This is a genomic window from Nocardia sp. NPDC057663, assembly GCF_042799895.1.
Classification (GTDB): Bacteria; Actinomycetota; Actinomycetes; order Mycobacteriales; family Mycobacteriaceae; genus Nocardia.
In genome coordinates, this window is sequence record NZ_JBHVHX010000004.1 from 1 (window position 1) to 114117 (window position 114117).

The following is a 114117-nucleotide window of genomic DNA, read 5'->3' on the forward strand; positions in this document are numbered from 1 at the left end:
AGGTCTACGCTGAGCATCTGAACTGTGGTGACGCACTGACTGCTTGAGCGCAGCAACGTTTACCGAACACCCGGCGCGACAGTGGCATTGGCGGCGCATCAGCAGGCGGAAATGTTCGGAAACCCGTTCGTTTACTGGTAGCTTCAACCCCGGTTATCGAACACGTTTCCTGAACGTACGGAGGGGTTTTCATGGCGTTGGTCGGTCTGGTCCGGGTCAGCACGAGCAAGCAGGAGACCGCACGCCAGCACGACGATCTCGACCCGATCTGCGTGAAGGTCTTCGAGGAGAAGATCAGCGGCACGATCAAAGTCGCCGACCGGCCCGGCCTCCAAGATGCCCTGAGCTATCTGCGTCCTGGTGATCTACTCACCGTGCAGGAGGCCGACCGGCTCGGCCGAAACCTCCTCGAGGGGCTGATCGTGCTCAACGATCTGTTCCAGCAGGGGATCTCGGTCAAGGTACTGCACGGCATCGCCGCCGGAGAACACATCGAGCGCAGCCTCATCCTGGACCTGGCGCTCGCCCTGGCCGAAGACCGGCGCCGCGACATCTCCCGCAAGACCCGCAACGGACTGGAGTCCGCGGCTCGGCGTGGCCGCAAGGGTGGCCGGCCTCGGGTGGTCGACGACGACAAGCGCCGCGCGATCCTGGCACGCCACGGCGAAGGCCAGTCTTTGCGCGAGATCTCCCGCGGCATCGGGGTGAGCCTGGCCGTGGTGCACGGTGAGGTCGTAGCCGCCTGCGAAGCGGCGAGTCCGTCAGGAACGCCGTGAGTGGTTGTCGGTCCCCGGTGGGATGCTCGCACTATGGAAATGCGTAACGGCGTGTGGAGCAGCCAGAGCAAGGCCAGTGACGCTGACGACATTCAGCGGTGAGCTAGGAAGATCCTCAACGCGACAACAGATCCCGAGATCGAGCGCTTGGCAAAGAAGATCAAGCGCGCTGCTGAAGATCTAGAGCGCGCCTCCGTCGTTAGTCAGGCACGGAGATCGCGGACGAACTCTGCGCCGCCGGGCCGGGAATCGTGAAAGGGATCATGCCCCTCTCCGCGGGACCGGACTGCACATAGCCCAGCTTGCGCAGCATCCCAAGGCTCTCTTTGTTCCTCGTATCGACAGACCCGCCCAGCGTCATCAAGTCCGCGAGTTCTGGACGACCGAACACAGCCTTGAGCGCTGCCGACCCGAGGCCTTCCTCCTGCCGCAAAGGGTCGATGACGATGTTTACGCCACCATGGAACGGCGGCATCACCGGATCATCCTCCCGTTCGGTCCAACTGCCGGTCACCTGCACAGAGACGAATCCGACCGCCACCTTGGCCGCATCATGCACCATGTAGCGAACCAGCGGCCGTGCGAGGTACCTGCCTGAGCTCACCTTCGAGCCGGGCGCGCCGGGCCACAACTGGTGCTCCAGGTCGTGGACGTACTTCGACACAGCCTCGTCTTCCCACCACCGCTGCAATGTGGGCAGATCGCTTGTCGTGTATTCGGTGAACTCGACCTCGGGCAACGCCATGACCGACAACGTATTCGCGCGCGGCGATCAGCGCAGTAAGACCGCCGATTCGGCCCGCTTATCAGAGGCTAGGCCCCCACCGCCATCTTGACCTGCTCGGTGGACCTGTGGTTGACGCCACCCCATCGGTCCGAACCGGCTCGCCCGCAAAACAACGCCGAACGCCCCGGACTTGCACGGTCCGGGCACGCGCGGAGCACCACGACCCAGCCCTGGTCGGTGCGGCGTTGCAGGGCTCATCCCCGCTCGCGCGGGCATGCAATCATCCCAAATGTCCGGTTCAGCGCAACCGTGCACTCTTGTGCGGCACAGGACGATGACCAGCAAGCTCGCCGCGATCTACCTCGTGCACGAGTACGCCCGAAGACTGCGCACCGGAATCGGGATTATCTCGTATAACCCGCGGTTCGTCCCCGGCACCGACCTCGCCCGCGACGCTGATGCTGTTTCCCGGTTCGCGGTACGACACTCCTGCCGGTACTGACCCTGACACCGTCGGCGACCAGCCGCAGGACCGCGGGCCGGCACCTTGCCGATGTCGTGCTAGGCGCAACCAAGGCTCCGACCGGCGCCTATGTCGATCGCGCTGTCGTCCGACCGTCGTCGACAGAGTCCTACGACATTCAGCGGGAAGCCGAGGTCTGGAGTACTGCCGAGTACATCATCGAGCCATACTTCAGTCGGTGAGCGTTCCGGATCGTCGCGATCGCTGTCAAACGGCTCCTGAGGTCCCGACCCCACCAGGATCATTACCTGTCGTGGCTCGGTTTCGCCGGCTCCGAAAGACTACGGCCTCCTCGTCCCGGCGGCCACCGCGCCCAATCTGATGCTCCGTCGGAAGCCGCGCGAGTACCATTTCGTCATCACCGTGCAAGCCTCGAACGGACGCGGCGGCCTGACCACGATGACCCGCGACGGCATCGTGACTGAGGTAAGCACTCGCGAGCAGGCGCTTCACCGAGCATGGGACGAAGCAAAAGCGGCGTACGGCTTGACGGACGCCATCGTCATCTACTTCTCCCTCAAACCGAACAAGCTGGCCGCATGACGGAACGAGCGCGAACGCGGCGCGACGGAGTTCCGCTAGCGGACAGACCTCGGTGCTGGTGACCACCTCGGCCGCCTCCGCCGCTCGATCGCGCCGTTCGTCGCCCAAGCAATCACCCGTCGTCGATTGGAAGTCTTCAGAGGCTTCTCAGAAGAACTTTCGACCCGAAGCAGCCGATGTTGTGTCTTCGCAACCCGTTCCGATGCTCCGATGGGCAGGTGGATTGTTAGGTCGACCCAATCGGCCCGCTGCATCTCCTTTGCGTCGTCTCGGTCAATCTCCAGATCGATGTGCATCCGTACTATGTCCGGCGCCATCACCACCAATCCACTGGGCTGGTCGGTCGCACCATACGGGTTGAACTCTTTCTGCCTGGGCAGGTGTGCAGCGGCTGGTTGGTGCGGGTCGGCGGGCCTCAGAGGAGCGGACGTAACGAACTGGGCCTCCGAGCAATCAATCTCAACACCGGTGGAAGCCGTGAGGGTGATCTGCTGGCGGTACACAGGGAAGAACGTGTGCGCCCCTGGCTCGGTGTCGATGAGAAGGACAGCGAAGAATGACAGATCTAGTGGTGGCTGCGGAACCGTCACGTCGATCTCGTCGTACAACGTAGCCACAGAAGTTACGACCGCCAGGTCGGGCGCTGCCGCCGATTCCCGCAGCACCGACAGCAGCTCGGCGCGGGTCGCGGTTCGATTGCTGGTGCCCTCCCGCCAGGGTATTGCTGCGGTTGCCCACCGGTATCCGCTGAGTGGATTGTTCGGGTCTTTCGGCACCTTGGGCAGTTTCACGAGGTAGGGGGCCTGGTCCGTTTCGAACTGCAGGGCCATCACGGACCCATAGTCAGTGACGACCCGAAGGATGTTCAGGGACGGCGCCACGCCGTACGCGAAATCGCCCTGCATCTGCTGCCACCAGCTCGCGGGGTCAGTGTCGTCCACGGCAACGATCTTGTGGGAGCCTTCGCAGAGCCCGATGATCCATAGGATGGGGTAGCCGCCGGCGGCGTTGGCCATCCCCGCTAGCTGGCCCGCCTTGTCCAGCTTCGGCCACTCGCGCTTCGCTTCGACATGGTCGTCTTCGACCTTGCCGCCAGCGATGACGTGGTTGACGATCTCGTTCACTCGGATCTCGAGCTGGACCTTGTTCACAACGATCCAAGGTACCGGCGCAAGGGGCTGCGTGATGTGGCGCGGTACTAGTCGGAGGCGCGGGCGTGCATCAGCGACTGAATTGCTATCGGCAGTAGAGAGGCATCGTCGCCCCACCCCGGCGGGACGAAGATTCCCGACACGGCGCGCATGTCGATCTTCTTCGGCACAAGTGTTGGAATCGGCTGGGGAAGAGGGTGAATCAGGTCCAAACCAACGCTCGCCGCAACGCCGTCGAGTCGCTCCTTGTGCCGCGGCCCGGAATCGTACGTCCTGGGCACAACCAGGAGGGCGAAGGTGCCGAGCCCGATCGCCTCGGTAGCGGTGACCGGCCCGCTCCTGACGGTGAATCCGCTCGGGACGTTCGAGTGGTCGAGGACGACGTGATCGCCCTTCTCGATGGCTATCTGGCGTGAGACGAAGTCGGTGCCGCTGACATAGGCGTCGATCCTCGCGGCGTACACACGAATGCCGGCTGGCAAGCCTCCTGCGGTTCGTCCGCTGAACCGGCGAAGCAGCAGGTCACGACTTTCATCGACAGGAAGCGCGCAGATTCCTGTGCAAAGACCCAGCAGCAGAGTGACCCACACCGCCCAGTCGGCAAGATCGGTCAGAGACTTTCGGGTGACCGGCTCGCCGGTGTCGACCAGCTGGAGAAGGTTTCGACGGCTATGCAGCGTTGAAGTGGCGCGTTGATGTGCCTCGCATAGTTCAGTCCGGTACCGCGCCAGATCGGCGCTGTTCGGGTCGAGACCGAATCGCTTCCAAAGTGCCTGCGGAACAATGTGTTCAGTAGTGCCCGCGTGAGAGCCGCAGATGATGCAGAGCTGGCCAGAGCGCATGCGACCATGGTACGGAGTGGTTAGGTGACCGTGCGTGGCTCAGGCCGCGGTGAGCGTCTCTGGGTGCACGTTGGCCTTCAGGCTCGGCCGTGCCAGGCTCGCAGCCCGCACCTGCCCCGAGGGCCACACCCTCACAACCCGAGCCCGGAGCGCACGGCCCACAACCGCAGATTCGCGTGGGCGGTCCTCGAACTGATCGCGCTTCTTGCACCTTCCAGCCTCAGGTCGTGTGTGCATGTCCGCCTGCGCAGCAGCAGGATTCCCGCCGACGAGATCGAACCTGAAATCACTTCGTGACCAGCCTGAAGATCGTTCGCGGCTGGACTCGATACCGGAAGAGCCATTGATCGGGACCCCTCACCTAGGTACCCCATGGCCTCTTCCCGATTTCCCCCTTCCCCGGATTCGAAATCCCAGCAGCTGATTCGCCGGTCCCAGACCTGCACAGCAGGATTCGGTCGAGTAGCACCGTCGCCCCCTCTACCGGCGCCGGCCACCCCGTCTAGATCGAGCAGCCATGAAAGCTGCCGCGACCAGGCATGGCTCGATGTCGCGTAAGCGTGACGCCGAGGGGCCAGCGGAGAAGGACCGACACCGTGTCGAGACGGAGTGCCCCGCTGAGCTGCACCCGCTCCCCCGGTCAGCAGGCCATGCGCTTCTTCGCCTTCTGCTCCCTCCCGGGCGCGGACTCGATTCCAAGGACTCTGACGACAAGGAGGTCTCGTGACAACCGACAACGCGTGGGCGGTCCTCGACGACCTGTACAGACTCGAAACCACCGACCTCGATCCCGTCGGCGAGGAAGAACTTGCCTTTTACGGCCGCTGCAGCACGGAGGACAACCAAGACCCCGAAACCTCCTACCAATGGCAACTCGGCAACGCCGAGAAGTTCGTCAACGGACGAATCGTCACCAGCTACTTCGACATCGGGCAATCACGCTCGGTGCCTTGGCATCGCCGCACCGAAGCCGCCAAACTCCTCGACGACCTGCGCAACCCTGACCGCGGCTGGACCGGCATCGTCGTCGGCGAAGGAACCCGCTGCTGGTTCGGCAACCAATTCAGCCTCGCCGCACCCCGCATCCACGCCTACAACGTCTCCATCTGGGTCCCCGAACTCGGCAACCGGTACGACCCCCACAACGTCACCCACACCATGATGATGAACATGCTCGGCGGGCTCAGCGAGTCCGAACGCCAGCATGTTCAGCAACGCACCCGCGCCAGCATGAACGCGCAAGTCCTCAACGAAGGCCGCCACCAAGGCGGGCGCCCGCCCTACGGATACCTCGTCGTCGACGGTCCGCCACACCCCAATCCGAACCGCCGCAGACAACCTGAAACTCCGCATCCTGTCCATCGATGCCGCCACCGCCCCTGTGGTGCAACGGATCTTTCGCCTCTACCTCGAGGGCCGAAGCGATCGAGTCATCGCGACCGAAAACTCAACCAGGAGAACATCCCCTGCCCGTCCGGAACAGAATAGGCATCGTTCCGGTGACGGTTGGCAGGCCACCACGGTCGGGGCCATCCTGCAGAACCCCCGCTACACCGGCTACGCCGTCTTCGGGCGCTGGACCAAAACCGAACAGCTGCTCGACCCTGACGACGTCGCCGCCGGCAACATCGTCAAGTTCAAACGCTCACCCGCACAACGCACCAGGCCGATCAGCTCCGGCAACATCTACCAGTTCAGAGGGCGGGTTTACTGCGACATCTGCAGCCGCAAGATGCAGGGCGAAATGCTGCGCAAGGCGGTCTACTACCGGTGCCGAGCTCGCACGCTCCCGCCCGGTAGTCCCGTCCGGGAAATCCACCCTCCAACGGTAAACCCTCCGCGAAGCCGACATCACCGCACCCGTCGACGAGTGGCTATCCACCCTGTTTCATCCCGAGAGCCTCGACCGCACGATCGACGCACTCCTCGCGGCACAGGACGACATCGACAGCGACTCACGCCAGGTCTCCCTACGCCGACGCATCGAGCACGCATCCACGCGGATCGAACGCCATCTCGCTGCGATCGAAGCGGGAATCGACCCGCAGGCAGTACTCGACGCGATGAACGCCGCCCAAGCCGACAAAGCCGCCGCACAGGTCGAGCTGAACAGACTGCCCACACGAGAACAGTTCAGCGAGACCGAGCTCCGCAAGATCATCGAATCACACGGCGATGTCCGCCTAATCCTGGCTGGAGGCACCCCGGAGTACAAAAGGGACCTCTCTAACGCAATCGAGCTCCAAGTGCGCTATGCGCACTCGGAGCATCGAATGATCATTACGACATCCCCTGTTGGGGATAGCGCTGGTGTCCGGAGGGGGACACACTCGCTATCCACAACTGTCCGACTCAACCGTGGCCACAGACTAGACAGCACCACGATTCACTGCGCCAGCCGTCCACACCGGGCAAACCCACTGCGGCACAAGCGGTTCAGGGCAAATCCGCGACCGCCGATCGGTCACAAGAAGAACTGGACTCATCGGACCTGTACAGCTCTCAGCTGACGGGACGAAACCGGGCCAGTTTCACGTCACGGACCATCCCGCAAGTGCAGGCGACAGGCGGCCGGGCAGGATACCCTCGCCGTTATCCGTACCATCCCACTGGTTCTGCAGGGAGTCGACTATCCCAAGTTGCGGCGTCCCCAGTCTCCCCATGTCCCGGCATCAGTGACGCGGAGGAAGAACTTCCCCGCCGAAGATGACCTCGTCGCCACCAGACTCGACCTCAGGCCGCCGATCCACGAGCAGCACGCATACCGCTGCGGCGACCTTGAGACCAATCGTTGCCAATGCAGTCGGTAGCCTGCGGCTTATGGGTCAGTGCAAGACGTTGAGATTCACGCCAAGTCGTGAGGCCCAGCGCCGCCGGCCTGGACCCACTCACGCCTTTACGACAACAGACGTCAACTTCATATTCCTTTCCCGGATGTCAGCTCCATTCAGGGATCGCAGTAGTTAGGTCTTCCTTCACTAAGGGCGGGCTACCATTTGCCACGCGAATCATATTTACTAGCAAGAGGATCTTCTCGCGAAGATCGAGGATGTCCAGCCCGCTCGACCATCGGTGTGCCACCTCTCGGGCCACCTTTACCTTGTCGGGTTTGAACTCCTTGCCCTCGGCAGGTTTAAGCACGTCGCTCCAGCGGTCGACGTTCCCGACCATCTCAGCCCTCGGATGCACGTGATGAACCACCTCCGCGAGGAGGTCTTTCGGTACATAGTTCTCGACGGTTCGCCCGCTCGTCACCCACGCCAAGCCAGGTTTCCCATTTTCGGACAGTTCGCTGACAACACGCTGCTTGGTCGGATTTATCTTCGAGCGGGCGGCGTTCTTGTCACTGTCGATCATGATTGCAAGATGACGGTTGAGTCGACGCAGGCTGATAAACTCCCCAACGTCCGGATCATCAGCAGAAAGATGGCTCAATAGCCGCCCACCGTAGAACATGATCGTGTAGTCGACACCTTCTTTCAGTTGAGGGTCTGCCAGGCCCATCCAGTGGCGGACATAGATCCGATCGGACGGACCCTCAACCCAGATCGTCGCATTCGATTGCAGCAGGTCGCTTGGACGATATCCAAGGTCGGCGCATATAGAAGAGAGTTCGTGCGCATTTCCTGCATTAGAAATTTCAGTTCCGTTTGCATATGTGTAGGTAGAATGGAAGACCTGAGCATAGCGGTCATCAAGCATATGCGCCGAGTGCGTCGCAATCAGATACTGGTTATCTGTATTGTCGTGGAGGTATCGGAGGAGTTTTCGTTGCAGCAAAGGGTGAAGATGAACCTCAGGCTCTTCCATGCAAATCAAAGTATTTTGCTCCAGTGTCGCAGCGGCAGCCAGAATCACTACCTGAGAGACGCCGGTCCCAAGGGACTCTAGAGGCAACAACAATCCCCGACGGCGCACATTGATCTCCTGCGCATCGTGAGAAAGTTCGATACGGGCGTCTTCTTCCTCCAAAACCACCTGAAGGAATTTATTTACAGCCTCGAATCGCTCCCGGTCAGAGTCCCGTTCGCGCGTTGGAGCCTGGAGCGCAAGCAACCTCTTGATCAACCCGTCACCGGTGAACGGCGCACGAGGATCTTCGGATTGGTCCAGATCAGTGATACGTCGAGAGGCCTCGACCACTCTGACAGGTGGGATCATGACATAGTTTGAGGCAATGTGCTCAAGTAGCTTCAATTCATTCTCCCCCCGGCCGCTACTGGCACCGGAGAATGCGTTCAAGACGAAGTTGTAGACTTGCGCAGGGTCAACTTCGGGGCTTTCCAAAATGGCATGAGCCTGCTTGCGAGGACTCATCGTGTACTGATCTACAGCATTCCATCTCAACCAAATCCGGTCGGAGCCATCCATTCTCATCTCGCGGCAATCCAATACCGCCCTGAGTACCTGCAGGGATCCGCGACCGACAGCCGCGAGCGCACCGACACCTTCGATTATCTGCTCGCGGCTCTCCGGACCCAGCGCGAGTGCAAATTCGAATGGAATCGACCGGCTCACCACGGGGACATCCAACCCCTTGGGCTGCTCACGCCGCAACTCGTTCAGCTGGTGGACGAACTTCAACACATTGGACTTACCACTGTTGTTCTGTCCGGCAATAAGCGTAATCTTCGACATGGGCGAAATGAACTGCATGTCGCCGTGAAAGCTTCGAAAACCCTGTATTCCCACGCCATGTAGCAGCATGGTCCCATCTCACCAGATGCTGCCCGGCGGGTGGCCGTTTTTGACTGTTCCTCGGGTAGCGGTTTTCGGCACTCGGCTCGACGTGGCCTCCCCCTCTCCCCCACCCCAAGCGCACCTCCGTTACCAAGGCATACCAGGTAGGGGCGACTCACCAGCCACCACCTCGTTCCGACCACAGTCGACTGAGCGCCACATCATCCGCAGCGCCTTGACCGCCAGAGTGCACCAACCAACTGGTCCACATACGGATTCCGCAAGTATAGCGATGCCCACGTCCACACGACGTGGGCATCGCTGTGCCCACAATCTCCGATGATCGAAACGTCGCATGCCTCGAAACGCCACCAACCCGCGCCTGCCGGTTCCGCTGCTGTGGGTGCACAGACGATCACGGCGACTACGTCCAGGCCAGCGCCGACTCCACTGGGTGCATGTGTACACCGAGGGCATCGACGGCGGTGAGAAGTGATGGTGGCAGACCGAACTCGATCCCAGCGGCGCCGACGGCCTCGGCCGGGTCCGTGTCCAGACAGCCGTGAAATTGCACAACAACCGTCTATCAGTTGACAACCGGTAGACGATTGCATCGAGCCACAGGCCGAGCATCGCCGATTCCAGCGCCAGGTCATCGATTCCGAGACCATAGCGGAGTCGACGCAACCGCGGTAACACCGGGTCGACTACCACCCTTCCGGCGATCCGATGCAGCACCAGAGACATTCGGGCGTCCTCGTCGCCGCCTTGCCCGTCGGAGACGCCCAGACACAGTTGATAGTTGACGACGACCTCGCATCCTCGGACATTCGTCCACGACCGACCATCCCCTGCGGTGATCCGATGGCCGCGATCTCCTGTTCACAACCACACCGAAGCGAGGCCAAAGGCATGCCGACTGAACGATCGCAAGCTGCGCGGCCCGAGGCGACCACTCGAGACGACGTGGGCGCGGACCGTGCGCACGTCTTCTTCTGGAGCGAGCTGTGCATCGCCGCAGCAGTCAGTGTGGTCGGCAACGCGACCCAAGCCGTCCTGCACACGACCGTCCTGCCGGCCGTCGTTGCCGCGGTCGCCGTCATCCCGCCACTGGCGCTGTTGGCTGCGGTGCACGGCGTCGCGCTGCTCGCACGAGCAAACACTGTCTCGCCCAGGGAGCATCCGCCACGCCGACGGACGCACTCGGCGGCATGGTCCAAGTCCTTCGCCGCACCATCTTCGGCGATGCTCCAGGGCCACGGATCCTCTGCTCCGCAGTGACCCTCGCGGTCGGCACGGCCATCTGGATTGTGCATCGTCTCCGCAACCCCGGCGAACCCTCGCTGGTGTTGAGGTGGCTGGCAGCAGTGTTGATCGGCGCCGCGCTCGGCGCATTCCCCTGGCTCGGATAGTCGCCCCGACACTGACCCGGACGGGATCTGTGACGGGTTGTCCGCGGGCCCAATGGACTTCGTCGATGTAGGGGATTTCCTCGCTGGTCGAGCCTTCAAGGTTCTTGCTCGCACACCGGTACGCCAACAGGTCGCGGTTGCTGTTGCCGTTCTGGAGGTTTCCGGGACGATCGCTGTCGGCACCGTGGCGACGCAACCGTCGGGTACGCGCCTGTCGACCCCGGCGGCGCCCACACCGTCGCGGGCCGAACGCAAGCCCGGCAACGAGGCCTGGACGCCTACCGAGATCCCCCAACGCGACCATCGTTCCCGGCAAGATGCGCTCGGACCGCGAGGACAATCCGAGTAGGCCTGGCAGCCTGGGCGGCGAAGGTCGCGCGGTCCAGTGCGGCTTTGGCGAACCCACCCAGCAGAAACACACGCGCTGGCGAGCGCCAGTGTTGGCAACCAGGGTTGACCCGCACGCCCCCAAGTCCTGCATTCGCCGAGGCCCTTGGCTTGCTCGGCCGAACTTGTCGGTGCCGTGGTGCACAGTGTGCAGCACGCCCGTGAGGCTCGGCGAGAGATCGGGCGCCTTTGTGTTCCAGGCGCTGACGGAGTCACCTCTATGAAGGCCGCCGAGCCGAGGTCAGCGCGGGGTGACAACTATCGAAAGCAGGGGATGTGACAAGGAAAACGATCGAGCTTGCCGATCTGATCGAGGCCGTATCAGCCGGGGGCGCAGGCTGTCTCACCTCAAACACCGATTTGCGGCCTGCGGCCGGGCAACATGCTGCTGTGGCCCCCGCGAAGTTCGCGTCGAAGAGCGACTACGGGACCTACGCGTACGAAAAGCGCTACGACGATGGCAAGTTGGCCGACGTGGTCCTGATCGATTCAAAACAGAGCCAGCTCAATCGGTTTGAAGCCGAGCTGGTCAAAGCGATCCACGACGGCGACGAGACGCTCGCGCGGATGCCGCGTTTGGTGGTGAGCTACGACCGCGCGGGCAAACTGATCGAACTGTCTGACGTCGAAATGCCGCACCGCGGGTTCGATGCCCACTTCCGGGCGGGGTACGTCGATGGAACGCCCACCACCCAGCTGGACTTCTATCGCGCGCTGCGCGATTCGTCTCCCATTGAAGCTCGGGCGCTGTTCGACGCGAGCCCGATCAGCATCGTCTTCGGCTCGTGGGACTCGCATCGCAAGGCGCAGCAAGGCAAGTGGCGCAGCATCGTGACCGGCGAGATCATCGGATTCTGCGCCCCGCCGAACAGGGTCGGGGAAGAGGTCATGAAGGGAGGAGGCCGAATCGATCCGCTGGGCGCGAAGATTGAGCTGAGTGCCGCAGCGTTGAAGGCGCTCATGGAGCGCCAGCGCGAAGGGCTGGGCGGTGCAACATCCGACGAGAAGGCAAAGAAGGCGTCCGCAGCCGGGCTGGGCGCGATCGCCCCGAACCTCGGGGCGCTCGCAGGCGTTGCGTGCCGCCGCATCATCCGCAGTCACGTGCTCAGCTTCGCCGCTCTTCGCCAGATCAGGTTTGGGTCGGGTGCCGAAGGCGACGCAGCTTGTCGGGCGCTGCTGGCGGCGCTGGCGTTGAACGGGCTCGCCCGCTCCGACGCCGAACTGAATTTGCGCGCGAACTGCGATCTTGTGGAGGCAGGGGAACAAGAAGTGGTCATCCATGGCCGTGGCGGGTCGGCCGTGGAGTACGAGCCGCTGACGGTCGGTGCCGCTGACCGGTTGCTCGCGGATGCGCTGGCACACGCGGAGAATACCGCTGATGTTGTGTGGAATGGTGTCGTACTGCGGGTCGACGGCGATCCGGCGATCGTGCAGGGGGCGGGCGAGAGCGACGGGCCAGCCGCATGACGTTCTCCATTATCGCGAGCTACCCCTTGCGGACATACCGGGGCAGTCGACCCGACGGGACGGTCGATCGCATGCCGTCGGTGGCCCGCCTGTATTCAGCGTTGTTGGCGGCCGCGGGATTCGGTCCTCGCGCTACGGTGGGCGAGTCGGGCTGGGGGCCTTGCGAAACCGACGCCCAAGCCCTGCGGTGGCTGGAGAATAATCCGCCGACCAGTGTGTCGATTCCGCCCATTCACATCACGACGGGCACCGCCGTCGCCTATCGGAACGACGGCACAATCGGGAAAGTCGCGGGGCGCAAAGCGATCCGCAAGATCGGCAAGCAAGACAGTGTCGTCGCGGTCGACGGCGAGTTCGTCTGGTCCTGGTCGCAGGCTCCGCCCCATCACGTCGCCAGCGCGTTGCGTGAACTCTGCTCCGACGTGTCGCACCTCGGCACGGCGGACTCACCAGTGTTGTTGGATGTCACCCATAAGGCGCCCGCCGCGACGCATGAACTCGACCCGGACGCCGATCTGTTCGCGCTTGATCCCGGTCATGATGTCGATATCCCGACACCCGGCCGCCTGGACGAACTCGCTGCCGCTCACCTGGTCGAGCGCACCGGCAAGGTCGGCAGCGACAAAGCTGGCACCGACGAGCGCTCGACCAGTCGGCCCCTCCCCACCGGCAATGTCCGGGCTGGTCGCTATCGGGCGATTCGGCGGCGTGCTGCGGATGTGCCGTGGCCTGAAGTGCTGGTTGTTCCGCTTTCTCGACGCGTCGCGGACAAGGACCGTGTGAGGGTCGCGGTCGCGGCGCATCGCGCGTTGATCAAGATCCTTGACCGTGACTCGCCGCCGATCCTCACCGGCGACTACGCCGACGACGCGTCACGTCCGTCGAACCGGGTCGCGCTCCAGATCATCGATGGTCAGGCTCCGACCGCGTTCAACAATGGCGGACGTTCCTCGCTCGCGGTGATGATTCCCTCGGGCGCGCGCCCGGCGGACATTGTCGCGGTGCGACGGGCGGTGAGTCGGCTGCGAATTCTGCGTCTGGCAGGTAAGGGCGGATTCCCGATCGAGGTGTGCGGGCCTGTGGATGTCGTTGGTGGAGACCAGATTTGGCTGGAACCGGAGTCGGGCACTATTCGGCTGTGGCGGACCGATCCGGCCGCTGTCCCCGACACGCGCGGATATCGCGGTTGGACTTTCACGCATGCGGTGTTGCTGTCGCTGGGCTATATCTGGCAAGGCACCCGTCAGGTCGGAGCGGTCTCCGGCACCGGTGCGGCGCGGGCGAGCATGCTCGTTGACGCCGCTAATGCCGCTGGTGCGGTGGTGCTTTCGGCCGAGTCCCTTGCCGACAGCAGAGTGCACAACTACGTCCATAAAATGAATCGGAACGCTGTTGTGCGCCCCTACCGTGCGGTGCTATCGCTCGGCGATCTGTGCCCGCCGACGACTCTGATCGCTTTAGGGCAGAGTCGGCACTTGGGCGGCGGGCTGCTCGTGCCCGAGGACTACGCGGAGGGTGAGATATTTCTCGGAGGCTTCGGTGAATAATGCGCTCAGCGTCGATGATTTCGGCGCGTTCTTCGGCGAACTGCATTCAGGCTGTCAACCGTTCGCCTGGCAGTCTCGTCTTCTTGCCGACGTCGTGGCCGGGGACTGGCCCGACACGCTGGCCGCACCCACAGGTGCTGGCAAAACGTCGGTGATCGATATCCATGTCTTCGCGCTGGCGGTGGCTATCGCGCAGGGGACGCCGTTGCCCCCGCGACGGCTGTCGATGATTGTCGACCGTCGCGCGCTCGTCGATGACCAGTATGGGCACGCCCGCGAGGTCGCGGCGCGTCTTGCCGCGCCGCAGACTCCGGTGCTGTCGGCTGTCGCGGAGTTGCTCTGGCAGCTCCGCGGTCGGGACGGAAACGCACGTGCGGGTGAGTCGCCGCTGCTGGTGGCCCGGATTCGTGGCGGTCTCCCGAGTTCACAGCGTTGGGTGGATTACCCGAACGCGCCCGCTGTGCTGTGCGCGACGCCGGAAATGTGGGGCAGTCGACTGTTGTTCCGTGGGTATGGTTCCTCGCCGCGCTCGTGGGCCCGCGCGGCGGGACTGCTCGCGATCGATTCCGTGGCGGTGATCGACGAGGCGCATCTGAGCCGACAACTGCTCCACACCGCACGGCGCGTCAGCGAACTCGCCGCTGTGGCGGAGCAGACGTGGGAAGGCCCGCGCCCGCTGCGAGTGGTCGAGACCACCGCGACCCCAGACAGCACCTCGGGTCGCCGAGTCGAAGTCGACGACACCGACATTGACGAATCGCCGATACTCAAGGCCAAGCTGACTCGACCGAAACCAGTCCAGCTGGTGGCGGTTTCGGGATGGCCGCGAAAACCGGCCGAGACCGCGACGACCATCGTCAGCGAGACGGTGGGGTTGCTCGGCGACGGCACCGTCGGAGTCTTCGTCAACACCGTGACGACGGCCGTGGACGTTGCTGACCGTCTGCGCAAGCACAAGGTCGACGGCCGCGAACTGTGTGTGGTGTTGATCTGCGGCCAGCTCCGCACCATCGACCTTGAGCGACTCGCGAACGACTTTCCAGGCATCTTCAGTCCGGCAGGCTGTTCTGAGGTGGATGTCATCGTCTCGACGCAGTCACTCGAGGTGGGCGCTGACCTGGATTTCAGTGGAATCGTCACCGAACTAGCGACCGGCTCAGCGACGGCACAGCGAGCTGGTCGGGTGAATCGACGAGGTCTGCGCGAATCCGGCCCGGTCATCGTGATCGGGCCCGAGACACCGCCCGACGCGAAGACAAGATCAGGCCCATACGCCGGTGAAGACCTCCTCAACGCATGGAATTGGCTCACTGCCCGCGCGCTCACGACCGAAGGTCTCGCGCCGTGGGCGTTGCGCGAGGCAGCCAACCGGCCGCCGAGGGCCGCGTCGCGGCGAATGCTGCTGCAGCGGCCCGAACTTGGGCAAGCCTGGCATTGGGCGCGGTCGAGTGACCAGCTCGCGGCCGATCCCTCGCTGGAACTGTGGTTGAGCGATGATCTCGACCCCGATTTCGGGGTCGGCATCGCCGTGCGGGCGCTGCCCGAAGACCCCGCCGACGCACTCGATTTCCTCCGGGCGGTCGGCCCCCGTCGGCATGAAACGTTCCCCGTTCCGATCAAGACGGCCCGCACCGCCTTATCGCGGCTACACAAAACGCACCCCGAGATCGCCCAGCGATCCGTCCGTGTGCGGGGGAAGGACGTCGAGACTCTCGAATGGCGAGGCAAGGGGGAAGAGACAACACCTGTCATCCGGCCCGGCGACTTTATTGTCGTCGACACCGACGCCCCGCTGTTCACCGCACCAGGAAATCGCAAGTGGCCGCCCGTCGTGACCGTCGATATGCAAGCTCACCCCGGCGACGACGTCCTCGAAGCGCCCGCGGTATTGGAACGTGAACTGCGCGCCGGCGAGGTCATCCACCGAATCGAGCTGACTCCGAGCCCCGAACTTCTGCCTGAGCACGCGGAACTCAGGGATCAGCTGGACACCCTGGCCGAGCTTGGCCGCGACGAGAGCGACAGTGCGGGCAAGCTGCTGGTCGCGGAATGGTTGGAAAGCAACCTCGACCGGAGCCCGATGGCTCTGCCAGCGGCGAAACTGCTTCGTGATTATCCGCGCATGACTGACGTGATCATCCAACGCGACGCAAGCGATATCGCGACCCGAGTGCTCGTGGTCGACGGGCGCCGCGCGGTTGATGACGAGGACATGCGTCAGGAATGGACGGCAAACGCACACCCGGTCACACTGAGCGCTCATCAAGAAGATGTCGCTCGCCGCGCCGTCGCCCTCGCGACTGCCCTTGGATTGGCCGCCGACGTGGTCAGCGCGGTCGGCGAAGCCGCGCTGCATCACGACGACGGCAAGCAAGATCGGCGTTTCCAAACCCGTTTGGGTGCGAAACCAGGTGTCATATTGGCTAAGAGCGGCGCGAACTCGACTCCGCAAGGCGTGCGCCGAGCACGCGACCGGAGCGGGCTCCCGCCGGGGTGGCGACATGAACAGCAGTCCGTCGTCGAGGCCTGGGACACGATCGCCTCATCGCGCGCGCTAACAGCGCGACTGATCGGCACGACGCACGGGCACGGGCGCACCTCCTTTCCCCATAGCGCAACCGAACTCGTCGGTGGGGACGCGGATGAGCGCACAACCGAGATCGCCAGCATGCTTTTCGATGAGGGCGGTTGGGACGACCTGATCGAACGCACCGAACGTCGCTACGGCGTGTGGGTGTGTGCGTATCTGGAAGCGGTTCTGCGCGCTGCGGATGGCTGCGTGTCAGCGGAAGGACACTGATGGCCAACCTTGAGGAAAAACCGGTCCAATTCCGTATGAGCGGGGCAGACCAGCGAATACTCGTTCACCACATGGCTTTCTATGGCCTGGGCGACATCCTGCACACGCAGATGGACGGGGTGACGCTGCGGTGGGATTCGGGCAAGCCGTGCGTCGAAGCCGCTGGCCTCTCGCCAGAAATCGTTGAAAATACCGTCCGCGAGTGTTTGACGGAACGCAGGATGTGGGTTGACAAGAGAAGCGGGCCGGAAAAACGCGCCACAATGAGTCCCCGATTGACCCCCTTCAAGTCAACCGAGGCGTGGCGCGCGCACCAAAACGATCGTGAGAAGATCCTCGATTCGCTTACCACATCTCGCGCTTGGGACGATCTGCGCTACGTAGCGGCGCTGGGCGAGCCGAGCTACTGGCACCGCGATTTCAAGGGCGTCGTGCTCCAGGATGCGGGTGCAAGCCGGTTCGAAATGCAACCCCGCAACCGCGGGTCGGAGTTCGTGGGCAACCGACTGCGCCCACTGAGCAAGAAACTCCCGACCCGGAAACCGGGCTTGTTGGCCGCAGGGCTCATCGGCGAATCAACAATCGATGAACTCGGCGGGAACCCCGACAGCGTCTCCGCGACCGGGATGACGACCCCCGGAGCGATCGACAATGCCCTGGTGTGGTGCGCGCTATGGGGCATAAGCCAATTCCCGATCGCACCGCGATTGACGGGCAACGCGGTGACCAGCGGCCACCTAACCGTGAGCAAACCACGCCGCGAATGGTTCTATGTCCCAGTCTGGGAAGGCCGCTGGCGGGTGCCTCGCCTACGAACCATTCTCGCGTCCGCGCAACTGAGGGACGCTGCCGTCGCCGGTATCAGCGACCTAGACACCGATGATGTCAAACGCTCGGCGGCATCAGACTGGTTGCGGGCACGAGGTGTTCGGGGGATCGTGCGATTCCCGGTCGGCAGATTCGGCAGCGACAACGCACCCGAGCGGCGCGCCCTAAACGGGGAACCGATTCCCATTCAGGCGGCCGCCACATGAGTATCCAACCCTTTGTCGGCCCACAGCGCCTTCGGGCGTCGCCATGTCGGCCATTAGGAGCCGCACTCCATTGAGGCTGGCTCAATCGTGGGCACTCGCAGGGCCAAGCGGGGGTTTCCCGCAGCGCCTTCGGGCGCTCCACTTCATTGAGGCGACCGCGGCGGCTGGCTGCCTCACGGCGGGTTCGGCTGGTACTCGCAGCGCCTACGGACGCTGCACTTCATTGAGGCGGCATGTGGACGCGACCCCGCAACGAGGGGCTATGGCCCGCAACGCCTTCAGGCGCTGCACTTCATTGAGGTTTCCGACTAGCCCTCGCGCTGGGTATGACCGTCGGCGACCCGCAGCGGCTTCAGGCGCTGCACTTCATTGAGGCTCCCATGGGTCGGCAATCCATGGCCGTGATCGCGACTCCACCCACAGGGCATTCGGGCGCTGCACTTCATTGAGGCATCTACGGCCAGGCCCGCTAGGACGACGCGGCCGCGGCCGCCCGCAGCGCCTTCGGGCGCTGCACTTCATTGAGGCGCCTTCTTCGCGTTCGCCTGGCTGTGGTTCACGCACGAGCCCGCAGCGCCTTTGGGCGCCGTTCATTGAGGCCTGCCGACTGAGGCGTGCTGGGTCATCGCGGATGCCGTCCCGCGGCACACCTTCGTAATCTTGGTTTCAGAACGACCCGCAGCGCCCTCGGGCGCTGCACTTGATTAAGGCAGGTGCGCCCAGCCCAGGTTGTGGCCGCGCCCATAGCCCGCAGCGACTTCGGGGCGCTGCACTTCATTGAGGCGACCCCGACGAAACCCGCGACGCGCGCATCTTTAACCCGCAGCGGGCGCTGCACCTCATTGAGGCGGCGTCAAGGAGGCTATCTCAGCAGCCGTACAGCTAGCCGCAGCGCCTCCGAGCGCTGCACTTCATTGAGGCCCCCTGGATTAGCCCCTGGCCCAGCCCCTGGACCCTCGGCCCCGCAGCGCCTTCGGGCGCTGCACTTCATTGAGGCGGCGGCGACGCCAATGAACGCGGCGCGGGCAACACCCCGCAGTGCCTTCGGGCTGCACTACATTGAGGCTGGAACGTCGTCGACGTCGAGGTGAGCCAGCTGCCCCCGCAGCGCCTTCGGGTGCTGCACTTCATTGAGGCCCGATCGAGATATCCCAGCCTTTCGGGCCGTTCTCAAGGCCCGCAGCGCCTTCGGGCGCTGCACTTCATTTAGGCACCTGCAGGAAGTTCGCCATCTTGCCAACCTTGCGATCAACCCGCAGCGCCTTCGGGCGCTGCACTTCGTTGAGGAAGGGTGCCGACTCCGATCACATTGGCAGGCGACGGAACCCGCAGCGCCTGAAGGCGCTGCACTTCATTGAGGCTTGCGGGCGTCCTGCACGGCGAGCCAAGCGGCGGTGCGCCCGCAGCGCCCTCCGGGCGCTGCACTTCATTGAGGCGTCGGAGTCGCTGGATTACGCCAGATGGTTTCCATCCGCCCGCAGCGCCTTCGGGCGCTGCACTTCATTGAGGCGTCCCCAACGTGCGCCCGGCCCGCCGCTGGCGTAACCCCGCAGCCTTCGGACGCTGCACTTCATTGAGGCCCGAACTTCGGCGCGCAGTCGGAATACGAAGCGGTCTACGGGCCCGCAGCGCCTTCGGCCGGTGTACTTCATAAGGGCCAGGGCAAGCAGTTCGAACGGCGGGTCCCGGTCTTCGCGGTGCCCGCAGCGCCTTCGGGCGCTGTGTTGCACTTCATTGCGGCGACTCCGACATCACGCTGGCCCCGCGCGGTGTCACCGATCCCGCAGTGCCTTCGGGCGCCGCACTTCATTGAGGCATCGCTGTCAACTCCGTCTGAATCGGGGTTCTGGCCCAAATTTCGTGAGCCCGATCGCCGTGTCAGTCAGCCACTCAACAGGATTCGCTTCCTCAGCAAGTCCGGCTTGGCGCGGCCGAACATCTGCCGCTTCAGCATCTTGATCCGATTGACGTGCCCCTCGACCGCTCCGCTGCTCCAGCTCATGGTGAGGCCAGCTGTGACCGCATCCTGATCGCGGCGCAAGCCGCGAACGAAGGAGTGCAGTGCCGGCTGATCGTCGGCGTCGACGCTGCTCATCCATTGTTCAAGTTCCCGGCCGCGGCGCTCGGTCATGATCGTGGCGAACCCTCGGACGTGGCCGGTCAGCGATTCCATTTCGGGACTGTAGGCCAGGATCGCGTCGAGCCGTCGTTGGTCGTCGGGGTCGATGTTGGCGGGATCGGTCATGATCCATGCGGTGACCTTCCGGACTGTCGGTGGTTTCGGTGGCGGTGCCGGGATGTGCGCGGTCGTCCGGAATGGCTGGAGGTAGGCGCGGACCATGTTCGTTTTGCCCTGGTAGCCGCGTGAGTGGATCTCTTCGAACAGCTTGGCGGCGTTGGTGCAGCCCTCGTTCCACCGTTGGTGCAGGTAGGGCTTGAATTCGTCGAGCAGACCTGCGCGGTAGCCGGTTTGGTTGTTGACCAGCAGTTCCTCCGGGGACTCGGCGCGGGCGAACCGGCGGACAGTGCCGCGCGCCAGCCCGAGCCGGATGCCGATGCCCCGGATGGTCTCGCCTTCGGCAAGCAGCGCATGGACGTTGGTGTAGCGCTGGCGGGTGCGGACCGCAGTGCGGTCCTGCCGCAGCGGCGGTTCGATCGGCCCGTGGCGCAGACCGGCCGCGACGTCTGCGATGTCAGGAAGTTGCGGCTCGTGATCAAGGTCGACCGCGACGTTCAAGCAGGCTCGGTACCGGGCAACGGTGCGTTCGACGGCTTCGCCGAGGTTGTGCCAGATGTGCCATCGATCCGCGACCTGGATCGCCTGCGGTGCGCCTTTCGCGGCAGCTTCGGCGTAGGCGCCGGCGCGATCGCGGCAGACGATCTCGATACCTGGATGCTGGCGGAGCCAAGCCGCGAGGGTGTCGGCGGTGCGGTCAGTGAGCACGTCGACCGGCCGCCGGGTGGTCATGTCGATCAGGATCGTTCCGTAGTTGTGTCCGCGGCGCAGCGCGAAGTCGTCGACACCCAGCACGCTGGGCGTGACCTGTTCCGGGTCGGGTAGCGCTCGAATCTGCCGGAGCAGGGTCATCCGACTCACCTTCGCGGCAAGGTGTCCAGTCAGTCTGGCGCCAGGTCGACCTCCCAGTGCCAGCGCGACCGCGCATAACATCCGCTGCAACAGCAGCGTCCGCCGCCCGTAGCGGGCGGCGAGCTGCGGAACCTGCTCGGCGAAAGTCCTCTTCCCGCAGTCGGAGTTGTCGCAGAACAACCGGCGGACCCGCAGTACGATCACGACCTCCCGGCCCGTGATCGAGGTGTCGGACAACCGCCGCTGATACCGGCTGTGAACACGCCGCAACGGCGTCGAGCAGCCAGGACACCTCGCCAGTTCCTCGGCAGTGGCCGCGTCGATCCGGACCGTGGAACCGGCAGCACGGACCGCACAGATCTCTAGCCCGTCGAGGTGCGGAAACAAGATCCTCAGCACTCCAAGATCAGAGCACCCGGCATCCCGTCAACCATCAAGCGCCCCAGCAGATCCCGAGCTGGGTCAATCACGAAGACTGTGCCAGAACCAGTCTTCAGGCGGAAGCGACAATCGCCTTGTGCGCCAGGAACTTCGCGTTGGACTGGCCCGCAGCGTCTTCAGGCGCTGCACTTCATTGAGGCGCCTCGGCCGGTCCATGCCCTCGGTCGTCATGCCCCGCAGCGCTTTCAGGCGCTGCACTTCATTGAGGCCAGGCCGATACCCAACCGAAGTGCTCAGTCAGGCCTTGGGGCGCTGCACTTCGATCGGACCGCTACTGAGTAGTCGGCTGTGCGCGTGAGAGCACGGGATCTGACTCGAAGTTATCTGCCCCCCGAGCCTCCGCGAGAGCAAGCCCACACCGCAACATCCGGCAAGCCTTCGCGACACGAATCCAGTGGTCAAGGTTATACCGTTCTCCTGGTAGACGGTCCAACACGTAGTTCATGAGCGTGTCGGACGGAGCGCTCGCAGGGGTTCACGTTCGTGCTGGTCAGCGGGTATGGTTTGGGGACCCTCCCGCGCGGCAGCTTCGGGCGCCGCACTTCATTGAGGCACGACCTTCACTTATGAGGCTGAGGCGTGGGGCAGCATCCCGCGGCGCCTTCGGGCGCTGCACTTCATTGAGGCGACGCGTACGTGCGAGGTGTGGCCGCGATCCTCACCCCCGCAACGCCTTCGGGCGCTGCACTTCATTGAGGCAGCGTCTCGGGGTCCGGTGTGGTCAGCGCGTTATACGCTCGCATCGTTTTCAGACGCTGCACTTCATTGAGGCTTGATCCACGCCGCGACATTGGACACCGGATCGAACAGGTCTCGCATCGCCTTCAGGCGCTGCACTTCATTGAGGCCCGCCGAGCAGTTGCAGTGCCAGCCAGTGGGCGCCCGCCCCGCAGCGCCTTCGGGCGCTGCACTTCATTGAGGCCCCGGCGAAAAGGCCGAGGTGTGGAAACAGCGGATCATCCCCGCAGCGCCTTCAGGCGCTGCACTTCATTGAGGCCACAACGGCGGCCTCGACGGACACACCAGCGCGGGCCCTCCGCAGCGCCTTCGGGCGCTGCACTTCATTGAGGCCGCGAGGCCACCCTCGCCCGGCGCAACACTGACAAGACCCGCAGCGCCTTCGGGCGCTGCACTTCATTGAGGAGAAACGAACTTCGGTCCGTCGCAGGTAGTCATGCAACCCGCAGCGCCTTCGGACGCTACACTTCATCGAGGCCGCAATGCCGAATCTTTTTCTCCCGCAAAATATTCCCCGCAGCGCCTTCGGACGCTGTACTTCATTGAGGCAGCATGGTCACGCGGTCGGTGCGTATCCATCCCTGGACCCGCAGGCGCTGCACATCATTGAGGCCACCAGTGGTCGCAGATGACGACGACTGGCCCGTGGGCCCGCAGCGCTTTCAGGCGCTGCACTTCACTGAGGCGATGCCGGCGGCTGGCTGCCTGACGGCGGGTTCGGCTGAAACTCGCAGCGCCTGCGGGCGCTGCACTTCATTGAGGCACCGCCCACGATGTTCTTCTGACCTGCCGCCAGCGCGGCGCCCCGCAGCACCTTCGGGCGCTGCACATCATTGAGGCCGCAACTTCCTGCACATCCCCCGGCCACCCCCGCAGCACCATGCGCGTGCGAGTACGGAATCTGGCTCCGTAGTTATCTGACCCTGAGCCTCCGCGAGAGCTAACCCACACCACAAAATCCGGCGAGCCCTCGCAGCACGAATCCGCTGGTCAACGTCATACCGTTCCCCTACTAGACGGTCTGACACGTAGTTCATGAGCGTGTCGGACGCAGCGCTCGCACGGGTTCACGTTCGTGCTGGTCAGTGGGTACTATTTCGGGACCCTCTCGCATCGCCTTCAGGCGCTGCACTTCATTGAGGCACGAACACAGGTCCGTCCGGTGCAGCGTGATCGGGACCTCGCATTGCCTTCAGGCGCTGCACTTCATTCAGGCGATAGAAGCATATCCAGTTCGGCGGCGACGCGAGACGCCCAGAGAGCTGATCGCCGCGCGCTCCTGCGCACACGCCAGTATTCAGCCCGCGGGGGTTTCCCGCAGCGCTTCGGGCGCTGCACTTCATTGCGGCACACGCAACCCTGTGCCGGGCGTAGTGCCAACTGCTCCTGCAGCGCCTTCGGGCACCACTCTTCATTGAGACGCGCTTGTATTCAACGGCACCCCGCTGACCCGCCACTTCTCGCAGCACGTTCGGGCGCTGCACTTCATTGAGGCCTGACCGGTGCGGCCTCGGTAATCGGCAAGGAGTGGGCCCGCATCGCTGCGCCCTGTGCAGTCCCGAGGGCCGCCTCACCAGCCGATGAACGTGCTCAACTGCCGATGGCCGGTTGCTCCGACTGCAAAACTGCCCACGATCCGGCTAACGTTCACTCAAACTAGTTGGCGCGCCGTAATCGCAGCAATGGGGCCCTCGTCCCCACCGTGGCTCGCTCCGACTGCCCAGGCATCGTTGGGCCCGGCTATACGCGCACCTAGCGGCACAGAAAGGTATCCAGCCACCCGTAGTCGCCCGGTACACCGAGTCCGTCCCCGCACCTAAGTGGTACGACAGGCACCACGTCTAAGTGGTCCCGATAGGGGAGGTCCGTGCGTGGGGTTTCAGCTACGACCACACCGGCGACGGCCATTTCAAGCCAATGCTCGTTCGCGCCGATGGAGGGATGCGCGCGATACCGTCCCACCCGGCCGCCGACCCTCAAGACCTTATTCGCTGGGCTTCTGATGTCGACGGCCTGGACCGCAAGGCTGTCGCTGAGTCCGAACGCTATCCGTCGAGCACGAGTGGGCTGGTCGACGTGCTCGTCCGAGAGGTCGACCAGCTGATCTGCTCGGCGGCTGAGCTAGAACGCGCCGCCAATGCAACCGGCGACGGTCGGCCTCGATGATATGGATACCCCCGGCCGACCCTGGGGGCACCAGGTCTGGCGGTCCCACCGATGATGTGGGACCCCCGGCATACCCGGTGATGCCCATGCCAGCCGCCACCCCATCGGGTCCCATCGGTGCACGTCGGGCGAATTTATGCCCACTAGATGGCAAGTGGCCACCGACCACCCGATATCCTCTGCGCTGTGACCAGTGGTGACGGTTTGGTGAGTACATTGGTATCTCCATGTGCTCGCGGATCACCTCGTGCTCGATCACCGCCGTCTCCGGGTCCGGGTAGATCCCCACCGGATCGTGGCGATCCATCGAGGACAAACCGGCATCCGACCAGACCCACCGGTCGGCCAGCACGATCCCCTTCTGCTGGCGCCGGTATTTGCGGAACTCGTTGGCGAAGCTGTAGGTACAGGACCCGACGAAGTAGGACTTCAAGCCAAGCTGTCCCGGGCCCGGCATCCAGCCGACACCGGCCTGCAGCTCCTTCTGTACCTTGACCGCCGCTTCGGCCACGGCCAGGCGCACGATCTGCGCCGGTGCAGCTCATCCAGTGCCAGCCGCCGACGTTCGGCCGCCGAGGCCGCCGGGTCCAGCACGATCCCCTTGTCCCACAGGACCGAGAAGATCCGGCCGCTGCGTGACCAAGTGTTCAGCACCGACGAGCCGTGTTTGACCAGTGTCCGCACCGACTCGGTCCAGACCGGGCCGCAGAATCCGGCGCCGGTGAGGGCGTCGTAGAGGCGGATGTCGCCGACCACGCGGTCACGGTCGTCGGCGACCTATCTAGACAATCGGGGCCGGACAGCACGCCGCACGCCCCGGGTTCCCTGCTTAGGGATCCTGGGGACGTTCTGCCTGCTCGCCCGCACCGGCCACTCGCCTCGCGGGTTGGACGTCGTGTCCGGTACGACGACGGCAAAGGGTCCGCCGCCCTCGACCAGGGCGGCGGACCCTGTGTGCCGGTTCAACTTGGTGTCGCGGAAGACCACGAACAGTTCGAGCACCGATCACCAACACGGTGACCGCGGCCTGCCAATCGACCAGCACCCGGCCGCGACCGCCCGCGACACTGCGATCCCCAAGGCGGTCAGCGGATGCAGATCTTCCTCCTGCGGCGGATCCGGACCAGGACCCAAACCTCACCACGGATCCCATTCGGCGATTCATCGCCGATGCCATGCGCGGCGCCACCTGAACAAGCGCGGTCTCGTCCAATCCTGCCTGTCGCAGGTTCCCGTAGAGTGTCGAGCGCCGAAGTCGTCACCAACCTGCCAGCAAGCAGCAATGCGCGACTCTATTCTGTCCGCCCTCAGCAGAACTCGCGTCGGCCGACCGATCAGCCTGACGATGGCACGTCCACAACTTGGCACGCCGTCGGCACGCCCCCGGACATCGGCTCCCGATGACCGCCTCCAGCCTGTGAAAGGGTGACTACCCCTGAGGGCGGGTGTCCGAGGGCCGCTGTGTGAGGCGTCCCTGCGCCTCACTACAAGTTCACGTTTGGTCGTGCACGAGCAGGTCGAGCGGCCGAAGCTTCGTAGTCCACATGTAGTTCTCGATGAAGGGCTCGACGAAACGCATCGGGACACGCATGTTCGGGCAGGCCAGCGCGGTAGAACTCAACGCTCCGTACGCATTGCACAGGTCGTACTCGTGGCTGCGACGCCATTGTTCGTGTTTAGGAGTGTCAGGTGCGGCGATGGCCATGAGCTCGGGCCCGCGTTCTGCCCAGCACCCCCAACGCCGCGACTCCCGTGATCACCACGACATCGGAAAGCTGGTGGATCATCGACGCCCTACCCTCGGGACAGAGCTCATTGGTCGCTGCTGCATAGTCGTCGGATGTCGCGTCCACGCTCAGCGAAAACGACGGATACAGATCCCAATGGGCTGGAAAGTTCAGCGATCCGGGGCCGGGGTCGATGGTCACCACGTCGATGATGTCATCGCCGTGCATCCGCGCGAGAGCACTGAGCGCCGGCCACGCATACCGTGACAGCCCGGTCTCGAACTCCATGAACATCGTTCTCGAACAGCCCTGTTTGAAGACGTCCTCGGGGAACCTGCGATCCACCTCGAAGAACGCATCAGCCCGCGCACGCACACCGTCGTAGTCGTCCTGGCGCCGATGCAGGTATCCACTGCCTGCCAACCCTGTCTCCCTTGCCTTTTCGTTCGTGCGAGCGTGGCGCCTTCTGCGACAGCAGCGCACCTGCCACTAGCCATCCGAGCCTCGCAGCGGAGATCCTGCCGCATGAGGCTGTCGCTGCCACCTTCACGTCTGACTACGCGAGGCGATGCGGATGTCGGTGCCTGACGACATGATCGCTGGCGTGAGCTACGACATGCTGGTGTGGGAGGTCGACAAGCCTGTGGACTTCGGAAATCACTCTCGGGCGACATACTTCGCGTGCCGGGCGAGGGGCCGACTGACTCCCACAACCAATCCAGCCTGCGCACAGAAGAACGAGCGAATCAGCGCCGCCGACCAACCCCTTGCCCTTCAGACCTCGTGGGAGCACGATCACCCGGTGAACGGCGATTCCGCTGTGCGGGCGATGACGAACAGTCGGTCCCCACGGGACGGGCTGTCGACAATCTCGATCTTGTCGCCGATACCGCTGGCAAGGGCAAGGGCGGCCTCGACCGCCTGAGCCTGACAGTCATCGAGATTGCATGCGACGTCGCGCAGGTCAACCAGATCGCCGGCGGCGACTCTTGTCGCCACGCGCAGTAGGAGACCCGCAGTGCCACCGAGCTGTAGAGCCTCGGGTTCGACACTCAAGCCTGACCAGTCCACGGTCGTGTACCACCACGGCCCGCTCCCTGTACCGAGGAAGTCGATATCGATGTTCGCACGCACCGCCGGATGCTCCAGCAAGCCCGCGACGACCAGGAGTCGATACCCGCCCGGTCGAGTCGGCGTGACCGGTCATCGGCTGGGCACCCCCTCAACAGCAGCCGGCGCCGTTGCCCGGGGGTACCCTCCGCCGGAGACGGCGTGGCGCAGCGGCGCTTCAACCGACGGTCCTGAGTATCACGTACTGAGAGTACCTCCGGCCGCATCGTCGGCCCGTGGCACGATCCAGACGGCCCACGCGCTTGTCCCCACAGCATCTGATCGGTGATCGCAAAGAACGCCCGTGCCTCTACATGGCAGGGATCGACCTGTGCGCGACTGCTCAGATGCGGCCATGGACTGAAGCCGCTTCTCCTGACTTCGGTGACCCTGCAACAATCTGGCCATGAGCCAGGGGGGAGTCGAACGACGCCGCAACCAACATGGCCAGCAACGGATCGGCTTTGGTCGACGCGCTGGAGCATGTGGTCGTCGACTATATCCGGATGAACGCTGACATCGTCGACCGCAACCGCTACGGCGACCCCGAGTGGTCTTATCGGTCGGCTTACCATCTGCTTCTCGACCACGGACGCTTCTTCACCCCGACAGCCCGGCCTAGCGATGTCTCGAAATTGCCTGACCGGTTTTGCTACCAGAACGCCGTCACCACGGCCTACGCGTACGGGGACCACGGACTGTTGTACGCCGAGGGCTTCGCTTGTAGTCGTGCTGCCGCTGGGATCCCGATCCAGCACGCCTGGTGTGTCCTTCCGGACGGCACGGTTGTGGATCCAACGTGGGAACCGACAGCCGATGTGTACTTCGGTGTCGCGGTAACAGATCCAGCGTTGTGGCCTAGCGATGGCGGTGGACTTCTGTCCGACTTCGAGCGCTGCCTGCCGTTGCTCCGGGACCGGTTACCTGCCGACATGCTCGGGTCGGTAGGTCGCAAACACTCCTAGTCGCGTCGAGCACTGGACATTTGGGCCGCAGTGCGACCGTGGCTGATTCCTTCCGATCCAGGCTTTAAGGCACGACCGCCAGAAGGCACCGAGTACAGGATCGACCCCAGGACCCCGAAACCCCCTACCAGTAGCAGCTCGGCAACGCCGAGAAGTTCGTCAGCGGACGAATCGGGAAGAGCTACTTCGACGTCGGCCAATCCTGATCACTCCATGTGCACCGACGGACCGAAGCCGCCAAACTCCTCGACGATCTTCGTGACCCTCACCGCGGCTTGGCCGGCATCGTCGTCGGTGAGGGTACCCGCTGCTGGTTCGGCAACCAGTTCAGCCTCGTCGCGCCCCGCATCCACGTCTACAACGTCTCGATCTGGGTCCCCGAACTCGCGGCGGCTACGACCCTGACAACGTCACCACACCATGATGATGAACATGCTCGGCGGACTCAGCGAGCCCGAACGCCAGCACGTCCAGACAACGCACGCGCGCCAGCATGAACGCCCGAGTCCTCAACGAAGGCCGACACCAAGGCGGACGTCCGCCGTACGGCTATCTGTCGTCAGTTCTCGAGCAGGTCATCCCCAAGGAAGAGCCGTGAATCCGCAGGTAGACCACTTCTTAGGACGATGATGGGCACATTCGTTTTGTGACCGTTTTTGTGACCGTTTTGAGGGTGATGAGCCGGTATCCAGGGTGATCCCCGGTGAAGACAGCGGCCCCGCGCCGGAATTCTCCGATGCGGGGCCGCAAGCGAAAAGTACTGCTAGAAGCTACTTTTCACACACTCGACAGCACTACTTCTGCGCGGCCTTGTACTCACGACGACGGCGGTGCAGGATCGGCTCGGTGTAGCCGTTGGGCTGCTTGGTGCCCTCGAGCACCAGCTCCTTGGCCGCCTGGAAGGCGATCGAGGCGTCGAAGTTCGGCGCCATCGGGCGATAGGCCTTGTCGCCGGCGTTCTGGCGGTCGACGACGGGGGCCATGCGCTCGAGGCTGGCGATCACGTCGGCCTCGGTGACGACGCCGTGGCGCAGCCAGTTCGCAACCAGCTGGCTCGAGATACGCAGCGTGGCACGATCTTCCATCAGGCCGATGTCGTTGATGTCGGGCACCTTGGAGCAGCCGACACCGTGATCGATCCAGCGGACCACGTAGCCCAGGATGCCCTGGGAGTTGTTGTCCAGCTCCTGCCGCTTCTCCTCGTCGGACCAGTCGATGGACTGGGCCAGCGGGATCTCGAGGATCTGGTCGACGGTGGCACGCGGGCCGCCCTTGGCGATCTCGGACTGCCGCTTGAACACGTCCACCAGGTGGTAGTGGGTGGCGTGCAGGGTGGCGGCGGTCGGCGAGGGCACCCACGCGGTGTTGGCGCCCGACTTCGGGTGCACGATCTTCTGCTCGAGCATGCCTGCCATCAGGTCGGGCATGGCCCACATGCCCTTGCCGATCTGGGCCTTGCCGGGCAGGCCCTTGGCCAGGCCGGTGTCGACGTTCCAGTCCTCGTAGGAGGTGATCCAGGTCTGGGTCTTCATCTCGGCCTTGCGGACCATCGGCCCGGCCTCCATGGAGGTGTGGATCTCGTCGCCGGTGCGGTCGAGGAAGCCGGTGTTGATGAACACCACGCGATCCTTGGCGGCCTCGATCGACGCGGCGAGGTTGACCGTGGTGCGGCGCTCCTCATCCATGATGCCGACCTTGAGGGTGTTGCGGGTCAGGCCGAGGACGTCCTCGATCCGGCCGAACAGCTCGTTGGTGAACGCGGCCTCGTCGGGGCCGTGCATCTTCGGCTTCACGATGTAGACCGAGCCGGTGCGGGTGTTGGCGCGCTGGGTGTCGCCGTTGAGCGAGTGCACGGCGATCAGCGAGGTGATCAGGCCGTCCATGATGCCCTCGGGGACCTCGTTGCCCTGCGCGTCGATGATCGCGTCGGAGGTCATCAGGTGGCCCACGTTGCGCACGAACAGCAGCGAACGGCCGTGCAGCACCAGCTCGGAACCGTCGAGCGCGGTGAACACGCGGTCGGGGTTCATGGTGCGGGTGAAGGTCTTGCCGCCCTTGGTGACCTCTTCGGCCAGGTCACCCTTCATCAGGCCGAGCCAGTTGCGGTAACAGACGACCTTGTCCTCGGCGTCGACCGCGGCGACCGAGTCCTCGAAGTCCATGATCGTGGTGAGCGCGGACTCGAGCACGATGTCCTTGACACCGGCGGTGTCGGTCGAGCCGATCGGCGAGTTCGCGTCGATCTGGATCTCGATGTGCAGGCCGTTGTGCTTGAGCAGCACCGAGGTCGGGGCCTCGGGGTCGCCCAGGTAGCCGACGAGCTGCGACGGGTCGGCCAGGCCGATGTCGGTGCCGTCTTCCAGGCCGATCTCGAGCTCGCCGTCGACGATCTTGTAGTACGACGAACCGATGTGCGAGCCGGTGATCAGGGTGACGGCGTCGTCGAGGAAGTTACGGCCCCACTCGATGACCTTGTCGCCGCGCACGCGGTTGTAGCCGGTGCCCTTCTCGGCGCCGTTGGCCTCGGAGATGGCGTCGGTGCCGTAGAGCGCGTCGTAGAGCGAGCCCCAGCGCGCGTTGGCGGCGTTGATCGCGAAGCGCGCGTTCATCACCGGCACCACGAGCTGCGGGCCCGCGGTGGTGGCGATCTCGGCGTCGACGTTGCCGGTGCCGATCTGGAACGGGGCGGGCTCGGGACGCAGGTAACCGATCTCGGTCAGGAACTCCTTGTAGGCGCCCTTGTCGTAGCCGGCGCCCGGGCTCTCCTGGTGCCAGGCGTCGAGCTTGCCCTGGATCTCGTCGCGTTCGGCCAGCAGGGCGCGGTTGCGCGGGGCGAGGTCGTTGACGACCTGCTCGGCGCCGGCCCAGAACGCGGCGGAATCTACGCCGGTACCGGGGAGCGCCTCGTTCTCGATGAAATCGTGGAGAACGCTGGCCACCTGGAGCCCGCCGACCTGAATCCGCTCTGTCATCTACTGCCTCACTTTTGAGAAAGCCGGGTGGGAAAAGTCGATGTCATGTTACCCGTGGGTAGTGGTGACACCTCGTGTGGGTTCGAACGCCGCAGGAGCGCCGTCCATTCCGCCACGCCGAGACGCCGGGGTCGGCGCGTGGGCGTGGCGGGCCACCTCTTGATTGTAGGCACCCGGCGAATTAATGTACTGACCGGAACATTTCTCGGCGGTCAGCCCTGGTCGCCCGGCGGAGTGGAGGCACGGTGAGCGTCGCGCAGCCCGGCGAACCCGTCGCTCCCGTCCGGCGCCGTGGGCGCCCACCCGCCGCTGACCCCGGCGCGGCGGGCACCGGTGATCGCATCCGCGCCGCCGCCCTGGATCTGTTCGCCGAACGTGGCTTCCACGCCACCGGCGTCGCCGAGATCGGCGCCAAGGCCGACGTCCAGCGCGGCGCGCTGTACTACCACATCGGCTCCAAGGAAGAGCTGCTGTGGGAGATCCTCGGCGACTACACCAGGCTGCTGCTCGACGACGCCGAACGCATCGTCGCGGCGAACGCCGATCCGGTCGAGACCCTGCGCCTGCTCATCCGCAGTCATGTGGAGCTGATCGTCACGCACCGGCGCGCGGTGGCCGTGCACCTGCGCGACGCGAACGCGCTCACCGGACGACGCGCCACCGAACTGCAGCAGTTGCGAGACCGGCTCCAGCACCACTGGCAGGACGTCATCGATGCGGGCTACGCCACGGGGCAGCTGCGCACCGCCGATCATGTCGTCACCAACGGCCTGCTCGGCATGCTGAACTCGCTCGGCTTCTGGTACCGCGAGCGTGGTGCGCACTCCCCCACCGAGATCGCCGAGATCCTCACCGACACCGTCCTGTCCGGGCTCACCGGCACCGGCGACAACACGAAAGGCTGACCATGGCTTGGGATTTCGAGACCGATCCGGAGTACCAGCGCAAGCTCGACTGGGTCGCGGAGTTCGTCCGCACCGAGGTCGAGCCACTGGATCTGCTCTACCCCAACCCGTACGACCGGACCAATCCCGAGATCAGGGCGCTGATGCGGCCGCTGCAGCAGCAGGTGAAGGACCAGGGACTATGGGCCTGCCACCTCGGCCCCGAATTGGGCGGACCCGGTTATGGTCAGCTGAAACTCGCTCTACTCAACGAGGTGCTCGGCACGTCGATGTGGGCGCCGCTCGTCTTCGGTTGTCAGGCACCGGATTCCGGCAACGCCGAGATCCTGGCGCACTTCGGCACCGCGGAGCAGAAGGAGAAGTACCTGCAGCCACTGCTCGACGGGGAGATCGGCTCCTGCTACGTGATGACCGAGCCCACCGGCGGCTCGGACCCGACCGCGTTCCGGACCACCGCGGTCCGCGACGGTGACGAGTGGGTCATCAACGGCGAGAAGTGGTTCAACTCCTGCGCCGAGTTCGCCACCTTCCACATCGTGATGGTGGTGACCGACCCGTCCGCCGAACCGCATCTGCGGCTGTCGATGTTCATCGTCCCGGCAGATGCCCCCGGCCTCGAACTGGTGCGCAATTTCACCGTGCCCGGATTCAGCGAACACGAAGGGCACCTGCGGTTCACCGACGTCCGGGTGCCCGCCGATCATCTGCTCGGCGCCGAGGGCGCCGGTTTCGTCGTCGCGCAGACCCGGCTCGGCGGCGGCCGCGTGCACCACGCGATGCGCACGGTCGCCTTGGTACGCAAAGCGTTCGACATGATGTGCGAGCGAGCGGTCTCGCGCCCAGCCCGCAAGGGGGTGCTCGGCGGCTTCCAGATGACCCAGGAACGGATCGCGGACAGCTGGATCCAGATGGAGCAGTTCCGCCTGCTCGTCCTGCGCACGGCCTGGCGCATCGACCAGGCCCAGGACTACCGCGCGGTCCGCAAGGACATCGCCGCCATCAAGGTGGCCATGCCGACGGTCATGAACGACATCGCCCGCCGCGCACTGCATCTGCACGGCGCGCTGGGTGTCAGCACCGATCTCCCGTTCCTCGACATGACCACCTACGCCGAGGTCATGGCCATCGCCGACGGGCCCACCGAGGTCCACAAGATCACCCTCGCCAAGGAAGTCCTGAAGCAGTACGCGCCCGCGGACCCGGTGTACCCCACCGGTTTCCGGCCCACTCTCCGCGAGGAGGCACGCGATCTCGTCGCCCGCCGGCTCGAACGCGAGGTCGGCAACCTCTGATCAGCTCATCGGGGTGACCGGATGGACCGCGAGGTCGCACACCGACAGCGACTCGCCGACCGGGACGGTATCGGTGGTGTCGGGCGGGGTGACCCGCAGTCCGGTGTAAGCCGGGCACGCGTTGCCCGCCGCGTCGGTGGAGGTGCCTTCGACGACGGCCTCGGCCCCGTGGTCCGGGGTGAGGATCACCGTGGCGGGCGTGTCCTGGTTGGGTGGGAGTCCGCCCAGGTAGCCGCGGGGTGTGCGGGTTGCGTTGCTGGTGGTCTCGCCGACCGCGTCCACCCCGGGATAACCGGTCAGCGAGCACGGTCCGCTGGCGCCGACAAGCCAGAAGCGCAGAGTCATGCCCTGATGTCCCGCGGCGGCGGTCACGGGGCCGCCGCCGACCAGGACCTGGCCGTCGGCGCAGGCGGGGGCCGTGTCCGGGAGTGGGACACCCGGCGGGCTCGGCGGTCCTGCGGTGGCCGCCGGGGCCGATGTCACGGCAGGGCCCGGTGCCGGAGCAGGCATGGCGGCTGGTGGCACGAGGGTGGCGGGGCCTGCCGCGCTCGGCGTGACCGAGGAAGCCGGTCCCGGCGCGGGCAGGGTCGGACTCGACCGGTCGGCGGGCGCGTTGGTCCCCACGGAATCATTGCCGCAGCCGGCGAGTAGCAGGACGGCCGCGCACGCCACGGTGGCCGGAATCAGCGCTGTCCGCATGAGCACCACTCCTCGCGATCGGTGCGCCCGACGGGCACCTCACCACGAAAATGTATCGCGACCAGCCCCTTCTCCGTTCCGGTCGATGCCGGAGCGTGACCGGAAATAAATCAGCCGACATCCGGCGCGGCATATGCCACCATGAATTCCACGCTGGTCATTCGCGACAGAGCGAGACCGACGAGACACTTCGAGAGGAGGAGACGGCCGTGAAAACCCTTGCGCCACTGCGACAGTCCGAAAAGACCTATCGCCGCGCCGATTCGGCCCGCATCGCGCGAAGCGCCGGCCACGATGCCATGGTCCGTCTCCGGTTCGCGCACTGACGCGGCAACTCACTCAGCTCCGACTGTCGTTCACTTCTCTCGAAACATGGTGATTCCCATGACGATCCGTCATGCCGTCGACCCGATGGCGCCCACTTCCGACACCTGGATACGCACCAGGGTGCTCGTGCTCAACGCCAGCTACGAGGCTCTCGACGAGATCACCGCCGACCGGGCCGTGACACTGCTGATCAGCGGCGCCGCGGAGACCGTCATCGAGCGGGCGCCGCGGTTCCCGATCCGGTCCCAGCACCTGGTCATCGGGCTGCCGGAGACGATCCGGCTGCTGCGCTACGTCTACCTGGGCCACGTCGCCGCGGTGGGCGAGGACAGCCGCGCCACCCTGGCCGGTGTCCTGCGCCGCGACAAGCACCGCTGCGGCTACTGCGACGACTGGGCGCAGACCGTCGACCACATCCGCCCGCGCAGCAGGGGTGGACCGAACACGTGGGGCAACCTGATCGCCTGCTGCGGACCCTGCAATACGAGCAAGGCCGACCGCACCCCCGAGGAAGCGGGGATGCGGCTGCTGTGGGAGCCCAAGGCTCCCGACCCGCTGGCCCGCACCCAGCGCCGGATCTGGAAGGAGTACGCGCCGTGACCACCACCGACCTCGCACTGACCGAACTGCTGACTCTGTCCGATTCGGGGCAATGGCACCGCGCCGCCTGCCGGGGTGACCCGAACCACGAGGCATGGTTCCCGTACCCGTCGCAGGACTTCGACTACGCCCGCGGGATCTGCGCCGGTTGCCCGTTGCTCGCGGGGTGCACCGAGTACGCGGCCCAGACCGGCCAGTCGGGGGTCTGGGGTGGCCGTGAATACGACCGCGGACGGGTGATCCGCGAGTGACCGGCCGGGGCCGGGTGTCCGCCGTGACACCCGGCCCCACATCGTGACCAGCGTCGATGCGCAGCGGTATGCACCGTGCGGCGGCCCGGTGGCGTGTCCTTAAACTTGCCCCGTGGGTACTCATCGCAGCGGGACCAGATCTCGAAGCATCAGCAAGGGTCCGGTGATCGCGGCATCGGTACTCGTGCTGGTGATCGTGGCCGTGTTCGCCTGGTTCCAGCTCAGCGATCGCGCCGCCAGCACCGACGTCGCGGCCGCCGCCGAATGCGTCGAGGGACCGGCGTCACTGGACGTCACCGTCGATCCGGCGATCGCGGGCCCGGTCCGCGCCGCCGCCGACCGCTACAACGCGAGCAAGCCGCGGGTACGTGACCACTGCGCGCGGGTGGAGGTGTCGGCCCGCCCGTCGGCCGCCCTGGTCGTGGGCCTGGCCGATACCGGAAAGTGGGATCCGGCACTCGGCCCGAAGCCGGGGCTCTGGATCGCCGATTCCAGCCGCTCGATCGAACTGGTGCGGGTGCCCGGCCTGATCGAGGGCACGCCCGCCTCCATCGCCACCAGCCCGATCGTGCTCGCCGTGCCCGACGCGCTGCGTCAGGCGCTCGAACAGCACCAGATCGCCTGGTCGGATCTGCCGCGCCTGCAGCAGGGCTCGCTCGACGAGCTCGGCCTGTCCGGCTGGGGTGGGCTGCGGATGGCACTGCCCGTCAGCGATGCCACCACCGCCGCGGCCGCCTCGATCGGGGCCGCCGTGTCGGGCACCGAGCCGCTGACCGCGCAGGCCGCGGGCTCCGGCCAGGTCGTCGCCGCGATCTCCGGGCTCGCCGCGGACGCCCAGGTGCCCGCGGACCTGGTGTCGGCGATGGGGGCGATCACCGCCGACCCCACCGCCGACGAGGTGCACGCCGTCGCCGCCACCGCACAGCAGCTCGGCACCGGCGGGCTCACCGCGTTCCGGCCGGTCGGCACCGCGCCGCTCGCGGACTATCCCGCCGCCCTGCTGTCGGGCCCGTGGGTCGACAAGACCCAGAACCTCATCGCGTCCCGCTTCATCGACTTCCTGCGCGCCCCCGAGCAGGCGGGCGCCCTCGCGACCGAGGGGTTCGGCCCTGCCATCGGTTCGGCGCCCGCCAACCCGGACAAGGCGGCTCTGCAGAAGGTGCAGGGCACCCTGGCCAACCCGGTCCTCGGTGTGAATGCCACAGTGCTGCTCGATGTCTCGTCGTCGATGGGTACCGCGGAGGGGTCGACCACGCGGCTGGCGAACGCGGGCGCGGCGCTCGCCTCGACACTGACGGTGATGCCGCCGGACTTCGGCCTCGGCCTGTGGACCTTCGGCAAGAACCTCGACGGCACCACTCCGTACCAGGTGCAGGTCCCCACCGACCTGCTGACCGACGCCCAGCGCAATACTGTCGGCTCGGCGGTGACCAGCACCAAGGCGAGCCAGAGCACCACCGATCAGGCCTACCCCAGCCTGCTCGCCGCCTACCGCGCCGCGGTGGCCGCCTACTCCCCAGGCCGCACCAACTCGATTCTGGTGATCACCGACGGCCCCGACGACGACTCCTCGCTCACCGGTTCCGCGCTGGTCGCCGAGATCACCGCCGCCACGAAGTCCGACAAGCCGGTCCGGATCGACGTCGTCGTGGTCGGCGGCCAGGGCACCCAGACCCTGCAGACCCTCGCGCAGCAGACCGGCGGCACCTACACCCGCGTGTCGACAAGCAACGACCTCAGCTTCGGCACCGCGGTGGTCAAGGCACTGACCACTCCCTGATCCGGAACGGCCGCGCGGGCAACATTATTCGCCCACGCGGCCGCCGCCGATCTGACTACCGTGGTGCGAACCGGCGCATTCGCGACACCGGTGTGGTGACCGGCGACGGTTATCCGCTGCAGCTGCTCGAGGTGCCGTCGGGCCCCATCGATCCGGCTGCGGCGCCGACCGCGCCGGGGCGGCGCGCACTGCTCGAACGACTGCCCGGCAGAGTCCGTCAGGGTGAGACTTCCACCAGCGCACCGGATTCCATCGCGACCCACAGGTGGCCTGCGGCGTCGACGGTGAGGCCGTGTGGTTCGGCGCCGGGTAGCGCGAGATGGTCGATCTCGCCGTCGGTGGTGATCCGGCCGAGCCTGCCTGCTGCCCATTCGGTGAACCACAGCGCGCCGTCGGGTCCGGTGACGATCGCGTGCGGGCGGGCGGCGGGGTCGGGCAGGGCGAATTCGGTGATCGTGCCGTCGGAGTCGATGCGCCCGATGGCGCCCGCGCCGATTTCGGTGAACCACACCGCACCGTCCGGGCCCGCGGTGATGCCGACCGGCGCGGCGGCAGGTGTCGGCACCGGGTACAGCGTCAGTGCCAGGTCGCGATCCACCCGGCCGATCACATTGCCCTGGTTCACCGTAAACCACACTGCGCCATCAGATCCCGCGGTGAGCATCGATGGCATTCCTTCCACGTGGACACGGTCGATCGTGCCGTCGGCGGCGAGCCGCCCCACGCGACCGGCCTGCAGCTCGGTGAACCACAGTGCGCCGTCGGGTCCGAGGCACGCACCGTAGGGACCGTCCAGCGCGGTGCTTGTCACATCGCCCCAGGTGGTGATGCGGCCGAGCCTGCCGCCCTGAAACTCGGTGAACCACAACGCATCATCTGGACCTGCCACGATGACGGTGGGCTGACCGTCGGCGGGCTCCAGGGCGAATGTCCGCACCACGCCGTCGGCACAGCGGCCGATCGCACCCTGTGCCACCAGCGTGAACCACAGTGCGCCGTCCGGCCCGGCAGTCACTCCGTACGGCGCGCCCGGCACCTCGATCACCTGCACGATGTCAGCCAAAGTCCTGAATTCCCTTCTGTAGTCCCCGGAATCGACGGCGTAGCGCACGATCGTGCGACACCACGACCACCGCGCCCCGGTAGTCGTGCAGTGCCTGTTCCACCTCGTCGACCAGGGTCAGTGACAGGTGGTTGGTCGGTTCGTCGAGCAGCAGCAGATCATGGTCACCGGCGAGCACCCGGGCCAGTGACAATCGGCGCCGCTGCCCCTCCGACAAGGTGCCGACCGGGCGGTCCAGCAGCTCGGGCACGAACAGTCCGGTCGCGACGAGCGCGGCCCGGCCGAAACCGTATGTCTCGGTGACACTTCGGTCCGGATCGAATCGGTCCTCCTGGCGCAGGTAGCCGACCCGGCCGGGTGCCGACGCGTGGATCGCGTCGAGCAGCGTCGACTTTCCCGCCCCGTTCGGGCCGTGGATGAGCAGCCTGCCCCGCGGTCCCAGGGTCACGGGTCCGATGGCGAACTCGGACTTCGAGCCCGGTGCGGCGAATCGCCCACGGAAGCACAGGGGTTCGGGCGGACACGGAACCGGGTCCGCGCGCAGGCGGCGCAGGCGTTCGGCGGTCTGCCGGACCCGCGAGGCGACCGAGCTCTGCACCCGGCCCGCATTGCGGTCATAGGCCATCTTGTTGTTGTCGGTGATCGCGCGACCGTGCGCCACCTGCTGGGCGGTGGTCGTCGCGAATTCCTCGAGTCGCCCGATCTCGCTGCGCCACTGCGCATATGCCTGTTCCCAGCGCACACGGGCGGCAGCCTTCTCCTCCAGGTAGCCGGTGTAGCCGCCGAAGCGGGTCAGGCCGCCGTCGGCCACCTCGATGATCGCCGTCGCCACCCGGTCGAGGAAGATCCGATCGTGGGAGACCAGCACGACCGTGCCGTGGTGGGTCCGCAGCCGGTTCTCCAGCCAGGTCAGCGCGTTCTCGTCGAGGTGATTGGTCGGTTCGTCGAGCAGCAGGACCTCCGGCGAGGCGGCGAGCAGGCAGGCCAGTCCGAGCCTGGCTCGTTCCCCGCCGGACAGGCTGTCCAGTGGCCGATCCCGATCGATCCCGGCCAGGCCGAGTCCGTGCAGCGACGCGTCGACCCTGGCGTCGGCGGCATAGCCGTCGCGCGCTTCGAACCGGGTGAGCAGTTCGCCGTAGCGGTCCATGTCCTGCGCTTCGGCGGCCGCGTGCATGCCGTGTTCCAGATCCCGCAGCTCCGCCAGCGCCAGCTCGATCGCGGCGCCGACGGTGTCGCCGGCGAGGGTCTGCGCGAGGTGGCCGAGTCCGCCGTCGGCGCTGACGGTGACCGATCCGGCGTCCGCCCGGTCCAGTCCGGCCAACACCCGCAGCAACGTCGACTTTCCCGACCCGTTCTCGCCGACGATGCCGACCCGCTCACCGGGCCGGATCGTTGCCGTCACGGTGTCGAGCACCGGCCGCTCCGCGTAGGACTTCGACACTCCGCGCAGGGTCAGTTGAGTGGTCAAACAGCGCTCCAATAGCTACTTGTGTAGCTTTAACTCTACAAACCTTGTTCAACTAACGCAACAGGAGTTGTTTTTGGAACCGCAACGACGACCCGGCGGACGCAGTACCCGGGTGCGCGAGGCCGTCCTCGACGCGACGACGGCCGAGCTCGCCGAGCACGGCTTCCAGGGCCTGAGCATGGAATCCGTCGCCCAGCGGGCCGGGGTGCACAAGACCACCGTCTACCGGCGCTGGCGCGGTCCGGAGGGTCTCGTCGCCGACGCACTCGACCGCGCGGCGGGACAGTCCTGGCCGATCCCGGACACCGGCACCCTCATCGGCGACCTGCGCGGGCTCACCGAATTGCTGCGGACCGGCTTCACCGACCCCGAATCCGGTCCGGTCGCAGCGGCTTTCGTGACCGCCGGCATGCAGCACCCGGACGCGGCCGCGGCACTGCGCACCTACTACACGGCACGGCATACCGAGGCGGCGGTGATCGTCGAACGGGCAATCGCGCGAGGGGAACTCACCCCCGGCGTCGACGGAACGGAGATCGTCCGGTTCGCGGTGGCTCCCCTGTTCCACCGGCTGTTCATCGCTCACGAGCCGGTCACCGCCGAACACGCCCGCCGCGCCGCCGATGCCGCGGCCGCGCTCGCCCGATCATCCTGGCCCGCAGAGCCTTGCACCCCGTAGACGACGACAGGCCCCGCCGACGAATGCGGCGGGGCCCGTTACCGATTGACGATCAGTCCTCGTAGGCGTCCAGCGGCGGGCAGGAGCAGACCAGATTGCGGTCACCGAACGCGCCGTCGATGCGGCGCACCGGCGGCCACACCTTGGGGCGGGTGTGGCCGATGCCCCGCGGATACACCGCGACCTCACGGCTGTAGGGGTGGTCCCACTCGCCGACGAGGCTCGCCGCGGTGTGCGGCGAGCCGCGCAGCGGGTTGTCGGTCACCGGCCACACACCCGCGCCGACCTGGTCGATCTCACCGCGGATGGCGATCATCGCGGCGATGAACTCGTCGAGCTCCTCGAGGTTCTCGCTCTCGGTGGGCTCCACCATCAGGGTGCCCGCCACCGGGAAGCTCATGGTGGGCGCGTGGAAGCCGTAGTCGGCCAGGCGCTTGGCCACATCGTCGACGGTGACGCCGGTCTGTTTGGTGATCTCGCGCAGGTCGAGGATGCACTCGTGGGCGACCATGCCGTTCTCGCCGGTGTAGAGCACCGGGAAGTAGGCATCGAGGCGACGGGCGATGTAGTTGGCCGACGCGATCGCGGTGAGCGTCGCCTCGCGCAGGCCCTCGGCACCCATCATCCGGATGTAGGCCCAGGTGATCGGCAGGATCGACGCCGAACCGTAGTCGGCCGCCGACACCGCGTGCGAACCGGTTTCGCGCGGGTCACCGGGCAGGTACTGGGCGAGGTGCGAGCGCACCGCCACCGGGCCGACGCCGGGACCGCCGCCACCGTGCGGGATGCAGAAGGTCTTGTGCAGGTTCAGGTGACTGACGTCGCCACCGAACCGGCCGGGACGGGCGAGGCCGACCAGGGCGTTGAGGTTCGCGCCGTCGACATACACCTGGCCGCCCGCGTCGTGCACGAGCGCGCACAGCTCGGCCACCTCGTGCTCGTAGACACCGTGGGTGGACGGGTAGGTGATCATGATGCAGGCCAGCCGCTCGGCATGGTCGGCGATCTTGGCGCGCAGGTCGTCGAGATCGACATCGCCGTTCTCCCGGCACTTCACGACCTCGACGCGCATGCCGACCATGGCCGCCGAGGCCGCGTTGGTACCGTGCGCGCTCGACGGGATCAGGCAGGTGTCACGGTGGTCGTCGCCGCGATCGAGATGGTAGCGCCGGATCGCGAGCAGGCCGGCGTACTCACCTTGGCTGCCGGCGTTGGGCTGCAGGCTCACCGCGTCGTAGCCGGTGATCTCGGCCAGCCACTGCTCGAGGTCGCCGATGAGCTTCAGGATGCCGGGCACGTCCTCGGTGGGCGCGAACGGGTGCAGCCGGGCGAAACCGGGCCAGGTGATGGCCTCCATCTCGGCGGTCGCGTTGAGCTTCATGGTGCACGAACCGAGCGGAATCATGCTGCGGTCCAACGCGATGTCCTTGTCCGACAGCGAGCGCAGGTAGCGCAGCATGGCGGTCTCGGTGTGGTGGCGGGTGAACGCCGGGTGGGTCAGGTAGTCCGAGGTGCGGGTCTCGATCGCGGCGGGCTGGGCGCTCGTGGCGTCGGGAGTCCGTGCGGTGCCGAAGGATTCGACGACCGCGGCGACGTGCGCGTCGGTGGTCGCCTCGTCGCAGGAGATCGCGACATGATCGGCGTCGACCAGGCGCAGGTTGATGCCCTGCGACTTCGCCTTGGCGACAACGGCTTCCGCGCCGCCGGGCACATACGCCAGCACGGTGTCGAAGAAGCTCTCGTGCACCAGGGCCGCGCCGATTCCGGACGCGATGGCCGCGGCGTGCACGTGTACCCGGCGCGCGATGGCGCGCAGCCCGTTGGCACCGTGGTAGCTGGCGTACATGGCGGCGACGATGGCCAGCAGCACCTGCGCGGTACAGATGTTGGAGGTCGCCTTCTCGCGGCGGATGTGCTGCTCACGCGTCTGCAGGGCGAGACGGTAGGCCGGGGCGCCGTCGGCGTCGACGGACACGCCGACCAGGCGGCCGGGCAGCTGCCGGGCGAACGCGGTGCGCACGGCGAGGTAGCCGGCGTGCGGGCCGCCGAAGCCCATCGGCACACCGAAGCGCTGCGTGGTGCCGAAGCACACGTCGGCGCCCTGTTCACCGGGCGGCGTGATCAGCGTCAGCGCCAAGAGGTCGGCACCGGCGGCGACCAGCGCGCCACGCTCGTGGGCGGCCGCGAACAGCGCGGTGTAGTCGACGATCCGGCCGGAAGCACCGGGGGTCTGCGCGATCACGCCGAAGAACTCGCCCTCGGGCAGTTCACCGGCCGACAGGTCGGCCTCGACGATCTCGATACCGAGCGGCTCGGCCCTGGTGCCGATGATGGTCTTGGTCTGCGGGAACAGATCGGCGTCGACGACGAGCCGGTGCGACTTGGACTTGCCCGCGCGGCGCAGCAGCGTCATCGCCTCGGCGGCCGCGGTGGCCTCGTCGAGCATGGAGGCGTTGGCGACGTCCATGCCGGTCAGGTCGGAGACCATGGTCTGGAAGTTGAGCAGCGCTTCGAGCCTGCCCTGGCTGATCTCGGGCTGGTACGGGGTGTAGGCGGTGTACCAGGCCGGGTTCTCCAGCAGATTGCGCACCAGCACCGGCGGGGTGAGCGTGTCGTAGTAGCCGAGGCCGATCATCGAGGTGGCGACGGTGTTGGAGTGTGCCAGCGCGGCCAGCTCCGCGAGCACCTCGTGCTCGGTGCCGGGCGCGGGCAGCGCGCCGAGGCCGGACTCGTCGAGAATCGTCGCGGGCAGTGCCGTGGTCGCGAGCGCGTCGATCGAGTCGACGCCGACGATCTCGAGGATCCGGGCGAGTTCGTCGGAATCGGGTCCGATGTGGCGGTCGGCGAACGAACGGGTCACGGCAGCTCCAAGGTCGGGCGGGTCGACCATGTGGTCGACGGGTACCAGCCCTCCCCCTCTGTCGTGGCGCCTGAGAGATTCGGTGACCCGGCGGCGAACAGCCGTGTCCCTTTCCCCGTGGGCGGGCAGCCTGAAGCCACCGCTTTCCAGAGGCGTCGAATCACCGTGCGGTCCCTGTTGCCTGAGAGATTGACGGGGAGGTGCTGCTCCTTCGGCGCCTGGACTCTACGAACCCAAGACTCTCCCGCACGGCGGCGACGCTCACCCAGTCTAATGGCACGGCGAACCGCCGCCGTCACGCACACGATGTAGCGCTCGTCACGCAAGCCGGGATCGGGGTGGCGGGCAAGCGCTCGTCACTACTATCCGGTTTTGCGGTTCTCCCGTACCTTGCGCCGGAAGGACAGTTCGTCCTCGGGGCGGTCGGTGATCTCGGTGGCCCGCTCGGCCGGGAAGTCGGCGATCGCCCCGGTCAGTTCCCGCATGGCGCCGCTGACCGCGATTCCGAAGACGCCCTGCCCGCCCTGCAGTAAATCGACTACCTCCTCGGGTGAGGTGCACTCGTACACCGTGGTCCCGTCGGAGAACAGCGTGATCCCGGCCAGATCCGGCACGCCGCGGCTGCGCAGATGATCGACCGCGATCCGGATGTTCTGTAAAGAGACGCCCGCGTCCAGCAGTCGCTTCACGATCTTGAGGACCAGGATGTCCTTGAACGAGTACAGCCGCTGACTGCCCGAACCCGCGGCGCCGCGGATCGACGGCACAACCAGCCCGGTGCGGGCCCAGTAGTCGAGTTGACGGTAGGTGATGCCGGCGACCTGACACGCGCTCGGCACCCGGTAGCCGACCAGATCGTCCGGAACCGAGTCGTCCGGGAACAAGCCAGGCTGCACCACATCCTGCGATTGCTCTTCCACTGACCACTCCTTGCTCTGCCGACGTTCTCGAAGTACCGGAGTCACGACGGATGTTGCCCGACTTTCGAGGTTACTCCTGCCATTGTCGGACCTGCACCGTTGTCGCACCAAGCACCGCGCGCGGCGATTCCCTCGACCTCTACTTCAGGTCTAGAAGATCGGGAAGTGAATCAGCTGTCCGTGGCCTTGAAGTCGTCGGGCGAGACCGACTCGAGGAACTCCTTGAACTTCTCGACCTCGTCCTCGCGCTCGTCCGGCATCACCAGCCCGGCCTCGGCGAGTACCGGTTCCTCGGCGAAAATCGGGCAGCCGACCCGCAGCGCGATGGCCACCGAATCCGACGGCCGGGCCGAGACCCGCAGATCGCCGTCGAAGACGAGATCGGCGTAGAAGGTGCCCTCCTGCAGATCGACGATCCGCACTTCCTTGAGGGTGTGCCCGAGTTCGGTGATCAGAATCTTGATCAAATCGTGAGTGAGCGGACGGATCGGGGTGACCCCCTCCTGCTCGAGCACGATCGCGGTGGCCTCGGCCTGTCCGATCCAGATCGGCAGGTATCGCTCGCCCTCCGCCTCCCGCAGCAGCAGCACGGGCTGGTTCTGTGGCTGCTCGACACGGATGCCGATGACGCGCATCTCGCTCATGCCTCCACCTCGCTAACGCTCGGCTCCGCCATGACCGAGTGCTCGGCTGTCTTGATCGCTCGCTCGCTGCGCTCGCTCATGCGTTGTCCTGCCTCCCATACTCGCCGCCGGCCGGCACGACAGCTGCTCAGCTCGCCGTACTACGAGTCTAGGCGAATTCCGGGCGGTGCAACGAGGACGTCCGAGCCGAAATCGGCGTGTTGCCGGGGTGATACCCGATCCGGTGGTCGGGTGTGTCAGCTGCCGAGTGCGGCGCGCACGGCCGCTGTCACCAGTGCCGCGTGCAGGTTCAGCGACAGTGCCGCCAGTTCGCGGACGGTCTCCTCGGCGCGGGCGCGCGCGTCGGCATCGCGGCTCTTGGCGATGGGCGCGGCGATCTGGGCGACGAGGGCGGCCTCCCGGTCGGCGGCCAGCTTGAACGCGCGCAGATGCCGGGCCTCCAGGCCGAATTCGGCCATCGATTTGGCCGCGTGCGCCAGCGTCACCGCGTCGGATTCGAAGAAGCCGCCCGCACCGGGGACGATCAGTCCGGCACGTAGCAGGTCGTCGAGAAATCGGTCGTCGATGCCCGCCTTGGCGAGCAGATCGGCGCGGGTGAGGCGCACTCCGATGTCGAAGCGCAGTTCATCCGGCGTGATCTCGCCGGGGACGACGCCCAGTCTGCGCGGCGGTGCCGGGCTGGCGTCGTCGATGTCCGCGCGCGCGGAGCCGGACAGCGACTGCCCGGCCTCCGCGGCGCTGTGGTGGGAGTGCGCCCTGGCACGCGCTTCACGCACGCCCAGGGTCGCCGCACCACTGTCGATCGCTTCGAGCTGCTCCTTGATCACCTTGAGCGGCAGGTACTGATCGCGTTGCGCGGTCAGCACGAAACGCAGCCGTTCGTAGTCGGCCACCGAGAACCGCCGGTATCCCGACGGTGTCCGCTCCGGCCGGATCAGGCCCTCGGATTCGAGGAACCGGATCTTGGAGATGGTGATATCAGGAAAATCTGGTCGCAGCAGGTCTAGCACGGAGCCGATCGACATCCCTCCGCGCGCCCACTGCGCCGCCCCTGTCACAGCACTGCGCCCTTCACGAGCACCAGCACCGTAGGGGTCATCGCGACCCCGCGCCCGACGCCGACTCGTTCGCCTGAGCGCGCGGACCGGTCAGGAAGACCAGCCGGAACTTGCCGATCTGGACCTCGTCGCCGTTCTGCAGCTCCGAGGAGTCCACCGGCTCCCGGTTGACGTAGGTGCCGTTGAGGCTGCCCACATCGACGACCTGGAACGAGTCGTCGTCCTGACGGAACTCCGCGTGCCGACGGCTGACAGTGACGTCATCGAGGAAGATGTCACTGTCGGGATGGCGCCCGGCCGAGGTGGTCGGCTGATCCAGCAGAAAACGCGAGCCCGCGTTCGGGCCGCGCTTGACCACCAGGAGGGCCGCACCGACCGGCAGGCCCTCGACGCCCTGAACCGGCTGCTCGCCGGTCGCCTCTCCGGAGCGCGACGCGTCGACCTCGTTGAGGAAGTCCGCGCGGAAGACCGACGTCGTCTCGGCCGCGGTCTCCCCGTAACCCGGGTCCCTGTTCTCGCTCACCGTTTCTCTCCTCCTCGAACCTGATTATCCATGCAAGCAGGTGCTGTATTCGGCGACACGACCGGCGCGATCACGTCGCCAGGAAAAAGATCCCGGCGTCGATTTCCCCGACGTATCCGCTTGGCTTTGACCGTACCCTGCCGGGGCGCACCCGTGCAGGGAGAACTGTGAAGGCTGCTTCAGCCCCCGATAACTCCTTGATAACCCGCCGCATCCAGCAGTTCACCGAGAGCGGAATCCAGCGCCGCCTCATCGTCGAAGGCGAGCTCGAACAGCCAGCCCGCGTCGTACGGATCGGAGTTCAGCGTCTCCGGCTCCTGCGCCAGATCCTCGTTCACCGCAACGACTTTCCCGCTCAGCGGTGCGTAGATGTCGGACACGCTCTTGGTCGACTCGACCTCGGCGATGCTCTCGCCCGTGGTCACATCCTTGTCGACATCGGGCAGCTGGACGAACACGACGTCACCCAGCTGTGACTGGGCGTAGTCGGTGATGCCGACACGAACCGCCGTGGGGCCGGTCCGCCGCACCCATTCGTGCTCTTCGGTGTAGCGCAGATCCTCAGGGGTCCGGGTCACAGGACGTCCTTTCATCGTCAACGTTGCACGCAACAGTATCGACTAGCTCCCGCGGTGCGGCACAGGCGGTATCGAACGCGCGACAGCGATCGCCAGCCCCGCGTAGAGCACCCCGGTCCACAGGTACAGCGCGGTACCCCAGATCAGCAGTGCCCAGCCGAAGGCCCAGCCGAAACCTGCCCCTGCCCAGTCCATCTCCCCCGTGAGCAGCCACGGCAGGGCCGACATCAGCGCGAACGTGGCCGCTTTGCCGAGGTAGATCACCTCGGGAGCGGCCAGTTCACGGCGCTTGTATACCGACAAGGTCACGGTGAGCACCAGATCACGACCGATCAGGATCACCGCGATCCACCACGGGATCAGCCCGCGTGCGACGAACGCCACGAGTGTCGTCACGAGGTATAACCGGTCGACGAGCGGATCCAGCAGGGCGCCCAGGCGCGAGGACTGGTCGAGCAGCCTGGCCAGTTTGCCGTCGAGGAAGTCGGTGACGCCTTGGGCTATCAGCAAGGTGAATGCCCAGCCGTCGGCATGGCGGACCAGCAGTAACCAGAGAAACACCGGGATGCCGATCAGCCGGATCAGGCTCAGCACATTGGGCACGGTCAGGATGCGGTCGCTGAACACGCCACCGGTTGCGGTGTCGTTGGTGCCCGGCGTTCCCGATTCGGTTGCCACGCCCCTGCATACCGCACCGACCCCTGCTTGCGCCATCCGGCCACGCCGAAACGTCCGGCCGCATTCTGTTGCCCGGCGGTCGCGGTGCCTGTCCGGCATCGAACCGCTAACCTGGGCACTTGTGTCCGACAGTGGTTTAGATCTGCGTACCTACATCTCCGCCGAGGACGCACGCGAACGCGGCCGCGCCGCCAGGGAGCGGGTTCCGGCGGCTGCCCGCGACCGGGCGGCCGAGAGCCCGAACCGGCCGAGCGTGCTCGAGTTCGTCGAGGCGAGCAACCGGGGACGGATCGACCGGCTGATCCCGCTGCGGATCGGCAGAATGACCACCTCGCCGTTCACCTTCTTCCGCGGCGCCGCCGGACTGATGGCCGCCGACCTCGCCGCCGGCCCGGACAGCGGGCTCCCCGCCCAGATCTGCGGTGACGCCCATGCCGCGAATTTCGGCCTCTACGGCACCCAGCGCGGCGAGATCGTCATGGACATCAACGATTTCGACGAGACCGTCCTCGGACCGTGGGAATGGGACCTGGAACGGCTCGCCGCCAGCCTCGTGCTGGCCGGGCGCGAGGGCGGCGCCGACGAGGACGACTGCGTGCGCGCCGCCGGCGATGCCGCCCGCTCCTACCGCCGCACCGTCGCCGAACTCGCCGACATGCCGTTCCTGCAGTCCTGGACCGCGATGCACGACGAATCGATCCTGACCGAGGCCAAGGCCGACGATCTGCTCGACGACTTCAAGAAGGCCGCCAAGAAGGCGCGCAAGAACACCAGCGCCAAGGTCGCCGCGAAGTGGACCGCGCATCTCGACGATCACGAGACCGATATCAGCAAGCACCGGTTCGTCAGCGATCCGCCGATCCTCACCGCGGTCGACGAGCAGGTCGCCGAGGCCGTGATCGACGGGCTGGAGCGCTACGCGGGCACCATCCGCGAGTCCCGGCGCAATCTGCTGGCCCGGTTCGCGGTCTCCGATGTGGCGTTCCGGATCGTCGGCACCGGCAGCGTCGGCCTGCACAGTTATGTGGCGCTGCTGCACGGCAACGACGGCGAGGCACTGGTGCTGCAGGTCAAGCAGGCGAACCCGTCCGCGCTGGCGCCGTTTCTGCCGCCTGCCGAGCCCCGGCACGAGGGTGAGCGCATCGTGGCGGGCGCGCGCAGCGTGCAGTCCGAGACCGACATCCTGCTCGGCTGGACGACGATCGAGCTGGACCGGCCGATCCCGTTCATCGTGCGCCAGTTCCGCAATCTCAAGGGCAGCATCGACCCGGCCAGGCTCTCGGCCGACGATCTCGACGACTACGGCAGGCTCGCCGGGGCGTTGCTGGCCAGGGCGCACTCCCGCTCGCTCGACCCGCGCACCCTGGCCGGCTATCTCGACGCCGACGACGACGACTTCGACGAGGCGATCGCCCGCTACGCGGTGCGCTACGCCGACCGGACCGAGGCCGATCACGCCGAGCTGGTCGCCGCCGTCGCGGCGGGCAAGATCGAGGCCGAGCCGAGCTGAACACCGGCCGTATCCTCCCCGGCAACCGCCGGTCGTCGAGCTACGATGTACGCCAACGGTTCTCGGCCCGCGGCGCCAACGACCCAGAAGGGTGGTCCCCATGCTCGTGCGCGTGCAGAATGCGGCAGGCACCGATGCCGAGCTGGCACTGATCGATTGGCTGCGCACCTGGAAGGATCCGTCCAGCCCGCACGGCGTCGCCACGATCAACTGCAGCCTGTTCTCCGACGACCGGCTGCACCAGTTCGACGCGGTGGTGTGGACGCCGACCAGTTGCGTGGTGATCGAGGCGGAGACCTTCACCGCGCGCCAGGACGGCGTGCTGGAGATCCCGCTCAACGGCCCGTGGATGGTCTCCGGTGAGCTCGCGCAGTTCGCGGGCGGCGAGAAGTCGACGCCGCTGGAACGCTCCCGTGAGCACACCTTCGCGCTGCAGAACTATCTCGCGGCGCGCGGGCTCGGCCAGCGCGCGGTGCACGGACTCGGCGTCATCGTGCCGATGCCGGGCGCGCAGATCGACGTGCACCAGGGCTGGAGCGATCCCAGCTTCGACGTGATCGTCACCGACGATCCGCACCGGGTCGAACGGTACTTCGAGATGCTGGCCGCGAAGGAACACAACCTCTGGACGGCCAATGACGTCGCCATCGCGTTCCGCGGCCTCGGCATCCTGCCGTATCTGCCCTCACCCCAGGATCTGCTCAACGAGGGCTTCCTCGGCCCGATCGATGTGACTCTGTGGCACGGCGGCCCCACCCAGGCCCAAGCCGAGCAGTACGCCGAGGAACAGGCGCAGCTCGAGCGCGAACTGCAGAACCGCGGTCTGGTGGCGCCCTGGTACAGCCCGTGGAAGCTGTATCCGCGGGTCGACGGGGATCTCGACTTCGGCCGCGCGTTCCTGCGGATCACCCTCGCGATCGGGATGATCATCGCGATCGTCTGGGTGCTGTGGTTCGTGGTGACCGCGGTGCTCACCTACGGTCCGGCCTGAGCGGCGCCACCGCTGTCGTCGCATCCGTGATCGAGGAGGTTCCCGCGCGTACCGCCGTCCGCGCGACGGCGATCGGTGCGGGTGCCGCTGTCACGGCCGCGATCCCGCTGACGTTTCCCGCGGACGACGGGCCGACCGACCTCGACGCCGCGGTGGCCGACCCGATCGCCGGCACGGTCTCCCCCGGCCTCGCCGAGGTGCTCGTCGCGCCGAGCAGCGGGCCCGTCGTCCTGATCCTCTTGCTCGCGGCGTTCGGCTGGTTCGCCCTGCGGCGGCAGTGGTGGCGGGCGGTCACCATGCTGGTGGTGCCCGAGGTCGCGGTGGCGATCAACACCTGGCTGCTGAAACCGTTGTGGGACAGGCAGTTGCACGACTATCTCGCCTATCCGAGCGGCCATACCGTCCATCTCGTCGCTGTCGCAACGACTTTCGCGTGCCTGGTGACGAACCTGAGGGCGCGGGTCGCGGTCGCGACGCTCACGATGCTCGCGGTGGTCTCGATCACCCCCGGCATGGTCGAACTCGGCTACCACCACCCCACCGATGTGCTCGGTGGGGCGGCGGCCGCCGCGGCGATGGCGATCGGATTGTGCTGGCTGGCAGACCTGCTGCGAGCCGGGACGCGCGGCTAGTCGCGTGCGGAAACGCTGGCGTCGTGCAGCATTTCGGCGCGCAGCATCGGCGCGGGCACGCCCATCGCCTCGACCAGGGTCAGCGCGTCCGGACGCAGCCGGTCGACGAGTTCGTTCACCCCGCGCCGCACCGCCTTGGCCCGTTCCACCGACATGAACCGGTGCATGATGTACCAGGCCAGGTTCTCTTCCAGCGAGGCGTACACGTAGAGATCGCAGACGGTTTCGGCGAGAGCCTTGGCGTCGGGGTCGTCGATTGTGGCGATCCCGTCGACGAATTCCTCGAGCACCAGCCGGTCGATGTGCGCGGCGCCGGCGGCCAGGATGTGGTCCTGGGCGTTGTTGAACGCCTCGAACGGCCCGGTGTCGGCGGCCCTGGCGCGCAGCCGGTGCGCGGCGGTGCGCAGCAGGTAGTCCTCGCGATCGGCGAACAGTTGCAGCTGCACCGAGCGCTTGGACAGATCGCCGTCGTCGACGCTGTCGTCGCTGCGGTCGCGCAGGGTCTGGATCAGCTGGCGGACACCGGACCGTTTGCGCACCACGTCGCCCGCCATGGTGGCGGCGAACTTCACCCAGCCGAGGGCGTCGAGGTCGCGGACCTCGTCGGAGTAGGCGGTGAGCAGTTCCTTCGCGACGAGCTGGGTCAAGACGACATTGTCACCTTCGAAGGTGGTGAACACGTCGGTGTCGGCTTTGAGCGTGACGAGGCGGTTCTCGGTGAGATAGCCTGCGCCGCCGCAGGCTTCGCGGCATTCCTGGATCGCGCGGGTGGCGTGCCGGGTCTGGGCGACCTTCAGGCCGGCGGCCCGCTTCTCCAGTGCGCGCTGCGCGCCGGGCTCGGTGTCCTTGCCGGACTGGATGAGGTCCATCCGCCGCACCAGGTCGTTCTGCGCGAAGGCCAGCGCGAACGACTTGGCCACCAGCGGCAGCAACCTGCGCTGATGACTGCGGTAGTCCATCAGCAGGGTCTCCTCGCCGGTGTCGGGGTCGGCGAATTGACGCCGTGCCAGCGCGTAGCGCACGGCGATACTCAGCCCGACCCGCGCGCCCGCCGCGGCGGCGCCGCCGACGCTCACCCGGCCGCGCACCAGCGTGCCGAGCGTGGTGAAGAAGCGGCGGCTGGGGTTGTCGATCTCGGAGGCGTAGGTGCCGTCCGGGTCGACGTCGGCGTAGCGGTTGAGCAGGTTCTCCCTGGGCACCCGGACCTGGTCGAAGACGATGCGGCCGTTGTCCACCCCGGGCAGTCCGCCTTTGATCCCGTCGTCGTAGGTGGTCACCCCGGGCAGGTCGGCGCCGCGCTCGTCGCGGATCGGGACGAGCAGGCAGTGCACGCCCTTGTTCTCCCCGCCGGTGATCAGCTGGGCGAACACCGCCGCCATCCGCGCGTGCACGGCCGCGCCGCCGATGTAGTCCTTGCGGGCCGACGGTGTCGGGGTGTGCACCACGAATTCCTGGGTGGCCGGATCGTAGGTGGCGGTGGTCTCGATATTCGCGACGTCGCTGCCGTGCCCCGACTCGGTCATCGCGAAGCAGCCGAGCAGGTCGAGGGAGATCAGTCGCTTGATGTAGTCGCGGTGCCGTTCGGTGCCCAGGTTCTCCACGGCGCCGCCGAAGAGTCCCCACTGCACACCGGATTTCACCCACAGCGACAGGTCGGCGTAGGCCAGCATCTCCAGGCCGGTGACCGCGCCGCCCGGGTCGCCGGTGCCGCCGTTCTCGGGCCGGAAACCGCGCTCCGGGTATCCCATCGTCGCGACGACCCGCATCTGGTCGAGTACCCGCGCCCTGGCCGCGTGGATGTCGAGTTCCGGGTCGCCGGTGAAGCGGGCGTCGGCGAGCTGGACTCGCGCCTGGTCTCTCACCGCGCGCCACGGTCCGTCCAGCGCTGCGCGGAGGTGTTCTGCCGTCGTCGATGTGCCGGTAGCCATGCCTTCGACCCTAGCCCGGGTAGCGCGTGGGGCGGCGGCTCGAAACTCGCCGCCGCAAACTCTTGCTCGACGATTGAACAGTTGTTTAGTATATTGAACATGTGTTCAGCCAACAGCCCGTACCGCAAGGACCCTCCCCCGATCTGACCACCACGGCCCGCATCCGCGATACCGCGATCGACCTGTTCGGCGAGCAGGGTTTCGGTGTCGGTGTCCGGGCGATCGCCGCGGCAGCCGGAGTCTCACCCGGCCTGGTGAATCACCACTTCGGCTCCAAGGACGGCCTGCGCGCCGCCTGCGACGATCGCGTGCTCGAGATCATTCGCGACGAGAAACTGCGGGTCATCCGCTCCACAGGCGCCGCCGGGATGCTCACCGCACTGGCCGAGATCGAGATGTACGCCCCGCTGGTGGCCTACATGTTGCGCAGCTTCCAAGCCGGCGGCGCACTGGCGGAATCCCTGCTGGAGCACATGGTCGCCGACGCGGAGGAATACATGCAGGCCGCCGTCGAGTCGGGCCAGCTCAAGCCGAGCCGCGATCCCGCGGCCCGGGCCAGATACATCGTGCTCTGCCATGTCGGAGCCACCAACCTCTATCTGCAGATGCGAATGCAGCGTGACGGAAAACTCGACTACCGCAAGGCGATCCGGGACCTGTCGGACCTGACCACCTTCCCGGCGCTCGAGCTCTACACCCAAGGCATGCTGACCGATTCGACTCTGCTCGACAGCCTCATCGAGGAGTAGACGATGCCCTCCCCCACCACCGATCGGGTCATCGAAGTCCATGACCTGCGTAAAACTTTCGGCCGCTTCACCGCGCTCGACGGGCTCGACCTGCGGGTCGGCCCCGGCGAGATCCACGGGTTCCTCGGCCCCAACGGCGCAGGCAAGTCCACGACGATCCGGGTGCTGCTCGGCGTTCTGCGCGCTTCCGGCGGCGAGGCGGCACTGTTCGGCCGCGACCCGTGGACCGATGCGGTCGCCCTGCATCAACGGATCGCTTATGTCCCAGGCGATGTCACGTTGTGGCCGTCGCTGTCGGGCGGCGAGACGATCGACCTGCTCGCCCGGATGCGCGGCGGGCTCGACCAGGCCAGGCGGGCCGAACTGATCGAGCGCTTCGAGCTGGATCCGACCAAGAAGGCCCGCACCTATTCCAAGGGCAACCGGCAGAAAGTCGCCCTGGTGTCGGCGTTCTCGGCCGACGCCGATCTGCTCATCCTCGACGAGCCGACCTCGGGTCTGGACCCGTTGATGGAGCAGATCTTCCAGGACTGCGTCCGCGAGGCCGCGGCCCGCGGGGCGACCGTGCTGTTGTCGAGCCACATCCTGTCCGAGGTCGAGCACCTGTGCGACCGGGTGACGATCATCCGCGCGGGCCGCACGGTCGAATCCGGGTCGCTGGACCAGCTGCGGCACCTGAGCCGCACCGCGATCACGGCCGAACTGATCGGCGACCCGGGCGATGTCAGCACGTTGCCGGGCGTCGACGATGTCGAAGTCGACGGTTCCACGCTGCGCTGCCAGGTCGACGCCGAGCACCTCGGCGGGTTGATCCGCGTCCTCGGTGACGCGGGCGTGCGCAGCCTGACCAGCGCACCGCCCACGCTCGAGGACCTGTTCCTGCGGCACTACCACGTCGAGACCGGCGCGGCCGTCACCGGAGAGAAGGTGCGGGCATGACCGCCATCACCGCCACCCCGAGGTTCGTCGGAACCACCCGCACCACAAGCGAATTCGCGGGCACCGGGCAGATGCTGCGGCTGTACCTGCGGCGCGACCGGATCATCGCGCCGGCGTGGTCGCTGCTGATCGGGCTGATGCCCGCGCTGCAGGTCGTCTCGGTCAAGGACCTCTATGCCACCCAGCAGCAGCTCGACAGCTTCGCCACGACGACGGCGGCCAGTCCCGCGCTGCTCGCCATGTACGGTCCGGTGTTCAACACCTCGCTCGGGTCCATCGGCACCTGGAAGGCCGGGGCGATGTACGCGATGATCGCGATCGCCGCCGTGCTCACGGTGGTCCGGCATACCAGGGTCGAGGAGGAGACGGGGCGCGCGGAACTGGTCGGCGCCACCAGCATCGGCCGTTTCGCCGGTCTCACCGGCGCGCTGCTGCTGGCCTTCGGCGCCTCGGCGGTGGCCGGAATCGCCTGCACCGCTTCGCTGATGGCGGCCGACCTGCCCGCGGCAGGCTCGGTGGCGTGGGGCGCGGCGCTGGCTGCCTCCGGCTTCGTGTGGGCCGCGGTCGCCGCGGTCGCCGCCCAGCTGAGCAACGGGGCCCGGATCGCGCGTGGTGTCGCGCTCGGTGCACTGGGCGCGGCCTTCGCGGTGCGCGCGGTGGGCGACGCCGGAAACGGTGTGTTGTCGTGGTTCTCGCCGCTGGGCTGGTGCCTGCAGATCCGTCCCTACGCCGCGGAACGCTGGTGGGTGCTCGTCCCACTCGCCGCCGTCGCCATCGGCGCGACCCTGCTCGCCTACCAGCTGCTGCGCACCCGCGACCTCGGTGCCGGCCTGCTCGCCGAACGTCCCGGCCCCGCCGTGGCAGGCGCCGCGCTCTCGGGCCCGGTCGGACTGGCCTGGCGGTTGCAACGCGGCTCGATGCTCGGCTGGACGGTCGGCTTCGGCCTGTACGGCCTGCTGATCGGTGGCGCGGTGAACAGCATCGGCGGCATGCTCGACGACAGCGGCACCCTGCAGGACGTGGTCACCGCGCTGGGCGGCTCGGACGACCTGGAGAAGTCGTTCATCGCCTACGCGATCACCATGCTGGCGGCGGCCGCGGCCGCGTACTCGGTGTCGTCGGTGCTGCGCCTGCACGAGGAGGAGAACTCGGGTCGCGCCGAGGCCGTGCTGGCGGCGGCGGTGGGCCGGGTGCGGTACGCGTCGAGCCACCTGCTGTTCGCGGTCGCGGGGCCCGCGGTGACGCTGCTGGTGTCCGGCGTCGGTATCGGGATCGTGTGGGGCGCTACCGATGGCGATGTCGTCGGCAAGCTCGGTCAGTCGCTCGGCGCGGTCGCGGTGCAGCTGCCCGCGGTCTGGGTGGTCACCGCGATCGCCCTGCTGCTGTTCGGTGTGGTGCCGAAGTACGCGTCGCTGGCCTGGGCGGTGTTGAGCGCGATGATCGTGATCGTGCTGCTCGGTTCGCTCGGCACGTTCCCGCAGTGGGTCATGGATCTGGTGCCGTTCGTCCACCCGCCCAAGCTGCCCGGCGCGTCGTTCACCTTCGCCCCGATCGCCTGGCTTCTGGCCGTCACGATCGCAGGCACCGCCCTCGGTCTGGCGGCCTTCCGACGCCGCGACCTGCGCTGAGGGAACCGGGCCGGCGCGGGGTTCCGCGTCGGCCCCTCGGCTAGTAGGCGCCGTCCCCGCGTGTGACGACACCGATGGTCCGCGCGATCAGCGCGACATCGAGCACCATGGACCAATTCTCGACATAGGACAGATCCAGGCGCACCGAATCCTCCAGCGACAGATCAGACCGCCCGCTGACCTGCCACAACCCGGTGAGCCCTGGCTTCACCAGCAAGCGCCTGCGCATCTCGCCGTCGTAACTGTCGACTTCACGCTGCACCTGGGGCCGCGGCCCCACCACACTCATCTCGCCGCGCAGCACGTTGAAGAACTGCGGCAGCTCGTCGAGGCTGTACTTGCGCAGGAACCGCCCGACCGGCGTCACCCGCGGATCATCCTTGACCTTGAAGAACACCGGGTTGCCACCGTGCTGCTCGATCAGATCGTCGACCACGGCGTCGGCATCGAGGCGCATGCTGCGGAACTTGATCATCCGGAACGGCACACCGTCGCGGCCGATGCGCTCGGACAGATAGAACACCGGCCCCGCACTGGTCACCTTCACCGCGACCGCGATGGCTACCAGGATCGGCGCGGTGAGCACCAGCACCGCCGCGGCGAAACAGAAGTCGAACAGCGCCTTGCGACTGGACTTCGCCCGGCCGTATCGCGGCCGGTCGATGTGCAGCATCGGCATCCCCGCGACGAGACGGTGCGTCAGCCGCACACCTGCGATGTCGACGACACCGGGCGCCACGATCAGATCGACCCCGAGCGGATCCAATTCCCACGCCATGCGACGCAATTCGGCCGGGCCGAGATGGTCGGTGGCCGCCACGGCGACCGACTCCGCCGCGCTGCGCCGCACCGCGTCGAGCACCGAGCGGTCGTCGCCGAGCACCGACGGCCCGCCGTGCTTCTCGAATCGCCCGTCGCCCGAGCCCGCGGGGACACACACCCCCACCACGCGATAGCCGGAGCCGGGATCATCGGTGAACGCAGTGGCCATCGCGTGGGCGGCCTCGGGCGAACCGACGACGAGCACCGCGGTGTGACACCGGCCCTCGGCCCGCCAGTGCCGCAGCCGCCCCCGCCAGGCCAGTCGGCCTGCGATGAGAGCGAGCAGGCCCGCGGGCAGCGCGATAGCGAGATACCCTCGCGCGACCTCGACCCGGAAGAGCAGCGCGAGGATCGCGAGGACGCCGAACAAGCGCAGGGTCGCCGAGACCAGCCTGCGGAATTCCTCGCTGCCGGTGCCGATCACCTGGGGGGCGCGGGTGCCATAACCGTGCAGCAGGGCCAGCCAGCCCGCCGCCAGCGCCAAGGTCACCACCGAGTAGCCGACGTCGTAGGGCAGCGGCCAGGCCAGCGGCGGCGCGGCCGGGCCACCGAAGCGGATGGCCTGCGCGGCAACGACGGCGCCGAGCACCGCGACGACGTCGGTGACGACCAGCCGCTGCGCGAACGCCGCCTGCCAGCTCTCACGCCGAGTACGGCCCAGCGCCTGTACCGCGGTGGCGACCTCGACTTCGCCGCCGCCGGTGAGCTCGAAGCTCATGAACCCACACCTCACTTCGGGAGACGCACCGTTTCCCGAACCCCGTTGATCCGAACGCGGCCGCAATGACCGTCCTACTTCCCCACGATTCGATGCCCGCCCGCTGATTGTTACAGACCATTTGCTGGTGGTCGCACCGAAATATCAGCGGCACAACGGGTTCCGCGAGTTAGCCAGATAACACCAGCGGCCGCCCTGCAGGCAAGCGCAGACTCATGGCTATTCGATATGAATGCAGGACAATCGCTTTCCCGAGTGGGTGAGATCATACAGCGACGAGCAATGGTCGCCGACGCCAGCAGATAGCCGACCTGCCGAAATCCTGGCCGGCTTCGAAACATATCACGAATCAATATCGGTTCCATCGGTTTCAAGTCCCGCCCGCGCGGCGTCTGGCTGTAACGTCTCGGACCGCCGGACCGACTTTCGGCATGTCCGGCATCGGCCGTGACAGTTTTCGCGATCGTGTAAAAGGTGGAGCTCTGCGTGCAATGTCGACTCTGTGATTCCGATCGGCTCACGAGTGTGCTCGACCTGGGTGCCACCCCGCCGTGTGAGAGTTTCCTCGACCGCGACCGGCTCGATCTGCCGGAATCGACGTTTCCCCTGCATCTGCGACTGTGCGAGGACTGCCTGCTGTTGCAGATCCCGGCGCTGATCACCCCCGAGGACACTTTCACCGAGTACGCGTACTTCTCGTCGTACTCCGAGAGCTGGGTGCGCCACGCCGAGCGGTTCGTCGACACCGCCGCCGAGCATCTTGGGCTCGGCGGCGATTCGTTCGTCGTCGAGGTGGCCAGCAACGACGGGTACCTGCTGCGTCACGTGATGGCGCGCGGCATCCGCTGCCTTGGCATCGAACCGTCGGTCAATGTCGGCAGGGCGGCGCGGGCGGCCTGTGTGCCCACCGAAACGACGTTCCTCGACGAGGAGTCGGCCGCGCGGGTGCGTGCCGAACACGGGCCCGCCGACCTGGTGGTCGCCAACAATGTCTACGCCCACATCCCCGATCTGCGCGGATTCACCCGTGCGCTGCGGGGGTTGCTCAGCGATGACGGCTGGTTGAGCATCGAGGTGCACCACGCGCTGAATCTGGTCCAGCTCGGCCAGTTCGACACCGTGTATCACGAGCACTTCCAGTACTACACCGTGCATTCCGCACAGCGCGCGCTGGCGGTGGGCGGACTGACCGTCGTCGACGTGGAGCTGCTCGACACCCACGGCGGTTCGATCCGGCTGTGGGCGCGCCCCGACGCGGTCGCGGAGCCCGCAGCACGGGTCTCGGAGGTGCTCGAGCTGGAACAGGCGGCGGGCCTGCATGTTCCCGAGGGTTACGCCACGCTGGGTCCGCGCGCGGAATCGGTGCGTCTGGAACTGCTGCGCTTCCTGCTCGATTGCCGGGCGGCGGGCAAGCGGGTCGTCGGGTACGGCGCCCCAGGTAAGGGCAACACTCTGCTCAACTACTGCGGTATCCGGCCAGACCTGCTCGAGTACACCGTGGACCGCAACCCCTACAAGCACGGCCGCTACACCCCCGGTACCCGCATCCCGATCCATCCGCCGGAACGCATCGATGCCGACCGCCCGGATGTGGTGCTGGTGCTGCCCTGGAATCTCGAAACCGAGATCACCGCACAGCTGCGCCATGTCGGCGACTGGGGTGGCGAACTGGTCTATCCGCTGCCGGTGCTGCACCGCGGCGACATTCTCAGCGACCCGGTGGCGGCCGGTGCCATGGAAACGAAGGTGAACCGATGAAGGTCGTGTTGTTCTGCGGCGGTTACGGCATGCGCATGCGTGGCGGGTCCGAGGACGTCGTGCCCAAGCCGATGCAGCTGGTCGGCCCGCGCCCGCTGCTGTGGCACGTGATGCGCTACTACGCCCACTACGGTCACAAGGAGTTCGTGCTGTGCCTGGGTTACGGCGCCGAGCACATCAAGAACTTCTTCCTCACCTATCAGGAGACGGCGTCCAACGATTTCGTCATCCGCGACGGTCAGGTCCAGCTGCTGGGCACCGATATCAGCGACTGGTCGATCACCTTCGTCGACACCGGGGTGGAGTCGGCGATCGGCGAGCGGCTCCGGCGGGTGCGTGAACATCTCGACGGTGACGAGTACTTCCTGGCCAACTACGCCGATGTGCTCACCGACGCACCGCTGGACACGATGATCGAGCGTTTCCACGCCTCGGGTGCGGCCGCGTCGATGATGGTGGTGCCACCGCAGTCCTCGTTCCACTGTGTGGATATCTCCGAGACCGGTGAGGTGAAGAACATCATGCCGGTGGCGCGAATGCCGTTGTGGGAGAACGGCGGCTACTTCGTGCTGAGCCAGGAGATCTTCGATCTGCTGCCGCCCGGCGGTGATCTGATCGCCGATGCGTGCGATGCGCTGGCCGGGCAGGGCAGGCTTTTCGGTTACCGGCATCTGGGTTTCTGGAAGCCGGCCGACACGTTCAAGGAGCGCGCCGAACTCGACGACGCCTACCGCGACGGTGCGCGTCCGTGGATGGTGTGGGAATCGGCGTGATCGGACTGTTCACCCGCCCGCCGAAGCGGATCGCGGTGCTCGGCGCGCACTGCGACGACATCGCGATCGGGATGGGTGCCACCTTGCTCGCTCTGACCGACGCCGATCCCGAGGTCGAGGTGCGGGCTCTGGTGTTGTCGGGAGCGGGCACCGCGCGCGAGAACGAGGAGCGCGCAGCGCTGACCGCGTTCTGCTCGGGGACAAAACCCGACCTCGAGGTGCTCGACATCCCCGACGGTCGCGCGCCCGCGCACTGGGACCGGATCAAGGACGCACTGGCCGGGTTCCGGCGCGGCAGCGAACCCGAGGTGGTGTTCGCCCCGCATCGCGGTGACGCCCACCAGGACCACCGGCTGCTGGCCGAACTCGTGCCGACCGAGTTCCGCGACCACCTGATCCTGGGGTACGAAATCCTCAAGTGGGAGACCGACACCCCGGCACCCACGCTGTACCACCCGCTCACTCCGGAACTCGCGCAGCGCAAGTCGCGGCTGCTGCACGAGCACTATCCGTCGCAGACGGGCCGCGACTGGTTCGACGAGCAGGCCTTCCTCGGTCTGGCCCGGATGCGTGGCGTGCAGTGCCACGCGCCCTATGCCGAGGCGTTCGTGCTCGACAAGGCGATCATCAGATGGGAACAGACGTGAACATGCGGGTACTGGTCACCGGGCACCAGGGCTATCTCGGCACCGTGATGGTGCCGGTGCTGCGGGCGGCGGGCCACGACGTCACCGGCTTGGACATCGGCTACTTCGCTGATTGCCTGCTCGGCGAGTTCCCCGGTGACCCCACGGGATTGGCGGTGGATCTGCGCGAGGTCACCGTCGAGCAGTTGCGCGGTTTCGACGCGGTGATCCACCTGGCCGCGCTGTCGAACGATCCGCTGGGCGCGCTGGCTCCCGAGATCACCTACGACATCAACCATCACGCGTCGGTGCGGCTGGCCCGCCTCGCCAAGGAGGCCGGGGTGCGCCGCTTCCTCTACGCCTCGACCTGCTCGGTGTACGGCGCCGCGGGTGCCGAACTTGTCACCGAGGACGCGCCGTTGCGCCCGATCACCCCGTACGCGCAGAGCAAGGTCCGTGTCGAGGATGATGTCGCCGCCCTGGCCGATGCCGATTTCACGCCGGTATTCCTGCGCAACGCAACAGCTTTCGGCTTCTCCCCGCGGCTGCGCGCCGATATCGTGCTCAACAATCTGGTCGGCTACGCGGTGCTCACCGGTGAGGTGAAGGTGCTCTCCGACGGCACACCGTGGCGCCCGCTGGTGCATGCCGAGGACATCGCCATCGCCTTCGCCACCTGCCTGACCGCGCCCGCCGCCGACATCGCCTGCCGCGCGTTCAATATCGGCACCGAGGTCAACAATCTGACCGTCGCCGAGATCGCCGCCGCAGTGGTGGACGCGGTGCCGGGTTCGCGACTGCTGATCACCGGCGAGAGCGGTGCCGACCCCCGCTCCTACCGCGTCGATTTCTCTTCCGCGCGTGCAGTTCTCGGCTTCGAGGCGCGCTGGACGGTGCCTGCGGGCGCCGAGGAGCTGTGCACCGAGTACACCGCGCGCGGGCTCACCTCCGATGCGTTCTTCCGCCGGTTCACCCGGTTGCCACATCTGCAGGGGCTCTGCGACGCGGGTGAACTCGACGCGCGGCTGCGCCGGATCAGTGCGCCGGCGCCAGCGTAGCGCGCAGTTGCGCCCAGCTGCCCGCCTGCGCGTCGCGCGCCGAGACGATGCCGGCGGGCAGCGGCCAGTCGATGGCCAGGTCGGGGTCGTCGTAGGCGACCCCGAGGTCCTCGGCCGGGTCGTGCGGGCGGTCGATGCGGTAGCAGACGTCGGCGACCTCGGTGAGCGCCTGGAATCCGTGCAGGAACCCGGGCGGCACGTACAGGTGGTGGAAGTGCTCGTCGTCGAGCCGGAACCCTTGGCGAGCACCGAAAGTCGGCGAGTCGGGCCGGATGTCGACGAGCACGTCGTAGACGGCGCCGTGTGCGCAGCGCACCAGTTTGGCCTCGCCGCGCCCGCCGCGTCCGTGCATCCCGCGGATCACCCCGCGGACCGACCGCGACTGCGAGTCCTGCACGAAGGCCGCGGCGGCACCGTCGACCCCGAGGTGGGCGTCGAATTCGCGGGCGTCGAAGGTTCGGGTGAACAGCCCGCGCTCGTCTCGGAACGGCTCGGGAACGAGCACCACCACGTCGGCCAGTTCGGCCCGCTCGATACGCACGAGGACATCCTGCCATGATTCGCCGGTGCCGCGGCTGCGGAAATTCCGAGCTCACCACCGTTCTCGACCTGGGCACGGTCCCCGCGGCCGATCATTTCCCACCGCACGACAGCCCTGTCGATCCGGCGGAGACCGGCCATCCGCTGCGGATGGATCAATGCGTGGCGTGTGGGCTGGCTCAGCTGGCCGACGACGACACTGTCACCGCCGAACCGCGTGGCATCGAACCGCAGGCGCTGCGCGATCAGGCGGCGGCGGCCGTGCGGCTGGTGCACGCGGCCGGTCTGCTACACGGTTCGACGGTGACCGAGTTCGGCAGCCCGCACGGCGGCACCTGGCTCCCCTTGCTCACCGAGCACGGCTTCACCGAGCAGACCGAGGGTGCGGCGGAGGTGGTTCTCGATTGTTTCGGCATCATGCACGAGCCCGATCAGCGGGCCGCGTTCGCCGCGCGCGCCGCGGCGACGGCCCCGGACGGTGTTCTCCTGGTGCAGTACCACTCGCTGGCCGCCATCGTCGGGCAGGGACAGTGGAATGCGTTGCGGCACGGGCATTTCGCGTACTACTCCCTGTCGACGCTGCGAATCCTGCTGCGCGCGGCGGGGATGAGTGTGGTGACCGCGTGGGAGTTCGAGCTCTACGGCGGCACTGTGCTCCTGGCCGCCCGCCACGGTGAGCACGCCCCCGATCCGGCTGTCGAACGGGTGCTGGCGGCCGAAGCTCGGGTGCTCGCGGGGTCGGCTCCGGCCCTGCAGCAGGTCGTCGACCAGCACGTTCACTCATTGCACGAGTGGCTGGAGACCGCTGCCGCACAAGGTACTCGGGTGTACGCCTATGGCGCCGCGTCCCGCGCCGTCGCCCTGCTGTCCATGGCGGGCGCGCGACGCGGCCTGCTCGCCGGTGTCGCCGACGCTTCCGCTGCCAAACAGGGCTGCCGGATGCCGGGCACCGATGTGCCCATCGTCTCCCCCGCCGAACTCGTCGCCGCCGACCCCGGTGCCGTCCTGCTGACCCTGCCCGATCTGCTCACCGAAGTGCGCACCCGGCTCCCCGAGCTCGAGGGCCGCTGGTTCGTCGACAACCCGACCGGGCCGACGTCACCTACGGCAAGACCTTCTCCCGCTGATTCTCGCCGAGCAGCACATCGACCATGCGGGGCAGAGTGCGGGACCGGTCGTGACGGGTAGCGATATGCGCACGGCCTGCTTCACGGAGCCGCGCCCGCAGCAGCGGGTCGTGCCCGAGCCGGCGCAACGCCTCGCCCAGCGCGACCGGATCATCGGGGTCCACGCACAGCGCGACATCGTCGGTGACATTGCCGCCGTGGTCGGTGGCCACGACGGGAACACCCAGGCTCATCGCCTCGAGCACCACCAGCGGACCCGCTTCGGGTAGCACACTCGCCGACACCAGCACATCCCATCCGCGCACGGTCACCAGCGGGTCGACGTGCCCGAGGAAGCGAACCCGGCCCGCCAGATCGGGGCAGGCCGCCCGCTCTCGCAATTCGGCCAGATACGGTTCGTCACCCGGCAGGGCGGTACCCGCGATCTCGATACTGACCTCGGGCAGTTCGGCGGCGGCGGCCAGCAGTACGTGATGGCCTTTCCAGGCGGTGATCACGCCGAGAATACCGATGACCGGCGGCCTGCGCTCCACGATCGGGGCGGCCTCGACCGGCCACTTCACCCCCAGCCACGCGACATCCACGTCGAATCCCAGCGCCCGCACCGGCGCGGCCGCACGCTCGGAGACCGCGACGGCCCGGCCGACGGCCCGACGCCCCATCCTGGCGACCACGAATTGCCTTCGGCTGGCCAGAATGTCGTGCACCAGCCAGACCGTCGACCGGCGGCGCGGCAATGACAGTGCCACCGCGGGCAGGGCCATGGTCGAGTTGACCACCAGCTCCACCCGGCCGCCGCGCGCCACCTTCCGCAGCACGATCGCGGCCTGAATCCACCGCCACAGCATGACCAGCGCGGCCCGGATGCGCGCCGCACCCTGCTGACCGGTCAACCCGAGTTCCCGAATCGGGAGGTGGCCGACCGAGGCGGGCAGCCGGGCGCTGAGCGGGCCCGTCGGGCACGCCACCCGCACCCGGTAGCCGCGCGCCACGGCCGCCTCGACGACATCGAGCATGACCTTCTCGGCGCCGGACGCCTGCGCGGTGTGAGCGACGAACACCAACTCCCGTACCCCGTCATCTCCCGGCACGCAGCACCTCCGCATGGGTGCGCAGCACGGTCACGGCCGGCTTTTCGGTGTAGTCACGTCGCAGCATGCCGAAGTTCTGTTCGAGGTCGTTGCTGTCTGGCCCGGCATCGACCAGGGAGTAGACGAAAACCGGTCCGACATCGTGGATCGCGGTGACCAGACCGAGTCCCTGATCGATGATCCGGGCCTGCACGTCCTCGCTGACAGCCCGCGCACCGGTTCCTGTCGGCGCCCCGAACTCGGTGGGCCACAGCTGCATGGTGGTGTCGTGGTGGGAGTCCATGATTCGCCGGATCCGCATCAGGTTCCCGAATGCGTTGTACCAGCTCTGCGAGTCCGGCAGCTCGGGATAGGAGTACGGGTGCACGGCGATCGCGTCGAAGTCGGCGTCGGCGCCGAGTTCGTAGAGGTCCTCGACGAACGAGGTCGGCGAGATGTCCTGCCCGTTGTCGGCCGCGGGCGCCAACCCGCCGACGAGGATCTGACCGTGCGGCTGGCGCGCGCGCACGGCTTGGGCGGCCTGGCGCAGCAGATGGGCGTAGGTGGCGACATCGGGGCGCGGCGCGAAGAAGGCCGTGACGTTGGGTTCGTTCCAGATCTCCCAGTGCGCGATCTGGTTCTTGTAGTGCTCGACGGCGTCACCGACGAACCGGCCGAACAACACCGGCTGCGGCGCGGCTTTGCTGCCGCCCACACCACCGTGGGGGCCTGCCCAGGCCGGTGCGTAGGTGAGGATCGCCAGCACCGACAGATCGTGCGCCCGTGCCGCCCGTACCGCGCGGTCGGTCGCCGACCAATCCTGTTTTCCGCGAACGGGTTCGATCACCGACCAGTCGATATCGATGCGGACCCAGGTGGCGCCGGTCGCGGCGACCAGACCCATCTGCCGATCCAGTTCCTCGGCGCTGAGCTGGAGCCAGGAGTGGCCGCCGGAGATTCCCAGACCTGATCGGATCACGGTGTCAGTGCTCGCGGTCGGCTCCGGGGCGCAACCGAGCACTGTCGCCAGGACGACCACCGCGGTCAGCCCCGCCCGAGCGATCCGCCACAGTGTCATCAGTCTTCGGCCCTCGCAAGCTTCGTATCGTCAATCCCTCGGTCCTTCGCATGATGCTTCCGGCGATGAGAAGGTATATCAGGCAGGCCACGGCCGAGGTGAGAATCCACGGCGGGGCCCACCGGTGCGCAATCGCTGTCGCGGCGGCGATCACCGCGACGGCCACACCGGTAACCGCGAGCAGCGTCGTCACCGGCAGCAGTCGGCGCATCCGCACGGTCGCCAGCACGCCCAGCCAGACGGCGGCCAGCAGCACCACCTGTGCCGCCAGGCCCGCGATGACGGCGCCCTCGTAGGACATCCGCGAGATCAACGGCCACGCCAAGGCGAGGTTCACACCCAACGCCGCCGCCGCGATCCAGGGGATCAGGTTGTTGCGGCCGGTAGCCATCAATGCCACCAAGCCCAGGTGTGCCAGGGCACCGAGCAGCCCGCCGACGACCTGAATGCGGCTGGCATCGGCCGCGGCAACGAAATTCGTGCCGAACAGCAGCCCGACCACCTGACCCGCGACCGGCCAGAAGGCCACCAGCGCGGTCAGCCCGAGCACGATCAAGGCCGCGTTGGCCTGGCGGAAGAAGCGCCGGAACCGCACCGGATCATCCGGCCACAAGGCGATCAGCAGGGTTGTCAGCGGTCCGACCACCGCCACCGCCGCGGTATCGAGCAGGTCCGAGAACTTCATGCCGACGGCGAAAAGGCCCACGGACTCGAAGCTGTCGACATGACCGAGCAGCAGCAGCCCGACCTTCTGGAGCATGATGATCAGCGCCAGCCCGATACTCAGCGGCAGCGCCTCCCGCAGCATTGGGCTCCACCAGCTCAGCTCGATGCGCCGGGCCGGGATGGGCCCGCCGAGCCCGCGCGCCACCGCGATGATCTTCACCGTCACGGCGACGACCTCGTAGGCGATGGCGGGCACCACCACGAGGAGCAGGGTCGGCGCCCACAGCACCGCCGCCACGGTCAAAGCCAGCTGCACGCAGCGGGCCAGGGACTCGGCCGCGGCGACCAGGGTGAGCCGCATCGTGGACTGGAACAGGATGGTCAAGGCATGGCTCGGGGTGGCGATCACCACCACCAGTCCGGCGAGCGCGGTGGCCGCGACCACCGGTGCCGGACAACGTGATACGAGCACATACCCGATGGCCAGCCCGTAACCGACCAGGCCGAGCACCGTGCGCAACACGATGAACGAGGTGGCGATCTCGGCGGCCTCGGCGGGGTCACCGTGCACGAGTTTGCCGATGACCGCACGCCCGACTCCGAGGTCGGTGATGATCGCGAGCATGCCGAGCAACCCGAAAACGAAAGAGAAATAACCCCATTCGACCGCCGGGAGCATGCGGGCGATGAGCGTGGTGCCGAGCAGGCCGAGCACGGCGGCGAAGATCCGGGCGGCCAGCATCGCCGCGGTGTTGTTGGCCGCGGCACGACCCGACTGCGCGCGGGACCGGTTCTCGGTGGGGCCACCGCTGGGCCGGGGTGGCGCGGAGACGGCCTCGTCCGTCACGACAGCAGCCCGGCCGCACGATAGGCGGCGACCGTCGCCTCGGCCGTCGCCTGCCAGCTCAGTTCGGACATCGCGGCGAGCCCGCGCGCACGCAACTCCCGGTTGGCGGCGTCGTCGTGCAGCAGGGGGCGGATGGCACGCACCCAAGATTCGGTGGTCGCGGTGTCCACCAGTACCGCACCGTCATCGCAGACCTGGGGCAGCGCACCGACCGCGCTCGCGACGACCGCGCCACCGCAGGCCATCGCCTCGACCGGCGGCAGCCCGAAGCCTTCGTACTGCGAGCAGTAGGCGACCACGGTGGCGGCCGCGTACAACGCGGGCAGATCCGCCAGGTCGACGTAGCCGAGCCCGATCGCGCCGCTGGGTGCCTGCGGACCATCGGATCCGGCGCCGGCCAGCACGAGCGGAACGTCGAGGTCGCGTGCCACCTCGGCCAGCATCGCGACTTGTTTGCGTGGTTCGACAGTGCCGACCTGCAGCACGAACCGCTGCGGCAGCTGATACCGGGCGCGCACCCGCGCCACGGCTGCCTCGTCGGGCACCCGCGCCCATTCGGCGGGAGCCAGCGGCACCACCACCGCATCGCGGCCGAAGCGATCCGCGATCCGCTGCGCGGTGAATTCCGAGACGGCGATGAGCAGGTCGGCCCGGGTCAACGACATCCGCACCAGCAGTTGCTCACCGCGTGCCCGATACCGGCTGAACGCCCACGGCACATCGAAGACCGACAGGTCGTGCACCGTACTGACCGTTGCGCCCGGCCCGGACAAGGGAATATCGACATCGAGACCGTGGAAGACATCCACGCCGCGCAGCGGCGCGATACCGTGCCAGGCCCGGCGAGCGCCCGCCGCGACCGGCCGCGACAGCGCCGCGATGCCCGACGGCAGCGTGGGCGCGGCGTCGGCCTGCACCAGCGCCGACATCGCGGTCCCCGACATCAGCCCGGTCATCCGCCCCAGCAGCTCCCGCTGATAGGTAGCCACTCCCGCCCCGTTCGGGCGCAAAGCAAGTGCGCCGAAACACACTGTGGGGCTGGCACTTTCACTGTTCACGTTACCTGCTCGGGGACAGAGCTGCGCTCGGCGGACGGGGACGGGGACTGCTGCTGCGTGACGGCACAGCCGACGACCGCTGCCAGCAACCAGAAATAGAAATCACTCGGGAAGATCTCGAAGTAGCTCGACGCCACCGCCGCCACCGCGCTGGCCAGCACGGCCGCCGCGACACCCAGCGCCAGGGCCGAATCGGGCCCGCGCATCGTGCGGGCCGAGCGCAGCGCCATCAGGTAGATCACCACCAGGATGGCCGAGAACAGCCACACCCCGATCGGCCCCAATTCGATGAGCAACTTCACGTAGTAGTTGTCGGGTTGATAAGGGCGACCATAGATTTGGACCTCGCCGGTGGCGTACGGCAAGTCCCCGGCCATCGGACCGAGTTCCTCGACGAGCAGCCGCGCCGCCGCGGCGCCGGTCGAGCCGAGTCCGTCGCCGAAGGGGTGACTGCCGACGGTCCGCATGACGGTGTTCCAGCCGGTCCCCCGATCGGCCAGGCTCGACGAGGAGAACAGCGAACTGCTGGCCTGCGACGACACCGCGATCCCCCCGATCGCGACCACCGCCACCGAGCCGACGATCACCGGCATCAACTGGCGCCGGTAGCGCACCACCGCCAGCAGCAGGGCACCGACCAGCAGCCCGGCCAGCGCGGCACGCACCACACTCGCCGCCGCACCGAGGACCAGAATCGGCGTCGTCATCAGGAACAGCCGATTGCGCGGTCGTTTGGGATTCGCGAGTGCGACCGACCCGCCGACGAGCAAGACCATCACCAGGTAGAACGCATACGGAAACGGCTGGTTGAAGGTGCTGAACGAACGCAGCAGGCCGCCGGCGAAGCGGATCGTCTCGTTGTACTTGTAGCCCATCTGCGCCAGGCCCGCGCCGCCGATCACCTGCTGGGCCAGGCCGAACAGCGCGATCGCCACCGACTCCACCATCATGATCGTCACCAGCAGGTCGCGGTCGCGCGCGGTGAACGGGCGCAGATACAGGATCAGCGGGACCACGATGAAGTAGAAGAACGTGATCTTGATGGCGAACAGTCCGAGCGTCCCGGCCGTGACGAACGCCGACACCACCCCGAAAACGCACAGTGCGGCGCCGAAAGACCACCACGGCACCACCGGACGCGGATCGGTCTGCCGGTGCGGCACGAAAACGGCCACCAGCAGGGTGAGTCCGAGCAGCGCCTCCTTCCAGCCGTTGACCTGCATCCAGCCCGGCGCGATCTCGAGCAGACCGTTGAACGGGACCAGAGCGGCGACCAGCAGCACGCCACGCTGCGGCCGGAACCGGATCCAGCGCAGGAACACCCAGACCCCCGGGAGGGCGGCCAGGTACAGCAGCGAGCCCATGGAACTCAGCCCCGCCCGGCCAGGCGCTTGGTCCGCGCACCGAGGCGCACCAGCGCCTGGCGCAGCACCTTGCCGTCGCCGGCCAGTACGTCGACCGGACCGACCAGGTCGCGGTATTCGCGCCGCGCATGGTGGTTGAACCGCAGCACGTCGGAGAATTTGCTGAGGGTCGACGTCGTGGAGGAATGGTTGAACACCGAAGCCCGGTTGATCGCCAGCACCCGGTTGTGACCGTAGAACCTGCCGCGCGCACACAATCGCGCGACGAGATCGATGTCCATCGCATAGAAGAAGTCGGTGCGAAATCCCCCGGTCGCCTCGAATTCGTGGCGCCGGAACAGGAACGCGGCGGTCGGGCACAGGTCGTCGGGCAGCTTGCGCACGAACGCGCCCAGCGCCGTACGCGACGAACACCGCCCGACCAGATTCCCCAGCCCCCGGGCCCGGGCGAGCACCGCGCCCTCGTCGTCGATGACGTCGAACTTGGCACCGGCAACGGCGACCTCGGGATCGCGCAGCGAATCGACCTGCGCCGACAGGCAATCCGGGGTGATCAGGTCGTCGGCACAGACGAGTTTGACCAGATCGCCGCGGGCCTGGCTCATCACCCGATTCCAGTTGTCGACCATCGGCAGTACGGTGTCGTTGGTGCACAACCGGATTCGCTCGTCGTCGATGGACCGCACCAGGTCACCGGTGCCGTCGGTGCTGGCATTGTCGAGCACGACGATCTCGAAGTCCGCGAAATCCTGCGCGCGGATCGACTCGATGGTCTCGACAATCGTGCGTGCCGCGTTGAATGCCGGGACGCACACCGACACCGGTACCCCCACCACCGCACATCCTCCACGACACTCATCGGGCCTGACGCCGCGCGACGCGTGCCCGTTTCGTGCACAGTACCCGCCTAGCAACCGAGATTCACATCGACATCGGTGCAGATCGTTTACCGAACGCGTGGTCCGGGTACTCGTGATGCCCGCCACGTGCCACCGAGTTAGCGGCGCAGCGGAACCCCAGCTAACATCGTGGAAGCAAGATCGGCGAGAGGTGGGGGAAGCGTGAGCGAGACCGACCCGGCGGCCACGGGCGACGCGGCCCCGGGGCGTCCGGCGATGTCCGGGGTGAACATCGCCGACCATCTGCGCCAACTGGTTCGCGCCCTGCCGATCGCCCTGGTGGTCGCAGCCCTCGTCGGCGGTGTGGTGTGGCTGGTCCGCGACGGCAGCCCCCGAACCTACGAGGCGAGCCTCACCGCGCAGATCTCCCAGCAATCCATCGGCGCGGTGTTCAACGAGCTGACCCAGCCCTACATCGTGCTGGTCACCGAGAGCCGGGTGCTCTCGGATGTGGTGAAGAACGGGCTGGCGCCCTCGGAGAACGACCTGCGGCCGAGGGTGTCGGCGATGACCGGGCCCGCACCGTCGCTGCTCATCATCAAGGCCCAAGCCAGGTCGCCCGAGCAGGCCGAAAAGCTGGTGCTCGCGGTGCAGCAGTCGCTCGACAGTGTCGCGTCCCAGATGCGCACCGAGGCCATCGCCCGTTCGGCCGCCGATCTCGAGGTGCATCGGCGGGCCGTCGAGGACACCTTCACCAAACGGCTGGCCGAGGATCCGCTGCGCCCGGAACTCAGTTTCGATGCCCGGGATGTGGCGCGCGAGATGGAGTTCCGCCAGGTTCTCGGCATGCCGCGCCTGACCGTGATCGCCAATCCGACCTCGGAGCTGGTCGCTCCGCACCCGGTCCAGGAAGGCCTGTTCGCGGGGCTGGCCACGCTGATCATCGTCGCCGAGGCGGTGGTGCTGGCGCGCGGTGCGCTCAGCCGCCGCACCGGTGGAGCCGGCGGCCGAACCGGTGGGCTCAGCGGTCGAACCGGTGGGTTGTGGCGCGGCAGGAAAGCCGAGACCGCGATCGCCACAGCCGCCCCTGTTCCCACCGCGGCACCCGAGCCGACACCCGGTCCCGCCGAGCGCGCCCCGGCACCGGCCCAGGCCCCGGCACCGGCCCAGGCCCAGGCCCAGGCCCAGGCCCCGGCCCCGAAGCGTGACACCAGGACCTCGACGCCGACGGCGTACGACCCCGAGACCACGGTGCTGCCCCGGCAATGGCCGGTCCGTGCCGCCCCGGTGCCGAAGACCACCGGATCGCGCGACGTCTAGACATGGCGTTGTCGCGCATGACATCCCCCGCACCGGGCGACATGTCGCGCCTGACCTTGGGCCCTGTTCGCTACGGCGACAGCATCGTTCGCCTGCGGCCGCCGCGTCTGGCCGACTTCGCGCAGTGGCGCGAGATCCGGCTGCGTGACCGCGCATTCATCGAACCGTATTGGGGCACTTCACCACTGAGCTGGGAGCAGCGGCACACGCCCCGGCACTGGGCCCGGGAATGTCTGGTCGCCTGGTCCGATATGCGGGCCGGGCACCGGTACGCCGGGGTCATCGAGGTCGACGGCTGGTTCGTAGGGCAGGTGGAGTACTTCATCATCGACGCGGCCTCGGCGACCGCGGAATCAGGTGGCTGGATCGACGCGCGGTGGGCAGGCCGCGGGGTCATGGCACAGGTGGGCGTGCTGCTGCTCGACTACATGTTCAGCACCCGTGGTGTCACCCGGGTGCTGGCACCGGTCTCACCGGACAACCGACCCGCCCTTCGTTGTGTGCGCGGCCTCGGCTACCGCCACCAAGCCACCATGGCACTGGCCTACGACGCCGGTGGGGCGCCCCGGGATCACACCTTGTCGGCGATCACCCCGGCCGACCTCGCAGTGCGAGACCTCCCCGCCCTCATCCCGGCCGCATCAGACCTGGTCCCAGCCGGTTCCAGGTCTGGCGGTGTGTCGCCCGCAGTAGTCGCGCTCGCCGCCGCCAGGCTGGTCGCTTGGACAACCCGCGAGCATCTGCGACGCTACGTGCCCGCCGAACCCGTGTCCCTGGTGGTCGCCGATCACCCGAATGCCGTGGTGCGCACCCTTGTCCGCACGGATCGATCGGCCTGGCGACGTGCCGCGACAGCCCACCGCACCCGGATCACGGTGGCGGTCGGGTCTGCCGAATGGGAACGCAGGCACCGTCGGGCCGGGTGGTACCGCGCACTGTGGTACACCCGATTCGGCCTCCGGTCACCGGTGGGACTGCACCTGGTGCTGCATGTGAACAATTGCTACGCAGGCGAATTCCGACTGTACGACTCGCTGCTGCCGGGTCAGGCCACCAGCCTGTTCACCTGGGCCGACCCCGATCTCGCCGATACCGAACTCTGGGCCGCGGCGCTGCGCGCGGTCACCGAGTACGGGTTCACCGAGCTCGGGCTGCGGCGGATAGCGGCCGAGATTCCGCTCGACGACACCGTCACCTCCGCTGTGGTAGCCGCCGCCGGCTTCGTGCACGAAGGTGTCCTGACCGACCATCGTGGCCCCACCGGGCGGCACACCGACCACGGTTTGTGGGGGCTCACCTGATGCGCAGTTTCGAACGCAGTGCCGCGATCCAGGCTCGCCTGCACGACCTTGTTCCCGGCGGCGCGCACACCTATGCCCGTGGCGCCGACCAGTACCCCGAGCAGATGGCACCGATCCTGGTGCGCGGCAAGGGCGCTCGCGTCTGGGATGTCGACGGCAACGAATTCGTCGAGTACGGGATGGGGCTGCGCTCGGTCACCCTGGGCCACGGCTACGAACCGGTGCTGCGGGCAGCGACCCTCGCCGCCGCCGACGGCCTGAGTTTCTCGCGACCGACCGAACTCGAACTACTCGCCGCGCAGGACTTCCTGGATCTCGTGCCGGGTGCCGACATGGTGAAATTCGCGAAGAACGGCTCCGACGCCACCAGCGCGGCGGTGCGCCTGGCCAGAGCCGTGACCGGCCGGACCACGATCGCCGTCTGCGACCAACCGTTCTTCTCCGTCGACGACTGGTTCATCGGCACCACCGACATGGCGGGCGGGATCCCCACCGTCGACACCGTGAAGTTCGCCTACAACGATCTCGACGCGCTCGCGGCGACACTCGCGGGCGACACCGTTGCCGCTGTCTTCCTCGAGGCCGCCACAGCCATGGCCGAGCCACTGCCCGGATACCTGGAAGGTGTTCGCGCCCTGTGTGATCGGCATGGCACGCTGCTGGTGTTCGACGAGATGATCACCGGCTTCCGCTGGGCGGCCGGTGGTGCGCAGGCGGTCTACGGGGTGACACCGGACCTGTCGTGCTGGGGCAAGGCGATGGGCAACGGTTTCCCGATTTCCGCGCTCGCGGGCAAACGCGAATTCATGGAACGTGGCGGCCTGCGCACCGAACACGACCGGGTCTTCCTGCTGTCCACCACGCACGGACCCGAGACCGCGTCGCTGGCCGCGTTCCGCGCCGTCGTGCACGCCTACCGCACCGAGGACCCGATCACCCGGATGGAGCAGGCGGGCCGGGAACTCGCAGACGGGGTGAATTCCGTCGCCGACGCTCTCGGCATCGCCGGGTATCTCCAGGTGCGCGGCAGGCCGTCGTGCCTGATCTTCCGCACGCTGGACGCCGAAGGCGCACCGTCGCAAGCGTTTCGGACACTATTTCTCCAGGAACTGCTCGAGCGTGGTGTGCTCGGCCAGTCGTTCGTCACCTCGGCCGCCCACGACGCCGACGCGATCGCCGCCACGATCGCCGCGTGCGCGGCAGCGGCCCCGGTGTATCGCCACGCGATCGAGCGCGGCACCGTCGACGGGCTGCTGCGCGGCCGCCCCGTCGCCCCCGCTCTGCGTCGCACCGCGGCGCCCCGACAGATCGAAGCGAGCAACTACCGATGACCCGTGTCGCCATCGTGCACGAACGTTTCACCGAATTCGGCGGATCCGAGGCGGTGGTCGGCGAGTTCGTCGAAACCTGGCCCGACGCCGAGGTTTTCGCGCCGATCGTCGCGCCGGGCGGGCTTCGCGAGCCGGTCCGCACCGTCCACGACAGCTGGCTCAGCCGGGCACACACCATCACCGGCGGCAGGCACGCGCCGCTGCTGCCGCTGGTGCCGCGCGCGCTGCGGCGCACGCCGTTGCGCGACTTCGATGTCGTCGTGGTCAGTCATCACGCTTTCGCCACCCAGGCCGCGCTGGCCACCGACGCACCGGTCGTAGCCTATGTGCACAGCCCGGCCCGGTGGGCCTGGGATCGCGAATTCCGCCTGCAGGAGGCGGGCGGCCGTGTGGGTCAGCTCGCGCTCGGCGCGCTGGGGGTCCTGGCCCGGCGCAGTGAACGGCGGGCCGCGCCACGGCTGACACACGTGGTGGCCAACTCCCACGCGGTGGCCCAGCGCGTCACCGACTGGTGGGGCCTGCCCGCCTCGGTGGTCAACCCGCCGGTGCAGGTCGCCCGGTTCACCCCTGATCCGAGCGTGGCGCGCGAGGACTTCTTCCTCTGCGCGGGCAGGCTGGTGCCCTACAAGCGCGCCGACCTGGCGATTCGCGCGGCACAGCGCGCGGGTGTTCGCCTGGTCGTCCTCGGGGAGGGACGCTTCCGCGCGCAGCTCGAGGCGATCGCGGGCCCGGAGACGACCTTCCTCGGCGCCACCTCCGCCGAGCAACTGCAGGACATGTACCGGCGCTGCCAGGCGCTGCTCATGCCCGGCATCGAGGATTTCGGCATCGTCCCCGTCGAGGCGATGGCGTGCGGCGCGCCCGTGCTGGCCGTCGGCGCCGGTGGCGCGCTCGACACGGTCCGCCCCGGGGTCACCGGCGAGTACGTGCCCGCCGGTTCCGATGCCGACGTCGTGACGGCGCTGGCCGCGGCGATGGGTGAATTCCGTTCGGCGACCTACGATCCGGCGAAGATCCGCGAACACGCGGGCACCTTCGCCCCCGAGGTGTTCCGCGCCAGGATGGCCGCCGTCGTCACCGACGTGCTCGCGGACCGATAGCGGCAAGTTGTCCGAAACTCTCAGTTACTGAAATTAACTGTCACACACACCGTTTGACCTGCGACGACAGGTGACCATTCCCACAGGGCGACCGGGCGCCACGAGCTTGCCCCGCTAGGTTACTGACGAGTACGGTTAGGACCAACCGGGACGACGATGTGCCCGGTTTCTCTGATGCCCGCATCCACCGCCGCATGCCGGATCACTGTTGCACGACACCGTGTTTCGAAAATTTTCAGGAGGGGCGATGGTTTCCTACATCGTGACAGGCGGTACCGGATTTCTGGGTCGGCGAGTGGTGCGGGGGCTGCTCGCAGCCGACCCCGCCGCGATCGTGCACGTGCTCGTGCGCGCCGAGTCGCTGGCGAAGTTCACCGCGCTGAACGCACAGCATCCCGACGGTGATCGGGTGTTCGCACTGGTCGGCGATCTGACCGCCGACGGTCTCGGCCTGGGTGACGAGCCGCCGCGCGCAGACCACGTGCTGCACCTGGGCGCCGTCTACGACATGACCGCCGACGAGGAGACCGCACACGCGGCCAATGTCGCGGGCACCCGCTCGGTGATCGAGCTGGCACGCAGGCTCGATGCCGTGCTGCACCACGTGTCCTCGGTGGCGGTGGCGGGTGATCATCGTGGCAAGTTCTTCGAGGAGGATTTCGACCTCGGACAGAACCTGACCTCGCCGTATCACCGCACCAAGTTCGCCGCCGAGAAGCTGGTCCGCGAGGCGACCGACGTGCGCTGGCGGGTGTATCGCCCGGCCATCGTGGTCGGCGATTCGCGCACCGGCGAGATGGACAAGATCGACGGCCCCTACTACTTCTTCCAGGCGATCGCCGCACTGTCGGCGCTGCCTGCCGAGCTGCCGTTGCCACTGCCCGATCTGGGCGCGACCAATGTGGTGCCGGTCGACTATGTCGCCGAGGCGATGGTGCGGCTGGTGCGCCGGGACGGGCTGGACGGGCGCACATTCCACCTGGTCAACCCGGAGCCGCAGCCGTTCGGCGACATCTATCGTGCCCTCGCGACCGCGGCGGGCGGGCCCACGGGCATCGGCACGGTGCCGGGTAGCGCCCGCGCGCTCAACGGCCTCGGCCATGTCCCCGGCGCGCACGCGGTGCGCGACTTCCTGTTCGAGCAGGCGGGCATCCCGGCGGCTGTCGCCCCGCATGTCGGTTTCACCGCCGAGTTCGTCGCCGATTCCACCCAGGCACAGCTGCCTGGGCTGACCGTGCCCGCGTTCGACACCTACGCCCAGCGGCTGTGGGACTTCTGGCGCGCCAACCTCGACCCGCACCGTGGCCGTCCCGCCGCCGACGCCGACCGGCTCTCGGGCCGGATCGTGCTCATCACCGGTGCGTCCTCGGGGATCGGCCTGGCCACCGCCCATACCGTCGCCCGGCGTGGCGCGACCGTGCTCATGGTGGCTCGTGGCGTCGAAGACCTCACCGCCGCAGCGGAATCCGTGCGCGCCGAGGGTGGCACCGCGTTCGCCTACCCGTGCGACATCACCGACGCGACGGCGGTGGACGCCCTGGTGGAACAGCTGCTGACCGAGCACGGCCACGTCGATTACCTGATCAACAATGCGGGCCGGTCGATTCGCCGGTCGGTCGCCAACTCCGTCGACCGCATGCACGATTTCGAGCGCACCATGGCGGTCAACTACTTCGGCGCCGTGCGGCTGATCCTGGCGCTGCTGCCGTCGATGCGTGAGCGGCATTTCGGCCACATCGTCAATATCTCCTCGATCGCGGTCCAGACCAAGGTGCCCCGGTTCGCCGCCTATGCCGCCAGCAAGTCGGCACTGGACAACTTCAGTGATATCGCCGCGGTCGAAAACCGCGGCGCCGGTGTCACTTTCACCTCCATCCGGATGCCGCTGGTGCGCACCCCGATGATCGCGCCCACCGATCTCTACCGCGCCCTGCCGCTGCCCGACCCCGAGCGTGCCGCCGACATCGTGGTCCGCGCGCTCCTGGAGCGGCCCGACCGCATCGACACTCCCGTCGGCACCTTCTCCCAGGCCGTCGAGATGTTCCTGCCGTCGCTCAAGCGCACGATCATGCACACCGGCTACCGGCTGTTCGGTGAATCGACGGCGGCGCAGGGCAAGTCGGTTCCGGCGCCGGCGGCCGCCGAGCCCGCGTCGACCGAGCCCGCCGAGCCGAGCCGCAACGCACTCACCGTGCTGGCTCCGGTTCTCACCCCGCTGATGGTGATGCCGGGCCCGGCTGCCCGCATGAGCCGGATGCTGCCCGGCGTGCACTGGTAGTCGTCGGTCGCCAGGACCGAGGGGCCGGTCACGACGCTGTCGTGACCGGCCCTGTTCGTCACCGCCGGTATGTGAAGAAGACGGTGACCAGCGCCCTCCCCGCGAATGTCCCCCCTGCGGACATCCCATAGCGAAGAGGGCGTCTGGTCTGTACCGCGGTGTCAGCTGACGGCGACCGGGGTCGGTGGCGTTCCGAACTGCCATCGTTCACCCGCGGCGATGAGGGGGCGGGTCGCGCGGAGCTCACGCGGTCTGCCCATGGCGACGGCCCCGACCGGGCGGCCGTCGCGCAGCGCCACGGCCAGGAAGTCCTCGGCATCGAGGTCACCGTCGACGACCAGTTCGTCGTGCGGGTGCATCCAGCCGGCGAACTGCATCGAGACACCGTGCTGATCGGTCCAGCCCCAGGGAACCTCCGCGACCACGGCCGGGTGGCCGAGGATGGACATGGCGGCCGCGGCGCCGGCGGTCATGGCGGAGTTCCAGTGCTGTCCGCGTTCGAATTCGCCACGGAGCGGATGGAATCCGGTGGTGGCATCGCCCGCGGCGAAGACGCCGGGCGCCGAGGTGCGGTAGTGCTGGTCGACGATGATGCCGTCGTTCACCGCGATTCCGGCGGCCTCGGCCAGCGCGGTCTCGGGGACCGACCCGATGGCGACCAGCGCGGCGGCCGCCGACCAGGTGCGTCCGTCGGCGGTGGTGGCGGTGACGCCGTCGCTGGTGTCGACGAGTTGTGTCGTCGCGGCATCGTTCTCGACCACCACACCGTGCTTCACGTGGATGCGGTGTACCAGCTCCGACACCGCTGCGGGCACCACCCGATCCAGCAGCGCCGGACCGGCGTTGAGCAGCGTCACCTGCGCGCCGAGCCCGCGCGCGGTGGCCGCGACCTCGCAGCCGATCAGCCCACCGCCGACGATCAGCAGCGAGCCACCCTCGATGACGGCGGTCCGGAGTGCGCTGATGTCGGCACGGTTGCGCAGCGTGTGCACCCGGGTCGACGCGGTGTCGATCGATCGGGCCCGGGCACCGGTGGCGAGCAGCAGGCTGTCGTAGCCGAGCACCTCACCGGTACCCAATCGCACTGTCGCACGCTCGGTGTCGACGGATTCCACGCCGAAGGCCGGGCGCAGGTCGATCCGGTTGTCGGTCCAGAACTTCACCGGCTTGAGCACCGCGCGATCGAACGACCCGGTGCCGGACAGGAGTTCCTTGGACACCGCGGGCCGGCGGTACGGCAGGTCCGGTTCGGCGCCGACGAGGACGATCTCGCCGGCATAGCCCTCGCGCCGCAGCGTCTGGGCCGCGGTGGCGCCGGCGACACCGGTGCCGACGATGACGATCCTGGCGCTCATCCGCGACTCACCTCGAGCATCTCGAAGTCGGCCTTGGCGGCGCCGCAGTCCGGGCACGACCAGTCGTCGGGGATGTCGTCCCAGCGGGTGCCCGGTTCGATGCCGTCCTCGGGCCAGCCCAGTGCCTCGTCGTATTCGAATCCGCACTGCACGCAGCGGAACAGTTTGTAGTCGGTCATCGCGACACCTCCTCGTTCAGCTGGAAATCGAGCTTCTCGCGGACTCCGCAGTCCGGGCAGCACCAGTCGTCGGGAATCGCCGACCATGCGGTACCGGCGGGGAAACCCTCACGGGGAGCGCCGATTCGCTCGTCGTAGCGGTAGTCGCACACGGGACAGAGGTAGGCAGCCATCAGCGCGCTCCGTACTTCGCCAGGACCTTGTCCCGCTTGGCGGGCTGGACGTTCACGCGGGTGATGTCGCCGTCGTAGTGCGCGAGCACGCGCGGGTCCATCACCTTGCGCCACAGCGGGGTCAGGTAGGCCAGGCCGATCAGGCTGGCGTAGCCGCTGGGCAGTTCCGGCGCGCCATCCATGTGCCGCAGCGTCTGGTAGCGGCGGGTCGGGTTGGCGTGGTGATCGCTGTGCCGCTGCAAGTGGTAGAGGAAGATATTGGTGACGATGTGGTCGGAGTTCCAGCTGTGCTCGGGGGTGCAGCGCTCGTAGCGACCCGAGGCGGTCTTCTGCCGGAGCAGACCGTAATGCTCGAGGTAGTTCACCGTCTCCAGCAGCGAGAACCCGTACACCGCCTGGATCAGCAGGAACGGCAGGATCACCGGGCCGAACACCGCGACCAGCACCGCCCACAGCACCACCGTCATCAGCCAGGCGTTGAGCACGTCGTTGTGAATCGTGAACGGCCCCTTGCCGAGTCGCTCGAGGCGGGTGCGCTCGAGCTCCCACGCCGAGACCAGGCTGCCCCACACACTGCGCGGCAGGAACGTCCAGAAGGACTCACCGAACCGGGCGCTGGCCGGATCCTCCGGGGTGGACACCCGCACGTGGTGGCCGCGGTTGTGCTCGATGTAGAAGTGGCCGTAGCCGGTCTGGGCGAGGGTGATCTTCGACAGCCAGCGCTCCAGCTCGTCCTTCTTGTGACCGAGTTCGTGCGCGGTGTTGATGCCGATGCCGCCCATGGCGCCGATGGTGAAGGCCAGGCCGATCTTCGAGACCACGCCGAGGCCACCGTCGATGCCGAGCCAGGACAGGTTGTCGGCCGACCACAGGTAGCAGGCGAAGACCAGGCTCACCAGCTGCAGCGGGATGTAGGCGTAGGTGCAGTACCGGTAGTACCGGTCGTTCTCGAGCAGCTCCATCACCTCCTCCGGCGGGTTCTTGCCGTCGGGACCGAAGAAGCGATCCAGGATAGGCAGGAACACGTACACCAGCAGCGGCCCAAGCCACCACCAGACCGGCGCGACCGACTCCCAACCCAGCTGATTGAAGGCCCACACGAAGGCCGAGGCCAGCAGTGCGGAACTGGGCGCGACCAGGCCGAACAGCCACAGGTAGCGCTTGGGATCGCGCCAGTGCAGTACTGCCGCCGACCCTTCGTGGTCGTCGATGCGAGATGTCGTCATGTCGTTCTCCTGATCGCCGAGACACAAGCTCGGATATTGCCGTGTTCGTTTACAACATAGCGCGATGTGTTCTCAGTGAATACACTATTTGAGAGAATGTCAATGATGAAGCAGAATCGATAGCACATGTACGATGGTCGGGTGGTCGAATCGCCGAACTTCCAAGCCGAGATGCGTCAGCTGTTGCGCGACCGCATGCTCGATGCCGCCCGCACGATGGTCGTCACCGAGGGGTGGGGCGCGGTCAACATGTCGCGCGTGGCCAAGGAGGTCGGCATCAGCAGGCCCGTGCTCTACAAGGAGATCGGCACCAAGCAGGCGCTCGCGGACGCGCTGATCGAGCGTGAGCTCGGCGTCTACCTGGCCGGGATCGCCGAGATGCTGGCCGAGCATCCGGCGGACATGATCGCGGGCATGACCGCCGCCGCGGACTACGCCCTGCGCAACGCGGGCGACAACACCCTGATCAAGGCTGTGCTCGCGGCCCGCGGCGAGGGCGACACCGCCCTGCTGCCCGCCCTGATGAGCGAACCGGAACCGGTTCTCGGCCGCGCGGTCGCCGCGCTGACCGGCACTGTGCGCGAGCTCCACCTGCTCGCGGAATTGTCCGACGAGGAACTCACCTCGGTCGTCGAGATCATGGTCCGGCTGACCCTGAGCCATCTCTTCCAGCCGACCGGCAGCGTCGACCGCGCGGTGGCGCAGATCGGGCGCGTCCTGACCGGCGTACTGCCCGCCGCCTGACGACGGCGGGCAGCGGGCTCACAGCCGACCGTTCACCTGCCCGGCCGCGTTCGCGAACGCCCAGCCGTAGGCGCCGTGCGCGGTCGGGAAGATACCGCCCGCACACACCGGATCGCCTGCGGTGCAATAGTTCGCGGTGCGGTCGGCGTACAACGGCGCCACCGTGGCACCGACGAGCCGCAGCGGGTCGCCGAACAGCAGTACCGCGACGACCCGGTCGGACATCCAGGGCGGCAGCACGTACATTCCCGGCAGGAGCATCATCGCCGGCGAGCCGAGGACGCCGTGGGTCACGGCCGCGCCCTGCGAGTAGCCGACGAGCACGAACCGCTGATCGGGGCACGCGGCAGCCTGCGCGAGCAGGTGGCCGGTCATCGCCCTGGTGCCGTCGGAGACCGAGGAGGGCACCAGCAGGTCCGCCGGGTACTCGACCCGGTGGGCGGAGGTGTCGACCGGTAGCTGCGCGCTGAGCACCGCGTAGAGCGGGTCGCCCACGACCGAGCCCAGATAGCCGGGTTCGTTTGTGCCGCGGGCGACTACGACATCGAGCGTGGCGCAACTATTCGCCCACGCTGTCAGCCCGGGGGACATCGCTGTCCCGATTCCCACGGCCAGTAGCAACACCGACAGCACTCGCGCTGTATGTCCTGCGACGTTCCGAATTACCTTTCGATAGGTCATGGCATCCACCCACTCACGCCGTTGTGAGAATAAAGAAAGAGCGATCACCGTCCACCGCAACGGTATTCGGCGTGCTCAAGGATGGAATACCCGCTGACCTGCATCGACTCGACGCGAACTCGGCATCTCTTGCGCCACGTTCAGGTCTCGGATCGCCTGCGGCACAGGGCCGCCGACGCGATCAGTGCTTCTTGGGCTTTTTCTTCGTCTTGGGCTTGTCGTGGTCGGGCTCCCATTCGTAGCCGGCGACGCCGCGCTCACAGTAGGAGTTCTCGACCAAGACGTCGCCCTGGTCGCGTTCGCACCAGCGCTCGCTGCGCGAGCAGGAGGTGGCGCCCAGACCGGCGGCGACCGCGAGTACGAGCACGGCGGCACCGGTGCGGGTTCGGACGTTCATGGATTCCCCAAGTCTCTCTCGAAATGAAACACCGCTGGTCAGGGCATTTTCCAACACTTACCCCCGGCCACCGACGCACCAATGCTACGTTCCGTAGCATGCCGAGCACTGTGCCAGAACACACCGACGATTTCATCCCCGACGCGATTGTCGTCGGAGCCGGCCTGGCCGGCCTGGTCGCCACCCATGAACTGGTGCTGGCCGGATGCAAAGTCCTGGTGGTCGACCAGGAGAACCGCGCCAATCTCGGCGGGCAGGCGTTCTGGTCGCTGGGCGGCCTGTTCTTCGTCGACAGCCCCGAGCAGCGCCGGCTCGGCATCAAGGACTCCTACGAACTGGCACTGCAGGATTGGCTCGGTTCGGCCGGTTTCGACCGCGAGGACGAGGACCGGATGGCGCGCCAGTGGGCGCAGGCCTACGTCCGGTTCGCGACCGAGGAGAAGCGGGACTACCTGCACGCCTTGGGCTTACGCGTCACTCCCCTGGTCGGCTGGGCCGAACGTGGCGGCGGGCTCGCCGACGGGCACGGCAACTCGGTGCCCCGGTTCCACCTCACCTGGGGTACCGGGCCCGAAGTGGTCCGGGTCTTCCTCGAGCCCGTCCTGGCCGGTGCGGCCCGCGGGCTGGTGCGCTTCGCGTTCCGGCACCGGGTCGACGAGCTGATCGTCGAGGACGGCGCCGTCACCGGGATCAGCGGCAGCGTCCTCGCGCCGAGCGACACCGAGCGCGGCGTCGCCTCCACTCGGGATGTGGTGGGCGAGTTCAGCTTCCACGCGCCGTCGGTCCTGGTGAGTTCTGGCGGCATCGGGCACGCGCACGAGCTGATCCGCCGCAACTGGCCCACCGAACGCCTCGGCCCCTGCCCGGAGACGATGATCTCCGGCGTCCCGGCCTATGTCGACGGCCGGATGCTCGGCATCTCCGAGCAGGCGGGCGCCGCCCTGGTGAACCGCGACCGGATGTGGCACTACACCGAGGGCATCAACAACTGGGATCCGATCTGGCCCGATCACGCCATCCGGATCATTCCGGGTCCGTCGTCGCTGTGGTTCGACGCGAACGGAACTCGCATGCCCGCACCGTGTTTCCCCGGTTTCGACACCAACGAGACCATGCGCCGGATCCTGTCGACCGGGTACGACTACTCGTGGTTCGTGCTGAACCAGACGATCATCGAGAAGGAGTTCGCGCTGTCGGGGTCGGAGCAGAATCCCGACATCACCGGCAAGGATCTCAAGCTCACGTTGCGCAGCCGGGTCGCCAAGGGCGCGCCGGGCCCGGTGGAGGCGTTCAAGCAGCACGGCGTCGACTTCGTCGTCGCCGATTCGCTGACCGACCTCGTCGACGGCATGAACAAGATCGCGCGTGGCCCGCAGCTGGACGCGGCGGAGCTCGAACGCCAGATCGTGGCCAGAGACCGCGAAGTCACCAATCCCTACACCAAGGACGCGCAGATCGCCGCGATCACCAATGCGCGCAAGTACTTCGGTGACAGGGCGGGGCGGGTCGTCAAACCGCATCGCATTCTCGACCCCGCCCATGGCCCGCTCATCGCGGTGCGGCTCAACATCCTGACCCGCAAGACGCTGGGCGGCTTGCAGACCGACCTCGACTCGCAGGTGCTGCGCCCCGACGGCTCGGCATTCGCCGGGCTCTTCGCCGCCGGTGAGGTCGCCGGATTCGGCGGCGGCGGCGTGCACGGCTACAACGCGCTGGAGGGCACGTTCCTCGGCGGGTGCATCTTCTCGGGCCGCGCGGCGGGCCGCGCGATGGCGCGGCACCGGGCGGCGGGCTGAGTCGTGGCCTAGAGGGGGCGGCCGTGCCGGGGGGCCAGGGCGCGCGCCGCTTCCTTGGCAACCTCGGCCAGCGCCCGCGCCAGCCGGGCGGTGTCGAGTGCGCTGCGGTCGCCGTTCACCGTGCCCGACAGGGAGATCGCGGCCAGCGCGACGCCGCGGCCGCGGATCGGCACCGCCACGCAGCCGACGCCTGGCATCGATTCCTCGGTGTCGACGGCGACGCCCTGCCGGTTACGGATGCGGGCGAGTTCGCGATGCAGCTCGGCGCGATCGACGATCGTGCGGGCCGTGCGCGGGGTGGCGTTGCCGCGCAGCGAGCCCTCGGCGATGCCCGGTTCGAGGGTGGCCAGCAACGCCTTGCCGAGGGCGGTGCAGTGCGCGGGCAGTCTGCCGCCGACCCGGGTCGGGATGGCGACCTGGCTGCGTCCGCCCGCGCGGTCGAGGAACAGCACCTCACGCCCGTCGAGGACGGCGAGATGGCCGATCAGGCCGGTGCGCTGGCTGAGGTCGTAGAGCAGCGGCCCGACCACTTCGCGCAGTTCGTTGTGCTCGGCGGCCAGGCCGCCCAGTTCGAGCACGCGCAAGCCGAGGCGGTAGCCGCCGGGAGTGTGCGCGAGCCAGCGCAGGCGGATCATCTGGTCGAGGATGCGGTGCACGGTCGAGCGCGGCAGCCCGGTGCGTTCGGCCAGGCCGAGCAGGGTGAGGGTGGGGGTGGTCGCATCGAACGCGTCGAGAATCAGCGTCATCCGCTCGATCATCGACGTCGGCGGCGCTCCGGCGGCCCGACCCGATCCGGTCCACAAGTCCTCCGGCGCCGGCTCGGTCACGATCTCGACCGTCATTGATCCAACCTCCACAGTGTGTAGCGGATACAGACTAGAGCTGTCTGCTCCGCTTACGCACCATTTCGCTGGACCATGCGATTCACCAGGCGATTCCGCGACCGCGTCACGTGCTGCCGAGCTGTTCCGCCTCGGCTACGCCGGGTCCTGGCTCGATGACGCGCGCCGGGTCCGCGATCGGGCGTTCTCGAGCTGCGCGGCCCGTTCGACGAGAAGTTCGCCGGGCCCCGAGGGCGGGGTGTTGCGACGCCAGATGGCGCGGAATTTGCGGGTCAGCCGGGCGGCATCGGCGGATGGGACGGCGACCAGGGCGCCGGTGGCGAGATCGGGTGCCGCGATCAAGCGGCTCAATACGGCCGGCGCCATACCGGTTCTGGCCGCGGCGACGATCGCCGCGGCCGATCCCAGTTCCGCGGCCGGTCCGGCGGGCGTCGCGGCGGTGCTGAGCAGGTCCCACACGGTGTCGCGGGTGCCGGAGCCCGGTTCCCGCCACAGCAGTGCGGTGCCTGCCAATTCGGCCAGTGCGACCGGCGTGGTGCGGCGGGCCCACGGGTGGTCCGGCGCCACGACGACGACCAAATCGTCGGTGCCGAGCACCCGGCTGCCGAGACCGGCGGGCGGATGGGGGCCTTCGACGAACCCGAGATCGGCGACGCCGTCGCGGACGAGGGCGGCGACCTGGGTCGAATTCTCCACTTCGAGGGAGATCAGCACCTCGGGATGATCGGCGCGCAGTGCGGCCAGCCAGTGCGGAATGCGGTGGTCGGCAATCGTTTTCGAGGCGGCGATGCGCAGGCGCGGAGCCTGGGCAGCGCGCAGCCGGTCGACGTCGTCGACGAGGTCGCGCACGGCCGCGAGGACGGTGCGCGCGTGCTCGACGACGGCGCGGCCCGCGTCGGTCAACTCGGAGCCGGTCGGCCCCCGGTCGAGCAGCTTCACCCGCATCCGGCGTTCCAGCGCGCTGATCCGCATGCTCGCCGCGGGCTGGCTGATGCCGTGCCTGCGAGCGGCGGCCCCCAGGCTGCCCAGTTCGGACACCGACACGAGGAGGTCGAGCACCTCCAGATCGGGGGCTCCGGGTGGCAGCGTCATGCGCCGATTATGGGTGACGGGCGCCGTCGCACCGCATCAGACATGGCCGGCGCCGAGGCGATGGCGCATATTCTTCACTACGCCGTAGAGGGCGACAACGGGTTTCAGCGGCATCCATTCGCCGAATCGGTACTCCCGGCCAGCGACGAGGCGCACGGCCAGCTCCGGGCTCTGCTCCAGGAGATAGCCACGGCCCGTCGCGGCGTGGGTGGGCAGTGAGACGATCTTGATCCGGTCGACGTCCTTCAGGTACGGGATCGCGAAAGCGATATTCTCCCAAGTGGATCGGCTCGAATCATCGAGCGCGAGTTCTCCGCGATACCCGCGCGCTTCCATCGCGTACTTCGCCATCAGCGCGGCTTCCGGTACCGGACCCGCACATGCTCCCCCGCACAACACGAGCCGGGTCTCGGTCGCACCCGGATCGATGGAACGCAGACCGGCACGGACCCGCCACCGATTCATGGCATTGGCGCGTTCACCCGCGTTCCGATAGCCGAGAACCACGACCGCCTCGGACCCGGCGCGGGCGGGCCCGACGCCCCGCCGGGAGGCGCGCCAGTTCGCCCACTCGCCCCACAGCATCAGACCGATACCGGCGGCGATCGTCAGCCGGGTTCGTTTCCGCACCTCTCCAGCAAAGCACACCCGCCGAACCCAGATCCCATAAGTCAGCCTTATGTGCACCTCCGAAACCGGCCTCTACCTCGGAATCTACGGCGCAGCGAAGGTAGTGGGGTGAACCGCGTACGCACCTTCGCTCCCGGACTGGCCCTCGCCGCACTCGTGGCCACCGCGGCGACGCCGGCAGGCAAGGCACTGCCGATGATCGGTGCGCCCGTGCTCGCGCTGGGGGCGGGGGCCGCCGCCGGGATGGTGCTGCGGCGCAACGAGGCGACGGGCGAGCTGTTCGGTCCCGGGCTCGATATCGCCCGGCAGCGGTTGCTCGGTCTGGCGATCGTGCTGCTCGGGCTCGGACTGCCGCTGGGGTCGGTGGTGAACGTGGGACGGGAGACGGCGGCCGTGCTGATCGGGACGCTCGTCGTCGGCGCACTGGCGGCGTTCTGCGTCGGCCGGATGCTGGCGGTCGACCGGGAATCGGCGACGCTGGTGGCCGTGGGGACGACGATCTGCGGCGCGTCCGCGATCGCGGCGGCCACGGCGGTGCTGCGACCGGACAAACAGCGGGTCGCCTACGCGCTCGGCACCATTTTCGTCTTCAATGTCACTGCCGTGCTGGTGTATCCGCCACTCGGCCGCGCTCTCGGCCTGTCGCAGGAAGCCTTCGGCCTGTGGGCGGGAACCGCGATCAACGACACCTCCTCGGTGCTGGCGGCGGGCGTCGTCTTCGGCACGGGTGCGGCGCATTTCGCGGTGATCGTGAAGCTGGTGCGCAGCCTGGCCATCATCCCGCTGTGCCTGGGCCTGCACGTCGGTCGTCGTCACCTCGTCGAGCAGGCAGGCGCACCCGCGGGTTCGCTGCGCCAGGCCTTCCCCCTGTTCGTCGTCCTGTTCCTCGCCGCTTCGATCATCGCCGGCCTCGGCATCCTGCCCACCGCACTGACCACGCCGTCGGCCGCGACCAGCAGCTGGCTCATCGCCGCGGTCCTGGCCGCCATCGGCACTTCGCTCAGCATCGAGCGCCTGCGCAGCGCGGGCCTGCGCCCGCTGGTCCTCGGTGGCGCGCTGGGCCTGATCCTCGGCGTCGCCAGCCTCGGCCTGATGTACCTCACCGGCTGGTGCTGAACGGAAACCGCTTCGCGATCGCCGCCGCGTCCGGTTCCGGTCGGGTGGGGCGACGCTTCAACGTCGCCCCACCCACGGCCTACGTCCGCGCGTTCACCGCGTTCATCACCGCGTCCAGTGACGCCGCGATCACCGATGTGCTCCGGCCGAAGGCCCAGCCGGTGCGGCCGTCCGACCGGTATTCCAGGTAGCTCACGGCCGCGCTGTCCGCGCCCTGGTCGACCGAATGCTGTGTCAGACCCAGGATTTCGACGGGGTGTCCCGCCGCGGCGAGCGCGGTCGTCACCGCGTCGACCGGGCCGACGTCGCGATGTACGGAGCGGAGTTCACGACCGTCGACGTCCAGCACGATCTCGGTGACGCCGTCGGTGATCTGCCACTGCGCCAGCACGATTCGCGGTTCGTCGGCCGTGTAGGACTGTTCGAACAGCGTGAACAGGTCCTTGGCGGTGATCTCGGCGCCGGTGTCGTCGGTGTGCTGTTGCACCCGGCGGGCGAGATCGATCTGCAAGCGCCGCGGCAGGTCCAGCCCGTACCCGGCCTGCAGCAGGTAGGCGATGCCGCCCTTACCGGACTGGGAATTGACCCGGATCACCGCGTCGTAGGAGCGCCCGATATCGGCGGGGTCGATCGGCAGATACGGGACCTGCCATTCCATGTCACGCTCGGACACCCCGGCTTCGGCCGCACGGGTGCGATGGTGGGCCATCCCCTTGCTGATCGCGTCCTGGTGCGTTCCGGAGAAGGCGGTGTGCACGAGATCGCCCACGTACGGGTGCCTTTCGTGCACGGGCAGCCGGGTGCAGTACTCGACCGTGCGGCGGATCTCGTCGATATCGGAGAAGTCGATCATCGGGTCGACGCCCTGCGCGTGCAGATTCAGCGCCAGGGTCGCGATGTCGACATTGCCGGTGCGTTCACCGTTGCCGAACACGCAGCCCTCCACCCGCTGCGCGCCGGCCAGAACGGCCAGTTCGGCGCAGGCGACGCCGGTCCCCCGGTCGTTGTGCGGGTGCACCGACAGGATCACCCCGTCGCGGCGCGCCAGGTTGCGGTGCATGTACTCGATCTGGTCGGCGTAGACGTTCGGTGTCGCGACCTCCACTGTCGCGGGCAGATTCAGGGTCACCGGCCGCTCCGGGGAGGCCTGCCACAGCTCGGTGACCGCGTCACAGATCTCCAGGGCGAAGTCGGGTTCGGTCAGGTTGAACACCTCGGGAGAGAATTGGAAGCGCACGTTCGGCAGGTCACCGGCCTCGACGAGCACAGTGCGGGCTCCGTCCAGGATCAGCTCGCGCAACTGGCCACGATCCTTGCCCAGGACCACGTCCCGCCAGACCGGCGCGGTGGCGGTGTAGAGGTGGATGACCACCTCGTTGGCGATCCCGCGCACCGATTCGACCGTGCGCTCGATCAGATCCCGCCGGGCCGGGGTGAACACGACGACGGCCACGTCAGGCGGCGCGATCGGGGTGCGCGCCAGCAGCCGGACGAAATCGAAATCGGTCTGCGAGGCGGACGGATAGCCCACCTCGATCTCCTTGTACCCCATGGCGACCAGCAGTTCGAAGAACCGGCGCTTGCGGTCGGGATCCATCGGTTCGGCCAGCGCCTGATTGCCGTCGCGCAGGTCGACCGGTACCCACAGCGGGGCGGTGGTGATCCGGGCGTTCGGCCAGTCCCGCTGTCCGGCAGGAACTTCCACGCGCCGATGCACATCACGGTAGCGGTGCGACGGCATGGCCGAGTGGCGCTGCCGATTCCAGGCGGGCGCGCCGGCGGCGACGGCGCCCGAGGGGGTTACCAGGGTGGGAAATGCACTCATGACTGTTCTGCTTCCTGGCCACGACGGGCCACGAGATCACGGCGACCGGCCACGACAGAGCCCCACGGCGGGGCGGCCGGTCGGTCAGGCCCCGCCGTGGCGGCCGAGGAGAAGCGCGGTGTGCGTCATGATGGGTACACTTCTACCACAACTCCTCAGACAAGTAGAGAGGTTTTCCGGTGGTATCGCAGGTACGGCGTCAGCCGTTGGCCGCACAAGCGGCTGAACTCCTTCTCACGCGGATCCGTGCCGGTGAGTGGCCGCTGGGCCACCGATTACCCGGCGAGACTGTGCTCGCCCCCCAGTTGGGCGTCGGCCGGTCGACCTTGCGCGAGGCGATCCGGGAACTGGCAGGCAAGGGAGTACTCGACAGCAGGCAGGGCGCCGGTGTTTTCGTCACCGCACTCGATGTCACCGAGGACTGGGATGTCGTCCTGCGCGGCGCCACCATCGCGGCGGTGATCGAGGCGCGCATCGCCATCGAGGCCGAGGCCGCCGCGCTGGCGGCGCAACGGCGAACCCCCGCCGATGTTCGTGCCATCCGCCGCGCGCTGGCGGGCCGTCGCGCCGACGGACAGACCGTGGCCGAGCACGTCGATGCCGACATGGCCTTCCATCGCGCGGTGATCGTCGCGGCCCACAACGACGTGCTGACCCAGCTGTTCGACAGTTTCCTCCCGCGGCTGCGCCTGGCCATGATCGACATGCTCGCGCTGCGACCCGTCGCATCGGAGCGGGCCGACCACACCGCGCACGAACAGCTCGCCCAGGCCGTCGCCGATCGGAACCCCACGGCGGCAGCCGAATTCAGCCGCACCCACCTGTCCGCCTTGAAGGAGGCTTTCGCATGACCGGCGCCCCGGTGATCGAACTCGACGAGGTGACCTTCCGCCGCGAGGGCAAGAAGATCATCGACGGCATCTCGCTGACCGTGCGGGCAGGCGAGCACTGGGCGTTGCTCGGCCCCAACGGCGCGGGCAAGAGCACCCTGCTCGGTTTCTGCGGCGCGGTCACCTTCCCCACCACCGGCACCGTGCGGGTGCTCGGCGAACAGTTCGGCCGGGTGGAGCTGGCGCGGCTGCGCCGCTCGATCGGGCACGTCAACCCGAGGCATCCGCTGCGCTACGCGCTCACCGTGCGCGAGGTCGTCCTGACCGGCATCACCGGCACGATCGACACCCCGATGCGCTGGACCCCCACCGCCGACGACCTGGCCGGAGCCGACGCGATCATCGATACGCTCGGCCTGTCCGGCAAAGCCGAGGACGTCTGGCCGACGCTGTCCCAGGGTGAACGCGGCCGCACCCTGATCGCCCGCGCCCTCATCAGCGGTCCCCGCGTCCTGCTCCTGGACGAACCGTCCACCGGCCTCGATCTGGCCGCCCGCGAGCAACTGCTCACCACCATCGACACGCTCGACCAATCCCATCCCGAGGTGGCATCGGTCCTGGTCACCCACCATCTCGAGGAACTGCCGAGCAGCACCACCCACGCCCTGCTCATCGCCGGCGGTCACACCGTCGCCGCAGGACCCGCCGCGGACGTCATCACCACCGACCACGTCTCCACCGCCTTCGACCACCCGATCGACGTGCGCTACGACCAGGGCCGCTGGAGCGCCAGGGCACGCTGACACCCACCATCGTGCGGGCTACGATCGCGGAATATCAGGTTGTCGGCACGGACAGGAGGATGGCATGAGAATCGTTCACCGGATCGTCGCCACCGCGGGTGTTGCCGCGGCCTTGACTCTGGCCACCGCGGGCATCGCCGCCGCGCAGGAAGCCGAACCACCGAAATCGCCCCTGGTGGAATTCATCGAGTCGTGGCCGCCGGCACCACAGGGCTGCGACCGCATCTGGGACCCGATCGAAGACGTCGTCGAAGATTCCGTCCCCGAGTCCGCCGAGGCCGCGTTCGACGCCTTCGACGACTGGTGCGAGGGCGAGGAAGACGTCTGACACGCTTCCCCGGTTTCAGCCGGACCCGAGCGGGTCGTCTCCGAAATCCAGGTCAGCGCCGAGCAATTCGTCCGCGCGGGCCAGAGCGCGGTCGAGTTCGCCGGTGACGGAGTCCATGATCGAGATGCCGTCGAGCATGTCGGACAGTTCGGCGCGCAGGGCGTCGAGTTCGGCGATGGCGGGGTCGACGGTGGTCCAGGCGACGGTGTCACGCCACCAGCTGTCCCGCTGGATCCAGGACCACACGATGTCGCGAACCAGCAGCGCGTCGGTGGTGAAGAGCTGGCGGTGGACGGCGCCGTCGATGTGCTCGAGTTCGTAGGTACCGTCGTCGAGGTAGCGGGCCTGGATGCGCTCGGTCTCGGTGCGGGTCAGCAGGAGAAACGGGTGGTCGGGGGCCGGATCGGTGACATCGGTGCCGAGGTCGGCCGGGTCGACGGCGCGTGGCGCGCCGGAGCCGTCACCGAGGTGGACGACGACCTCCGGCGAATCGTCACGGTAAGCACCCATCGGGCCAGTGTGCCGGATCGAGGGCGGGCCAGGACAGGGGTACCGAGGAATCGGTCGCCGGCGAAACGGCGTGCGTGCCGATGCGGCGCGCGGTACCGTCGTGCCGATGACGTGGACAGCACCCGAATTGGAGCCGACCCGCACCGTGCGCGTGGGCGGCGAACGTCCACTGTTGCAGTCCTGGTTGGACTTCCACCGCCAGACCCTGCTCGGCAAGTGCGGTGGTCTCGACGCCGAACAGCTGGCTACCCGCTCGGTGTCGCCGTCGTCGCTGTCGCTGCTCGGCCTTGTCCGGCACCTCACCGATGTCGAGCACGCGTGGTTCCGGCAGGGCGCCGCAGGCGAGGACGCCACCTTCCGGTACTGGTCGACGGCGGAGCCCGATGCCGACTTCGACGAACCCGCCACGCCGTCCGCCGAGGAGGTGTTCGCCGCCTTCCATGCCGAGGTCGCGGCCTGCGACGCCGCCATCGCCGACCTACCGCTCGACCATGTTTTCCAGCGACCGCGATACACCGGCGATTTCACCCTGCGCTGGGCGTACCTGCACATGATCGAGGAGTACGCCCGGCACAACGGTCACGCCGACCTGCTGCGGGAACGGATCGACGGCGTCACCGGCAGCTTCTGACCCGGTCAGCCGATGATCACCGCGGGGGTCAGCTGGTCGAGATTGTCGATCACCACGGCGGCCAAGGCCAGCGCATCGGGCGTCGGCGGGAACTCCGGGCGTGGGTCGGCGATCAGGCGCATGCCCGCGGCGTGCGCGGAGCGCAGCCCGTTGGTCGAATCCTCCACGGCGGTACAGTCGGCCGGATCGACACCGAGCCGTTGGGCGACGGTGAGATACACGTCCGGCGCGGGCTTGCCGCGACCGACCTCCTCGGTCGACAGGATCGCCGAGAAGTACTCCAGCAGTCCCGATTTCGCGAGTACCAGGTCGATCAGGGACCGCGGTGACGAACTGGCCAGACCCAGTTTCCACTGGCCTGCGCACCGCTGCACCGCCTCGACGGCGCCGGGCAGCAACGGCACGTGATGGGCGTACTTGTCGGCCATCAGATCGATGACCTTGGTCGAGATGTCGTCGAGCGGCATGGCGACGCCGAGGTCGTCGCTGATGTACGCGGCCCACTCCTGGGTGCTCATGCCCATCATCCGGCGCTGCGAATCCGGTTGCCACCGGCCACCTTTGAGGTCGACGTAGTCGTGCCGGACCTGTTCCCAGATGGGTTCGGAATCGATCAGCACGCCGTCCATGTCGAACACTACCGCCGCGATACCCATGCGCTCAGCCTTTCGCCGTTCATCCGCCGGGCACCTCGCGGGCGCGCCGACTCCGGGGTACGTACAGACCTGCTCGGTGATCGGCACCCAGCCTAATAGAGGCGGGCCCGCACCGGTGCGCCGTGTCACGAGCGCGCGCCGAAGTGGGACACCGGACGCGAACATCCAGCTCGGCAGCGATAACGTGTTGCATATGGACGATACACAGGTCGGCGCCTCGCTGCCGGACGCAGAGCACCACGAAGGCGGGTTCCGGCCGGTCGCCGAGCTGATCCAGCAGCGCAGGGAAGCGAAACAGGACAAGACGATCGGCGGCCCGCACTACGGGGAACTGATCGAACAGGTGCGCGAGCTGATGGACCGTGTGCGCCTGATCAATCCGTCCGACGAGCTGGCCAAGGACGCGATCTCGACGCTCGAGCAGCTCAACGCCCGCCTCGATGCGGCGGTCGTGGACGAGTGGTCGGCGCCGAGCTGGACCCGTACCGACCTGCCCTCACGCGGCAACATCACGCTGCCGCCGTACACGGTGGACAGCGCCGACGTCGACGGTGTCACCGCCAAGCTGACCTTCCGCACCTTCCACCTGGGCGGCAACAGCGCGGCGCACGGCGGCCAGATCGGCGTCGCCTTCGACGACATCCTCGGCATGACCGCCGCGGTGCACACCAAGGCCGTCACCCGCACGGCATCGCTGACCATCGACTACCGCTCGATCACCCCGCTCAACCGGGAGCTGACGGTGCGCGCGTGGGTCGAGCGCACCGACGGGCGCAAGGTGTACCTGCGGGCGACGATGCACGACGGCGAGCGCCTGTGCGCGGAGGCGAACGGCCTGTTCATCCTCCTCAAGCCCGGTCAGCCCTGATCTCCTCCGGTCACCGGGCGACATTGCGATCGACGTGATCGCAATGCCGCCCGGACCGGCCGAGGTGGCGCAATACCCCCGTGCGGCGCGATCGCCGCAGGTCCCGGCGACGGTCACCCGGCGTAGAAACATCCCCTGAATCCGCGCCCGTTTCGTGCCGGGCGCCGGCCCGCATAAGGGCCGCTATCGTCGCTGTTCATGCAGGTCAGCGAGAAAACGGCAGCCGCGGAGCCCACTCCGATTCGAGGCCAGCGCGCCGATCGGGCGCGCCGGGTGGCCGACATCCTGCGCCACCAGATCCTGGCGGGCGCGGTCGAGGGCGCGCTGCCCGGCGAGCAGGAACTCGCCGCCGAGCACCACACCTCCCGCAACACCGTCCGCGAGGCGCTGGCGCTGCTGCGCGACGAAGGCCTCATCGATCGCGCGCCGAAAGTCGGCACCCGCGTCGCCGCCCGCAAGTACGACCACGGCCTGGACGCGCTGCTCGGCTTGCAGGAGACGCTCAAGGAGCACGGCACCGTCCGCAACGAGGTGCGCGCGGCCACCCACATCACCGCTCCCCCGGCCGTCGCGCGCAGGCTCGGTCTCGCACCCGGCGATCGCGTGGTCTACATCGAGCGGCTGCGTTTCCTCGCCGACCTGCCGCTGAGCCTCGATCTCACCTACCTCGCGCCCGATGTCGGCGCCGCCGTGCTGGCCAACGATCTCGAGACCACGGACGTGTTCGTCCTGCTCGAGCAGGTCACCGGGCAGTCCCTCGGCGCTGCCGAACTCGCCCTCGAAGCGGTGGCGGCCGATCCGCACACCGCGACGACCCTCGACACTCCGGCGGGCGCTCCGCTGCTGATGCTCGAGCGTCTCACCCACCTCGACGACGGCCGGCCCGTCGACCTCGAGTACATCCGCATGCGCGGTGACCGCATCACTATGCGCGGCAGCCTCACCCGCACCGCACCCGAATGGAAGGTCCTGTAGATGGCACTGGTCCCCCAGCGTGCCGACGTCCCCGTGACGATCGACGAATCGCTGTGCATCACCGGCTGCACGCTGTGCGTCGATATGTGTCCGCTCGATTCCCTTGCCATCCATGAGGATTCGGGCAAGGCCTACATGTTTGTCGACGAGTGCTGGTACTGCGGCCCCTGCGCTGCCCGCTGCCCCACCGGCGCCGTCACCGTCAACATGCCCTATCTGCTCCGCTGAAACCCGGGAAATCCACGCATGAAGATCACTCGTCTCGTCCCCGCCGTGCTCGCCCTCGCGCTCACCGCCACGGGCTGCTCCCTCGAAAGCACCGACGCCGCACCGGCGGGCACCGTCAAGGTCGTCGTCGGCTACCAGTCCAAGACCATCAACACCGTCACCGCGGGCACCCTGCTCAAGGCGCAGGGCTACCTGGAGCAGCGGCTACAGAAGATCACCGACGCCGGCGGCGCGAAGTACCAGGTGGAGTGGCAGGACTACGACACCGGCGCGCCCATCACCGCGCAGATGGTGGCCGAGAAGATCGATATCGGCTCGATGGGCGATTACCCGCTGCTCATCAACGGTTCCCGCACCCAGGCCAACGAACGCGCGCGCACCGAGCTGGTGTCGATCACCGGCTACAACCCCAAGGGCGCGCTGAACATGGTTGTCGTGCCGAATGATTCACCGGCGCGATCACTGACCGATCTCGCCGGGCAGAAGATCTCGGCCAGTGTCGGTTCGGCGGGGCACGGCACACTCGTGCAGGCATTGAGCCGAGCGGGCATCGACCCGGCCAAGGGTGTCGAAGTGCTGAATCAGCAACCGCAGGTGGGCGCGACGGCGCTGGAATCGCATCAGGTGAGCGCGTTGTCGCAGTTCGTGGCGTGGCCGGGGCTGCTGGTGCAGCAGAACAAGGCCAAGCTGCTCTACGACGGCGCCGAGCTCAACGTACCGACCTTCCACGGTGTGGTCGCGCGCCGCGCCTACGTGTCCGAGCATCCCGAGGTGCTGCAGGCCTTCCTGGCGGCGCAGCTGGACGCGACCGCGTTCCTCAACGAGAAGCCGTTCGAGGCAGCCGATCTCGTGGCCAAGGGATCTGGTCTGCCGCAGGAGGTCGTGTACCTCTACAACGGCCCGGGCGGCACCAGCTTCGACACGACGCTCAAGGCGAACCTGATCGCGGCATTCAAGGACGATGTCAACTATCTGAAATCCATCGGCGACTTCGCCGACCTCGATATCGACGCCTTCGTCCAGGACGGTCCACTGCGCAAGGCCTTCGCCGAGACCGGCCGTGGCGACTATGACACCGCGCTGGCATCGCGGGTCAATCCGAGCAAGGTCACCGGGACCGACCCGATCTGCGCTGTGCCGGCGACCGATCCGGCGCTGGCCGGCGAGATCTGGGTCGACGGCGCCGACAAGCCGCAGCCCGCCGCGAACCCCGGCTGCTTGCTGCGGGCGGTGCAGGCGGCGAAGGCGCAGGGCAAGACAATCCGCGCGGTGTACCTCCCCGATGCCGAGCTGGGTACCCGCTGGTTCGCCGACAAGGCGATCTGGCTGCGGGAGGGCACGCAGTATCTGCCGTTCACCACGCAGGCCGCGGCCGACCGGTACCGCGCCACCCATCCCACCGCCGCACCGGTCTCCTACGAGCAGGCCGTGACGGAAGTCCGCGGATGAGTACGGTTTCCGGGGCGACCGCCCCGGTCGGGACGAAGCCCGTCCCGACCGATGCCGTGGCACACGACGAGACCGACTCCCCTACACCCGATCTCGCTGTCGAAGCACCGGCCGACACTCACCCCGGCAGGTCGGTGTGGGTGTCCCGGGTGATCCGGGTCGCGTCGGTGGCGGTGGCGATCGGCCTGTGGCAGCTGCTCACCGCGAGTGACGTGCGGGCCGGGCTGCGGTTCGACACCTTGCCGACGGTGACCGAGATCGTCGCCGAGTTCGGCGAGCATCTCGGGACCGGTCAGTACTACCTCGATGTGGCGCAGTCGCTGATCCGGATCGTCACCGGGTTCGGGCTGGCCGCGGTGGTCGGTGTGCTGGCCGGCATCGGCCTGGGCCGGTCGCGGCTGCTGGCCGATGTGTTCGGTCCGCTGGCCGAGCTGATCCGCCCGATTCCGGCGATCGCGCTGGTGCCGGTGGCGATTCTGCTGTTCCCCAGTGACGAGTCCGGGATCGTGTTCATCACCTTCACCGCGTCGCTGTTCCCGGTGCTGGTCAGCACCCGTCACGCCACCAGGGCGCTGCCGACCATCTGGGAGGACGCTATCCGCACCCTGGGCGCCTCCCGGCGCGAGGTGCTGACCAGGGTGGTGGTGCCCGGCATCCTGCCCGGCGTGTTCAGCGGTCTGTCGGTGGGTATGGGGGTGGCCTGGATCTGCCTCATCTCCGCCGAGATGATCTCCGGGCGGCTCGGGATCGGCTACCGCACCTGGCAGTCCTACACCATCGTCGACTACCCGGCCGTGTTCGTCGGCATGATCACCATCGGCGTCCTCGGCTTCCTCACCTCCGGAATCGTCGAACTGGCAGGCCGCCGGGTCACCCGCTGGCTGCCGAGAGAGGTTGCGTCATGACCACGACCACCGCCGCGCCCGCTGTCTCGGCCGGCATGCGCTTGAGCCTGGCATCGGTGCGGATCAGCTACGGCCCCAAGACCGTGGTGCGCAATCTCGACCTGGAGATCGCGCCCGGTGAAATCCTGGTCCTGGTCGGCAAATCCGGCTGCGGCAAGTCGACGCTGCTGCGGGCGATCGCCGGGCTGCGGCACCCGAGCGGCGGTGTCATCCGCGCCGACGACGACACCGTGTCCGGTCCGTCGGCCGATCGGGCGCTGGTGTTCCAGGACGACGCGCTGCTGCCGTGGCGCACCGCCCGCGCCAATGTCGATCTGGCGTTGCGCCTTCGGGGCGTGCCGCGCGGTGAACGGGCCGCGCGGTCGCAGCGCTGGCTCGACGAGGTCGGGCTCACCGGCTACGCCGACTATCTGCCGCGTGACCTGTCCGGCGGTATGCGCCAGCGGGTGCAGCTCGCCCGCAGCCTGGCCGGTTCGCCGCGCGCGGTCCTGATGGACGAGCCGTTCGGCGCGCTCGACAGCCAGACCCGCGCGGAGATGCAGCGCCTGCTCGTCGATACCTGGCGCGCGCACCCCACCACGATCGTTTTCGTCACCCACGACCTCGACGAGGCACTGCTGCTCGGCGACCGGATCGCCGTGCTCGGCGACGGCGCGCTGCGCGCGGTCGTCGAGGTGCCCGACCCGCGCGAGCCGGTGGACCGGCAGGCGCTACGGGACCGAATCCTGGAGTCATTGTGAACATTCCCGATCTGTCCGACCGCATCCGGCTCGACTGCGATGTGCTCGTCATCGGCGGCGGCACCGCGGGCACGATGGCCGCGCTGACGGCCGCGGAGTCCGGTGCGAATGTGCTGCTGCTGGAGAAGGCGCACGTCCGCCACTCCGGTGCGCTGGCCATGGGCATGGACGGTGTGAACAATGCGGTCATCCCGGGCAAGGCCGAGCCGGCGGACTACGTCGCCGAGATCACCCGCGCCAACGACGGCATCGTCGACCAGCGCACCGTGTACCAAACGGCGACACGGGGTTTCGCGATGGTGCAGCGGCTGGAGCGCTACGGCGTGAAGTTCGAGAAGGACGAGTACGGCGAATACGCTGTGCGCCGGGTGCATCGGTCGGGGTCGTATGTGCTGCCGATGCCCGAGGGCAAGGATGTGAAGAAGGCGCTGTATCGCGTGCTGCGCCAGCGCACGATGCGCGAGAAGATCCAGATCGAGAACCGGCTGATGCCGGTGCGGGTACTCACCGAGAACGGGCGTGCGGTCGGTGCGGCCGCATTGAACACGCGCACCGGCGAATTCGTCGCGGTCGGCGCGAAGGCGGTCGTCCTCGCGACGGGTCCGTGTGGCCGGCTCGGGCTGCCCGCCTCGGGCTACCTCTACGGCACCTACGAGAACCCGACCAACGCCGGGGACGGGTACGCCATGGCGTACCACGCCGGTGCGGAGCTGTCCGGGATCGAGTGCTTCCAGATCAATCCACTCATCAAGGACTACAACGGTCCGGCGTGCGCCTATGTCGCGAACCCGTTCGGCGGCTACCAGGTCAATGCCGAGGGTGAACGTTTCGTCGACTCCGACTACTGGTCGGGGCAGATGATGGCGGAGGTGAAGCAGGAGATCGAATCCGCGCGCGGGCCCATCTATCTCAAGGTCTCGCATCTGCCGGACGAGACGCTGTCCACCCTCGAGTCGATCCTGCACACCACCGAGCGCCCGACTCGCGGCACGTTCCACGCCAACCGTGGCCACGACTACCGCACCCACGATATCGAAATGCACATCTCCGAGATCGGCTTGTGCGGTGGCCATTCCGCGTCCGGCGTGTGGGTGGACGAGAACGCGCGGACCACGGTACCCGGGCTGTATGCCGCGGGCGACCTGGCGTGCGTGCCGCACAACTACATGATCGGCGCGTTCGTGTACGGCGATCTGGCGGGTGCGCACGCGGCGTCCACGCTGACCGAGGTAGCCGCGCCCACCGAGCTGCCCGAGGATCAGCTGGCCGACGCGCACGAGCTGATCTACCGCCCCCTGCGTCAGCCGGAGGGTCCGCCGCAGCCGCAGGTGGAATACAAGCTGCGGCGGTTCGTGAACGACTATGTGGCGCCGCCGAAGACCGCGGCCAAGCTCTCGATCGCGGTGGAGACCTTCGAGCGGATGCGCGGTGAGGTGGCGGGGATCGGCGCGCGGACACCGCACGAGTTGATGCGGGCGGCGGAGGTGTCGTTCATCCGCGACTGCGCGGAGATGGCGGCGCGCAGCTCACTGACCCGCACGGAATCCCGGTGGGGGCTCTATCATGACCGGGCCGATCTGCCCGAGCGCGACGACGAGTCGTGGAACTTCCACCTGAACCTGCGCAAGACCGCCACGGGTGAGATGGAATTCGTGAAGCGGTCGGTGGCGCCGTATCTGGTGCCGGTGCCCGGCCTGGACGATGTGCCCTCGGCCGAGCCGATCGTCGAGGTGATCGCGCAGCCCGAGCTGGTCGGGACCCGGGCGCCGCAGCACGACGCTCCGGTGCGCAGTCAGCCGCTGGCGGCCTCGCCCTCCTCACCCCGGCTGGTCACCCTGCTCGCCCTGGATTCGCCTGCCGTCGACGATGTTTCGAGCTACCTCACCGATCCCGATCCGGTCGTGCGGGTGGCGGCGCTGTCGGTACTCACCGAGAACACACCCGACGGGTTCGCCGGCGAACTGGTGCGCGCGCTCGGCGACGAGGCCGCCTCGGTGCGGCGGGCCGCGACCGAGAGCTTGCGGGAGCTGGTAGAGGTGCTGCCGGGCGCGGGTGCGCTGGCCGGACACCTCGGTTCCCCGGATCCGCTCGTGCGGGCGACCGTCGTCGACCTGCTGCGAGCGCTGCGGGCGGGGTCGGCCGTGGAATACCGTGCGGCACTGCACGATGCCGATTATCGGGTCCGGATCGAGGCGGTGCGTGCGCTCGTGTCGCTCGACGACGCCGAGGCGGTGGCCTCGATCGCCGGTGACGTGAATCGGGAGGTGCGGATCGCCGTCGCCCAGGGCCTCGCATCGATCGGTCAGGGTGGGGTCGAGGTGATCCGGGTGCTCACCGGCGATCCCGATCCCCTGGTGCGGGCCGCCGCCCTGACGTCCTACGCCGCGCTGGGCACCGGCGCCGAGGATGTCGCGGAACTGGCTGCGGCGCTGCGGCATTCGGCCTGGCAGGTGCGAGTCGGCGCGGCACGTGGCCTGGCCGGAGCCACGCCCGAATCGGCGGTGCCACCGCTGACCGAAGCCCTGGCCGACCGGCATCTCGACGTCCGCAAGGCCGCCGTGCTCGCGCTCGCGACCTGGCCGAACGACGACCCCGCCGTGGACGCGCTCGAGACCGCGATCGCCGATCCGGACGCCGATGTCCGCGCGTACGCCAGGCGTGCTGTCGTCGCCGCAGGCCGCGTACCGCGCGACCCGTCCCGAGCCGCCGCGCTGACCGAAGCGCGCGCGTGACCGGCCCCGCATCGGGACTGTGCCGTAGCACCGCTGCGGCACAGTCCCCACTCAGGGGCCCCGCCCACACCAAGCGCCGGGCGGGCGACGCCGGTCACTCGGTGGCGGGCGCCATAGGTCTCGCGGCGCCGGGCGAGATCCGACCCTCCGCGCCGGGCGACGTCGGCCTACCTACGCAGAGCTACACCGGCCCCTCCATTCCGGGCTCCAACTGCCTGTCCGTGCCGGGCTGTATCGGCCCGACAACGCCAGGCGACGCCGGTCTGGCGCCGGGCGATCTCGGTCTGGCGATAGCGCGCGATGGCGCATCGGCGGCGGGATCGATGTCGACCGGACCGGCGGGCTGTCCAGATGCCGGTCCCATAGATGCGATCTCACCGCTGTCTTCCCTGGTCACGGCCCTGACCTGCCCACATCACAGGGTCGGTGATCCGCGCCGTCGATAGGCTGGGTCGCATGAGCGCACTCTCCGGCACATTGGTCACGGTCGCCGAGGACCTGGATACGGTGACGACGGTCGGGCACGAGGACGATCCTGCCGAGGCGGGGACGTCCGCCGAGGCGGTCGCGCGGCTGTGGGCCTCGGTGCGCGACTGGTACGCGATGGGGACGACACCCGCGATCCAGGTGTGCCTGCGGCGCAACGGGAAGATCGTGCTGAACCGGACCATCGGCCACGGGTGGGGCAACGCGCCGAGGGATTCTCCTGACGCCGAGAAGATCCTGGCCACGCCGGACACCCCGTTCTGTGGGTTCTCGACTGCGAAGGGTGTCGCCGCCACGGTGATGTCCATGCTCGTCGAGCAGGGCGCGTTCGCACTGAACGACCGGGTGTGCGAGTACATCCCGGAGTTCGCGGCGCATCGCAAGGACCGGATCACCATCGGTGACGTGCTGTCGCATTCGGCGGGCATCCCGTTCATCACGCCGCCGTACAAGGGCAGCGACGTGGTCCCCGACGAGGAGCTGGCGGTGTCGGCGCTCGCTGATCTCGTGCCGAGCTGGCCGCCCGGCCGGTTCCGCGTCTACCACGCACTGACCAGCGGCCTGATCCAGCGCCTGCTGGTGCAGCGCGCCACCGGCAAGCGGATGCGGGAGCATCTCGCCGAGCAGGTGCTGGTTCCGTTCGGCTTCCGCTGGAACAACTTCGGCGTCGATCCCGCCGATCTCGGCACAGTCGTGCCGAGTGTGAAGACCGGTCCGCCGCCGTCGCGTCTGTCGCTCTTCCTGGCACGCAAGGCGCTCGGCGGGCGGATGGACAAGGCGTCCAAGTCCGACAACGACGCGTTCCTCACCGCCGAACTCCCCTCCGGCAACCTCGTGACCACCGCCTACGAGCTGTCACGCTTCTACGAAATCCTCACGCGGGGCGGCGAACTCGACGGCATCCGGATCATCGAACCCGGCACGCTGTTCGATGCGATCCGACCGGCCGACCGCATACCGGGTGCGGCGGGCCGGGTCAGCCGCGCGGGATTCGAGCTGGGCGGGCGCCGGTCGAAGTTCGGCCGCGACACGCGATTCCACTTCGGCCGCAGCGGATTGACGACACAGTACGGCTGGGCCGACCCCGAACGCGGGCTCGCGGGCGCGATCCTCACCAGTGGCAAGGCCGCCACCGACACCCACCGCCCCTGGCAGCTGGTCGCGCAGGTGTCCGACACCCTGCCGCGGCTCGACCGAGCGCCGGAGTGGCTGAGACTCAGGTGATCGCGGCGATGATCGCGCGCGCGACCCAGTCCGCGTAGCGGTCCACAGACCAGCCCCTGGCCAGCACCAGCCGCTCGTAGGTGTCGATGGCGAGGTAGTTCCACAGGACGTCGCGAACCTCGTCGAGGTCGACCCCTGCCCGGAGCTGCCCTGTCTCGAGCAGGTGCGGCCCCAGCATGGTCATCCCGGCCAGGCCCTCCTCGGCCAGCTTCTCCCACACCGGGGTGAGCGAATCGTCGACGTGGCGACCGTCGCGAATCAGGAACTGCACCTTGGCCGATCGCGCCTGCCGCTGGGCCAGGCCGTGGACGAACATCTCGATCTTGCGGCGGACGTCGGGCTCGGCGAGCATCGCCTGCTGCTCAGGCCGTTGATAGACGGGGACGTCCTCGTCGTCGCCCGCGATCACGACATCGAACACGGCCTTGGCCAGCGCCGCTTTCGTGCCGAACGCCTTGTACACGCTCTCCGCCGATACGCCGGCGCGCTCGGCGACCGCCGCGATCGTCGTCGGCCGGAACCCGTCGCTCTCGAACAATTCCTGTGCGGCGAGCACCATCGCGTGGCGGCGCGCCCTGGCCTGCGCACGCCGCCCCGACGCGTCATACCGCCTCTTGACTTCGGTCATCACCGGTCCAATAATTTAGATACAGTCTCACTTTACCCAATTGGAGTTCTATCACAGACGGAGCGTCATCATGAACACCATCAGCCCCAGGGTCGTGGCCGACGACCTGAAGTCCGTGGCGATCCGCGGCATCCACCTCATGGTCGACGGCAGTGTCACCGACCTCGCCGAGGTCACCCATCCCGACGGCTTCACCAGGGAACGCAAGGCGGCGCCGCCGTGGGCCCGCGGAAACGGCCCCGAGGCGATCCACGCGCTGGCCGAATGGCTGCGCGACGCCTTCACCGACATGTCCTACGACATCCACGCCACGGCCGTCGAGAACGACCTGGTGACCGTCTACGCGACGATGCACGGCCGCCAGATCGGCCCGCTGGTCTTCTACACCGAAGACGGCGCGGTGGACAACGCCTTCCCGGCCACCGGCAAGACGTTCGCGATGACCGAATCGCATTGGTTCCGCATGCGCGACGGCAAGATCTTCGAACATTGGGCCAACCGCGACGACCTCGGCATGGCCAGGCAACTCGGCTGGCTGCCGCCCTCGCCGGTTTTCCTGCTGCGATCGATGCAGCTGAAGCGCCGCGCGGCCCGCGAAGTCCGCTCCGGCCGCTGATCAGCCCGCGGTCGGGGCCCCGGCGACCCGGCGGTCGCCACCGTTGCGCTCCTGCCAGCGGCGATAGACGTCGACGGCGTCGGCGCGCGATTCGTGGCGCATGGGCAGGCGCCGCTGGTCCCACGGCGTGGCGATCTCGTCGTAGAAGGTGGCGAGCTCGAAGTACTTCCGGTCGTCGACATAGTGCGGTTCGTAGGCGTCACGGGTCGTCAGGAAGACGACCTCGTCCGGCGAGCAGTAGTACAGCGCGCCCAGGCACATGGGACAGGGCAGCGCGAGGATGTAGATGGTGGCGCCGACCAGGTGTTCGGTGCCGAGCTTGGTGCAGGCCTCGCGGATGGCGAGGATCTCGGCGTGCGCGGTGGGATCGCTGGTCTGGGCGACCAGGTTCGGGCTCTCGGCCAGGATCTGCCCGTCCTTGACGATGACGGTCGCGAAGGGACGCCCACCGTCCTCGACATTGCGACGGGCCAGTTCGATCGTGTGCTGTGCGAAGTCCATGATGATCCTCAGAACGGCGTGGTGGGCAGGTACTTGCCGTCGAGGGTGATGACGGCCCGTTCGCCGCCCTCGGGGTCGGCGACCTTGCGCACGTCGAGCGTGAAGTTGATCGCGCTGATGATGCCGTCGCCGAACTGTTCGTGCACGAGCGCCTTGAGGGTGGTGCCGTAGACCTGCAGCATTTCGTAGAAGCGGTAGATCGTCGGATCGGTCGGGATGCCGCCGGGGATCGAGCCGCGAGTGGGGATGGTCTGCAGCAGGGTCGCCGCCTCGCTGTCGAGGCCGAGCAGCTCGGCGACGGCCACCGCGGACTGCTCCGGCAGGGCGTGCTGACCGAGAACGGCGGCGGTGACGAACGCGACCGACAGGCCCGCGGCGTCGGCGATCTCCTGCCAGGTGAGGTCCTTCGCCGTCTTCGCGGCTACGGCGGTGGCGGCCAGGGACTGACGGACGGTGGGATCGAACTGTGCGTGCACCATGATGTGCGTTTCCTTTCTTCGGGGATTTCAGGCGGCTGGAGTGGTCGCGGGGCCTGCGCCCTCGACCACAGTGACCGCGCCGGAGCCGATGTCGAACACCCAGCCCTCGGCGCGCAGGGCGCCGTCGGCCAGCGCGCGGGCCACGGCGGGGTGGGTGGCCAGATTCGACAGCTGCGCAACGACATTGGCGCGCACGAGCGTCGACACGGGATCGGCTGCCGCGGCGCCGATCCGGGCGGCGGCGGCATCAGCGTGCCGCAGCCACTGGGCGATCGTCGGCATCGCGCTGAGATCGTGGCGCTCGGCGACCGCGGTCATCGCGCCGCAGCCGGAATGACCGCAGACGACGACCCGCGAGACGCCGAGCACCGCGACCGCGTATTCGATGCTGGCGGCGATCCCGTCGCCCCCGGGCGCGTAGGCGGGCACGAGGTTGCCCGCGGTGCGGATCACGAAGAGCTCGCCCGGCTCACTGCTGGTGATCAGCTCCGGCACGACGCGGGCGTCGGAGCAGCTGATGAACAGCGTGTGGGGTGTGTGGGTCGTCGCCAGTTCGGCGAAAAGCGCTGCCTTGCCGGGAAAGACGTCGTGCTGGAAGTGCGTGACGCCGTTCGCGAGGTCGGTCATGAATCGCTCCCTTCGGTGGGTGCCGGCTCGGTGTTGCTGATCGAGATCCAGCCTGCCCGTCAGGAGTTATAGGGTCCAATACCCAGTTCTAACCGTTTCGATTGTTGCCATCTATGACGCGAACTGGCCCGCCGCGTCCGCGGCGATCGTGGCGAAGGCACGCGCGGCGGCCGAGTGATAGGCGGTGCCGCGGCGCAGCAGTTCCACTGTGCGGCTCGGCAGTGCGGGTGCGAGCGCGACCGGTCGCAGGTCGGGGTGCGCGCGGGCGATCGCGTCGGGCAGGACGGTGCCGAGCGTGCCGCGGCGGGTGAACTCGACCAGGGCGCTGATCGAGTTCGCCTCGATCGCGATGCGCGGCGCGACACCGCAGTCGGCGAGATAGGCGTCGATGTGGGCGCGGGTCGCGAAGTCGCGGCTGAGCAGCGCCAGGGGCTGGACGGCGAGATCCTCGATCGGCAGCGGCCCCGCGTGCGTGGCCAGGGCGTGGTCCGCGCCGACGACCAGGCTCAGGTCCTCGGTGAACAGGGCCGTGCAGTCGATGCCCGCGGTGTGGGTGCCGCTGAACGCGATGCCCAGATCGAGGGCGTCGGCGAGCAGGTCCTCTTCGAGCCGGTCCTGGGTGGTCTCGGTGACCGCGACGGTGACATTCGGGTGCGCCCGGTGGAACCGGTCCATCAGCGGGCCGATGAGGTAGGCGGTGATCGTCGGTGTCATCGCCACGCGCAGGTGTCCCCTGGTCAGATCCTGCACATCGTGGACGGCCCGTTCGCCTGCCTCGAGGTCGCGCAACGCAGTGCGCGCGTGCTCGGCGTACACCTGGCCGGCATCGGTGAGGCGCACCGTCCGTCCGGAGCGGTCGAGCAATTGCACGCCCAGCAGCCGCTCGAGCTGTTTTATCTGCTGCGACAGCGTCGGCTGTGAGATGTGCAGCGCCTCGGCGGCCCGGGTGAAGTTCCCGTGGTCGGCGACGGCGAGCAGGTACCGGATATGGCGCAGCTCCATGGCCACCATGATAGATAGCGACTATCGAATCGATAAGGACCGCGAGGCAGCCTCTATCGACGGGGATTGCGCCGAGAACTACGCGGGATCGACGACGACCACGGTTCCGGTCGGTGCGTCGAGCAGGTCCACCGTGCGGGCGGCGGCCGAGTCGACATGAATGCGCGGGTGTTCCGGCGGGGTCGACTCGTAATAGGTTCCGGGGCCGTAGAACTGGCCGTAGCGCACCACGACGCCGCCCGCGTCGAGCACCGCGGCCTCGTGTGCGGCGATCACCGCGCCGCGGCCTGCGGGCGGCTGCCAGGCGATGCTCTGGGCGAGAAAGCGTTTCGCGCCCGCGGCGGCCGCGGCGGCGAGCAGATTCGCGGTGCCTTCGGTACGGATGCGTGCGTTCGCCTCTCCAGAGGTCGCCAGGTCGGCGACGTCGTCGGGGAGGTCGGTGAGCTGGTGCATGACCAGGTCGGGCGCGAAGTCGGTGACGGCGACGGCGAGGCCGGGCGCGTCATAGACGTCGTGCACGATCGGGTGTGCACCGATGGTGCGGATCGCTGCCGCCTTGGCCGGGGAGCGCGTCAGGCCCGCTACCTCGTGGCCCGCGCCGATCAGCAACGGCAGCAATCGTGTTCCGATGACGCCCGTGGCGCCGGCGAGAAAGATACGCACGCCCAGACTGTAGCCGGGGCCGCACGCCACGGGCCGGAGGTCAGGCTCCGATCACCGCGTTCATGATCGTGCCCGCGCTCGTCGCCACGGCGCCGCCCGCCATGGCACTGGCGATCATCTTCGGCGACTGTAGACCGCCGCCGCTCCACTTCTCCCAGGCGAATCGTCCGCCGCCGTAGGTGATGGCGGTGACGCCGGACAGCAGGATCATCCAGGTGAAGTACCGGCCCAACTGCAAGACCTTCTCCGCCATCGGCGGAGCTTCCGGTGTGGGATTGCCTACCTGCGCGAGAACGGCGCCGTCCAACACAGCCAGGATCATGCTCACGATCTGCTCCTTCGTCGGATGTTCGTGGTGAAGCCGATGTCGAGAACTCGTGACGCGGTAGAACCCAGATCTATTGAACATTCAATCTCAGGCCGCTTCGGTGACGCAGCCGACACTCCGCGACGAACATGACCGCCGTCACACGCGTCGAGCGGTGCCGCCGTCGCGCCCTGCCCCTACTATCGAAAGCACGGGGCTTGTCCAGAATCGGCGCAACGAGGCGCTGACCACCACCTTCATCGCTGAGCGCGCGCAGCGCGCCCTACATACGGTACCGCGAGGAGGGGCAAATGGCTTTCCTGATTTCGTTGATCTTCGCGTTTCTTCTGGTGACCGCAGCAGTGGTAGTGGCTTCTTACGCCACGGTTTTCCTGACCTATTGGCTTGAATCACGACGGATCCGTCGCGATCATACGGATCCGCAACCCGCACGCTGAGCTGTGCCCCGTTCTGACGATGCCCCGTGACCGACCCCGGTCGCGGGGCATCGTCGCCGGGCGGTCAGTGCGGTTCGAGACCCACCTGCGTGGCGATCACCGCCGCTTGCACGCGCGACTGCACGCCGAGTTTGGTCAGCACCCGGGAGACGTGCGTCTTCACGGTGGCCTCGCCGATGTGCAGGCGGCTGCCGATCTGCTGGTTCGACAGCCCGGCGCCCAGACCCGCGAGCACCTGCCGTTCGCGGTCTGTGAGGGCGGACAGGTCGGGTGGCGCGAGCGTCGTCGCCCGGGGCAGCGCGGCGATCACCGCGCGGGTCACCTTCGGGTCGAGCACCGCGTCACCGTCGGCCACGGCGAGGACGGCGCGAACCAGCTCGTCGCCCCCGACGGATTTGAGCAGGAAGCCGCTCGCGCCCGCCGAGAGCGCGCCGAGGACGTAGTCGTCGATGGCGAAGGTGGTGAGCACCAGCACCTTCGCGTCCGTTTCGGCGACCACCGCCGCGGTGGCCTCCAGCCCGTCGACGCGCGGCATACGCACGTCCATGAGCACCACGTCGGGACGCAGCGCGCGAGTCTGCTGGAGCGCGGCGACACCGTCGCCCGCCTCGCCGACGACCCGGATCTGCCCGGACGACTCGAGCAGCATGGTGATGCCCGCCCGGATCGTGGCATGATCGTCGGCCACCACCACGGTCACCGTCATCGGTCCCCCAGCGGAATCCGCGCCCGCACGCACCAGCTGCCGTCCTCGGCGCCCGCGGTGAGGGTGCCGTCCATCGATTCGGCGCGAAAGATCATGTTGCGCAATCCGTTTCCTTCCCCCTCGGGCCGACCCGGCGGAATCGGGTTCGAGGCCGTCATGACCACCCGGGTGGCGTCGCGGCGCACGTCGATCGCCAGCGGCGCGCCGGGCGCGTGCTTGGTCGCGTTCGCGATCGTCTCACCCAGGATGCGGGTGAGCACCGCTTCCACGGCGGTGGACAGCGGCAGGTCGGACTGCCGTTGCAGGGTCACCGTGCCACCGGCGGCCTCGGCGGCATCGATCAGCCCGTCCAGGGAGGAGAGCCGGGCCGTGACGGCGGTGTCGTCGGGCGAAGTCAGCAGGTCGATCGTCGCGCGCATCTCGTCGAGCGCGGCCAGGCTGCCCGCGCGGATCGACTGCAGGACGGCGGTATTGCCCGGGTCCTTCTGCGCTACCTCCGCCAGGATCGCGACCGCGGACAGGTGACCGGCCACCGTGTCGTGCAGGTCCCGGGCGACCCGCCTACGTTCGTCGCCGAGCGCGGCCGAGCGCTCGGCGTCACGCGCCGCGAGTTCGGCCCGGGCCGCGGAACGTTCCACGCCGACCATGCGGCGGGACGCGCGCACGGCCCGCGCGTAGCCCAGCGGCGACCAGGTGATCGCGACACCGATCAAGGCGGTGTAGAGCGCTGCTCTGAGCCCCAGCACGGCCAGCGCCAGCAGCGCCCCGCCCGCGGTCACCGCCACCGCGAACCCGGCGACCACCGCGCCGAGCCGGTCCGATCCGGTGCTGACGGCCAGGTAGATCACGTCGGACAGGGCGATCCACAGCGGCAACGACGGTCCGAACACGAAGTCGCCGGCCAGCAGGACGACCATCAGCCCGAAGGCGAGACCGGGTTTGCGTTGCGCCGTCAGCTGGATCGTGAAGGCCGCACACAACAGCGCCAGCTTCGCCACCGGTGGATACAGATCGCGGTCGATGACCACCGGCCAGCCGCCGGCGGCCCACAGCAACAACCCGACCAGGAACACCCCGGCGGCCGCCGCGGTCGCGCTGTCGAACACCTCCGCGAGCCGGGACAGGGGTGTGCGGGACGGAGGCATGCCCCATTTCAGCACACCGGGACCGCGCCCCGGGTCCCCCGAAAGGCGGACCACACCCGCGCCGTCAGCGGGACGACGGCGCACCGGTGTGCCCGGCACAGTGGGGAAATGGACGCATTGAACAATCCCGTACTGCTGACCATCGCCGCGTGCGAGGTCGGTTTCTGGGTGCTGGTGGTGGGCGGTCTGCTGCTGCGCTATGTCGTGCGGCTGCGCCGCGCCGGTCTGGTGACGCTGGCGCTGGTTCCGGTGCTGGACGTGGTCCTGGTGGTCGCGGTGGCCATCGACCTGCACCGGGGTGGCGAGGTGAGTTTCGCGCACCGGCTGGCCGGAATCTATCTCGGCTGCACGGTGATGTTCGGGCACCGGATGATCGAGTGGCTCGACGCGCGCTTCGCTTACCGCTTCGCCGGTGGACCCGCGCCGGTGCAGGTGCCGAAGTACGGGCCGGAACGCACCCGCAAGGAGTGGGCCGACTTCGCGCGCTGGCTCGGCGCTGCGGCCATCGCCGGCGCGCTCACGCTGGCACTGAGCTACACGGTGGCCGACGCACAGCAGCGCGAGCAGCTCATGGGCGTGTTCAGCTCATTGGGGGTCATCACCGTGATCTGGCTGCTCACCGGGCCGGTGTGGGTCACGGGGTCGCAGCGTGGCTGACCCGCACGAGCGAGGCCCCGGTACCGATTCGGTACCGGGGCATCGTGATTCCGGGCTCAGACGGCGGCGGGCGCCTTCTCGGTGACGACCGTCCCGATCCACGGCAGGACCGCGGATCGCACGTCGACGGTGCGCGGGAGCAGGCCGTTGGCGGCGAGCAGGTCGGCGGCGCGCTGCTGTTCGTCGAGGAAGTCCTCGCTCACCGGATGCACACCGAACGGGCGACCGCGTAGCGCGGCTTCCCAGGCGTCCAGATCGGCGGGCACGCCACGCGATTGCGCGTCGTCGACGAAGTACTGCGCCGCCGCGCGCGGGTTGGCGGAGATCCAGGCGTCGGACTCCTGCAGGGCGGCCAGTACCGCCTCGACCGCTGCCCGGTTGGCCTCGGCGAGGTCACGCCGGGTGAACCACAGCGACGGGTGGCTGAACACCGAGGCGGTGTCGACCAGTGTGGTCAGCTCGGTCGCGGCCTCGACCTCCCGCAGGCCTGGGTAGGTGCCGACCCAGGCGTCGAGGTCGCCGGACAGCAGGGCGGCGCCGCCACCGCGCACGTCGACATCGACCGGTTCGACATCGGACCAGGTCACACCGACCTGGTCGAGAGCGAACAGCAACAGCGTGGTCTGCCACGACCCGTGCGCGATACCGACCCGCTTGCCCCTCAAATCGGCCGCGGAGGTGATACCGCTCGCGGCTGTCGCCACCAGCCTGCCGTTCTCCACGCGCGGGCCCGAGATACCGAGGTACACGATGTCGCGCTGGTTCGCCAGCGCGGTCAGCGGCGGGGTGAAGCCGGTGCCGATGATGTCGTAGCCGCCCTCGGTGAACAGCCAGTCCGAATGCTCGCCGGGGAGGCCGGTTTTCGGGTCGACGCGCTCGGCCTGCGGCAGCGCCCGCAGGTCGACCCATTCGACATCGGGCAGCAGCCGTTCGAGCACACCGCGGTGACGCAGCACGAACAGCGAGTTGTTGTGCGGGAAGTACCCGACCCGAAGGCTCATCGCGCGTCTCCGATCAGGCCGAGGCGGCGGGCCTCGTCGGCCAGGCCGCTGCGGCTCCACTGCACCGCGAGGTTGGATGGATCGAATTCGACCGAGCCGCCGAGGGTTTCGGCGATGGCCTGGTACTGCGCGCCCTCCTCGAGCAGGACGACGAACTTCGCCAGCTCCAGCAGACCGGACCGGCCGAGCACATTGGCGCCGCCGTTGGCCTCGAAGATCGCGACCAGGTGCGGGTCGGTCTCGAGCTTGCTCAGGATGAAATCGCCCGCGCCGACGGTGCGGTCGATGTGCGGCGGGATCTCCCGGGACAGGGTCAGGCGCTGCGAGGCGGCGTAGCGGATCGGCAGGGTGCGGTGGGTCTGCGCCCAGCCGCCCAGCCACGGGGTGTGGATGTGCACGACGGAGGTGATCTCCGGATGCGCGCGGAACACCTTCGCGTAGCCGGTGACGAATCCGGCGGATCCCTTGCCGGACAGCACTTCTCCGTCGAAGGTGGCGACGACGGGTTCGACGGTGCGTTCGGCTGCCCACGGGCCGGGCTCGTCGAGGGCGACGGCGATCTCCTCGCCCGGCACCCGCTCGACGAAGTTGACGGTGCCGTTGCCGGTGACGGTGCCGGTCTCACGGAACACCCGGAACGCGGTCTCGGCGTCGCGGGTCGCCGCCTCGACGAAGGCCGTCACAGCCTCCGGCAGACGGGTTTCGGTGGTGGTCATCGGTGTCTCCTGCGTTATCGGGCCGTCGCGAGGACGGTGTCGGTGGACGGGGTGGTGAGCCGGGAGCGGCCGAGCAGTGGCAGCACTTCCTCGCCGACCCGGTAGGCCTCTTCCAGGTGCGGATTGCCCGCGAGGATGAAGGCGTCGACGCCGAGGTCGATCAGTTCGTCGAGCCGCTGCGCCACCTGCTCGTAGCTGCCGACGAGACCGAAGGCGGGGCCGCCGCGGATCAGGCTGAACCCGCACCAGACGTTGGGCTGGACTTCCAGATCGCGGTAGTCGGTGATGGTTTCGGGCACCCAGCCCGCGATCCTGGCCGCGCCGACCGAGTCACCCTGGGCGGCCCGGTTGGCGGCGTCGCGGTCGACGAAGGCCCAGCCCTTGTCGATCTCGGCCCAAGCCGCTTCCTCGGTGTGGCGGGCGACGATGTCGATACGGACGGCGAACTTCGGTGTGCGGCCGAGGCTTTCGGCATTGCGGCGGACACCGTCGAACTTGGTCCGCAGGTCCGCGAAGGGTTCGAGCCAGGACAGGTAGTAGTCGGCGTGGCGGCCTGCCGCGGCGACCGCAGCACCGGACGATCCCGAGAAATACACCTCGGGGAAGGGCTGACCGGCCAGGCCGGACGGGAGCGCCGCGCCGTCGGTGTGGAAGAAGCGGCCGTCGTGGTCGAACGGTTCGCCGTCCCACACGCCGCGCAGGACATCGAGGAATTCGCTGGTGCGGGCGTACCGGTCGTCGTGGGAAACCTTGTCGCCCCACCATAATTGGGCCGGTCCACCGCCGCCGCTGATGATGTTGTAGACCAGCCTGCCGCCGGTGGCGCGCTGTAGGCTCGCCGACATCCTGGCCGCCTGCACCGGGTGCAGGAAGCCGGGCTGGAAGGCGACCATGAAGCGGTAGGTGGTGGTCTCGGCGGCCAGTGCGGCGGCGACGGCCCACGGGTCGTCGGTCACCGGGAACGACGGGAGCAGCCCGCCCAGGAAGCCCGCCGATTCGGACGCTTTGGCCACCGCCGCGACGTGGTCGAGGTAGCTGTACTCGTCCAGTGCGCCACCACGGATGGCGGGGGCGATATTGCCGGGGCCGTAGCCGCCCGCGTTGCCGCGGTTGTAGCGGCGCGGGGTGCGCAGGGAGGCGTGGTCGCCTTCCATGCCGATGCGCCAGTAGACGTCGATGGTCATGCGGTGAGCTCCTGCGCGGTGGTGAGGGTGCGGCCTGCCGGGTCGGCGAGGAACAGCAGGTGTTCGCCCGCGCGGTGGATCTCCTCGATGTGCGGGTGACCGGAGAGCACGAAGGTCTGCACGCCGGCGATCTCGTAGACCGCGAGCTGGCGGGCCACCTGCTCGTAGCTGCCGACCAGGCCGATGCGCTGGTCGTAGCCGAGCGCGTCGAAGCCCGCCCAGCGGCCGTCGCCGAGGGCGTGCTCGGCCGCGGAGTCGGGACGGCCCAGCTCGTCCCACTGCCGGTGGACCCTGGCCCAGGCCTCGTCCTCGGTCTCCCTGGCAATGATCGGGAGGTCGAGCGCGATGCGCACCCGGCGGCCCGCGTTGACGGCCCGCTCCCCCAGTTCCGCTGCGACACGCGAGATTCCGTCCGGCTCCTCGCCGAAGACGTGGACGTCGCCGTGCGCGGCCGACAGCTCCAGTGCCGCTTCCGACGTGCCGCTCAGGTGGACTGCCGGAAACGGCAGACCGGACAGAATGCCGCGGAAGCCA

At 67.9% G+C, this 114117-nt stretch carries 107 protein-coding genes, 1 CRISPR repeat array and 1 riboswitch (1 of these 109 only partly in view); of the genes, 51 read left to right on the forward strand and 56 right to left on the reverse strand.

Features of this window, described 5'->3' with window-relative positions; all coding sequences use genetic code 11:
* Nucleotides 1–191 precede the first annotated feature (191 nt).
* Nucleotides 192–776, forward strand: coding sequence for a recombinase family protein (locus tag ACFVAV_RS11255; protein WP_379033628.1), 585 nt, complete (start codon nucleotides 192–194; stop codon nucleotides 774–776).
* Nucleotides 777–975: 199 nt separating this feature from the next.
* Here ACFVAV_RS11255 and ACFVAV_RS11260 read toward each other — a convergent pair whose 3' ends face one another.
* On the reverse strand, nucleotides 976–1521 hold the full coding sequence (locus tag ACFVAV_RS11260) for a GNAT family N-acetyltransferase (protein WP_379033631.1): 546 nt from the start codon (nucleotides 1519–1521) through the stop codon (nucleotides 976–978).
* Nucleotides 1522–1837: 316 nt separating this feature from the next.
* Here ACFVAV_RS11260 and ACFVAV_RS11265 point away from each other — a divergent pair, with 316 nt between their 5' ends.
* Both ACFVAV_RS11265 and ACFVAV_RS11270 read left to right on the forward strand, forming a co-directional pair.
* Nucleotides 1838–2005 carry a hypothetical protein gene (locus ACFVAV_RS11265; RefSeq protein WP_379033635.1) on the forward strand — a complete coding sequence of 56 codons (168 nt, stop codon included), beginning with the start codon at nucleotides 1838–1840 and terminating at the stop codon, nucleotides 2003–2005.
* Nucleotides 2006–2389: 384 nt separating this feature from the next.
* The gene (locus tag ACFVAV_RS11270; RefSeq protein WP_379033638.1) at nucleotides 2390–2569 is read left to right on the forward strand and encodes a hypothetical protein; all 180 of its coding nucleotides are present in this window, start codon (nucleotides 2390–2392) and stop codon (nucleotides 2567–2569) included.
* A 35-nt stretch (nucleotides 2570–2604) separates the two neighbouring features.
* Here the strand turns inward: ACFVAV_RS11270 and ACFVAV_RS11275 are convergent, their stop codons facing one another.
* Both ACFVAV_RS11275 and ACFVAV_RS11280 read right to left on the reverse strand, forming a co-directional pair.
* Entirely contained in the window at nucleotides 2605–3720 is a 1116-nt protein-coding gene (locus ACFVAV_RS11275) for a hypothetical protein (protein WP_379033641.1), read from the reverse strand.
* Between the two features lie 47 nt (nucleotides 3721–3767).
* Nucleotides 3768–4562: a hypothetical protein gene (locus ACFVAV_RS11280; protein ID WP_379033643.1), complete on the reverse strand. Its 795-nt coding sequence runs from the start codon at nucleotides 4560–4562 to the stop codon at nucleotides 3768–3770.
* Nucleotides 4563–5285: 723 nt separating this feature from the next.
* Here ACFVAV_RS11280 and ACFVAV_RS11285 point away from each other — a divergent pair.
* On the forward strand, nucleotides 5286–6050 hold the full coding sequence (locus ACFVAV_RS11285) for a recombinase family protein (protein ID WP_379033645.1): 765 nt from the start codon (nucleotides 5286–5288) through the stop codon (nucleotides 6048–6050).
* Nucleotides 5947–6792: a recombinase family protein gene (locus ACFVAV_RS11290; RefSeq protein WP_379033648.1), complete on the forward strand. Its 846-nt coding sequence runs from the start codon at nucleotides 5947–5949 to the stop codon at nucleotides 6790–6792. The genes ACFVAV_RS11285 and ACFVAV_RS11290 overlap by 104 nt, the downstream gene beginning before the upstream one ends.
* A 707-nt stretch (nucleotides 6793–7499) precedes the next feature.
* Here ACFVAV_RS11290 and ACFVAV_RS11295 read toward each other — a convergent pair.
* The gene (locus ACFVAV_RS11295; protein ID WP_379033651.1) at nucleotides 7500–9200 is read right to left on the reverse strand and encodes an AAA family ATPase; all 1701 of its coding nucleotides are present in this window, start codon (nucleotides 9198–9200) and stop codon (nucleotides 7500–7502) included.
* A gap of 954 nt (nucleotides 9201–10154) precedes the next feature.
* Here ACFVAV_RS11295 and ACFVAV_RS11300 point away from each other — a divergent pair.
* The 5 genes from ACFVAV_RS11300 (at nucleotide 10155) to ACFVAV_RS11320 (ending at nucleotide 17889) form a co-directional block, all read left to right on the forward strand.
* A complete protein-coding gene (locus tag ACFVAV_RS11300) occupies nucleotides 10155–10523 on the forward strand; it encodes a hypothetical protein (protein ID WP_379033654.1) in 369 nt (122 codons plus the stop codon).
* A 794-nt stretch (nucleotides 10524–11317) separates the two neighbouring features.
* A complete protein-coding gene (cas7u, locus tag ACFVAV_RS11305) occupies nucleotides 11318–12508 on the forward strand; it encodes a type I-U CRISPR-associated RAMP protein Csb1/Cas7u (protein ID WP_379033657.1) in 1191 nt (396 codons plus the stop codon).
* On the forward strand, nucleotides 12505–14055 hold the full coding sequence (gene csb2 / locus ACFVAV_RS11310; protein WP_379033660.1) for a type I-U CRISPR-associated protein Csb2: 1551 nt from the start codon (nucleotides 12505–12507) through the stop codon (nucleotides 14053–14055). Before cas7u ends, csb2 begins: the two co-directional genes overlap by 4 nt.
* Nucleotides 14048–16855 carry a type I-U CRISPR-associated helicase/endonuclease Cas3 gene (gene cas3u / locus ACFVAV_RS11315; protein ID WP_379033663.1) on the forward strand — a complete coding sequence of 936 codons (2808 nt, stop codon included), beginning with the start codon at nucleotides 14048–14050 and terminating at the stop codon, nucleotides 16853–16855. The genes csb2 and cas3u overlap by 8 nt, the downstream gene beginning before the upstream one ends.
* Entirely contained in the window at nucleotides 16855–17889 is a 1035-nt protein-coding gene (locus tag ACFVAV_RS11320; RefSeq protein ID WP_379033666.1) for a hypothetical protein, read from the forward strand. The genes cas3u and ACFVAV_RS11320 overlap by 1 nt, the downstream gene beginning before the upstream one ends.
* Nucleotides 17890–19771: 1882 nt before the next feature.
* Here ACFVAV_RS11320 and ACFVAV_RS11325 read toward each other — a convergent pair.
* The 5 genes from ACFVAV_RS11325 to ACFVAV_RS11345 form a co-directional block, all read right to left on the reverse strand.
* Entirely contained in the window at nucleotides 19772–21376 is a 1605-nt protein-coding gene (locus ACFVAV_RS11325) for an ISL3 family transposase (RefSeq protein ID WP_379033669.1), read from the reverse strand.
* 559 nt (nucleotides 21377–21935) lie between these two features.
* Nucleotides 21936–22919: a CRISPR direct-repeat array (repeat unit 29 nt; unit sequence CGCCTTCGGGCGCTGCACTTCATTGAGGC).
* A 1832-nt stretch (nucleotides 22920–24751) separates the two neighbouring features.
* Entirely contained in the window at nucleotides 24752–25078 is a 327-nt protein-coding gene (locus tag ACFVAV_RS11330) for a hypothetical protein (RefSeq protein ID WP_379033672.1), read from the reverse strand.
* 736 nt (nucleotides 25079–25814) lie between these two features.
* The gene (locus ACFVAV_RS11335) at nucleotides 25815–26027 is read right to left on the reverse strand and encodes a hypothetical protein (RefSeq protein WP_379033675.1); all 213 of its coding nucleotides are present in this window, start codon (nucleotides 26025–26027) and stop codon (nucleotides 25815–25817) included.
* Complete coding sequence (locus tag ACFVAV_RS11340; RefSeq protein ID WP_379033678.1) at nucleotides 26008–26472, reverse strand: hypothetical protein; 465 nt, start codon at nucleotides 26470–26472, stop codon at nucleotides 26008–26010. The genes ACFVAV_RS11335 and ACFVAV_RS11340 overlap by 20 nt, the downstream gene beginning before the upstream one ends.
* 372 nt (nucleotides 26473–26844) lie before the next feature.
* Nucleotides 26845–27183, reverse strand: coding sequence for a hypothetical protein (locus ACFVAV_RS11345; RefSeq protein WP_379033681.1), 339 nt, complete (start codon nucleotides 27181–27183; stop codon nucleotides 26845–26847).
* 419 nt (nucleotides 27184–27602) lie between these two features.
* Here ACFVAV_RS11345 and ACFVAV_RS11350 point away from each other — a divergent pair, with 419 nt between their 5' ends.
* Nucleotides 27603–28124, forward strand: a complete 522-nt coding sequence (locus ACFVAV_RS11350; RefSeq protein WP_379033684.1) for a hypothetical protein — start codon at nucleotides 27603–27605, stop codon at nucleotides 28122–28124.
* 206 nt (nucleotides 28125–28330) lie between these two features.
* On the opposite strand, the gene ACFVAV_RS11355 is transcribed toward ACFVAV_RS11350, so the two are convergent.
* Together ACFVAV_RS11355 and ACFVAV_RS11360 are read right to left on the reverse strand one after the other, a co-directional pair.
* Complete coding sequence (locus tag ACFVAV_RS11355; RefSeq protein ID WP_379033687.1) at nucleotides 28331–28477, reverse strand: hypothetical protein; 147 nt, start codon at nucleotides 28475–28477, stop codon at nucleotides 28331–28333.
* Between the two features lie 441 nt (nucleotides 28478–28918).
* Nucleotides 28919–31096 (reverse strand): malate synthase G, encoded by a 2178-nt coding sequence (locus ACFVAV_RS11360; protein WP_379033690.1) that lies wholly within the window; start codon nucleotides 31094–31096, stop codon nucleotides 28919–28921.
* 245 nt (nucleotides 31097–31341) lie between these two features.
* On the opposite strand from ACFVAV_RS11360, the gene ACFVAV_RS11365 reads away from it, so the two are divergent.
* Nucleotides 31342–32001: a TetR/AcrR family transcriptional regulator gene (locus ACFVAV_RS11365; RefSeq protein WP_379033693.1), complete on the forward strand. Its 660-nt coding sequence runs from the start codon at nucleotides 31342–31344 to the stop codon at nucleotides 31999–32001.
* Between the two features lie 2 nt (nucleotides 32002–32003).
* Entirely contained in the window at nucleotides 32004–33293 is a 1290-nt protein-coding gene (locus ACFVAV_RS11370; protein WP_379033696.1) for an acyl-CoA dehydrogenase family protein, read from the forward strand.
* Here ACFVAV_RS11370 and ACFVAV_RS11375 read toward each other — a convergent pair whose 3' ends face one another.
* Entirely contained in the window at nucleotides 33294–33992 is a 699-nt protein-coding gene (locus tag ACFVAV_RS11375; RefSeq protein ID WP_379033699.1) for a DUF4232 domain-containing protein, read from the reverse strand.
* A 110-nt stretch (nucleotides 33993–34102) separates the two neighbouring features.
* Nucleotides 34103–34315: a hypothetical protein gene (locus ACFVAV_RS11380; protein WP_379033702.1), complete on the reverse strand. Its 213-nt coding sequence runs from the start codon at nucleotides 34313–34315 to the stop codon at nucleotides 34103–34105.
* Between the two features lie 61 nt (nucleotides 34316–34376).
* Here ACFVAV_RS11380 and ACFVAV_RS11385 point away from each other — a divergent pair, with 61 nt between their 5' ends.
* The 3 genes from ACFVAV_RS11385 to ACFVAV_RS11395 all read left to right on the forward strand — a co-directional run bounded on the left by ACFVAV_RS11385 (nucleotide 34377) and on the right by ACFVAV_RS11395 (nucleotide 36950).
* Nucleotides 34377–34919: an HNH endonuclease gene (locus ACFVAV_RS11385; RefSeq protein ID WP_379033705.1), complete on the forward strand. Its 543-nt coding sequence runs from the start codon at nucleotides 34377–34379 to the stop codon at nucleotides 34917–34919.
* Complete coding sequence (locus ACFVAV_RS11390) at nucleotides 34916–35170, forward strand: WhiB family transcriptional regulator (RefSeq protein ID WP_357350698.1); 255 nt, start codon at nucleotides 34916–34918, stop codon at nucleotides 35168–35170. Before ACFVAV_RS11385 ends, ACFVAV_RS11390 begins: the two co-directional genes overlap by 4 nt.
* Before the next feature lie 112 nt (nucleotides 35171–35282).
* Complete coding sequence (locus ACFVAV_RS11395; protein ID WP_379033709.1) at nucleotides 35283–36950, forward strand: VWA domain-containing protein; 1668 nt, start codon at nucleotides 35283–35285, stop codon at nucleotides 36948–36950.
* A gap of 217 nt (nucleotides 36951–37167) precedes the next feature.
* Here the strand turns inward: ACFVAV_RS11395 and ACFVAV_RS11400 are convergent, their stop codons facing one another.
* Entirely contained in the window at nucleotides 37168–38013 is an 846-nt protein-coding gene (locus ACFVAV_RS11400; RefSeq protein WP_379033712.1) for a virginiamycin B lyase, read from the reverse strand.
* Nucleotides 38006–39481, reverse strand: coding sequence for an ABC-F family ATP-binding cassette domain-containing protein (locus ACFVAV_RS11405; protein WP_379033715.1), 1476 nt, complete (start codon nucleotides 39479–39481; stop codon nucleotides 38006–38008). The genes ACFVAV_RS11400 and ACFVAV_RS11405 overlap by 8 nt, the downstream gene beginning before the upstream one ends.
* 73 nt (nucleotides 39482–39554) lie before the next feature.
* Between ACFVAV_RS11405 and ACFVAV_RS11410 the strand changes: the two genes are divergently transcribed.
* A complete protein-coding gene (locus ACFVAV_RS11410; RefSeq protein WP_379033718.1) occupies nucleotides 39555–40160 on the forward strand; it encodes a TetR/AcrR family transcriptional regulator in 606 nt (201 codons plus the stop codon).
* 52 nt (nucleotides 40161–40212) lie between these two features.
* Here ACFVAV_RS11410 and gcvP read toward each other — a convergent pair whose 3' ends face one another.
* The 7 genes from gcvP to ACFVAV_RS11445 form a co-directional block, all read right to left on the reverse strand.
* On the reverse strand, nucleotides 40213–43050 hold the full coding sequence (gcvP, locus tag ACFVAV_RS11415; RefSeq protein ID WP_379033721.1) for an aminomethyl-transferring glycine dehydrogenase: 2838 nt from the start codon (nucleotides 43048–43050) through the stop codon (nucleotides 40213–40215).
* A 128-nt stretch (nucleotides 43051–43178) separates the two neighbouring features.
* Nucleotides 43179–43277: riboswitch (glycine riboswitch) on the reverse strand.
* Nucleotides 43278–43382: 105 nt separating this feature from the next.
* Nucleotides 43383–43940: a MerR family transcriptional regulator gene (locus ACFVAV_RS11420; protein WP_189034281.1), complete on the reverse strand. Its 558-nt coding sequence runs from the start codon at nucleotides 43938–43940 to the stop codon at nucleotides 43383–43385.
* A gap of 170 nt (nucleotides 43941–44110) precedes the next feature.
* Complete coding sequence (locus ACFVAV_RS11425; RefSeq protein WP_379033723.1) at nucleotides 44111–44584, reverse strand: bifunctional nuclease family protein; 474 nt, start codon at nucleotides 44582–44584, stop codon at nucleotides 44111–44113.
* Between the two features lie 236 nt (nucleotides 44585–44820).
* On the reverse strand, nucleotides 44821–45609 hold the full coding sequence (locus tag ACFVAV_RS11430; protein ID WP_379033726.1) for a MerR family transcriptional regulator: 789 nt from the start codon (nucleotides 45607–45609) through the stop codon (nucleotides 44821–44823).
* Between the two features lie 70 nt (nucleotides 45610–45679).
* The gene (locus ACFVAV_RS11435; protein ID WP_379033729.1) at nucleotides 45680–46165 is read right to left on the reverse strand and encodes an FHA domain-containing protein; all 486 of its coding nucleotides are present in this window, start codon (nucleotides 46163–46165) and stop codon (nucleotides 45680–45682) included.
* Between the two features lie 179 nt (nucleotides 46166–46344).
* Nucleotides 46345–46743: a glycine cleavage system protein GcvH gene (gcvH, locus tag ACFVAV_RS11440; protein ID WP_379033732.1), complete on the reverse strand. Its 399-nt coding sequence runs from the start codon at nucleotides 46741–46743 to the stop codon at nucleotides 46345–46347.
* Between the two features lie 42 nt (nucleotides 46744–46785).
* Entirely contained in the window at nucleotides 46786–47421 is a 636-nt protein-coding gene (locus ACFVAV_RS11445; protein ID WP_379033735.1) for a CDP-alcohol phosphatidyltransferase family protein, read from the reverse strand.
* A gap of 121 nt (nucleotides 47422–47542) precedes the next feature.
* On the opposite strand from ACFVAV_RS11445, the gene ACFVAV_RS11450 reads away from it, so the two are divergent.
* From ACFVAV_RS11450 to ACFVAV_RS11460, 3 genes are all read left to right on the forward strand, one after another.
* Nucleotides 47543–48931, forward strand: a complete 1389-nt coding sequence (locus ACFVAV_RS11450) for a DUF2252 domain-containing protein (RefSeq protein ID WP_379033738.1) — start codon at nucleotides 47543–47545, stop codon at nucleotides 48929–48931.
* A gap of 100 nt (nucleotides 48932–49031) precedes the next feature.
* On the forward strand, nucleotides 49032–49922 hold the full coding sequence (locus tag ACFVAV_RS11455) for a nuclease-related domain-containing protein (RefSeq protein WP_379033741.1): 891 nt from the start codon (nucleotides 49032–49034) through the stop codon (nucleotides 49920–49922).
* Nucleotides 49923–49948: 26 nt separating this feature from the next.
* Complete coding sequence (locus tag ACFVAV_RS11460) at nucleotides 49949–50554, forward strand: phosphatase PAP2 family protein (RefSeq protein ID WP_379033744.1); 606 nt, start codon at nucleotides 49949–49951, stop codon at nucleotides 50552–50554.
* Here ACFVAV_RS11460 and ACFVAV_RS11465 read toward each other — a convergent pair.
* The gene (locus ACFVAV_RS11465; protein ID WP_379033747.1) at nucleotides 50551–52482 is read right to left on the reverse strand and encodes an acyl-CoA dehydrogenase; all 1932 of its coding nucleotides are present in this window, start codon (nucleotides 52480–52482) and stop codon (nucleotides 50551–50553) included. The genes ACFVAV_RS11460 and ACFVAV_RS11465 overlap by 4 nt on opposite strands.
* A 101-nt stretch (nucleotides 52483–52583) precedes the next feature.
* Here ACFVAV_RS11465 and ACFVAV_RS11470 point away from each other — a divergent pair, with 101 nt between their 5' ends.
* From ACFVAV_RS11470 to ACFVAV_RS11480, 3 genes are read left to right on the forward strand one after another with little or no spacing between them, the layout of a single operon-like run.
* Complete coding sequence (locus ACFVAV_RS11470; RefSeq protein ID WP_379033750.1) at nucleotides 52584–53231, forward strand: TetR family transcriptional regulator; 648 nt, start codon at nucleotides 52584–52586, stop codon at nucleotides 53229–53231.
* A gap of 3 nt (nucleotides 53232–53234) precedes the next feature.
* Complete coding sequence (locus tag ACFVAV_RS11475; protein ID WP_379033753.1) at nucleotides 53235–54170, forward strand: ATP-binding cassette domain-containing protein; 936 nt, start codon at nucleotides 53235–53237, stop codon at nucleotides 54168–54170.
* A complete protein-coding gene (locus ACFVAV_RS11480; protein WP_379033756.1) occupies nucleotides 54167–55798 on the forward strand; it encodes an ABC transporter permease in 1632 nt (543 codons plus the stop codon). Before ACFVAV_RS11475 ends, ACFVAV_RS11480 begins: the two co-directional genes overlap by 4 nt.
* A 40-nt stretch (nucleotides 55799–55838) precedes the next feature.
* Here the strand turns inward: ACFVAV_RS11480 and ACFVAV_RS11485 are convergent, their stop codons facing one another.
* Nucleotides 55839–57338 (reverse strand): sugar transferase, encoded by a 1500-nt coding sequence (locus ACFVAV_RS11485; RefSeq protein WP_379033759.1) that lies wholly within the window; start codon nucleotides 57336–57338, stop codon nucleotides 55839–55841.
* 486 nt (nucleotides 57339–57824) lie between these two features.
* Between ACFVAV_RS11485 and ACFVAV_RS11490 the strand changes: the two genes are divergently transcribed.
* The 4 genes from ACFVAV_RS11490 to ACFVAV_RS11505 are packed head-to-tail and all read left to right on the forward strand — an operon-like array spanning nucleotide 57825 to nucleotide 61553.
* Entirely contained in the window at nucleotides 57825–59096 is a 1272-nt protein-coding gene (locus ACFVAV_RS11490) for a methyltransferase domain-containing protein (RefSeq protein WP_379033762.1), read from the forward strand.
* Nucleotides 59093–59869 carry a glucose-1-phosphate cytidylyltransferase gene (locus ACFVAV_RS11495; RefSeq protein ID WP_189034294.1) on the forward strand — a complete coding sequence of 259 codons (777 nt, stop codon included), beginning with the start codon at nucleotides 59093–59095 and terminating at the stop codon, nucleotides 59867–59869. The genes ACFVAV_RS11490 and ACFVAV_RS11495 overlap by 4 nt, the downstream gene beginning before the upstream one ends.
* Nucleotides 59854–60516, forward strand: a complete 663-nt coding sequence (locus ACFVAV_RS11500) for a PIG-L deacetylase family protein (protein WP_379034533.1) — start codon at nucleotides 59854–59856, stop codon at nucleotides 60514–60516. Before ACFVAV_RS11495 ends, ACFVAV_RS11500 begins: the two co-directional genes overlap by 16 nt.
* Before the next feature lie 2 nt (nucleotides 60517–60518).
* Nucleotides 60519–61553 (forward strand): NAD-dependent epimerase/dehydratase family protein, encoded by a 1035-nt coding sequence (locus ACFVAV_RS11505; RefSeq protein ID WP_379034535.1) that lies wholly within the window; start codon nucleotides 60519–60521, stop codon nucleotides 61551–61553.
* Here ACFVAV_RS11505 and rfbC read toward each other — a convergent pair.
* Entirely contained in the window at nucleotides 61531–62094 is a 564-nt protein-coding gene (gene rfbC, locus ACFVAV_RS11510; protein ID WP_379033767.1) for a dTDP-4-dehydrorhamnose 3,5-epimerase, read from the reverse strand. The genes ACFVAV_RS11505 and rfbC overlap by 23 nt on opposite strands.
* 14 nt (nucleotides 62095–62108) lie before the next feature.
* Between rfbC and ACFVAV_RS11515 the strand changes: the two genes are divergently transcribed.
* Nucleotides 62109–63281 (forward strand): class I SAM-dependent methyltransferase, encoded by a 1173-nt coding sequence (locus ACFVAV_RS11515; protein ID WP_379033770.1) that lies wholly within the window; start codon nucleotides 62109–62111, stop codon nucleotides 63279–63281.
* On the opposite strand, the gene ACFVAV_RS11520 is transcribed toward ACFVAV_RS11515, so the two are convergent.
* The 6 genes from ACFVAV_RS11520 to ACFVAV_RS11545 all read right to left on the reverse strand — a co-directional run bounded on the left by ACFVAV_RS11520 (nucleotide 63196) and on the right by ACFVAV_RS11545 (nucleotide 70139).
* Entirely contained in the window at nucleotides 63196–64311 is a 1116-nt protein-coding gene (locus tag ACFVAV_RS11520) for a glycosyltransferase family 4 protein (protein ID WP_379033773.1), read from the reverse strand. The two genes, ACFVAV_RS11515 and ACFVAV_RS11520, sit on opposite strands and share 86 nt — an antisense overlap.
* Entirely contained in the window at nucleotides 64298–65368 is a 1071-nt protein-coding gene (locus ACFVAV_RS11525; protein ID WP_379034579.1) for a beta-xylosidase, read from the reverse strand. Before ACFVAV_RS11525 ends, ACFVAV_RS11520 begins: the two co-directional genes overlap by 14 nt.
* The gene (locus tag ACFVAV_RS11530) at nucleotides 65274–66881 is read right to left on the reverse strand and encodes an oligosaccharide flippase family protein (protein ID WP_379033776.1); all 1608 of its coding nucleotides are present in this window, start codon (nucleotides 66879–66881) and stop codon (nucleotides 65274–65276) included. The genes ACFVAV_RS11525 and ACFVAV_RS11530 overlap by 95 nt, the downstream gene beginning before the upstream one ends.
* On the reverse strand, nucleotides 66878–67810 hold the full coding sequence (locus tag ACFVAV_RS11535; RefSeq protein WP_379034537.1) for a glycosyltransferase family 4 protein: 933 nt from the start codon (nucleotides 67808–67810) through the stop codon (nucleotides 66878–66880). Before ACFVAV_RS11535 ends, ACFVAV_RS11530 begins: the two co-directional genes overlap by 4 nt.
* 125 nt (nucleotides 67811–67935) lie before the next feature.
* A complete protein-coding gene (locus ACFVAV_RS11540; protein ID WP_379033779.1) occupies nucleotides 67936–69303 on the reverse strand; it encodes an O-antigen ligase family protein in 1368 nt (455 codons plus the stop codon).
* Between the two features lie 5 nt (nucleotides 69304–69308).
* Nucleotides 69309–70139: a glycosyltransferase gene (locus ACFVAV_RS11545; RefSeq protein ID WP_379033782.1), complete on the reverse strand. Its 831-nt coding sequence runs from the start codon at nucleotides 70137–70139 to the stop codon at nucleotides 69309–69311.
* Between the two features lie 225 nt (nucleotides 70140–70364).
* On the opposite strand from ACFVAV_RS11545, the gene ACFVAV_RS11550 reads away from it, so the two are divergent.
* The 5 genes from ACFVAV_RS11550 to ACFVAV_RS11570 all read left to right on the forward strand — a co-directional run bounded on the left by ACFVAV_RS11550 (nucleotide 70365) and on the right by ACFVAV_RS11570 (nucleotide 77472).
* A complete protein-coding gene (locus ACFVAV_RS11550; RefSeq protein ID WP_379033785.1) occupies nucleotides 70365–71462 on the forward strand; it encodes a hypothetical protein in 1098 nt (365 codons plus the stop codon).
* A 17-nt stretch (nucleotides 71463–71479) separates the two neighbouring features.
* Complete coding sequence (locus ACFVAV_RS11555) at nucleotides 71480–72763, forward strand: GNAT family N-acetyltransferase (RefSeq protein ID WP_379033788.1); 1284 nt, start codon at nucleotides 71480–71482, stop codon at nucleotides 72761–72763.
* Nucleotides 72763–74094 (forward strand): glutamate-1-semialdehyde 2,1-aminomutase, encoded by a 1332-nt coding sequence (locus tag ACFVAV_RS11560; protein WP_379033791.1) that lies wholly within the window; start codon nucleotides 72763–72765, stop codon nucleotides 74092–74094. Before ACFVAV_RS11555 ends, ACFVAV_RS11560 begins: the two co-directional genes overlap by 1 nt.
* Nucleotides 74091–75194 carry a glycosyltransferase gene (locus ACFVAV_RS11565; protein ID WP_379033794.1) on the forward strand — a complete coding sequence of 368 codons (1104 nt, stop codon included), beginning with the start codon at nucleotides 74091–74093 and terminating at the stop codon, nucleotides 75192–75194. The genes ACFVAV_RS11560 and ACFVAV_RS11565 overlap by 4 nt, the downstream gene beginning before the upstream one ends.
* 247 nt (nucleotides 75195–75441) lie before the next feature.
* Entirely contained in the window at nucleotides 75442–77472 is a 2031-nt protein-coding gene (locus ACFVAV_RS11570; RefSeq protein ID WP_379033797.1) for an SDR family oxidoreductase, read from the forward strand.
* Nucleotides 77473–77633: 161 nt separating this feature from the next.
* Here ACFVAV_RS11570 and ACFVAV_RS11575 read toward each other — a convergent pair whose 3' ends face one another.
* Genes ACFVAV_RS11575 through ACFVAV_RS11590 form a run of 4 tightly spaced genes read right to left on the reverse strand, consistent with a single transcriptional unit; the run spans nucleotide 77634 to nucleotide 80405 of the window.
* Complete coding sequence (locus ACFVAV_RS11575; RefSeq protein WP_379033800.1) at nucleotides 77634–78827, reverse strand: NAD(P)/FAD-dependent oxidoreductase; 1194 nt, start codon at nucleotides 78825–78827, stop codon at nucleotides 77634–77636.
* Nucleotides 78824–79006, reverse strand: a complete 183-nt coding sequence (locus ACFVAV_RS11580) for a rubredoxin (protein ID WP_379033803.1) — start codon at nucleotides 79004–79006, stop codon at nucleotides 78824–78826. The genes ACFVAV_RS11575 and ACFVAV_RS11580 overlap by 4 nt, the downstream gene beginning before the upstream one ends.
* Nucleotides 79003–79179, reverse strand: coding sequence for a rubredoxin (locus ACFVAV_RS11585; RefSeq protein ID WP_379033806.1), 177 nt, complete (start codon nucleotides 79177–79179; stop codon nucleotides 79003–79005). Before ACFVAV_RS11585 ends, ACFVAV_RS11580 begins: the two co-directional genes overlap by 4 nt.
* Nucleotides 79179–80405, reverse strand: coding sequence for an alkane 1-monooxygenase (locus tag ACFVAV_RS11590; RefSeq protein ID WP_379033808.1), 1227 nt, complete (start codon nucleotides 80403–80405; stop codon nucleotides 79179–79181). Before ACFVAV_RS11590 ends, ACFVAV_RS11585 begins: the two co-directional genes overlap by 1 nt.
* Nucleotides 80406–80546: 141 nt before the next feature.
* Here ACFVAV_RS11590 and ACFVAV_RS11595 point away from each other — a divergent pair, with 141 nt between their 5' ends.
* The gene (locus ACFVAV_RS11595; RefSeq protein WP_379033810.1) at nucleotides 80547–81149 is read left to right on the forward strand and encodes a TetR family transcriptional regulator; all 603 of its coding nucleotides are present in this window, start codon (nucleotides 80547–80549) and stop codon (nucleotides 81147–81149) included.
* Between the two features lie 18 nt (nucleotides 81150–81167).
* On the opposite strand, the gene ACFVAV_RS11600 is transcribed toward ACFVAV_RS11595, so the two are convergent.
* A complete protein-coding gene (locus tag ACFVAV_RS11600) occupies nucleotides 81168–81782 on the reverse strand; it encodes a cutinase family protein (protein WP_379033812.1) in 615 nt (204 codons plus the stop codon).
* 229 nt (nucleotides 81783–82011) lie between these two features.
* A complete protein-coding gene (locus ACFVAV_RS11605; protein ID WP_379033814.1) occupies nucleotides 82012–82227 on the reverse strand; it encodes a hypothetical protein in 216 nt (71 codons plus the stop codon).
* Nucleotides 82228–82325: 98 nt separating this feature from the next.
* On the opposite strand from ACFVAV_RS11605, the gene ACFVAV_RS11610 reads away from it, so the two are divergent.
* On the forward strand, nucleotides 82326–84023 hold the full coding sequence (locus ACFVAV_RS11610; protein WP_379033816.1) for an FAD-binding dehydrogenase: 1698 nt from the start codon (nucleotides 82326–82328) through the stop codon (nucleotides 84021–84023).
* Between the two features lie 8 nt (nucleotides 84024–84031).
* Here ACFVAV_RS11610 and ACFVAV_RS11615 read toward each other — a convergent pair whose 3' ends face one another.
* The 3 genes from ACFVAV_RS11615 to ACFVAV_RS11625 form a co-directional block, all read right to left on the reverse strand.
* Nucleotides 84032–84865: an IclR family transcriptional regulator gene (locus tag ACFVAV_RS11615; protein WP_379033818.1), complete on the reverse strand. Its 834-nt coding sequence runs from the start codon at nucleotides 84863–84865 to the stop codon at nucleotides 84032–84034.
* Nucleotides 84866–85000: 135 nt separating this feature from the next.
* The gene (locus ACFVAV_RS11620) at nucleotides 85001–85957 is read right to left on the reverse strand and encodes a LysR family transcriptional regulator (protein ID WP_379033820.1); all 957 of its coding nucleotides are present in this window, start codon (nucleotides 85955–85957) and stop codon (nucleotides 85001–85003) included.
* 36 nt (nucleotides 85958–85993) lie between these two features.
* Nucleotides 85994–86587, reverse strand: a complete 594-nt coding sequence (locus ACFVAV_RS11625; protein ID WP_379033822.1) for a YdcF family protein — start codon at nucleotides 86585–86587, stop codon at nucleotides 85994–85996.
* A 108-nt stretch (nucleotides 86588–86695) separates the two neighbouring features.
* Between ACFVAV_RS11625 and ACFVAV_RS11630 the strand changes: the two genes are divergently transcribed.
* Nucleotides 86696–87703 (forward strand): YeiH family protein, encoded by a 1008-nt coding sequence (locus ACFVAV_RS11630; protein ID WP_379033824.1) that lies wholly within the window; start codon nucleotides 86696–86698, stop codon nucleotides 87701–87703.
* A gap of 79 nt (nucleotides 87704–87782) precedes the next feature.
* On the opposite strand, the gene ACFVAV_RS11635 is transcribed toward ACFVAV_RS11630, so the two are convergent.
* A complete protein-coding gene (locus ACFVAV_RS11635; RefSeq protein WP_379034539.1) occupies nucleotides 87783–89444 on the reverse strand; it encodes a 2-isopropylmalate synthase in 1662 nt (553 codons plus the stop codon).
* A 263-nt stretch (nucleotides 89445–89707) separates the two neighbouring features.
* Between ACFVAV_RS11635 and ACFVAV_RS11640 the strand changes: the two genes are divergently transcribed.
* From ACFVAV_RS11640 to ACFVAV_RS11650, 3 genes are all read left to right on the forward strand, one after another.
* A complete protein-coding gene (locus ACFVAV_RS11640; protein WP_379033826.1) occupies nucleotides 89708–90379 on the forward strand; it encodes a FadR/GntR family transcriptional regulator in 672 nt (223 codons plus the stop codon).
* Nucleotides 90376–91161, forward strand: a complete 786-nt coding sequence (locus tag ACFVAV_RS11645; protein ID WP_379033828.1) for an ABC transporter ATP-binding protein — start codon at nucleotides 90376–90378, stop codon at nucleotides 91159–91161. The genes ACFVAV_RS11640 and ACFVAV_RS11645 overlap by 4 nt, the downstream gene beginning before the upstream one ends.
* 64 nt (nucleotides 91162–91225) lie before the next feature.
* Nucleotides 91226–91489: a hypothetical protein gene (locus tag ACFVAV_RS11650; RefSeq protein WP_379033830.1), complete on the forward strand. Its 264-nt coding sequence runs from the start codon at nucleotides 91226–91228 to the stop codon at nucleotides 91487–91489.
* A 15-nt stretch (nucleotides 91490–91504) separates the two neighbouring features.
* Here ACFVAV_RS11650 and ACFVAV_RS11655 read toward each other — a convergent pair whose 3' ends face one another.
* A complete protein-coding gene (locus ACFVAV_RS11655) occupies nucleotides 91505–91999 on the reverse strand; it encodes a hypothetical protein (protein WP_379033832.1) in 495 nt (164 codons plus the stop codon).
* Between the two features lie 106 nt (nucleotides 92000–92105).
* Between ACFVAV_RS11655 and ACFVAV_RS11660 the strand changes: the two genes are divergently transcribed.
* The gene (locus tag ACFVAV_RS11660) at nucleotides 92106–92630 is read left to right on the forward strand and encodes a DinB family protein (protein WP_379033834.1); all 525 of its coding nucleotides are present in this window, start codon (nucleotides 92106–92108) and stop codon (nucleotides 92628–92630) included.
* A gap of 5 nt (nucleotides 92631–92635) precedes the next feature.
* Here the strand turns inward: ACFVAV_RS11660 and ACFVAV_RS11665 are convergent, their stop codons facing one another.
* Nucleotides 92636–93286 (reverse strand): HAD family hydrolase, encoded by a 651-nt coding sequence (locus tag ACFVAV_RS11665; RefSeq protein WP_379033836.1) that lies wholly within the window; start codon nucleotides 93284–93286, stop codon nucleotides 92636–92638.
* Between the two features lie 193 nt (nucleotides 93287–93479).
* Here ACFVAV_RS11665 and ACFVAV_RS11670 point away from each other — a divergent pair, with 193 nt between their 5' ends.
* From ACFVAV_RS11670 to ACFVAV_RS11705, 8 genes are all read left to right on the forward strand, one after another.
* Entirely contained in the window at nucleotides 93480–94154 is a 675-nt protein-coding gene (locus ACFVAV_RS11670) for a PaaI family thioesterase (protein ID WP_379034541.1), read from the forward strand.
* Nucleotides 94155–94352: 198 nt separating this feature from the next.
* The gene (locus ACFVAV_RS11675; RefSeq protein WP_379033838.1) at nucleotides 94353–95129 is read left to right on the forward strand and encodes a GntR family transcriptional regulator; all 777 of its coding nucleotides are present in this window, start codon (nucleotides 94353–94355) and stop codon (nucleotides 95127–95129) included.
* On the forward strand, nucleotides 95130–95357 hold the full coding sequence (locus ACFVAV_RS11680) for a ferredoxin family protein (RefSeq protein ID WP_379033840.1): 228 nt from the start codon (nucleotides 95130–95132) through the stop codon (nucleotides 95355–95357).
* Between the two features lie 18 nt (nucleotides 95358–95375).
* Nucleotides 95376–96806 carry an ABC transporter substrate-binding protein gene (locus tag ACFVAV_RS11685; RefSeq protein WP_379033842.1) on the forward strand — a complete coding sequence of 477 codons (1431 nt, stop codon included), beginning with the start codon at nucleotides 95376–95378 and terminating at the stop codon, nucleotides 96804–96806.
* Nucleotides 96803–97711: an ABC transporter permease gene (locus ACFVAV_RS11690; RefSeq protein WP_379033844.1), complete on the forward strand. Its 909-nt coding sequence runs from the start codon at nucleotides 96803–96805 to the stop codon at nucleotides 97709–97711. The genes ACFVAV_RS11685 and ACFVAV_RS11690 overlap by 4 nt, the downstream gene beginning before the upstream one ends.
* Nucleotides 97708–98451 (forward strand): ABC transporter ATP-binding protein, encoded by a 744-nt coding sequence (locus ACFVAV_RS11695; RefSeq protein WP_379033846.1) that lies wholly within the window; start codon nucleotides 97708–97710, stop codon nucleotides 98449–98451. Before ACFVAV_RS11690 ends, ACFVAV_RS11695 begins: the two co-directional genes overlap by 4 nt.
* A complete protein-coding gene (locus ACFVAV_RS11700) occupies nucleotides 98448–101183 on the forward strand; it encodes a fumarate reductase/succinate dehydrogenase flavoprotein subunit (protein WP_379033848.1) in 2736 nt (911 codons plus the stop codon). Before ACFVAV_RS11695 ends, ACFVAV_RS11700 begins: the two co-directional genes overlap by 4 nt.
* A gap of 456 nt (nucleotides 101184–101639) precedes the next feature.
* Nucleotides 101640–102893 carry a serine hydrolase gene (locus tag ACFVAV_RS11705; RefSeq protein WP_379033850.1) on the forward strand — a complete coding sequence of 418 codons (1254 nt, stop codon included), beginning with the start codon at nucleotides 101640–101642 and terminating at the stop codon, nucleotides 102891–102893.
* On the opposite strand, the gene ACFVAV_RS11710 is transcribed toward ACFVAV_RS11705, so the two are convergent.
* Complete coding sequence (locus tag ACFVAV_RS11710; RefSeq protein WP_379033852.1) at nucleotides 102886–103521, reverse strand: TetR/AcrR family transcriptional regulator; 636 nt, start codon at nucleotides 103519–103521, stop codon at nucleotides 102886–102888. The two genes, ACFVAV_RS11705 and ACFVAV_RS11710, sit on opposite strands and share 8 nt — an antisense overlap.
* Nucleotides 103522–103591: 70 nt before the next feature.
* On the opposite strand from ACFVAV_RS11710, the gene ACFVAV_RS11715 reads away from it, so the two are divergent.
* Nucleotides 103592–104137, forward strand: coding sequence for an ester cyclase (locus ACFVAV_RS11715; RefSeq protein WP_379033854.1), 546 nt, complete (start codon nucleotides 103592–103594; stop codon nucleotides 104135–104137).
* Here ACFVAV_RS11715 and ACFVAV_RS11720 read toward each other — a convergent pair whose 3' ends face one another.
* The 6 genes from ACFVAV_RS11720 to ACFVAV_RS11745 all read right to left on the reverse strand — a co-directional run bounded on the left by ACFVAV_RS11720 (nucleotide 104138) and on the right by ACFVAV_RS11745 (nucleotide 107731).
* Entirely contained in the window at nucleotides 104138–104638 is a 501-nt protein-coding gene (locus tag ACFVAV_RS11720; protein WP_379033856.1) for a nucleoside deaminase, read from the reverse strand.
* An 8-nt stretch (nucleotides 104639–104646) separates the two neighbouring features.
* The gene (gene cynS, locus ACFVAV_RS11725; protein ID WP_379033858.1) at nucleotides 104647–105117 is read right to left on the reverse strand and encodes a cyanase; all 471 of its coding nucleotides are present in this window, start codon (nucleotides 105115–105117) and stop codon (nucleotides 104647–104649) included.
* A 27-nt stretch (nucleotides 105118–105144) separates the two neighbouring features.
* On the reverse strand, nucleotides 105145–105744 hold the full coding sequence (locus tag ACFVAV_RS11730; RefSeq protein ID WP_379033860.1) for a carbonic anhydrase: 600 nt from the start codon (nucleotides 105742–105744) through the stop codon (nucleotides 105145–105147).
* Nucleotides 105745–105855: 111 nt separating this feature from the next.
* Nucleotides 105856–106746 (reverse strand): transcriptional regulator CynR, encoded by an 891-nt coding sequence (gene cynR, locus ACFVAV_RS11735; RefSeq protein WP_379033862.1) that lies wholly within the window; start codon nucleotides 106744–106746, stop codon nucleotides 105856–105858.
* 78 nt (nucleotides 106747–106824) lie between these two features.
* The gene (locus ACFVAV_RS11740; RefSeq protein ID WP_379033864.1) at nucleotides 106825–107409 is read right to left on the reverse strand and encodes an NAD-dependent epimerase/dehydratase family protein; all 585 of its coding nucleotides are present in this window, start codon (nucleotides 107407–107409) and stop codon (nucleotides 106825–106827) included.
* Between the two features lie 40 nt (nucleotides 107410–107449).
* Nucleotides 107450–107731 (reverse strand): hypothetical protein, encoded by a 282-nt coding sequence (locus ACFVAV_RS11745; RefSeq protein WP_379034543.1) that lies wholly within the window; start codon nucleotides 107729–107731, stop codon nucleotides 107450–107452.
* Between the two features lie 296 nt (nucleotides 107732–108027).
* On the opposite strand from ACFVAV_RS11745, the gene ACFVAV_RS11750 reads away from it, so the two are divergent.
* Complete coding sequence (locus ACFVAV_RS11750; protein WP_379033866.1) at nucleotides 108028–108174, forward strand: hypothetical protein; 147 nt, start codon at nucleotides 108028–108030, stop codon at nucleotides 108172–108174.
* Between the two features lie 64 nt (nucleotides 108175–108238).
* Here ACFVAV_RS11750 and ACFVAV_RS11755 read toward each other — a convergent pair whose 3' ends face one another.
* Together ACFVAV_RS11755 and ACFVAV_RS11760 are read right to left on the reverse strand one after the other, a co-directional pair.
* Nucleotides 108239–108880 carry a response regulator gene (locus ACFVAV_RS11755; RefSeq protein WP_379033868.1) on the reverse strand — a complete coding sequence of 214 codons (642 nt, stop codon included), beginning with the start codon at nucleotides 108878–108880 and terminating at the stop codon, nucleotides 108239–108241.
* Nucleotides 108877–110124 carry a sensor histidine kinase gene (locus tag ACFVAV_RS11760; protein ID WP_379033870.1) on the reverse strand — a complete coding sequence of 416 codons (1248 nt, stop codon included), beginning with the start codon at nucleotides 110122–110124 and terminating at the stop codon, nucleotides 108877–108879. The genes ACFVAV_RS11755 and ACFVAV_RS11760 overlap by 4 nt, the downstream gene beginning before the upstream one ends.
* A gap of 9 nt (nucleotides 110125–110133) precedes the next feature.
* Here ACFVAV_RS11760 and ACFVAV_RS11765 point away from each other — a divergent pair, with 9 nt between their 5' ends.
* Nucleotides 110134–110682 (forward strand): hypothetical protein, encoded by a 549-nt coding sequence (locus ACFVAV_RS11765; RefSeq protein WP_379033872.1) that lies wholly within the window; start codon nucleotides 110134–110136, stop codon nucleotides 110680–110682.
* A 56-nt stretch (nucleotides 110683–110738) separates the two neighbouring features.
* Here the strand turns inward: ACFVAV_RS11765 and ACFVAV_RS11770 are convergent, their stop codons facing one another.
* The 4 genes in view from ACFVAV_RS11770 to ACFVAV_RS11785 are tightly spaced (at most 14 nt apart) and all read right to left on the reverse strand, a layout consistent with a single transcriptional unit that may run on beyond the window.
* Nucleotides 110739–111683, reverse strand: a complete 945-nt coding sequence (locus tag ACFVAV_RS11770; protein ID WP_379033874.1) for an ABC transporter substrate-binding protein — start codon at nucleotides 111681–111683, stop codon at nucleotides 110739–110741.
* Entirely contained in the window at nucleotides 111680–112399 is a 720-nt protein-coding gene (locus ACFVAV_RS11775) for a class II aldolase/adducin family protein (protein WP_379033876.1), read from the reverse strand. Before ACFVAV_RS11775 ends, ACFVAV_RS11770 begins: the two co-directional genes overlap by 4 nt.
* A 14-nt stretch (nucleotides 112400–112413) precedes the next feature.
* Complete coding sequence (locus ACFVAV_RS11780) at nucleotides 112414–113583, reverse strand: LLM class flavin-dependent oxidoreductase (protein WP_379033878.1); 1170 nt, start codon at nucleotides 113581–113583, stop codon at nucleotides 112414–112416.
* Nucleotides 113580–114117 carry the 3' end of an LLM class flavin-dependent oxidoreductase gene (locus ACFVAV_RS11785; RefSeq protein WP_379033880.1) on the reverse strand. Its footprint extends 563 nt past the window's final position, so the window shows 538 of its 1101 coding nt (coding positions 564–1101); its start codon lies beyond the right edge, outside the window; the stop codon is at nucleotides 113580–113582. Before ACFVAV_RS11785 ends, ACFVAV_RS11780 begins: the two co-directional genes overlap by 4 nt.

What these genes read in the sequence shown, in the direction of transcription:
- ACFVAV_RS11255 (WP_379033628.1), top strand. Translation starts at nt 192, where the DNA reads ATGGCGTTGGTCGGTCTGGTCCGGGTCAGCACGAGCAAGCAGGAGACC.
- ACFVAV_RS11260 (WP_379033631.1), bottom strand. Translation starts at nt 1,521, where the DNA reads ATGGCGTTGCCCGAGGTCGAGTTCACCGAATACACGACAAGCGATCTG.
- ACFVAV_RS11265 (WP_379033635.1), top strand. Translation starts at nt 1,838, where the DNA reads ATGACCAGCAAGCTCGCCGCGATCTACCTCGTGCACGAGTACGCCCGA.
- ACFVAV_RS11280 (WP_379033643.1), bottom strand. Translation starts at nt 4,562, where the DNA reads ATGCGCTCTGGCCAGCTCTGCATCATCTGCGGCTCTCACGCGGGCACT.
- ACFVAV_RS11295 (WP_379033651.1), bottom strand. Translation starts at nt 9,200, where the DNA reads ATGTCGAAGATTACGCTTATTGCCGGACAGAACAACAGTGGTAAGTCC.
- ACFVAV_RS11300 (WP_379033654.1), top strand. Translation starts at nt 10,155, where the DNA reads ATGCCGACTGAACGATCGCAAGCTGCGCGGCCCGAGGCGACCACTCGA.
- csb2 (WP_379033660.1), top strand. Translation starts at nt 12,505, where the DNA reads ATGACGTTCTCCATTATCGCGAGCTACCCCTTGCGGACATACCGGGGC.
- ACFVAV_RS11320 (WP_379033666.1), top strand. Translation starts at nt 16,855, where the DNA reads ATGGCCAACCTTGAGGAAAAACCGGTCCAATTCCGTATGAGCGGGGCA.
- ACFVAV_RS11335 (WP_379033675.1), bottom strand. Translation starts at nt 26,027, where the DNA reads ATGGCCATCGCCGCACCTGACACTCCTAAACACGAACAATGGCGTCGC.
- ACFVAV_RS11350 (WP_379033684.1), top strand. Translation starts at nt 27,603, where the DNA reads ATGGCCAGCAACGGATCGGCTTTGGTCGACGCGCTGGAGCATGTGGTC.
- ACFVAV_RS11360 (WP_379033690.1), bottom strand. Translation starts at nt 31,096, where the DNA reads ATGACAGAGCGGATTCAGGTCGGCGGGCTCCAGGTGGCCAGCGTTCTC.
- ACFVAV_RS11370 (WP_379033696.1), top strand. Translation starts at nt 32,004, where the DNA reads ATGGCTTGGGATTTCGAGACCGATCCGGAGTACCAGCGCAAGCTCGAC.
- ACFVAV_RS11375 (WP_379033699.1), bottom strand. Translation starts at nt 33,992, where the DNA reads ATGCGGACAGCGCTGATTCCGGCCACCGTGGCGTGCGCGGCCGTCCTG.
- ACFVAV_RS11385 (WP_379033705.1), top strand. Translation starts at nt 34,377, where the DNA reads ATGACGATCCGTCATGCCGTCGACCCGATGGCGCCCACTTCCGACACC.
- gcvP (WP_379033721.1), bottom strand. Translation starts at nt 43,050, where the DNA reads ATGGTCGACCCGCCCGACCTTGGAGCTGCCGTGACCCGTTCGTTCGCC.
- ACFVAV_RS11425 (WP_379033723.1), bottom strand. Translation starts at nt 44,584, where the DNA reads ATGAGCGAGATGCGCGTCATCGGCATCCGTGTCGAGCAGCCACAGAAC.
- ACFVAV_RS11430 (WP_379033726.1), bottom strand. Translation starts at nt 45,609, where the DNA reads ATGTCGATCGGCTCCGTGCTAGACCTGCTGCGACCAGATTTTCCTGAT.
- ACFVAV_RS11455 (WP_379033741.1), top strand. Translation starts at nt 49,032, where the DNA reads ATGCTCGTGCGCGTGCAGAATGCGGCAGGCACCGATGCCGAGCTGGCA.
- ACFVAV_RS11465 (WP_379033747.1), bottom strand. Translation starts at nt 52,482, where the DNA reads ATGGCTACCGGCACATCGACGACGGCAGAACACCTCCGCGCAGCGCTG.
- ACFVAV_RS11475 (WP_379033753.1), top strand. Translation starts at nt 53,235, where the DNA reads ATGCCCTCCCCCACCACCGATCGGGTCATCGAAGTCCATGACCTGCGT.
- ACFVAV_RS11480 (WP_379033756.1), top strand. Translation starts at nt 54,167, where the DNA reads ATGACCGCCATCACCGCCACCCCGAGGTTCGTCGGAACCACCCGCACC.
- ACFVAV_RS11485 (WP_379033759.1), bottom strand. Translation starts at nt 57,338, where the DNA reads ATGAGCTTCGAGCTCACCGGCGGCGGCGAAGTCGAGGTCGCCACCGCG.
- ACFVAV_RS11495 (WP_189034294.1), top strand. Translation starts at nt 59,093, where the DNA reads ATGAAGGTCGTGTTGTTCTGCGGCGGTTACGGCATGCGCATGCGTGGC.
- ACFVAV_RS11505 (WP_379034535.1), top strand. Translation starts at nt 60,519, where the DNA reads ATGCGGGTACTGGTCACCGGGCACCAGGGCTATCTCGGCACCGTGATG.
- ACFVAV_RS11515 (WP_379033770.1), top strand. Translation starts at nt 62,109, where the DNA reads ATGATTCGCCGGTGCCGCGGCTGCGGAAATTCCGAGCTCACCACCGTT.
- ACFVAV_RS11525 (WP_379034579.1), bottom strand. Translation starts at nt 65,368, where the DNA reads ATGACACTGTGGCGGATCGCTCGGGCGGGGCTGACCGCGGTGGTCGTC.
- ACFVAV_RS11535 (WP_379034537.1), bottom strand. Translation starts at nt 67,810, where the DNA reads ATGTCGGCGCTGGTGCAGGCCGACGCCGCGCCCACGCTGCCGTCGGGC.
- ACFVAV_RS11540 (WP_379033779.1), bottom strand. Translation starts at nt 69,303, where the DNA reads ATGGGCTCGCTGCTGTACCTGGCCGCCCTCCCGGGGGTCTGGGTGTTC.
- ACFVAV_RS11555 (WP_379033788.1), top strand. Translation starts at nt 71,480, where the DNA reads ATGACATCCCCCGCACCGGGCGACATGTCGCGCCTGACCTTGGGCCCT.
- ACFVAV_RS11560 (WP_379033791.1), top strand. Translation starts at nt 72,763, where the DNA reads ATGCGCAGTTTCGAACGCAGTGCCGCGATCCAGGCTCGCCTGCACGAC.
- ACFVAV_RS11565 (WP_379033794.1), top strand. Translation starts at nt 74,091, where the DNA reads ATGACCCGTGTCGCCATCGTGCACGAACGTTTCACCGAATTCGGCGGA.
- ACFVAV_RS11570 (WP_379033797.1), top strand. Translation starts at nt 75,442, where the DNA reads ATGGTTTCCTACATCGTGACAGGCGGTACCGGATTTCTGGGTCGGCGA.
- ACFVAV_RS11575 (WP_379033800.1), bottom strand. Translation starts at nt 78,827, where the DNA reads ATGAGCGCCAGGATCGTCATCGTCGGCACCGGTGTCGCCGGCGCCACC.
- ACFVAV_RS11580 (WP_379033803.1), bottom strand. Translation starts at nt 79,006, where the DNA reads ATGACCGACTACAAACTGTTCCGCTGCGTGCAGTGCGGATTCGAATAC.
- ACFVAV_RS11585 (WP_379033806.1), bottom strand. Translation starts at nt 79,179, where the DNA reads ATGGCTGCCTACCTCTGTCCCGTGTGCGACTACCGCTACGACGAGCGA.
- ACFVAV_RS11590 (WP_379033808.1), bottom strand. Translation starts at nt 80,405, where the DNA reads ATGACGACATCTCGCATCGACGACCACGAAGGGTCGGCGGCAGTACTG.
- ACFVAV_RS11605 (WP_379033814.1), bottom strand. Translation starts at nt 82,227, where the DNA reads ATGAACGTCCGAACCCGCACCGGTGCCGCCGTGCTCGTACTCGCGGTC.
- ACFVAV_RS11610 (WP_379033816.1), top strand. Translation starts at nt 82,326, where the DNA reads ATGCCGAGCACTGTGCCAGAACACACCGACGATTTCATCCCCGACGCG.
- ACFVAV_RS11615 (WP_379033818.1), bottom strand. Translation starts at nt 84,865, where the DNA reads ATGACGGTCGAGATCGTGACCGAGCCGGCGCCGGAGGACTTGTGGACC.
- ACFVAV_RS11620 (WP_379033820.1), bottom strand. Translation starts at nt 85,957, where the DNA reads ATGACGCTGCCACCCGGAGCCCCCGATCTGGAGGTGCTCGACCTCCTC.
- ACFVAV_RS11635 (WP_379034539.1), bottom strand. Translation starts at nt 89,444, where the DNA reads ATGCCGTCGCACCGCTACCGTGATGTGCATCGGCGCGTGGAAGTTCCT.
- ACFVAV_RS11645 (WP_379033828.1), top strand. Translation starts at nt 90,376, where the DNA reads ATGACCGGCGCCCCGGTGATCGAACTCGACGAGGTGACCTTCCGCCGC.
- ACFVAV_RS11650 (WP_379033830.1), top strand. Translation starts at nt 91,226, where the DNA reads ATGAGAATCGTTCACCGGATCGTCGCCACCGCGGGTGTTGCCGCGGCC.
- ACFVAV_RS11655 (WP_379033832.1), bottom strand. Translation starts at nt 91,999, where the DNA reads ATGGGTGCTTACCGTGACGATTCGCCGGAGGTCGTCGTCCACCTCGGT.
- ACFVAV_RS11660 (WP_379033834.1), top strand. Translation starts at nt 92,106, where the DNA reads ATGACGTGGACAGCACCCGAATTGGAGCCGACCCGCACCGTGCGCGTG.
- ACFVAV_RS11665 (WP_379033836.1), bottom strand. Translation starts at nt 93,286, where the DNA reads ATGGGTATCGCGGCGGTAGTGTTCGACATGGACGGCGTGCTGATCGAT.
- ACFVAV_RS11670 (WP_379034541.1), top strand. Translation starts at nt 93,480, where the DNA reads ATGGACGATACACAGGTCGGCGCCTCGCTGCCGGACGCAGAGCACCAC.
- ACFVAV_RS11675 (WP_379033838.1), top strand. Translation starts at nt 94,353, where the DNA reads ATGCAGGTCAGCGAGAAAACGGCAGCCGCGGAGCCCACTCCGATTCGA.
- ACFVAV_RS11680 (WP_379033840.1), top strand. Translation starts at nt 95,130, where the DNA reads ATGGCACTGGTCCCCCAGCGTGCCGACGTCCCCGTGACGATCGACGAA.
- ACFVAV_RS11685 (WP_379033842.1), top strand. Translation starts at nt 95,376, where the DNA reads ATGAAGATCACTCGTCTCGTCCCCGCCGTGCTCGCCCTCGCGCTCACC.
- ACFVAV_RS11690 (WP_379033844.1), top strand. Translation starts at nt 96,803, where the DNA reads ATGAGTACGGTTTCCGGGGCGACCGCCCCGGTCGGGACGAAGCCCGTC.
- ACFVAV_RS11695 (WP_379033846.1), top strand. Translation starts at nt 97,708, where the DNA reads ATGACCACGACCACCGCCGCGCCCGCTGTCTCGGCCGGCATGCGCTTG.
- ACFVAV_RS11705 (WP_379033850.1), top strand. Translation starts at nt 101,640, where the DNA reads ATGAGCGCACTCTCCGGCACATTGGTCACGGTCGCCGAGGACCTGGAT.
- ACFVAV_RS11710 (WP_379033852.1), bottom strand. Translation starts at nt 103,521, where the DNA reads ATGACCGAAGTCAAGAGGCGGTATGACGCGTCGGGGCGGCGTGCGCAG.
- ACFVAV_RS11715 (WP_379033854.1), top strand. Translation starts at nt 103,592, where the DNA reads ATGAACACCATCAGCCCCAGGGTCGTGGCCGACGACCTGAAGTCCGTG.
- ACFVAV_RS11720 (WP_379033856.1), bottom strand. Translation starts at nt 104,638, where the DNA reads ATGGACTTCGCACAGCACACGATCGAACTGGCCCGTCGCAATGTCGAG.
- cynS (WP_379033858.1), bottom strand. Translation starts at nt 105,117, where the DNA reads ATGGTGCACGCACAGTTCGATCCCACCGTCCGTCAGTCCCTGGCCGCC.
- ACFVAV_RS11730 (WP_379033860.1), bottom strand. Translation starts at nt 105,744, where the DNA reads ATGACCGACCTCGCGAACGGCGTCACGCACTTCCAGCACGACGTCTTT.
- cynR (WP_379033862.1), bottom strand. Translation starts at nt 106,746, where the DNA reads ATGGAGCTGCGCCATATCCGGTACCTGCTCGCCGTCGCCGACCACGGG.
- ACFVAV_RS11745 (WP_379034543.1), bottom strand. Translation starts at nt 107,731, where the DNA reads ATGATCCTGGCTGTGTTGGACGGCGCCGTTCTCGCGCAGGTAGGCAAT.
- ACFVAV_RS11750 (WP_379033866.1), top strand. Translation starts at nt 108,028, where the DNA reads ATGGCTTTCCTGATTTCGTTGATCTTCGCGTTTCTTCTGGTGACCGCA.
- ACFVAV_RS11755 (WP_379033868.1), bottom strand. Translation starts at nt 108,880, where the DNA reads ATGACGGTGACCGTGGTGGTGGCCGACGATCATGCCACGATCCGGGCG.
- ACFVAV_RS11765 (WP_379033872.1), top strand. Translation starts at nt 110,134, where the DNA reads ATGGACGCATTGAACAATCCCGTACTGCTGACCATCGCCGCGTGCGAG.
- ACFVAV_RS11770 (WP_379033874.1), bottom strand. Translation starts at nt 111,683, where the DNA reads ATGAGCCTTCGGGTCGGGTACTTCCCGCACAACAACTCGCTGTTCGTG.
- ACFVAV_RS11775 (WP_379033876.1), bottom strand. Translation starts at nt 112,399, where the DNA reads ATGACCACCACCGAAACCCGTCTGCCGGAGGCTGTGACGGCCTTCGTC.
- ACFVAV_RS11780 (WP_379033878.1), bottom strand. Translation starts at nt 113,583, where the DNA reads ATGACCATCGACGTCTACTGGCGCATCGGCATGGAAGGCGACCACGCC.